This window comes from Actinoplanes cyaneus, assembly GCF_016862095.1.
Classification (GTDB): Bacteria; Actinomycetota; Actinomycetes; order Mycobacteriales; family Micromonosporaceae; genus Actinoplanes; species Actinoplanes cyaneus.
Map to the genome: position 1 here is coordinate 1 of NZ_BOMH01000013.1, position 115,343 is coordinate 115,343.

Consider the following 115,343-nt stretch of genomic DNA (forward strand, 5'->3'; position numbering starts at 1 on the left):
CGCGCCCGGCTACGGCCAGCAGCCGGTCGCCGGCTACGCCAGCTGGATCCAGCGAGTCGGCGCGTACCTCGTCGACGCGCTCGCCGTGGCGCCGATCGGCATCATCGGCAACATCGTCGGCTCCGACACCGACCCGGTGACGAATCTGCCGACGTACAACGCGCTCTACTACGTCTTCGCCCTGATCTCCCTGGCCGTCACCGGCTACAACCGGTGGTTCCAGGCCGGCAAGACCGGGCAGAGCTGGGGCAAGAAGGCGCTCGGCCTGCGCCTGGTGGACGCGAACACCGGCCAGCCGATCGGCGCGGGCAAGGCGTTCCTGCGCGACCTGGCGCACATCGTCGACAGCCTCATCTGCCTCGTCGGTTACCTGTTCCCGCTCTGGGACGCGAAGAAGCAGACCCTGGCCGACAAGATCGTCAGCACGGTCGTCGTCAAGTAATCGCCCGGTCCGCCCGTCGGCGGACGTCGAAGGCCCCGCCCGGCTCCACGTCCGGGCGGGGCCTTTCGCCGTTCGCGTTCCGACATGTGGGCAGGTGTGACGCGGCCGACGTCCGGTCCGGGGGCCGGGGGAGCGGTAGGTTGGGGCGCATGCGGGAGCTGTTGACCCCGGTCGTGGTGGCGCCGATGGCCGGTGGTCCGTCCACGCCGGAGCTGGTGATCGCCGCCGGCCGGGCCGGAGCGCTCGGATTCCTCGCCGCCGGCTACAAGACGCCGGAAGCCGTCGAGGCCGAGCTCCGCTCGATGTCGTCGCCGTACGGGCTGAATCTGTTCGTTCCCGTGCCGCCGCTCGCCGACCCGGGCGCGGTCGAGCGTTACCGGGAGGCGTTGCTCCCCGAGGCCGAGCGTTACGAGGTCGACCTGCCGCCCGTGCGGCTGACCGATGACGATCACTTCGCGGCGAAGGTCGAACTGGCCGTCACCTATCGGGTGCCGCTGGTCAGCTTCACCTTCGGCGTGCCGTCCGCCGAGGTGGTGCGGGCGCTGCGGGCCGCCGGCTCGGCGGTGCTGATCACCGTGACCAGTGGTGACGAGGCCCGGCAGGCGCTGGCCGCCGGGCCGGACGGGCTGATCGCCCAGGGCGGCGGGGCGGGCGGCCACTCGTCGACGTTCACGCCGGCGATGTATCGCGGGGACCGGCCGGCCCTGGACGTGCTCGCCGAGGTCCGGGCCGTCACCGGGGTGCCGGTGGTCGCGGCGGGAGGTGACACTCCGGCGCTGCTGGCGGCGGGGGCGGTGGCGGTGCAGTCCGGGACGGCGTTCCTGCTGGCCGACGAGGCGGGGACCAGGCCGGCCCAGCGGGCGGTGATGCTCTCCGGGGCGCCGCGGGAGACGGTGGTGACCCGGGCGTTCACCGGGCAGCCGGCGCGGGCTCTGCGGAACCGCTTCGTGGACACGTACTCCGCCCTGGCCCCGGTGGGCTATCCGGCGATCCATCATCTGACCGCGCCGATCCGGGCGGCGGCCGCGGCGCGGGGTGACGCCGAAGCTCTGAACCTGTGGGCCGGTGCCCGTCATGCGGCTGGTCGGCCGGGGCCGGTTGCCGCGGTGATCGACGCTCTCCGGGCCTGATGACGGCCGGAAACGGTTAGCATTAACGACCGTTAATACTTAACAGATTGTTCTTTGTGCGGTGCGATATTCGGCGGTGTTCTCGGTGTAGGTTCGATTTCGGGATTAGGGCCGGCCGGGTGAGAAACCATCCGGTGGCCTCCCTGAGCGTCCGCGAGAGATCCCCGCGGCGCATCGGTGAAAAGGATTCGGAAATGCACAGTCTGCTTCTTGCGGGCATCATCCCGGCCATGCTCGTCCCCGGGGTGGCTCACGCCGGTCACGCGACCGGCCCCGTGCGCGATGTCCCGGCCGCCCGCGCCGGCACCGCGCCGGGCGCGCCGGCCTCGTCGCCGGAACCCAGGACCGGCCTGCTGGGAACCTTCGCCTTCGGCCGCGCCGCGGTGATCGGGGCCGGCGGCGAGGAGGCCGGTGTCTGGTCCGGGGCGTCGGTCCACTCCGGGTTCGCCGGCGACGATCTCGTGATCACCTATGTTCCGCGTCTCGCCCCGGCCCGGCATGAGCAGGTGGTTTACACCGCCCGGTACAACGAGGTGGCATATCCGCAGGCCGAGTGCGAGCGGGTCGGCGCGTCCGGCGTGGCCCTGCGGGTCTGGGTGTCCTATCGCTGCCGCACCGGCGTCGCCCCCAACTACACGCTCCTGGTCCGATGATCCCGTTCGCCGGCCCGGACGATCTGGTGCGGCCGGCCGGCGCCGAGGACCCGGCTTCGCCACCGACCGTGCTGAGGCTCCGCGCGGTCGAGGTCCCCAGCACGGCGCGGCGCGCTTCCGCCCGGAGAACAGATTCGGCTGCCGGCTCCCGCGGTGTGAACGACCGCCGCGGAAATGGTGCGAAAGTCGATTAGCCGATCGCGAGTGAATTGAGTCTTTGCTGGGGGGAAACCCGGTTCCCGTCGCTTTTCTGTGGGCGGCGGGAACCGGGCTCGGCATAGGGCGGGTCAAGCGTTCCTGTCGCGGCGGAGCCCGGCCGGTCGCTCCGGCCCGACGATCACGTTTCGGCGAGTGCCCGGGCCGGCCTTCGGGTGAGCGCCGCGCCACACCCGCGTATTCTGCAATCGTTGCGGCGGGCCCATCCTCCGGACGGGTGCGGAACACGTCTGGGTCGTCCCCTGGCGTCCGTGTAAGGATGTCGATGCCGAGCTGCCTCATCGGCGGATCCGTCACGGGGTGGGGACGACTTTGCGAACATTGTTGCTGGACAATTACGACTCGTATTCTCAGAATCTTCACGAGTTGCTCGCCCGGGTCACCGGGACGGAGCCGGTCGTCGTCGCGAACGATCGGACGACCGCGGACGCGGTGCTGGCCAGTGACTTCGACGCTCTCGTGATCTCACCGGGGCCCGGCTCCCCGGCCGAACCGGCCGACGTCGGCATCGGGGCCGAACTCGTCGCCCGGGCAGACGTACCCATTCTCGGGGTGTGCCTCGGCCACCAGTTGATTGCCCATCACGCCGGTGCAGGCATAGAGCACGCGGAATATCCGGCGCATGGCATTATCAGTCGCATCAGCGCCGGCGACGATCCGCTCTTCCGCGGGTTTCCGCGATCTTTCGACGTCGTTCGTTATCACTCGCTCGCCGTCTCCCGGCCACTGCCGCCGTCGCTGCGCGAGATCGCCGTGGCCGAGGACGGCACCGTGATGGCGGTCCGGGACCGGCGGCGGCCGATCTGGGGTGTTCAATTCCACCCGGAAGCGGCCTGCTCCGAGCACGGCGAGCGGCTCGTCCGCAATTTCCAGGCCATCGTCGAATCCCGGCGCGGCTGGTCGGGCGTCGCGGCACGGCCCGCCGCTGCACCGTTCGCCGCGGCGCGACCCGCCGCGGCGAGCGCCGTGCGCGGGTCCCGCCGGGATGCCCAGCGGCTGGTCCTGACCCGGCGGGAACTGGACCCTTCCCTCACGCCCGCGATGGCCTTCGAGCACTTGTACCGGGGCCGGGCGTTCGCATTCTGGCTGGACACGAACACGTTGCGCGCCACCCACGGCTGGTCGTTCATGGGTGCGCCCACCACCATGCGCGATCACGTGCTGACCGCCGGGGGGACGGTGGTGACCCGCACCGACCCGGCGGGGCGCAGCGTGTCCCGGCCGGTCCCGTCGGTCTGGCGGCACCTCGAGGATCTGCTCGGCCGGTACACGGTGGACAGCCATCCCAGCATGCCGTTCGCCGGTGGCTACGTCGGCTCACTGGGCTACGGGCTGGCGACCGCGACGATCGGTGCGGCCCGGCCCGCCACCCGTCACCCCGACCTGGCGCTGCTGTTCGTCACGCGTTTCCTGGCCTTCGATCATCGCGCCGGGCGCGCCTACGCCTGCGCGGTCCACGCCGAGGCCGAGACGGCGGAGGCGCACAGTTGGCTGGACAGCGTCGACGGGGCTCTGCGGCAGGCCGCCACCGCCCTCGAGGACGAGCCGGCCGGGCCCGCGCCGGTGGTCGACCGGACGTGGCTGCCCGGCGCCGTCGACTCCGCCGGGCGTTACCAGGCCAAGGTCGAGGAGTGCATCGCCGAGATCCGGCGTGGCGAGACCTACGAGGTGTGTCTGACCACCGGTTTCGAGGGGCCGCCGCTGCGCGACCCGCTCGGCGTGTACCGGCTGCTGCGGCGGGTCAACCCGGCCCCGTACAGCGCCTATCTCGCCGTGGGCCCGCTGCAGGTGTTGTCCAGTTCCCCGGAGCGGTTCCTGCGGATCAGCCCGGACGGGCGGGTCGAGTCGCGCCCGATCAAGGGCACCTGCGCGCGCCGGGCGGACCCCGGGGAGGACCGGCGCGCGGCCGAGCGGCTGGCGGCCGATCCCAAGGTGCGCGCGGAGAACATGATGATCGTCGACCTGCTGCGCAACGACCTCAACCGGGTCTGCCGCGTCGGCAGTGTCGAGGTGGAGTCGCTGATGCACGTGGAGAGCTATCAGACGGTCCACCAACTGGTCTCCACCATCGCCGGGCGGCTGGCGCCGGAGAGCACCCCCCTCGCCGCCGTCGAGTCGTGCTTCCCCGGCGGGTCGATGACCGGCGCACCCAAACTGCGGACCATGGAGATCATTTCCCGGCTGGAGAGTCATGCCCGCGGTATGTACGCCGGTGCGCTCGGCGCCTTCTCGCTCGACGGCTACGTCGACCTGTCCATCGTGATCAGGACGATCGTGAACGATCCGGCCGGGTGGTTCGTCGGCGCCGGCGGCGCGGTGCTGCTCGGCTCCGACCCGGTCGCGGAATACCAGGAGATGTGTCAGAAGGCGGCGCCGCCGATCACGGCGATCTCCTGGTACGACAGCCGGCTGCGACCCGATGGCCCGGTCACCACCGCCGCGGGTGAGCACTGAGCCCGGTAACTGGAACAGCGGAAGGCGGCCGCCCCCGCGGTCACAGCGCGACGGTCAGGCGGTGGCCCCGCCGTCGACCACCAGGTCGTGCCCGACGGTGAAGCCGGACTCGTCGGCGGCCAGCCACAGCACCGCCGAGGCGATCTCCTCCAGCGCACCGACCCTGCCGATCGGCAGCGCGCCGGCCAGCCGGTCCGCCCGGTCCTGCGGGGTCTCGCCCGGGTGCAGCGACATCGCCGTGTCGGAGGGGCCGGGGCTGACCGCGTTGATCCGGATGCCCTCGCCGATGTACTCCAGTGCGGCGTTACGGGTCAGCGTGCTGACGGCGGCCTTCGCGGCGGCGTAGGCACCCAGGCCGGGGCGCCGGCCGTGCGCGCCGATGTTGGAGGCGATGTTGACGATCGCGCCGCCGCGCCCGCGCATCCGGGCGATCTCGTACTTCATGCTCAGGTAGACACCGGTGAGGTTGGTGTCGATCACCGAGTGCCAGACCGTCTCGTCGAGGTCCGCCAGCGGCGCGGGCCGGCCCAGCACGCCGGCGTTGTTGACCGCGACGTCGAGCGCGCCGAAGCGGTCGACGACGGTGGTGACCAGGCTTTCCACCTGCTCGGCGACGGTGACGTCGGCGGTGACCGCCGCGGCCGTGCCGTTGTCGGCCTCGATCAGCTTCACCGTCTCGTCGAGCGACGCGGCGTCGCGGCCGGCGACCACCACGGTGGCGCCCTCGGTGGCCAGGGCGCGGGCCACGGCCCGTCCGATGCCGGAGCCGCCGCCGGTGACCAGGGCGACCTTGCCGGTGAATCGTTGCGTCATGCGCGCTTCCTTCCGGGAGTGGAGTGCAGGAGAACGGCGGCGGGCTCGCCGGGGCTCAGGTCGAGGGCGCGCTGGATCGCCGGCATCGCCACCACCGGCATGACGCCGCGATCAGGCGGAGCTGGATCACGGCGAGTGATCCGAAGGCCAGTCCGGCCGACGCCTCTCGGGATCCTTCGAAGACTGATCGTTCAAGAAACTCCGCCTCCTTCCCGAACGCCGTTCACGCTCCGAGGGTAGCTATTCGAGAACGTTCGGTCCAGTTGGATTCCAGAGTATTCGGGATCCGGCGAAGTGACGCGCCGCTGGGCAAGCGAGGCAGGGCGATGACGGAGTGTGTCGGCGAAGGTTGCGCGGGCAGTGCCGCCCGGCCGCGGGTGACCTCGGGACGAGCCGGTCAGTGGGCGGGGCCGGGCGGGGCCCAGGCGAGCAGTGCGGCGAACGCCTCGTCCGCGGCGTCGCGCGCCCGGATCGCACCGGTGCGGCCCTTGCCGACCACGCGCAGCCCCTCCAGCACCACCATCAGGAACCGGGCCAGCCGGCGGGGATCGGCTCCGGCGGCCAGTTCGCCGGAGCCGCGCGCCCGCAGCAGCGCCGAGGTGAGCGCCACCTCGATGGTCTCCCAGCTCGTCTCGACGCTGAGCGCGACCGCGGTGTCGGCGGACATCCGCTCCACTGCCGCGTTGACCACGAAACAGCCCAGGTCGCCGGCCCCGGTGGCCTCCGCGACGAAGTCGTCGAGCACCGACCGGATCGCCGGCAGCGCGGACCCCGGCCCGGCCAGCCGCTCCACCAGCACCGGATCGCGCTGCCGCACGTAGCGGTCGAGCGCCCGCAGGTAGAGGTCGTGCTTGCTGCCGAAGGTGGCATACAGGCTGGCACGGGCCACCCCCGTGGCCGCGACCAGGTCGGCCATCGACGTCGCCTCGTACCCCCGCTGCCAGAACAGCCGCATGGCGGCGTCCAGGGCCTGGTCGGGCTCGAACTCCTTCACCCGGGACATCGGTCGAGCGTACCCATTCGAGAACGCTCGATCCAGATGCACGAGCCCGCCCCGCCGCGTCAGCTCCGGCCGTCCGGCCGGTTTGGCCGTCCCGGGCGGAGCAGGGCGCCGCCGTCCCGCCGGATCACGGCAGAGCGGTCGGCCGGATCGTGCCGGTGACGTGACCGAACGACAGGTGGGAGCCGTCGGCGGCGGGGGCTGTGGCGGTGATCGTGATCTCGTCGCCGTCCTGCAGGAACGTGCGCGTCGTGCCGTCCGGCAACTCCAGCGGCTCGGCGCCGTCCCAGGAGAGCTCGATGAGGGAACCTCGCTCGTCCCGGGCCGGGCCGCTCACGGTGCCGGAGGCGAACAGGTCACCCGTGCGCAGCGAGGCGCCGTTCACCGTCAGGTGGGCCAGCTGCTGGGCCGCCGTCCAGTACATGCCGCGGAACGGCGGGCGGCTGACGACCTCGCCGTTCAGGCGGACCTCCAGGGACAGGTCGAGGCCCCACGGGGCGTCGCTGTCGTCCAGGTAGGGGAGCAGGGGCTCGTCACGGACGGGCGGCTTCACCCGGGCCTCGGACAGGGCGGCCAGGGGGACCACCCACGGCGAGACCGAGGTCAGGAACGACTTGCCCAGGAACGGGCCGAGCGGCACGTACTCCCAGGCCTGCAGGTCACGGGCGGACCAGTCGTTGACCAGGCAGACCCCGAAGACGTACGAGGAGAAGTCGTGCACCGGCACGGGCGTCCCGAGCACCGAGGGCACGCCGACGACGAACCCGACCTCGGCCTCGATGTCGAGCCGGCGCGACGGGCCGAACGCGGGGGTGCCGTCGGCGAGGTACTGACCCTGCGGGCGGGTCACCGGAGTGCCGGACACCTGGACCGTCCCGGACCGGCCGTGGTAGCCAATCGGCAGGTGCTTCCAGTTGGGGGTGAGGGCGGGCGAGCCGGGGCGGAACATCCGGCCCAGGTTCTCCGCGTGGTCCCGGGAGCTGTAGAAGTCGACGTAGTCGGCCACCTCGAACGGCATCCGCAGGGTCACCGAGTCCATCGGCAGCAGGTGCGGCGTGACCCGCTCCCGATGGGCCGGATCGGTCAGCCAGGCGGCGATCATCGACCGCAGCGCGGCCCACGACTCCGGGCCCTGGGCCAGGAACGCGTTCAGCGACCCGGTCGCGTGCACCGGGTCGCCGGTCAGCCCGGCCAGGTCGAGGACCTGGTCGCCGATCGCCACGCCGGTGCGCGGGGCCGCGGAGGAATCGGTGACGAAGACGCCGTACGGCAGGTTGGTGATCCCGAACCCCGTGGATTCGGGCAGGTCGAGCCAGGTCATATGGTGATTCTCTCCGGGAGCAGGCCGAGGCGGGTGAGGTCGTGGACGGGGTCGGCGACGTCGCACGTGCCGAACGAGGTGAAGATCGAGCGGGCACGGGCCACGTCGGCGGGGGACCAGGCGCGCAGTTCCGCCGCCATGGCCGCGCCGTCGGTGCGTCCCAGCTGCGCCTCAGCCGAGCCCGGGTCGGAGGCGGCGAGCAGCACGTTCAGGAAACCGTGGTGATCGAAACCGGTCGCGGGGTCGGTGTGGCGGATCGCGTGGTGGAGGCCGGCCGTGCACTTGAACGGGATGTCCCGGTCGACGCACGCGCGGATGGTCGCGGCGAGCTCGGCGGGCGGCGGGAACAGGTCGGCGCGCAGTCCACCGGTACGGAGTTTCGCCCGGCAGCCCGTGCCGGCGAGCGCGTCGAGCACGTCGTCGCGCGCGGAGGTGCGGGGCAGCTCGACAGCGCGGGTTACCTCGGGTGCCAGGGTCGCGGCCAACGTCCGTACGGCAAAGTGGGTTTGATCTGCGTCGGCCGCGACCGGAGTCTCGACCGCGACCAGGCGCATGCCCGGATTCTCCTGGATCTGCCGGACGGCTGCCGGCAGCTCTGCCGGCGTGGCGATGAGCGCGATGTCGAGGGGCCCGTCGAGATCGGCCTCGCCCAGCCGCTTGGCCGGAAGGACGAACGGACCGAGCAGCTCCCCGTGCGGCCCGCGGAGCGCCCGCCGGTGAGCGGGCACCGCGGCCGCCATCGGAGCGTTCCCCGGCGGGAACAGCGCGGCATCGTCGAACAGCCGGACGAACAAGCCGGTCATGCGGACGGGCCGCGACCGGACCAGGACCAGGCATAACGCCCGTCGTCCGACGCGAGCCCGGCCTCGCCGAGATCCAGCGGGCGGAAAGTGTCGACCATCACCGCGGTCTCGTCGAAGAACTCCACCCCGAGCGACCGCTCCACCGCCCCCGGCTGCGGCCCGTGCGAATGCCCGCCCGGATGCAGCGAGATCGACCCCTTGCCGATCCCGGAGCCCTTGCGCGCCTCGTAGTCGCCGTCCACGTAGAACATCACCTCGTCGGAGTCGACGTTCGAGTGGTAGTACGGCACCGGCACGGCAAGCGGGTGGTAATCCACCTTGCGCGGCACGAAGTTGCAGATCACGAAGTTCTGCCCGGCGAAGACCTGGTGCACCGGCGGCGGCTGGTGGACGCGGCCGGTGATCGGCTCGAAGTCGGCGATGTTGAACGCGTACGGGTAGAGGCAGCCGTCCCAGCCGACCACGTCGAACGGATGCTCGGGCACGACGTGGATCGTCCCGCCGCCGCGGTGCTTCACGTAGATCTCGACATCGGTCCCCTCCGCGAGCAGCGGTTCCGTGGGCCCACGAAGATCACGTTCGCAGTACGGGGAGTGCTCGAGGAACTGGCCGTAACGCGAGAGGTACCGCGCCGGCGGGGCGATGTGCGAGCTGGCCTCGATCGCATACGTCCGCAGGGGCTCGGGGCCGGACGGGATCCACCGGTGCGCGGTCATCCGCGGGATGATCACGTAGTCGCCCCGGCCGACGGTCAGCGCGCCGAACACCGTCTCCACCGTCGCGTCGCCGCGCTCGACGTAGACGCACTCGTCGCCGATCGCGTTCCGGTAGTACGGCGAGATCTCCGTCGACACCGCGTACGAGATCCGCACGTCGGCGTTTCCCAGGACCAGGCGCCGCCCGGTGACCGGGTCGGCCTCCTTGAAGTCCAGGTCGTGCAGGCGTAGGTGGCGCGGGACGAGCGGGGCGTTCGGGGTCAGGCTCTGGTCGGGCAGCTGCCACGGGCGCGCGTCGACGATCGCCGACGGGATGCCACGGTGGTAGAGCAACGACGAGTCGGAGGAGAAACCCTCCTCGCCCATCAACTCCTCGGCGTACAGCCCGCCGTCCGGGCGGCGGTGCTGGGTGTGCCGTTTCGGCGGGATGCTGCCCACCTGCCGGTAGAACGTCACGCGTCCGACTCTCCCTCCTGCGGACCACTCCGGCGGGTCACGCCGCAGTGGTCCCTGGACAAGTAGCCGTCACCAGGGGTGGTGGTGGCGGCTCCGTGCGCTACGGAATTTACGGAGCCGTAACAGACCGCACAAGTGTCCCGGCAGGTTCGCATTGCGAACAAATGCCGGTAGCCTCATCGATCGGGAAGGGGATCACGTGCCGAAGATCGTCGATCACGACCAGCGACGTTCCGAGATCATCGAGGCGTACCTGACGGTGGTCGCCCGGGACGGGCTCGCCGCCGCCACCAGCCGGGCCATCGCCGCGGAGCTGAACATCGGCACCGGTGCGCTCTGGCACTACTTCGACGGTTTCGACGAGGTGGCCGCGGGGGCGTACGCGCGGATCACCGACCGCACCAACACCCGCATCGCCGCCGCGACCGCCGGGCTGCGCGGGCTCGCCGCGTTCTACGCCATGATCCGGGAGATCCTTCCGCTCACCAAGGTGACGGTGGACGAGGCGTTCGTGGTCGTCGGCTTCTGGGGCCGGCTCGCCGCCAACTCCAAGATCGAGGAAGCGCCGGACCTCGGCGAGTTCTGGGGCGGCCAGATGGCGGACCGTTTCCGCGAGGCCATCGCCGACGGCGAGCTGCTGCCGTCGATCCCGATCTCCGACGTCGTCGACGTCCTGCTCACCATCTGCATCGGCGAGCAGGTCAACGCCGCGATGTCCGCCCCCATGGTCAACCCCACGCGTCAGCTCGCCCTGGTCGACCACTGCCTCCTGCCGTGGCGTCCCCCAACTTCCTGAAACCCGCTCTTCCCGTACGCCCGTGAGCCGCCCGCCCCACCGCCCGCCTCCGCCCAGCGTCTCCCCGGCCAGTCCCCACGGCAGCATCTGCCCCGCCACCGACCACAGGCTCGCCGCCCGCACCGACCGTCGCATCCGCCCCGGCACCGACCGTCGGCGCCGGCCCGCTGCCCGCTCAGGCCCGCGGCGCGGCTCGCGCTGGCCGGCTGGTGCTCACGGTCGTTATTCGTGCCTCATGACAACCGTGAGCACCAGCCGAGCGCGTGAGCCGCGCTGCTGGCTCTCGTGGCTGTGGCCTTGCGTGGTGCTCGGCGCGAGCTGAGGTGCGGGTCGAGGTCGCGGCGCGGCTGGGGGGTCTTCGGCTGGTGCTCATGGACGTTATGAGGCACGAATAACGTCCATGAGCACCAGCTGGCAAGAGCGAGTCACGTGACTAGAGGGAGCACCACGGGGCTTGCGTGCTGGGACGGGCGAGACTCGCGGGCGGGGCGGGCGGCTCGTGGGCGTACGCGCGCGGGGTCTTTCAGAGCAGAGCGGCGCGGAGGTGCGTGATGGCCTGGGGCAGCGCCTCGGTCGCGGGGGTGGCCAGGTCGGGGCGGACGCCGGTGCCCTCCCAGTTGGTGCCGGAGAGCGGGCTCACCGAGCGCGCGACCGGGATCGTCGCCTCCAGGTGCGGGTGGACGGCGAAGCCCTCGCGCGGGTGGGCGCCGCCGCGGGTGGTCTCGCCGATGATCGTGGCGCGTTTGCGTTCCTGCAGGGTGAACGCCAGATCCTCGCCGCCGGAGAAGGTGGTGGCGCTGGTCAGGACGGCGATCGGGCGGTCCGGGCCGAAGCGGGGGCCGGCCAGGTGCGGGACGGTCCAGAACTGGCGGATGCGGTCCTCGGCGCGGAAGTAGAGGCCGCCGAGCTCGAGCGGCTCCGGGCCGAAGAGGTAGCTGCAGAAGAGAGCGACCGTCTCGGGAACCCCGCCCCGGCAGCGGCGCACGTCGAGAATCAGCGCCGAGGCGCCCGCGGCCAGGGTCATCGCGGCAGCGATCGGGTCGCCGGCCGCGGTGGGCGGGAAGAACAGCGGGGTGATCTCGATGAGCGCGATGTTGTCGTCGAGGCGTTCGACGCGGCCGATGCCACCGCCGGTGCGCGCCGCCAACGCGGTCAGCTCCGCCAGGTCGGCCTCGTCGTCGCCGTGGTCGTCGCGCAGCGGCTCCTCGCTGTGCAGCAGCCGCAGGTGCCGGTCCCCGTTGACGGACTGCAGGTCCTCGGTGACCCGGGTGGCCAGCTCCGCGGCGTCGACGCCGTCCGGATATCGGGCGGCCTCGAGCACAGCGGCGACCTGGTGGCCGACCTCGGGAAACACGTAGTGCTCGGTGACCAGGTCCTTGACCCGGGTCACCACCTGGGTGATCTCGTCCTGACGCATGGATCGCAGTCAAGCACCTCGATGACCTTGCCGGCGACCCGGCGCGGGTGTTGCGCGTGTCGGCGGCCTTCCGCCTGCCGTCCGTGTCACTCTTCCCGAGCCGGGGTGACTTTCTGGTGCGAAACGGTCAATTAGGAATCGATCCACTCCGGAGCGCCGCTGACCGTCCCGTGACGAAAGGCAACAATCGTGCTCTTCCAGCACACTGGCCGCCTGGCGATCGCGTCCGCGGCAGCGGTCGTGGCCGGCACGGCGATCGTCGCCGCCACCGGCGCGCGGGCGACCACCGGCGCCGCCGCCGACCACCTCCTGCTCTCCCGGGTGACGGTCACCGCCGAGGCGACCGCGGTGACGCTGACCCGGCTCACCGGCGCCGGCACCGGCGACGGAACCGCGATCGAACTCCCGGTCACCGTCTCCGGCGTCGACAAGCCGTTCACGATCGAGGGCGACTCGGCCGGGGTCGGAGCGCTGGCCCGCTCGGCGGACGGCCGCTACGTGACGCTCGCCGGCTACGCGGCGGAGCCGGGCACCGCGACCACGTCCGTCCCCCGGGTCGTGGCCCGCGTCGACGCGGCCGGCGCGGTGGACACCTCCACCACGCTGGGCACCTCCTTCATGCAGGAGGAGGTGCGCGGCGCGGTCACCGCCGACGGCGCCCGCTTCTGGGTCACCGGGCACGGCGCGACCGCGGCCCCGAACGGTGGCCTGGTCCAGGCTACGCTCGGCGCGAGCAGCGGGACCGTGCTGGCCGGTGGCACCGGCGCGCTGAACGACACGCGGACCGTGCAACTCGCCGGCGGCAGCCTCTGGTTCGGCAGCGAGAAGGAGCCGGCCGGGCTCTACGAGTACACGGCCGGCGTCGTGACGCAACCGGTCGCGCTCGGATCGGGCGGCTCGGGGCCCATCGCGTTCGTGCTGCTCGACCGGGACGCCGCGGTGGCCGGCGTGGACACGCTCTACCTGCTGCGCGAGGCCGACGCGGTCCACAAGTACTCGTCGGACGGCACGAACTGGACCGAGCGGGGCACGATCTCCGGCACCTCCGCATGGACCGGGCTGACCGGCGTGGTGGACGGGACCGGCGCCCGCCTCTACGGCATCGACGGCGCCGGCGCGGGCAACACCCTGGTGCAGGTCACGGACTCGGCCGAGTTCAGTTCGCCGCCTTCGGCCTCCGCGCGTACGACGGTTGCCACCGCTCCCGGCGGCGTGGCGTTCCGTGGTGTCGCCCTCGCGCCGGGTGACCCTTCGCCGTCGTCCCCCGCTTCCGCCCCCGTTTCGTACTGACCGGCTGTGTCCACGCCGGGCGGAAGAAATCCCGGGAGGCCCCGTTCGTCGTAGGGTGATCCAATGCGGTCCACCCTGAGCACTGTGAAGACCCGGTCGGCGTTGCGTGACGCCGCCCGGGTCTCTGCACAGACCTTGCTGATCATGCTGCTCCTCTATGTCGTCCTGGACCTGCTGGGGGCCACCTGGTCGGTGCTCTGGCCGCTGGTCGTGGCGCTGCTGCTGACCACGCTCACCTGGCCGCCGGTCCGCTTCCTGCGCCGCAGGGGCTGGCCGCCCGCGCTCGCCGCCTCCCTGGTCACGGTCCTGTTCCTGGCCCTGATCGCCGGAACCATCGTGCTGATCGCGGTGCCCGTCTCCGAGCAGTCCGGCAAGCTCGGCCAGGGCGTGGTGGACGGTATCCAGCAGGTCCGGGACTGGGCCTCCGGCCCGCCGCTGAACATCAGCGACGACCAGGTCAACAGCGGCCTGAACAGCGCCATCGACAAGGTTCAGGCCAGCGTCGGCAGCATCGCGAACGCCACCCTCACCGGCGTCAGCACGATCGTCAACGGCGTGGTCACCACGATCCTCGCGCTGTTCCTGATGTTCTTCTTCCTTAAGGACGGCCCGCGCTTCCTGCCCTGGCTCGGCCGTCAGCTGCCCGGCCGGCTCGCCGCCGACGTGCCCGAGATCGCCAGCCGCAGCTGGAACACGCTCGGGTCGTTCGTCCGCTCGCAGGCGTTCGTCGGTCTGCTCGACGCGGTCTTCATCGGCCTCGGCCTGTGGATCGTCGGCGTCCCGCTGGTGCTGCCGCTCGCCGTGCTGACGTTCGTCACCGCGTTCATCCCGATCGTCGGCGCGGTCTTCGCCGGGCTGGTCGCGGTGCTGATCGCGCTGGTCTCCGTCGGCTGGGTCAAGGCGCTGATCGTGCTCGGCATCATCCTGCTGGTCCAGCAGCTGGAGGGCAACGTCTTCCAGCCGATGGTCCAGAGCCGGGGCCTGGGCCTGCACGCCGCCGTGGTCCTGCTCGCGGTGACCCTGGGCGGCAACCTCGCCGGGATCGTCGGCAGCCTGCTGGCGGTGCCGGTCGCCGCGCTCATCGGGGTGATCTGGGGTTACCTGCGCGAGCAGCTCAGCGACCCGGCCCCGCCGATCCCGGAGCCGGACTCCGACCCGGCGCCCGAAGCCACCGAGGGCTCCACCCCGTGAAACTGTCGCAGCGTGCCCTGGCGGTCGAGCCGTTCCATGCTATGGCGTTCGGGCGCCGGGCGGGGGAGCTGGAGGCCGCCGGCCACGACGTCGTCCGGCTCGGGCTCGGCGAACCCGACTTCGGGGCACCGCCCGCGGTCCGCGAGGCGATGCGGGACGTGATGGACGGGCGGCCGCTGCCGTACACGCCGGCCTTCGGCCTGCCCGCGCTGCGCGAGGCGATCGCCGACTTCTACCGCGACCGGCACGGCGTGACAGTGGACCCGGCGCGGATCGCCGTCACCCCCGGAGCTTCCGGTGCGTTGCTGCTGGCGGCGGCCGCGACCACGGACCCGGGGGACGAGGTGATCGTCGCGGACCCGTCCTACCCGTGCAACCGGGCGCTGGTCGAGACGTTCGGCGGCGCTGTCGTCACCGCGGCCACGACACCGGCAGCCCGCTATCAGCTGGACACCACGGCGGTCGAGCGGGCCTGGAGCGACCAGACCAGCGCCGTCATGATCGCGAGCCCGTCGAACCCGACAGGCACGTCCATCCCGTACGCCGAAATGGTCTCGGTCTGTGATCTCGCCCGTGCGCGGGGCGTCTGGCGGATCGTCGACGAGATCTACCTGGACCTGGCCGACCCGGCCGCGGACGGCACCCCGCCACGCAGCATCCTCGCCGCGGACCCGGACGCCATCGTGATCAACAGCTTCTCCAAGTACTTCGGCATGACCGGGTGGCGTCTGGGCTGGTGCGTGCTGCCGCCCGCGCTGGTCGAAGCCGCGGAGCGGCTCGCCATGAACTACTTCCTGTGCGCCTCCACGCCGGCCCAGCTCGCCGCCCTGGAATGCTTCACCCCGGCGTCGCTGGCCGTCTGCGAGGAACGCCGCGCCGAGCTCCTGGCCCGGCGCGGCATCGCCCTCGACGGCCTGGCCCGCATCGGGCTGCCCGTGCCGGTGCCGCCGGACGGCGCGTTCTACGTGTACTTCGACGTCAGCTCGACCGGCCTGGACGCGTGGGAGTTCTGCCGGCGGGCCCTGGAGGAGGCGCTCGTCTCGGTCACCCCGGGCCGCGACTTCGGGGTGGCGACCGCTGACACCCACGTCCGGTTGTCCTACGCGGCGTCGCGCGAGGCCCTGCGCGAAGGGCTGAAGCGGCTCGGCACGTTCGTCAGCGGGCTTCGGCAGGGACACGGTTCGTCTTCCGGGACGGCCGGCGTCTGAGCGGGCCGTGCGGGAGTCCGGCGATCACGAGACCACGGTGAGCACGATCTTGCCCTGGAGGTGACCCCGCGCGGCTCGCGTGTGTGCGCTGCCGGCCTCGGCCAGCGGGTAGGTGCTGTCCAGCCCGGCCTGGAGTTTGCCCTCGTCGAACAGGCGCCCGATCTCGGCGAGCTGGGGGCCGTTGGACCGTACCTGGATGTTGGAGACCGAGATGCCCAGACCGGCCGTCACCTCCGGGTCGTACTGCGCGAAGAACACCGGAAGCATGGTGCCGCCGCGCTCGAGCACGGTCAGCAAGCGTGAGCTCTCCGGGCCACCGACCGTGTCGACCACCAGGTCGGCACCACTGACCACGTCCTCGGCCCGGGTACGGGTGTAGTCGACGAACTCGTCGGCACCGAGCTTGCGCAGGAACTGCTCATGACGGCCCGAGGCCACCGCGATCACGTGCGCCCCCTTCCACTTCGCCAGCTGCACCGCGAAGTGGCCCACTCCACCGGCGGCCCCGTTGACCAGGACGGTCATCCCCGGCGTGATCGGCACCGGCCGGTGCACCCGGCCGGTGAACGGGGACGGCACGTCGTGACCGAGATCGATCAGGTACTGCCAGGCGGTGAGGACGGCCATCGGCGCCGCGGCCGCGTGCACGTGGTCGATGGAGGCGGGCTTGTGAGCCAGGTCGGAGGCCGGCGCGGCCACGTACTCGGCGTACGTCCGGCCGTCGAACCCCGGGAACCGCAGCATGCCGAAGACCTCGTCACCGGCCGTGAACCCTTGCACGTCCGGAGCGACCGCCTCGACCACGCCTGACATGTCCGTTCCGGGAATCAGCGGGAACTCCAGTGCCGGCCTCATCTCGGCCGGCATGACCTTCAGCCCCTCACGCAGGTACCAGTCCGGCGGGTTGATGCCCACCGCGTGCACCTTGACGAGGACCTCGCCCGGTCCGATCTCGGGCACCGGCACCTCGTCGTACCGCAAGACTTCCGGGCCGCCCGCTTCGTGGATCTGGATCGCCTTCATCGTGCCTGTGCTTTCTCGGGGGAACGTTGCTCCTCCAGTCAAGTCCGGCACCGGCACGGCCGTCCAAGACCGGTTCGGCACCGAGTCATTCCGAAACGGCATGATGCGTACGCTGGAACGGTGAACGACGCCGGTAAGGACTTGGACCTGCGGCTGGTGCGGTACTTCACCGTGGTCGCGGCTCATCAGCACTTCGGCCGGGCCGCCACTGACCTGCACGTGGCCCAGCCGGCACTGAGCCGCCAGATCCAGCGGCTCGAGAGACATCTCGGCGTACGACTGCTGGACCGCGTGCCCCAGGGTGCCCGACTCACCCCGGCCGGCCGGGTGTTCCTCCCGCAGGCGAGAGCCCTGCTGCAGGCCGCCCGGCAGGCTCAGCTGGCCGTACGCGACCAGGCCGGCACCGAACGCATCACCATCGGCTATCTCGAAGATCTCGTGATCACCGCCGCGGTCCAGGAAATGCGCCGCCGCCACCCGGGCGCCGAGATCGCCACCCGGCACCTGAGCTGCCGCGACGTGGGAGCGTTGGCCGAGGAACGCGTCGACGCCCTGGTCGCGCGGGCACCGCTGCCACTGGCCGCCGACGAGGTGGTCACCACCCCGCTCTACGAGGAACCGCGGATGCTGGTGGTCCCGCGCGGTCATCCCCTGGCCGGCCGCGTGTCGGTGACCTCGGCGGAACTGGCCGGCGAGGAGGCGGCGCCCTGCGCGTTCGAGACCGCGGACTGGACCTCCTACCAGCTCCTCGGGGCCGGGGTGCCGCCGGTCGAGAGCTTCGAGGACAAGCTGGAACTGGTTGCCGGCGGCGGGGCGATCGCGGTGCTGCCGGTCGGCGATCACCGTAGCTCGCTCCGTCCCGGCCTCGTCACCATCCCGATCGAAGGTGCCGCTCCCAGCCAGGTGGTCGTGGTCAGCCGCAAGGGCGACCCGAACCCGATGATCAGGAGTTTCCGGCTGGCAGCCAAGGCCGCCCTGGCCGCCGCCGCAGTCTGACCGGCGCGGCGCGGTGCGGCGTGGCCTGGCGCGGCGCCGGCCGGGCGTGGGCTCCCCGATGGCAACTACGGATTCCCGCAAGCCGCCCGTCGCGGCGCCGATCCCTGCGGAGCAACCGAAGCGACCGCACGGCACCTGATGGAGCAACACCTGAGGCAGCGGAGGAGTGGCGCGATGACCGTCTCGACGAGGATGGACCCGGCCGAGGCCCGTGCCGTGGCCGCCGAGCGTTACCGGGCGGCCGTGGCCGAGATCCCCGAGGTGCTGGAACTCGCCGCCGAGGCCTGCCGGGCACCGATGGCCGCGCTCAAGATGATCGATGGCGGGACGGCGCACATCGCCGGCGCGATCGGCATCCGGACCGTTGTCGACGTGCCGCAGGCGGAGTCGGTGTGCGACGCGGTCGCCGCCGCGGACGACACGATGGTCGTCGGTGACGCCAGCCGTGACCCGAGGCTTGCCACGCATCCGCTGGTCCGGGGCGCCGAGCACGTCCGTTTCCTGGGCGCCGCGCCACTGCACCACGGTGATCACGTGGTCGGCGCGCTCTGCGTCTTCGACGACACGCCGCGCCGCCACAATCCCGAGGCGACGGTGCGGATGCTGTCCCGGATCGCCCGCCGGGTGGACGCCGAGACCGGGCTGCGGCATCTGGCCGGCATCCAGCCGTTCCCGGCCGGCGTGGACCAGGACGAGGTGGTCACGGCGATCTCCCACGAGATCCGTACCCCGCTGGCGAGCATCAACGGCAACCTGGAGCTGCTCACCGAGATGGGCGCGATCATGCCGGGCTTCGAGCGCCGGGTGGAGGCGATCACCCGCAACACCGACCGGCTCTGCCGCACTGTCGACAATCTGCTGCGCGCGGTCGACCAGCAGGCCCACGAGCCGGTCGGCCACCGGCGCCGGTCGGACCTCGGCGCCGTCGTCGCCGCCGCAGTGGCCGCTGCCGGGGGCGAGCGACTCCACGTGGCCGGGACGGACAGCCCGGTGTGGGTCACCGCCGACCCGCGGCTGCTCGGGGTGGCGCTCGGGCACCTGATCGGCAACGCGCTCTGCTTCGGCGAGGGCAAGCCGGTCGAGGTCACGGTGACGGCGGGTTCGCGGCCGGCGATCGTGGTCCGGGACCACGGGCCCGGCCTGGGGGAGGCGGAACTGGCGGCGCTGGGTGTCCCGTTCGTGCGCGGCGAGCAGGCACGGCTGGCACAGATCCCGGGGCTGGGCCTCGGGCTGGCGATCAGCCGCCGCATCGTCGAGGCCCAGGGCGGCGTGCTGCGGCTGGAGAGCCGGCCCGGGGCGGGTGTCACCGCGCGGATCGTTCTGCCCGGGTAGTCCCGTTTCGCGGCGTCTCGCGGAACGTCCCGCGGAGAATGCCCGCCCTCGGCGGGCTGCGACTCCACTGTGGTCGGCGTAACGTCGGCGGCCATGAACGACTTTCACATCGAACGACGTCTCTCGGGGTTGATCGCGGCCGGCGCCACCGCGCTGATCGTGGTGGCCGGCCTGAGCGCTCCCGTGTCGGCGGCCACCCGCCACGCGAGTCCGGGCGCCGCGGGTCTCGGCGACCGGCTGTACCCGCTGCTCGGCAACGGTGGCTACGACGTTCAGGACTACGACCTGCGGATCCGTTACCCGGAGAAGGACCCGGCGCAGACGGTCACCGGCGACGTGACGATCACCGCGGTCGCCACTCAGGACCTGTCCCGTTTCGACCTCGACTTCGGCGGCGAGTCGGTCGGCAAGGTGTCGGTGAACGGCCGCCCGGCCACGTTCAGCCGCTCCGGCGACGAGCTGATCGTCACGCCCAGCCGTTACCTGACCAAGGGCAAGCGTTTCTGGGTCACGGTCAGCAACTTCACCGCGACGCCGATCCCCGCGAACGCGGATTCCCCGGCCGGCTTCGTGACCACGGTGGACGGCACCATCATGGCCGGTCAGCCGGACCAGTCGCACCAGCTGTTCCCGAGCAACGACCACCCGCGGGACATGGCGACGTACACCATCTCGATGACCCGCCCGGCCGGCTGGACCGCTGTGGCGAACGGCGTGCACGTCGGCGACAGGTCCCGCGGCGGCGCGGTGACCTCGGTGTACCGCGAGTCGAAGCCGATGGCCAGCGAGCTGATCCAGCTCGCCGTCGGTGACTTCACGGTGCAGCGGCGGCCGTCGGTCGGCGGCGTCCCGATCCGTGACGTGGTGCCCACCCGGCTCGCCGCGGACCTGCTGCCCAAGGCCGAGGTCGAGCGCTCCCAGCTCGCCTGGATGGTCGGCAAGGTCGGGAAGTACCCGTTCGAGAACTACGGTTCCCTGGTCATCGACACCGATCTGGGCTTCGCCCTCGAGACCCAGACACTTTCCCTGTACGACACGAGCCTGTTCGCCGCGCCGAAGTTCGTTCTCGACCCGGTCATGGCGCACGAGCTGGCACACATGTGGTTCGGTGACAGTGTGTCGCCGAACCAGTGGAGCGACGTCTGGCAGAGCGAGGGTCACGCCACCTGGTACGAGCTGATCTACGCCCTGGAGCACGGCCAGTTCCAGGACTACACCGGTCAGGCGGACCTGGAGTCGTACTTCAAAGCGGTCTATGCCCGGGGTGACCGGTACCGCAGCACGTACGGCCCGGTCGCGCACCCGCTGCGGAGCGACTCGATCTGGGACGTCTTCAACCCGAACGTGTACGACGGTGGCGCGCTCGTCCTCTACGCCCTGCGCCAGAAGATCGGCGTCAAGGCGTTCGACGCCCTGGAGCGGGCCTGGGTCGCCCAGAACCGCGGGCGTGCGGCCGCGACGCAGGACTTCATCGCGCTCGCCTCGAAGGTCTCCCACCAGGACCTGCGCGGCTTCCTGAACGACTGGCTCTACGGCACGAAGACGCCGCCCATGCCGGGCCACCCGGACTGGACGGTCACCGCGCCCGGCGGGTCGGCGGCGAAGGCGCTGAGCACCCCGGCGCGCGCGTTCCCGCACCGCTGAGCTGAGGCGTGTTCCGGAAATCGGCGGCACCGCCGCCCGGTTGATTTCCGGAACACGCTTACCCGGCGACCGGCATGTCCCCGTTGCCTTTCCGCACGGGAGCGCAGTAGCGTGATCACCGTCACTATCCGAGGGGGCGTGGCATGCGGGTGGCGGGCAAGACCCTGGTGGTGACCGGCGCGGGCAGCGAGCTCGGCCGCGCGGTGACCCTGGAGGCGATCCGGCGTGGCGCCCGGGTCGCTGCTGTCGACGCCGATCCGGAGGCGCTGACCGAGACCGCCCGCCAGGTCGTCGCGCCGCTGCTGCTCTCCACCCACGTGGCCGACGTGACCGAGCCGGCCGAGGTGGAGGCGCTGCCGCCCGCCGTGATCGCGCGCTGGAACGCGGTCGACGGGGTGATCCACTGCGCCGGGGCGGGCGAGCCGGTGATCCGGACGTTCCTGCCGCTGCTGCGTGCCCGGCAGGAGGCGCACCTGGTCAGCGTCGGTGACCCGCCGGCCGCGCCGGACGCCGCGCGGGCCGCCGCGAGACGGTTCGCCGAGAGCGTGCAGGCGGGTGCGAACGTGCACGTCGCGATGGTCTTCCCGGCCGGCGAGGCGGTGACGTCGCCGTACCGGGCGGCCCGTGACCTGCTGGACGGGATGGCGCGCGACTCCTACCGGGCGGTGGTGGGCTCGGACGTACGCCTGATGAATCGGATCTTCGGTTTCTCCCGGCGGTAGCGCACCCCTGGTGATCCGTCGCGGAGCAGCCCTGCCCACCACCTCCGTCGCCGTCATCGATCACACACTGGCGCGATGACAGACCGCCTCGAGATTGATGCCGTGCGGGTCCTGGACGAAGGCGCCGTAGTAGTCGTCGTGGTACTCGGGGTGACGCGCGGGCTCCAGTAGGGAGGTCGCGCCGGCCGCGAGCGCGGCGCGGTAGAAGGTAGCCACGTCGTCGCGAGTGTCGACGGTGAAGGCCAGGTGCATGTTCGTGCCGACGGTGCCTCCGTCGATGAGCCAGAAATAGGGCTTGACGTCCGCCAGCCCGAAGCCGGTCATGGCGGTCGGCTGGTTCGGTGTCGCGTTCGGCGGGATCTCCAGCATCTTCGTGATCCCGATGGCGGCCAGCACGGGCTCATAGAAGGCGACAGCGGCGGCGAGGTCGGGCACGGCGACGTTGAGGTGGTCGATCCGGGAACCCGAGCGGTCAAGAGTCATGCATGCAGGCTGCCCGCGATAGCGGTCAGTTGCTGACCGTTGTCGCCGGCGACACCGCCTAGAAGAACTCCGAGCCGTTGATCAGCAGCGTGAGGACCGTGGCCGTCCCGAGCATGGACACCGTCCCGAGGGTCAGCCCCGCGATCGCCATGCCCCGGCCGTGCAGCACCGTGCGCGCCGGCCCTCGGAGGGCCTGGACCCCGAGCACGATGGCGGCGAGCGCGCTGAACGGGGCCAGCAGGCCGCCGGTGCACATGAACAGCGGCAGTGACAGGAGACCGAAAACCAGCGAGAGCATCGGCACCTTGCTCTCCCGGACCGGCGGCTGCGCGAGGACGGCCGGCGGGGCCACGAGGGCGGGCAGGTCGTGGAGCACACTGGACAGCTCACCCCAGGTGCGCGCCGCATAGGCGTAGCGTGACCGCTCGCTGAACTCCTCGATGGTGAGCCGGCCCTCGGCGGTCGCCGTGCTCAGCCGCGCGACGATCGCCTCACGGTCGGCATCCGAGACCCGGACGTGCGGCGAGGGATACATGCAGGCAAGGCTACCGGGGGCTGTCGACCGGCGCGTCCTCCGACCGGGGGTCCCCGCGCCCTGGTCAGAGGTCCAGGGCGTAGACCCGGAGCGGACGACCGGTGTCCGGCTGAACGGTCTCGCGGTCCAGCCTCATGCCCAGTTTCACCATCACCCGGGCGGATGCCTCGTTACCGGCGATGTGGATGCTGACCAGACGTTTCAGGCCGAATCCGGTGCGCGCCCGGCCGACCACGGCTCGGGCCGCCTCGGTGGCGAGACCCTTTCCCCAGTACGGCCGTCCCAGCCGCCACCCGATCTCGACCGCGGGCAGGACCTCGGGCAGGAACAGCGGCACCGCCAGCCCGGTGAAGCCGATCAGCTCACCGGTGTCCCGCAGCTCCACCGCGTACAGCCCGAAGCCGTGCTCGTCCCAGTGCCGCTGCTAGAGGGCGATGCGCTCGGCGGTCCGGGCCCGGTCGAGCGTGCTGCCGTCGTGGATGTAGCGCATCACCTCGGGGTCGGCGGTGAACGCCGCGAACGCGTCGAGGTCGTCGTCGCGCCACTGGCGCAGCAGCAGCCGAGGGGTGGTCAGAGCGGTCCGGTCGGGTGATTTCGGTGACTCAGGCACGTCCACTTCGTACCAGGCCGGGGCTTATGCAGCCAGTCGTCGACCCTGCGGACTTGACACGGTGAGACAGAATCCGGTGACTTCATGCCGGGCTTACGGGGGTTTGACCATGGCGCCAGATGCGAAGCGTGTCCGTCCGCCGGAATCCTCCCGATGGTGAGCCGGCGGGCGGTCCTGCGCACCGCCCTGGCCGGCGCCGCCGGGATCGCCGCCGGGGCGTATGGCGCTCGTGAGCTCCCGCACTGGCTCGGCCTGGACGATCTTCCGGTGGCCGGCGGTTACGCGGCCGCGGCGGACGTGCTCGACGCCGTGCACCACGCGGGCGTCGCGGTCCACTACTACGTGGAGACGACCGAGCCGCTCGTCGCGTTCACCTTCGACGACGGCCCGTCGCCGCACTGGACGCCGATGGTCCTCGACGCGCTGGACGCCGCGGACGTGCCGGCCACCTTCTTCATGGTCGGCGACCGGCTGCGGCGCAATGCCGACCTGGTCCGCGGCCGGATGGACCGGCACGCCATCGGCAACCACTCGTGGAACCACGACGACCTGGCCACGCTCGACCTCAACGGTGTGCTGGAGTCGCTGGGCCGCACCCAGGACGAGATCGAACGGCAGTTCGGCCGGCCGGTCACCCTGTTGCGGCCGCCGTTCGGGCACATCGGCGGCTCCACCATGCTGGCCGCCGACAAGCTTGGCTACGACGTGGTCCTCTGGTCCAAGGCGATGCGCGAGAAGATGTTCCACGACGACCCGATGGGCCAGGCGAAGGACATCATCGACTCGGTCCGGCCCGGCTCGATCCTGCTGGCCCACGACGAGGGCGACGACCGGCGGCTGGTGACCATCCAGGGTTTGGCCACGATGTTCGACGGTTTGCGCAAGCGTGGCTTCCGGATGGTCACCGTGCCCGAGCTGATCGCGGCGGGCAGCTCGCCGAGATCAGCGAAGCAGTGAGGGCGGCCGGGCCGGGCCGTCGCCCGCCCCGGCGGCGGTGATCGCGGCCGCGATCTCGTCCAGCTCGGTTCCGGTCAGGGTCAGCGAGGCGCCGGGCAGCCAACCGGCGATCTGATCGGGCCGGCGGGCGCCGACGATCGCGCCGGTCACGCCGGGCCAGGCGAGCGTCCAGGCCACCGCGACCGCGGCCACCGGCACCCCGTGCCGCCCGGCGACCGCCCGGAGCGCGTCGACGACCCGCAGGTTCCGCCGCAGGTTCACGGTGAAGTCGGGGTGCGCGTGCCGCCAGTCGTCCGCCGGCAGCGCCGCCACCCGGGCCTCGTCGAACGCGCCGGTCAGCAGCCCGGAGTGCATCGGCTGGTAGACGATCACGCCGGTGCCGTGCGCCCCGCTCCAGGCGATCTCGCCGGCGGTGTGCCGGACCAGGGCGGAGAACGGCGGCTGGATCGCGTCGACGTGCGCCACCTTCTCGGCCCGGTCCAGCTCCGCGACGCCATGGTTGGACAGCCCGATCGCCCGTACCTTCCCCTCGGTCCGCAGGTGGGCCATGGTCTGCCAGTACTCCTCCAGCTCGGTCGCGCCCACCGGCTCGGCGGCGTCGTCCGCGTCGAAGGTCAGCAGCCGGCCGTCGCCCGGCCAGTGCACCTGGTAGAGGTCGATGTGGTCGGTGCGCAGCCGGCGCAGCGAGGCCTCCAGCTCCCGGCGGACGGCGGCCGCCGTCATCAGCCGTCGCGGCGGGGCGGCCCGCCGTGCCGGGTCGTCCCAGACCAGGCCGGTCTTGGTGAACAGGTACGGCCGGTCGGCCTGAGGCAGTGCGGCCACCGCCCGGCCCACCACGTCCTCGGAGTGGCCCAGGCCGTACGCGGCGGCCGTGTCGATCCAGTTCACCCCGGACTCGACAGCGCGGTGCACCGTGGCGATCGAGTCGGCGTCGTCCTGCGGTCCCCACGCGTACTGCCAGTCGCTGCCGCCCATCACCCAGGCGCCGAGCCCGGTCGCCGAGAGTTCCATGCCGGTGATGCCGAGCATGCGGGTAGTCGTCGTCATGACGTCGACTCTGAGCCGGTTCACGGACGGCATCCAGGGCACGTGGTGACCAGCCACGGCGCGACCGTCCGGGCGATAATGGCCGGCATGACCCTGGACCGGCGTGCCCAGCTCGGCGAGTTCCTGCGCTCCCGGCGGGCCCGGCTCAGCCCGGACGAGCTGGGGCTGGCGGGTGGTGGCGGGCAGCGGCGGGTGCCGGGGTTGCGGCGCGAGGAGCTGGCACTGCTCGCGGGGGTCAGCGTCGATCACTACGTACGCCTGGAGCAGGGCCGCACGCTGCACTTCTCCGAGTCGGTGCTGGACGCGGTGGCCCGCGCGCTGCGACTCGACCCGGTCGAGCGCGCCCACCTGTACCGGCTGGCCCGTCCGGTCCCGGCCGGACGACCGCGGGAACGGCAGGTGGTGCGGCCCGGGTTGCTGCGGCTGCTGCGGTCGGTCGGCGACGTTCCGGCGTACGTGATCGGCCGTGCCGCCGACGTCCTGGCCTGGAACGAGGTGGCCGCCGCGCTGCTCACCGACTTCGGGGCGGCCACGCCCGGGCAGCGCAACATGGCCCGGCTCGTGCTGCTCGACGAGGGGATCCGCCGCCTCTACGAGGACTGGCCGGCGAAGGTCCGTGACGTGGCCGGCTACCTGCGGCTCGACGTGGCGCGCCACCCGGACGATCCACGGACGGCGGCGCTGGTCGAGGAGCTGCTGGCGGCGAGCCCGGTGTTCCGTGCGGCCTGGGGGGAGCACGGCCTCAAGGACAAGACCCACGGCGAGTACGTCTATCGGCACCCGGTCGTCGGCCGCCTGGAGCTCGGCTTCGAGGCGCTGCGCCTGCCCGACGACCCGGACCAGGCGCTGGTCGTGCACACCGTCGAGGAGGGCTCACCGTCGGAGGCGGCGTTGCGCCTGCTGGCGAGCTCGGCGACGGCCCTGCGGGTCTGACCCTTCTGCCGCCGGGGCCGGAGGCTCACGCCGTACCGGGAAGATCGTGGGCCTTGGGGTTGATCGGGCTTTGGGATAGCGTGTCGGCCACCGCCGACCGTGAGCCTGGCAGGGCAGATGTCCGAGACCGCACGGAAACGCGCCGCCTATGCGAACGGTGAGCGCAAGCGCGCCGAGATCGTCGACGCGGCGCTGGCCGTGTTCGCCGAGAAGGGGTTCCGCCGGTTCTCGCTGCGGCAGCTCGCGGAGGAGCTCGGGACCACGCACGTCTCGCTGCGCTACCACTTCGGCACCACGGCCGCGTTGCTGGAGGCGGTGCTGGAGGAGCGCGAGCGGCGGGACAGGCCGTGGCGCGAGCAGGTGCTGCGCGAGAAGGGCCTGTTCGACGGGGTGCCCGAGGTGATCCGGCGCAACGCGGCGCGGCGCGGGGTGGTCCACCTGGACGCGACGCTGCTGGCGGAGGGGATCGCGCCGGATCACCCGGTGCACGAGTTCGTGCGGCGGCGTGAGCAGCGGTTCCATGCCGACGTCCAGGAGTTGCTGGAGCTGGAGCGGGATCGGGGCCGCTTGCGGGCCGGGCTGGATCCGGAGGTGGTGGCCCGGCAGCTGGTGGCGCTGATCGAGGGCCTTCAGGCGCAGTGGCTCTACGACGAGAATGTAGATGTTTCGGTGCATTTGTCCGCATTCATGAATTACCTCCGAGCGTAGTCTCCGCGCCTTTCGCGCCTCCGTGCCCGCGTCCTCGACTCCGGACGTGCGTTACCCACTACAGCTCAGCGATGATGCGATAAAACGGAAATGTCAGTTTAAAAGCGTGCAATAGTGATACTGAGTTCGAGTTCGCCCCTGTCTGGAGGAAGTCGATGAGTCCCGGCCGCCCCGGCGTGGTCACACGCTCTCAGGAACCACAGGAAGGCATAGAGACCTCCGAGGTCCCGAACACCCTTCGGCCGCCCTTCGTTCATCTCCCGTTAACCGACTCTCTGAACGATTCTGCAACATGTCGTTAAAGGTTATGTATATCGCCGGGTGGGGCCGCAGCGGCACCACCATTGTCGACAACATCCTGAATTCGTACGACGGCGTCTTCTCCACCGGTGAGCTCTTCTATCTGTGGAGCCGCGGTCTTATCGAGGGGCGCAAATGTGGATGCGGTCTGGTCTTCACCCGCTGTGAGCTGTGGATCACCATTCTGGACGTGGCGTTCGGCGCCGACCGCCCGTGCCCGGAGCACATCGCGCGCCTGCAGCGGGAAGCGGTCCGGGTCCGCCACACCCCGGGGCTGACCGGCCCGGACGCCAGCCCGGAGGCGGAGGAGTACCGGCAGGTCACCAACCGCCTCTACCACGCGATCGCCGAGGTCACCGGCGCGCGGCTGATCGTCGATTCGTCGAAGGTGCCGTCCGCGGCCGCGCTGCTGCCCGGCATGCCCGGGATCGAGCCGTACCTGCTGCACATGATCCGTGACCCGCGCGCGGTGACGCATTCCTGGATGCGGGCCAGCCAGGCCGACCGCGCGAGGACGGCGATCACGCACCAGGAGGCGCCGGCCGCCAGCACCATGCACTGGCTGGTCCGCAACGCGCTCGCCGAGCGGCTGGCCGGCGCCTATGACGGCCGGTACCGCCTGCTGCGCTACGAGGACTTCGCGGCCGCACCGCGCGAGACGATCGAGGGGCTGCTCGCGTTCACCAGGATGGACACCGCCGGTGGGCCGTTCACCGACGACACCACGGTGCGGCTCGACACCAACCACACGATCGCCGGGAACCCGGGGCGTTTCCGCACCGGCGAGGTCGCGCTGCGCGCCGACGACCGCTGGCGCGACGAACAGGCCGCGGGGCCACGCCTGACGGCGACGGCGCTGGCGCTGCCCCTGCTGCACCGGTACGGCTATCGCACCCGTACGAGTCGCCCGAATCGTCCGGCCAGACTCTCCTGAAGGCCGAAAAGGGCCCTGGCGGCCCGAGTGTTTCCGATCAATGGGTGAACCGGTAAAGTCTGGCCCCCGCGATAATCCCCGATCGCGGTTCAAGGACGATTTAGATTCCCCTTAGGAAATGCTTAAGACGATGCGGAAAATCAGCATGAGGTGGGTGACGGCGGCGACGGCCGTGGCCCTCGCCCTCACCGCCGGCGCGTGCTCGACATCGGACTCCACGACCTCCGCCACCCCGGTCGCGGCCGATGCGTCCGCCTCCTCCGGCACCACCGGCTCGGCGCCCCCAGGCGTTCCAGGGTCCGCCGCCCCGAGCGGGTCCGTCGCGCCCAGCGCATCGGTCGCGCCCCCGGCGGCGGCCACCGGCGTCTGCGGCCGTCCCGCGTCGGCCAAGCCGGTCACCGAGGTCACCGCGGTGAAGCTGCCCTCGGCGGTCACCGGTTACGGCGCGGAAGGGGACACCGACAAGCTGCCGATGGCGATCGCGGCCCGGCCCGACGGCGGCTCCTGGCTCGCCTGGCTCGGCACGAACGGCAAGGTCTACCTCGGGCACCTGGGCTGCGACGACAAGCTGACCGGCACACCGACCGGCTTCACCGGCATCGACCTGCAGGACGTGCAGGCCGACAAGGACGGCGGCGTGCTGCTGCTCACCCGCAAGGGCGACTGCGGCGACACCCCGCTGTGCGGCGGCACGTCCAGCCCGTGCAACACGACGCACCTGATCCGCTTCGACACGTCCGGCAAACTCGTCTGGGAACGCCAGGTCACGAACCTGACGAGCAGCCGCGCCGGGTACGACGACGGCGCCCGGTTCACCTGGTGGTACCAGCACCACGGGCGGCTCGCGACGGACGGAAAGACGTTCGCGGCGTACTTCGGGGTCGCGATCACGGTCCGTAACGGGAGCTGCTCGGACATCCACGAGGGCGACCGCATGCAGGTCGTCAGCGCCGGCGGAGCCCTCGTCAGCGGGCACAAGGACGCGTTCGAGGTCGGATGCAGCCACGCCTGGACGTCACGGATCGTGTGGGACCCGCGTACCGGCCACTACGTGACGGTCTGCGCGACCGACAACAACTGCCGGATCGCGCGCCCGAATCCGTATCGGACCGTCGCGGCGGGCACCTGCGACGGGACGCTCTTCGGCGGTGACCTGGTGCTGGCGAAGTCGAGCGGCTACTGGACGGCGTGGAGCCAGGGCGGCAAGACCCGGCTCGAGCACTTCACCAGCGCCAAGTCCGACAAGACGGTCAGCACCGGGGCGGCGACCAGCCACCCGCACCTGGTCACGTACGGCACCGGGCGGATGCTGCTGACCTGGCAGTCCGGGTCGGCGATCGCCGCGCAGGCCTACGACTCCGGCACCGGCAAGACGGCCGGCGCGAAGTTCACCATCGCCGCGAAGGACCACAACTACACGGCGTTCAAGGCCTACCCGGACGGCAGCGTCGCCTACCCGGCCGCCGGCAGCTCCGGCTCCTCCGTCACGATCGCCCGCGTGCTCCCGCTGAGCTGAACCCTCACACCCCTCGACGGCCCGCCGGTTCGCCGCCGGGCCGCTCCGGCTTTTGCTCCGATTGCGGGGGTACGCCGTGAGCACTCCCATCGATCGATCTTCGTTAAAGTGGGCCGGGTCCGGTTGCGGAGGGGGCTGCGATGTCGGCTGTCGGTGCGCTGGCGGCCCTGGCCGTCTCCGCGTTCTGCTACGCGGCCACCGAGACGCTCCCGATCGGCCTGCTCTCGCTGATCTCCGGCGACCTCGGTGTCTCCGCGTCGTCGGCCGGCCTGCTCGTCACCGGTTACGCGGTCGCCGTCTGCGTCGTCACCTTCCCGCTGACCTGGGCGACCCGCCGGGTTCCGCGCCGTCGCCTGGTCGCCACGCTGCTCGCGGTGCTCGTGGTGTCGACGGTCGCCACGGCCGCCGCGCCCAGCTATCCGGTCCTGTTCGGCCTCCGGCTCGTCGTCGCCCTGTCCCAGGCTGTGTTCTGGGCGGTCGTCGGGCCGATCGCGTCGGCGATGTTCGAGGTGCGGATCCGGGGCCGGGTGAACGCGGCAGTCTTCGCCGGAGGGTCGCTCGGCCCGATGCTCGGCGTGCCCGCCGGGACGTGGATCGGGCAGCAGCACGGGTGGCGGGTGGCGTTCCTGGCGCTCGCGGGGCTGGCGCTCACGGCGTACACAATGCTGATCTTCATGATGCCGGAGATCGAGGTGAGCAATTCCCACGCGGCGACCGGCACCACTCCGGACGCGCGGCGCTACGCCGTGGTGGTCGTCGTCACCGCGCTGGCCACCGCCGGGGTGTACACCGCGTTCACCTACACCGAGCTGTTCCTGACCGCGGTGACCGGGTTCGCGGCGGCCACGCTCGGCCCGCTGCTCCTCGCCCGCGGTGTCGCCGACTTCGCCGGGATCGCCGCGGGCGGCGCCGCCACCGACCGCTGGCAACGCGGCGCGATCATCGCCCCGGTCGTGCTGCTGGCCGCCGCGCTGTTCGCCTCCTACTCGGCGGCCTCGTCGAAACCGGTCACCGCCGTCCTGGCCGCGGTGACCGGTTTCGGTCTCGGCGCGCTCGCGCCCGCGCTGCAGAACCGGGTCCTGGAGGTCGCTCCGGGCAGCACCGACATGGCGTCCGCCGGCAACTCCGTCGCATTCAACGTCGGCATCGCGGGCGGCTCGCTGCTCGGCGCCGGAATCCTCGAGGCGTGGGGCGCCCGCGCCACCCCACTGGCCGGTGGCCTCCTGGTCGCCGCCGCGCTGGTCGTGCTCGCCGGCGAGTCGTGGATCACCGGGTCGCCGCAAGCCCACCGGGCCGCCGCGCCCGCTGGCTAGTCTGAGGCTGATCAATCGGGGTGCGACCGGTGGGAGTTCGGGAATGCGTTATGTCGCGATCGGGGACAGTTTCACCGAGGGGATGGGCGACACCCAGCCGGACGGCAGCGAACGGGGCTGGGCCGACCTGGTCGCCGCGGGTCTCGCCGCCGGCCTCGGCGAGCCGATCCGGTACGCCAACCTGGCCATCCGCGGCCGCCTGCTCCAGCCGATCGTCACCGACCAGCTCGACGCCGCGCTCGCGCTCGACCCCAAACCGACGCTGCTGTCCCTCAACGGCGGCGGCAACGACATGATGCGCCCCGGCGGCGACCTGAAAACCCTGGTCGCGATGACCGAGAAAGCCATCGGGCGCTGCCTCGCCGAGGGCATCCACGTGCTGCTGCTCTCCGGCGCCGACCCGTCCGCGCGGCTGCCGTTCGGCAGCTCGATGCGGCGCAAAGGCGAGGCGCTGACCGCCGCGGTCGCCCCGTTCGCCGCGCGTGACGGCGTGACCTTCGTCGACATGTTCCACGACCAGGAGATCCAGCGCGCCGGATACTGGTCCGCCGACCGCCTCCACCTGAACGCCGCCGGCCACCGGCGAGTGGCCAGTCACGTGCTGACCGCTCTCGGCCACCCGACGCCGGCGCACGTGATCGATCCCGGGCCGTCGGCCGGGAGTGGGCTGCTGGCCGAGGCGCGGTACTACCGGGAGCACGTGCTGCCGTGGGTCCAGCGCCGGCTGCGCGGGCAGTCGTCGGGCGACAACCGCACGGGCAAGTACACGAACTGGATCTCAGTCCCCGCCACCCAGCCCGCCTGACCCCTGGCCCGCCTGGCCTCTTTGTTTTACTCCCGCCCGCCCGGCTCCCGCCCGCCCGGCTCCCGCCCGCCCGGCTCCCGCCCGCCCGGCTTCCGCCTGGTGACCGGCTTCCGCCTGGTGACCGGCTTCGCGCCGCTTGGCTCGCTTGCTCCCGGTTGGTGGCTGGGGCCTGGCCGGGATGTGCCGGGTTGCGCTGGTTGCCGCCGCTCACGTTCGGTTGGTGGCTGGGCTTGGCTGCCATGCGGGGTGGGTGCCGGGTTGCGCTGGCTGCCGCAGCTCGGGCTCCGCGGCGGTTGGGGTCAGGGCGGGCCGGAGCGGGGCTCGGCAGGCGGTTCGCGCGAGCCTCCGGCTGGTGCTGACGGTTGTAATCCCGGCCGGGAAAGAACCCTGAGCACCAGCTGGTCGGGCTCGGCTGGTGCTCACGGTTGTATCAGGGCCGGGATACAACCCTGAGTGCCAGCCGGGGCGTGCCGCGCCCAACCTCCGGGACCACTGCCCACCTGGCGGGACGACAGCAACCAGGCAGCGAGGGCGAGCGGCGGCAGTCGCGGTGACCAGCGCCCACGCCGCCTGGCGAGCAACCGTGCCCAGCCGGCGACGGCGAGCGGCGGCAGTCACGGAGACCGAAAGCGCACGCCGCCTGGGTCACCGACCGTGACCGCCGTGACCCCGTGACCGGCCGTTGGTGGAACGGCAGGGGACGCCGGGCTGGGCTGTGGATCAGGCGAAGACGATGGTGTGGTTCTCGTGGCGGATGACCCGGTCCTCGCTGTGCCACCGCACCGCGCGGGACAGCACCGCCCGCTCCACGTCTGCCCCGCGTCGCTGCAGGTCGGCGACGGTGTCGGCGTGGGAAACGCGTACCACGTCCTGCTCGATGATCGGTCCCTCGTCCAGGTCCTCGGTCACGTAGTGGGCGGTCGCGCCGACCAGTTTCACCCCGCGGGCCTTGGCCTTGGCGTAGGGGCCGGCGCCGATGAACGACGGCAGGAAGCTGTGGTGGATGTTGATGATCGGCACGCCGACGCGTTCGATGAAGTTGCCGCTGAGAATCTGCATGTAGCGGGCGAGCACGATGAAGTCGACGTTGCCCTGCAGCAGCTGGAGGTGTTGCGCCTCGGCGGCGGACTTGTCCGGCCCGGCGGACGGCACGTGGAAGAACGGGACGCCGAAGAATCGGACCTCGTTGGCGGTGTCCGCGTGGTTGGAGATCACCATCGAGACGTTGATCGGCAGCTCGCCGCGGCGGTGGCGCCAGAGCAGGTCGAGCAGGCAGTGGTCGTCCTTCGAGGCGAAGATCGCCACCCGCTTCGGGACGGACAGGTCGCGCAGCGTGTACTCCAGCTCGAAGCCCTCGGCGAGCTTGGCCTGCAGGTCGAGCTCGACCTGGGGGAGCCGGGCCTTGAGGTGGTCCAGCGCGAAGACCGTGCGCTGGAAGAACGCGCCGCCGTGCGGATTGTCCGAGTACTGGTCGAGCGACACGATGTTGGCGTCGTGCTTGCCGAGCACCGCGCTGATCGCGGCGACGATCCCGGTGCGGTCCTTGCCGTGCACGATCAGGACGGCCTGGTTGTCGGTGGGCCCGGGTTGTGCGTGGACCGCGGGTGCGTTCTGGGTCACCGTCACGTCGGGTCCTCCTCTCTGCTGAGCAAGCACTACAAAGTCTGCTGAACTGGCATTACAAGATCCGAGCTGCGATTCTTCCGTAACCGGGCCGGTCCCGGGGCCTCGGGTCCACCGTCCGGGACTGCAAGACGGTCCGAACGGCGACAATCGCCCGTACGACCGGCAGCGCGCCGTGGAGAACCGCCGCGAGCAGTGTGAATACCGCCGGGTCCGGAGGGGGACCGGGCGGCCCGGGCCCTGTCCACAGCGCAAGGACCCGGATGCCGTCCGTGGGCGGCATCCGGGTCCTGCTCGATCACCTTCAGTCGGCGGCCGGTGGATCTGCCAGCGGCCAGCCGCCGGCGGCCAGGTGGGCGGAGACCCGGACCACGTCGGCCGGGGTGGCCTCCTGCAGCATCGTCTGGCTGATCATGTCCTCGATCTCGGCGCCGGTGATCGGGCCGTCGCCGATCTGCGCCTGAGCGGCCAGTTCCTGCGCGATCTTGCGGACCTCGTCCTCGGTCAGTTTGCGGCGCAGCAGGCCCAGCAGGACCACGTAGTCCTGCCGCGGCACGCCGTCCGGATAACCGGCGCGGAGCCACCCCACGGCGCGGGTGACGAAGTTCGACCGTTGTTCGCTCACTGTCGTCTCCGCCTCAGTGCTTGTCGACGATGGTCGGGTAGATGTGCTCGAAGCTGAGCGCCTTGCCGAAGCCGGTCGCCACCACGAACGTGATACCCAGCGCGATGCCGAGCAGCACGACGGCGAACGCGGCGTACCCACCGACGGTACCGATCGGGCGTGCCTTCGGCCCGGTTGTGCCGGTCGCGTGCACCTCGGCGTCGCCTCCCGCGCCGTAGGCGAGCGAGCGGATGCCGAGGGCGAAGACGGCGGGCAGCCCGGCGCCCAGGATCAGACCGGCGAGCAGCACCTTCCAGGCGCCCTCGAAGGCCAGGGTCAGGTTGTGCACGATTCCTGTCCTCTCAGCTCGCCGCGCCGGCGGTGGCCCGGGGCCGGGTGGCCGGGGCGTCCCACTCGTCGTTGACGTTGTTGTGGTCGACCGGCTGGCGGCGCGACCTGATGAACATGTAGGTGGCCAGCCCGGCCAGGATCGCGAACACGACCAGCGCGCCGCCGAGCCCGCCGATCAGGTCACCGATCCACCACATGACCGCGCCGGCGACCGCGGCGGCCGGCAGCGTGATCAGCCACGCCGCTACCATGCGGCCGGCGACCGCCCAGCGCACCTTCGCGCCCGGTTTCCCGACGCCGGAGCCGAGGATCGAGCCGGTCGCCACGTGCGTGGTGGAGAGCGCGAACCCGAGGTGGCTGGAGGCGAGGATCACCGCGGCCGAGGACGACTCGGCCGCCATGCCCTGCGGCGAGGAGATCTCGACCAGGCCCTTGCCCAGCGTCCGGATGATCCGCCAGCCGCCCAGGTAGGTGCCGAGCGCGATCGCGAGAGCACACGAGATCTTGACCCACAGCGGGATGTTCTTGGTGTCGGTCCACTCGCCGCTGGCGATCAGCGCGAGCGTGATGACACCCATGGTCTTCTGCGCGTCGTTGGTGCCGTGGGCGAGCGAGACCAGCGAGGCCGAGCCGATCTGGCCCCACCGGAAGCCGTTCTCGGTGAACCGCGCGGCCACCCCGAGAGTGACCCGGTAGATGACCCAGGTGCCGACCGCGGCGATCACGCCGGCGATGACCGGCGACATGACGGCGGGCAGCAGCACCTTGCCGACGACGCCGTCGAGCTTGGAGCCGTCGCCGTTCCACTTGACGCCGGCCCAGCCGAGGCCGGCGACGGCGGAGCCGATCAGGCCGCCGAACAGCGCGTGCGAGGAGCTCGAGGGGAGGCCGAGCAGCCAGGTCAGCAGGTTCCAGAGGATGCCGCCGACCAGGCCGGCCAGCACGATCAGCAACAGTGCCTGGCCACCGTCGGCCAGGAGTTCCGGTTTGGGTGTGCCGTCACTGTTCTGGATCTTGACCACCGCGTTCGTGACGGTGAGCGCGACCTCGACGGAGAGGAACGCGCCGACCAGGTTGAGCACGGCGGACAGGAGCACAGCCACCTTGGGACGCAGCGCGCCGGTGGCGATCGAGGTCGCCATCGCGTTGGCCGTGTCGTGGAAGCCGTTGGTGAAATCGAATCCGAGGGCGGTGATGACCACGAGGATGAGGACCACGGTTGTTTCGGTCACGGGAAAATCGTCTACCCCGTTCCGGGTGACTATCCAGCCTGCGGCGACCGGTTATACAGATTTCGTGGCTGATTGGCCCGCGTGAATGAACAGGTTAACCAGTTATTCCGCTGCCATCGGGTTTCAGCTCTCGGCGGGCCTGCTCACCGGCCAGGTCAGCACGTCGTCCGGGATGGACGGGTCGTGAAGAGCCCGGTTGTCGCGGCCAGGAATCGTACAACCCGCGGTCACCACGAGCCGGGCCACCTCGATGGCGCCGTGCGCCTGGAAATGCGTGTTGTCGGCGACCCCGCCCGGGTAATTCGGCGAAACGCCCGCGTCGAGCCAGAGGAAATGGTCCTTGGTGGCCTCCGGGCCCAGCTTCGACCACAGCGCGAAGGAGAGCGCGGTGAGGTCGATCAGCGGTGTCCGGGTGTCCTTCGCGAGAGCGCGCATGGCGTCGGGGTATTCGCCGTGCGACAGGTACGGCACGCCGTCGGCGGTGAACCGGCGCCGCTCCACCGGGGTGACCAGGATCGGGTGCGCCCGGGCCGCCCGCGCCCCGTCCAGGTAGAGCCGCAGATAGTCCTGGAACGTGGTCCACGGGTCGGTCCCGCGCGCCGGGTCCTCGATCTTCTCGTCGTTGTGACCGAACGAGACCAGCAGCGTGTCGCCGGGGCGGATCGCGTCCAGGATCAGATCGAGGCGGCCCAGGTCGGCGAAGCTCTTCGAGCTGGCGCCGGAGAGGGCGCCGTTGACCACGGCGACGTCGTGCCGCAGGAAGACCGGCAGGGCCTGGCCCCAGCCGGCCCGGGGGATGTCGGCGATCGCGTACGTCGCGGCGGTGGAGTCGCCGGCCACGAAGACGGTGGTGCGCCGCCGGCCCGCGGAGGAGGCCGAGGCTGCGACGGGTGCGCCCAGTACGCCGGCGGCCGCGCCGCCGAGGGATGCGCGCAAGAGGGTTCTCCGATCAAGCGTCATGACCGCCATCCAATCAGCGACCGTCGATGTAGGCAAGCGCTTTCCTCATGGTGAAGACGTTGATTCGGATCTCTGTGAGTCGGGTATCAACCAGCGCATGACGGATCGGGAGCGGTTGGACCAGGAAGACGAGGAAGAACGCGAGCTGGTACGGCCACCGGACGTCAATCGTGACTCCAACCGCTCGGCGACCCGGTTGGAGCTCTTCTTCGACCTGGCCTTCGTGCTCTTCGTCGGGCGGTGCGCGGACGTGCTGGCCGAGCACGAGACGTTCAGCGGCGGATTCCGGTTCGTGGCGATCCTGGTGGCCGGCTGGTGGGGGTGGGCCAGCGCCACCCTTTACGCCAACCGGTTCGACACCGACGACGCGATCTTCCGGTTGTTCACGCTCGGTGGCATGGCCGGAGTCATCGTCATGGCCGCCTCCGCCGAGGACGCGATCGGCGAGGGGGCCCGCTGGTTCGCGCTCGGCTACGTGCTGCTGCGGGTGGCGCTGGTGCTCGGCTACCTGCGGGTGTGGCGGAACCTGCCGGACGCACGCGCGGGGATCCGGCCGTACCTCTTCGGGCACGTCGCCGGCGCGATGTGCTGGACGATCTCGCTCGGCGTGCCCGGCACCGCCCGTTACGTGCTCTGGGCCGTCGGCGTCGCCCTCGACCTGCTCGGGCCGACCATCGCGGCGCGCGTCCCGGACGCGCCGCCGCTGCACATGGAACACCTGCCGGAACGCTTCGGCCTCTTCGTGATCCTGGTGCTCGGCGAGTCGGTGGCGGCCGTCGTGGTGGGCCTGCGCGATGGTCACTGGGCGACCGAGGTGCTGGTCACCGCCCTGTTCGGGTTCCTCGCCACGGCCGCGCTGTGGTGGTCCTACTTCGATCTCTCCGGCGGGGCCGCGAAACGGCGCCTGGTCCAGGAGGGCGGTGAGCACACCCGCCAGGGCGTGCACGACTTCTACGTCTACGCCCACCTGCCCGTCGCCGTGAGCCTCGCGGCCGTGGCGGTCGGGCTGGAGCACGCGATCATGCACAGCGCGGAGGATCACCTGTCGGCCGGCACCCGGGCCGTGCTGGGGGCGGGCCTGGCCGGTTACCTGATCAGCGCCGCGGTGATCCAGGGTGTGCTGTCGCGGCGGTGGCGCGTCGCCCTGGTCTGGCCCGGCCTCGGCGTCCCCCTGGTCCTGGCCGCGACCCTGCTGCCGGGGCTGACGCCGGTCGTGCGGGTCGGGCTCTGCGCCGTGATCATGGTGGCCGGCGTGATCACCGGGGTGGCCCAGCACCGGGCCGGGGAGGTGCGCGTCGCCAAGGTCTGAGACGCCGTGCCCGAAATCGCAGGTGCCGAGTAATTACATTTACTTCGGACAATGCGCGTACGGGGGTGGGTGCCGATGGCTGGATGGTGGCGCAAGCGATGGCCACGGATGATCGGGTTCGACGCCGGATTCATCCCACAGCTACTTTGTGTAGCCGATACGTCGCCCGGTGGTGTCTCCGGCGCGCTCTGTGTCCTCGTCGTGTCGCTCGCCGTCGGCGCGGGGTTCTGGCAGGCCGCGGACCCGCGGCGCAAGGCGGTCGGCCGGTTCATGGTGATCGGCGCCTGGACCGGTCTGGCGGCGCACGCCGTGGTCGCCGCGACCGTCCGCTTGTCATGATCTACTTCGTGCGCCGAGAGCCCTCGGCCGGTACTATCCGTGACTTGCACGCCATGACCCGGGCGTGCGCCTGATCACATCAAGCCTGGTCAGCGACTTCGGGGAAGCGTGATCATGCCCACGGGCGGTAACGTGCCGCCGTTGCGTAGGATTTCGGGCCGCACCACGTCCGCCGACGGGAACCGAGGAATGCGATGCCGCTCACCCCAGCTGATATCCACAACGTGGCCTTCAAGAAGCCGCCGATCGGCAAGCGGGGGTACGACGAGGAAGAGGTCGACGCCTTCCTCGACGAGGTCGAGCAGGAGCTGATCCGCCTGCTGGAGGAGAACAACTCGCTCCGGAACCAGGCGTCGCGTGGTGGCGGCGGTGGCGGTGGCGGCAACCCGGCCGCGACCATGGTGATCACCAACGAGTTCGCCGACCTGCAGGCCCAGCTCGAGCGTCTGCAGGAGGCCCGCGCCCGCGCCGAGCAGAACGCGCGCAACATGCAGCAGCAGCTGGAGCGTGCCCGCAGCGCCGTCCCCTCCGGCGCGATGCCGACCGTCGGCGACGACGACCGCAACGCCCGCGTGCTGATGATGGCCCAGCGCACCGCCGACGAGCACATGCGCGACGCGCAGCGCGAGGTCGAGGCGCTGATGGAGCAGGCCCGCGGCAAGGCCGACCAGCTCACCGCCGAGGCGCAGATGAAGGCGAGCACGATCGAGAGTGACGCGCGCCGCAACCACGCCGAGGCGATGGACACCCTGGTGGAGAAGCGGGCCCAGCTGATCGACGAGATCGACAAGCTGGGGCAGCTCGCCGCCGGGTATCAGCAGGCGCTGACCAACCACGTCACGCAGCAGCTGATGGACCTGACGAACGGCCCTGACGGCGCGGAGTGAGCCACCGGCCCTGAGCCCCGCGGACCTTTTCCGGTCCGCGGGGCTTTTTCGTTGAACGCGTCAGCGCTTCCCGCTGTATTCGGCAGCACAGGGGGTGAGCGCCGCTTCACACGGCGTTCCCCGAACGGCCGATGGGGAGGGGCGCCGTGGGGGACCATCCGAACTTCTCGCCGGACACGTCCGGTTTCGTCTCCGGGGAAGCCGCGGCCGGCCGGGTCTGGGTCGAACTCGACTCTGCCGGGCGGCTGACCGACCTCTACCTCGACCCGCGGGTCTCGTACCTGCCGCTGGAGGACCTGCGCGCGGCGCTGATCGCGGCCTTCACCACGGCACAGGACCGGCTGGCGGACCGGGCCGTCGAGGCGACCTCCCGGTACGGCGCGCAGGCCGCCCCGGAACGGCTCGCCGCCGCGCTGGCCGAGGCGTCGGACACGGCGGAACGGCGGTTCGCCGAGATCGCCACCGCCCTGAACGACCTGAACCGGCGGGCGGCCCGGCCGTGGTGAGCGGGCAGCTCCGCGTCGACCCGGAGAGCGTGGCCGCCGCCGGGCGCGACCTCGCCGGGATCGCGCAGCGGATGGCGGACGACGTGGCGACGCTGGAGGCGGCGGTCGGCGCGGCCTCCGACCCGTGGGGTGCCGACGAGACCGGGAGCATGTTCGCGCTCGCCTACCGCGCCGTCCGGGACGTCGCCCTCGACGCGATGGGCTCCTACACCGAGCAGGTCGGGTTCGCGGCGGCGACCCTGATGATGCAGGCGCGATCGGTCGCGGCGGCCGACGCCGCAAATGCCTCTTCGCTGTACGGCGTGACGGGGTTCCCGGGCGGCGCGGCGCCGGGTCCCGCCGGTGACGCGGCCCGCGGCGGGCCGGCTGCGGGACCTGCCGCTGGTGGCGGTCCGGCCCCAGGCCCCGCCGTTGGTGGCGTGCCGACTGCGGGCCCCGCATTTGGTGGCGGGTCGGCCGCGCGTCCGGCCGTTGATGGCGGGCCTGCCGCGGGGCCGGCCGCGGGGCCGGCCGTGAGCGGCGGGGGGTGACCGGCCATGACGATCACGCTGCCGTCCGAGCTCACCGAACCGCTCAGCTGGATCGGCCTGGAATGGCCCGAGGCCGACGAGGACCAGCTCCAGGCCGACGGCCGGGCCTGGATCGACCACGGCACCCGGATGCGCGCCCACGCGGACCAGGCGACAGCGGCCGCGCGTGAGGTCTGGCTGAACAACGAGGGCGCCACCGTCGAGGCGTTCGAACGCTGGTGGAACGGCGAGGACGGCCCCGGCCGGCACCTGGCGGACGCGGCCACCGCGGCCGAGATCATCGGCGGCGCGCTGATCGCCATGGCCGGCGTGACGATCGGGCTGAAGACGGCGTTCATCGCGCAGCTCACCGCCCTGGCGTTCGAGGTCGGGCAGGCGATCGCGACGGCGACGGTCACGGCGGGGGCGACCCTCGCGGAGATCCCGGTGTGGATCGGGCTGACCCGGGTGGCGATCCGGAAGCTGATCCACGAGGCGATGGCGCTGATCGAGCGGGAGATCGCCGCGATGCTGCGCAAGGCCGCCCGCATGCTGGAGAAGGCCGGCGCCCAGAAACTGGCGAAGACAACCATGAACGGGAGCCGGAAGACGGCGTTCAAGGGCCTGATGCACGATGTCGAGAACGCGAACGTGCGCAGCCCGTTCAACGGCGCCAATTTCTACTCGGGCAGGCAGCCGAACGACGCCGGAATGCGGGAGTACGCGGAGAAACAGGTCGACGGTGTCAGGTCACTGACCCTGGAGATGACGCCGGGCGGCCGGCGGTTCGACGACATGCGACTCTTCGAGGACGGCTCACCCGTCGGCAACGATCAGGCGATGGACATCTGGCGCCGCCTGTCCGAGCGTTATGCGCAGGACGCCTCGGGTGAAGCCACGGCCTGGACCCACAACGCCCTGCCGGGCAGCGTCTGGAACACCAGGGAGAAGCCGGCGTTGCAGTTGAATCCGAACATCACGAGGATTCATGAGGTCGACCCGTTCTGACAGGAGGTCTCCGGCGTGACGGTGCGTGAGGTGAGATCGCAGAAGGCGCTGCACGTCGAGACCGGTGTGACGCTGGCCGGCGCCGGTCGCGAGGACATGATCCTGGAGTGGGGTGAGCATTGGCTGATGATTCCGGTGGATCGCGGCGACCATGAGATCCGCTACATCATCCCGGCTACTCCGCGCTGGGACGACAATCTCGAGCCGCTGCCACCCGAGGTGGCCGACAATCTGCAGGCGATCATCACCGAGATCTCGCTGTTCTGGAACCAGGAGCCGGAGTTCCTGGTGCGCCTCAAGTGGCGGGACGCGGGCTGACCGGCCCGGCGGGGTTGCCGCCGGGCCGAAGTCGCCGGGCGCGGGTCAGACGGCCGGGATGGCCGGGTCGTCCCAGAAGACGTAGAGGGCCTTGTAGGGCACCTTCACGGTCTGGCCGGAGGTGCACGGCGTCGTCGGCGCGACGCCGCCCGAGGTGTAGAGCCGGTTGATCCAGTCGGCCTTGCTCAGCACGCCCTTCCCGGCGTGGCTGGTGACCGTGAGCAGCAGTTCGGCGATGGTTCCGTCGCGCTTCGACTCGGCCTTCTTCGCGGCCGTGACCAGGGAACTGTCCCGGACCGACTGCCAGCTCGGCCCGGCGAAGTGGTGGATCCGGCCGCCCGTGCCGAGCAGTTGCGCCTCGGGCGTCGACGCTGCCGGGTAGTTGCCGGTGGTGGCGCCGGCCGGGACGGCGCACGTGTAGTTCTGCGTGCCGGTGGTGACCACGTACGCGCCGACCGGGCGGGAGCCGGCCGGCGGGCGGATCGCCTCCGGGATGGCGTTGGTGACCGGCGCGACCGCGTTCGTGTTGGAGGCGGCGGCGGATGTCGCCACTGTCGTCTCGGCGGCCGAGGCGTTGAAGGTGACCGCGCCGACGGTGACGCCGGCGGCGACCAGACTGCCGGTGAGCGCGATCGCGCGGATGCGGGAACGCTTGGTTGCGAACATGAGAATCAATCCCCCTGCGGGTGTCGATGGGCCCCCCGGCCCATCCGTCGGTGAGCCCCCTGCCCACCCGCCACCAATCACGGACCCCGGTCCGGATTGGATGAAGATCAACTTGAATATGACCGTTCGTCCATCCGGAGTTCATCGATCGTCGCCGCTCAGTGATTTCCTGATGACTCGGCGCCGAAGATCCGGCTAATCCGAAGGAGCGCTCCCGGCCGGTTGTCACGGTCGCCATGAGGCACGAATGACGACCGTGACAACCAGCCGGATCAGTGGGCGCGCCGCTGCCGTGCCCACCGGCTACCTCGCGGACTGCGGCGGGCGGGGCTGTGCGGCGAGTGGGAGCCGTCGGCGGGTCTGCTGCTCTGACCGTGCCCACCCACGCAGATCGCCCTTGTGGGCTTCGCAGGGCCGCCCCGCGGCCCTGCGAAGCCCGCAAGGGTCCCCGCGGGAGCGACGATCCGGACCACATCGGAGAGGGGCAACGAAGAAGTTGATCTTTTAGAAGGTGTGGCGGTAGAGGGAGCAGCCGCGGCACACGTCCGGTGGCTCGGCGCTGTCGAGGCGCTGCCGGAAATCGCGGTAGGCCGGCCCGTGCCAGATCGCGGCGAAACTGGACTCGTTCAGGTTCCCCAGGCTCACCCGGTCGTCGCCCATCACCATGCAGCACGGCTGGACGGTTCCGGTGCTGGTCACGTAGGCGGCCTCCCACGGCCACGTGCAGTTGCCGCCGCCGGTGCCGGCCGGGCTCGGGAGCCGCAGCCGCAGACCGGTCTCGCGAGCGGCCCGGGCGGCGTCCGCGAACGCGTGCGGCTGGTCGGTCCAGAGCGCCTGGGCGGCGGTGAAGGACCTGATCTCCTCGTACGCCGAGGCGGCGTCGTCGAAGCTGTGCGAGAGGTTCTGCACGCGCAGCTCGTCCACCCCGATCCCGGCGAGCAGCCGTACCAGGGCGGGCAGCTCGGCGACGTTGTCCCGCATCGCGACGAACACCACCCGGATCCACGGCGTCGCGCTGCCCGCCTCCCGTTTCGCCGCGACCAGCCCGGCCAGGTTCGCGACCACCGTGTCGAAGTTCGCGCCCTCGCGGATCGCCTCGTAGACCTGCGGGCCGGCCCCGTCCAGCGACACGTGCAGCCAGTCGACCCGGCTCGCGACCAGGTCCTCGGCACGGCGCCGGTTGAGCAGCGTGGCGTTGCTGTTGAACCCGACCCGGATCCCGCGCCCGACCGCGGTCGCGATCATCTCCGGCAGGTACGGCGACAGCAGCGGCTCGCCCAGCCCCTGCAACGTGAGCCGGGTGAGCGGAAGCTCGGCGACCAGCCGGTGGAACAGCTCCGGTCGCATCGCCCCGGCCAGTTTGTTCACCGGTGGCCGATAGCTGACCAGGCACATCGTGCAGCGCAGGTTGCACGCCGACGTCACCTCGACCTGGAGGTGACCGGGCAGCGGAGGATCCTCGGTGGAAACCGGCATGGGCGCCGCATTCCCGTCCGGTCGCGCATGAAACGCCGGCCCCGGCAGTTCATGGGCGGGTTCGCCGGACCCGGAACGCCCGCCGCCGGTGGATCGTCGCGGCCAGCAGGAGGCTGCCGCCGGCGATCAGGGTGAAGCCGGCGACGAAGGTGGCCGCGCTGTTCGAGCCGGTCACCGGCATCTGCGGGGCGGGCGGGGAGGTCACCGCGGGGGAGGTCACCGCCGGCGGCGAGGACGACGTCGGCCGAGCCGGGGCGGGCGTGCCCGGCCTCGTACGGGACGGAGTGGGTCCCGGTCGTGACGGCGACGGCGTGGCGGTGGGCGACGGGGCCGGGACGACGACCGTGGCGGGCGCGTCGCCGTCGACCTCGGTGTCACCGTTGGTGGTGTCCGCGCTGATCAGGGCGTCCTCGGTGTGCCGACCGGCCGCGATCTCGGCCGCGGTGAGGTGGTACGCCGCGGACGTGCACAGCACCGACTCGCCCGGCGCCAGCGTGGTCTTCGGGCAGGTCACCGCACCCGGTAGCCCGGTGACCACGAGCCCGGTCAGGGTCACGTTCCCGGTGTTGGTCACGGTGACCGACGAGATGATCGGGTCGCCGCTGCTGAGGACGCCGTCGCCGTCCTGGTCCACCCAGTCGGCGACCTGGGTGCCTGCGATCGCCGGAGCGGCCGGCTCGACCGGGACCTCCAGCCATACCGGGCCGGAGGTGCGCGGCACCGTGGTCCCGCTCTCCACCGCGCTCGCGCTGGCCAGGTTCCGGATCGGCAGGCCGGAGTCGATGTCGGTCTGGGTGACCTGGTAGACGGCGTTCGCGGTGCACCGGGTCGAGCCGCCCAGCGCCAGCGCGGTGGCCGCGCAGGTGGTGGTGCCGATCAGCTGGTCGTAGACGCTGACGTGGTCCATCGGCACATTGCCCGTGTTGGTGACCTGGTAGTGGTAGCGGATCCGGTCGCCGGCCCGGGGTTCCGCCGCGGCGGCGATCCTCAGCGTCCCCCGGGCCACCAACTCGGAGCTGATCCCGACGCTGAGCTGCCCGACGCGAGCGGCCACCGGCACGACCACCGTCACCGGGCCGAAGGTCATCACGGGCGCGGCGCCCGGCGGGCGGGCGGTGACCAGCGCGGTGAACTGCAGCGGCCGGCCGGCGTCGACGTCCGAGTCGGTCACCGTGACCGGCGGGACCGTGCAGAGCATCGCGCCGGCCGGGGCGAGTCGTGCCGCCGGGCAGGTCGCCCCGGCCGGCGCGATGCCGCTCATCGTCACGTTGCCGGTGTTCGCGATCCGGAGCTCGTAGGTGACCATGTCCCCGGCGCGGGCGGTGTTCTGGCCCTCGACCGGCGTGACGGCAGCGGTGCCGGTCAGCGCGAGCGCCGGCGCCGCGGGGACCGGGGTGACCGCGACCGGCTCCGGGCCGTACGTGTGCACGAGCCCGCCGCCGGGCCCGGCCGCGGTGACGGTCGCGCTGCCGGTGATCGGCTGCCCGGCGTCCACGTCGGCCTGCGTCACCCGGTACGGCGTGACGGCCCGGCAGGTCGTCGACGCGTGCACGGCCAGGGTCGTGGCCGTGCAGACCGGGGCGCCGCCCAGCGCGTCGGCGACCGTGATCGAGCCGAGCGTGACGTTGCCGCGGTTGGTCAGCACGTAGGAGTAGGCGACGGTGTCCCCGGCGGCCGCCGCGTTCTGGTGCCCGGCCGGGCTCACGACCGCCGACCCCGCGACTCCGATCATGGGGGCGGCCGGGGCGACGCTGATGCTCGCGGTCCGTGGCCCGTACGCCTGTGGGCCGGTGTGCCCCGGCCCCTGGCCGTGCACGGTGGCGCTGGTGACGAACGAGGCCTGGCTGTCCACGTCGCCCTGGGTGACGACGTGACCGGCCGACTCCGTGCAGGTGATCGACTGCCCGACATGCAGCGGCCCGGCCGGGCAGGTGACGGTTCCACCGTGTGTCCCGGTGACGCTAATGCCGGTCATCGTGACGTTGCCGTTGTTGACCACGACGTACTGGAACGCGACGGTGTCGCCGGCCTCGGCCGCGTACTGGTGGGAGGGAGGCGTCACGGCCGGGTTGATGGTGACGCTGAGCGAGGCGGCGGGGACCGCGACCGCGATGTCGGCGACCGCCGTGTCGTACGGGACGGCCGATCCCGCCCCCGGCGCCCGGCCGCTGACCGACGCGGTGTCGGCCAGGTGCACACCGGCGTCGACGTCGTCCTGATCCACCGTGTACGTCGTCCCGCCGGCGCAGGTCATCGTCGTGCCGGGGGCGAGCGACGAGCCGGGGCAGGTCGCCGTGCCGCTCAGCGTGCCGGTCACACCGATCCCGCTCATCGTCACGGTGCCGGTGTTGGTGACCAGGTAGCGGTAGGTGATCACGTCGCCGAGCGCCAGCAGGTTCTGATGCGGAACCGGGTTGACCGTGGCGGTCGCCGTGACGTTCAGCGCCGGTACGCCCCGGGCCAGCGCTGTGCTCGCCGACGAGGTCGCGTAGGCGGTGCTGCCCGCCGCGCCCGGCTTGCGGCCGCTCACCACCACGCTGCCGGACACCGGGGCGCCGGCGTCGGCATCGGACTGGGTCACCGTGTACGGCGTCCCGCTCGCGCAGCTCATCGACGCGCCCGGCGCGAGGGTCGTCCCGGGGCAGGTCGCGACGCCGGTCAGCGTGTCGGCGACCGCGACGCCGCTCATCGTGACGTTGCCGGTGTTGGTGATCGCGTACCGGTGCGCAATCGTGTCGCCGGCGCGCGCCGCGCCCTGACGCGAGGGCGGCGTGACGGTCTCGGTGACGATCGCGGTCAGCGCCTCCGCGGCCGGTTCGACCACGATCGTCGCCGAGACGTTCGCGTACGTCGTGGCGGCGCCGGCCCCGGGAGCCCGCGCGGTCACGGCGGCGGCCGCTGCCACGGGCGTGCCGGCGTCGACGTCGGCTTGCGTGACGACGTACGCGCCGCCGCCCGTGCACACCATCGAGGTGCCACCGGCCAGCGAGGTGCCCGGGCAGACCCCGGCCCCGGCGAGCGAGTCGGTCACCGCGATCGCGCTCATCGTGACGTTGCCGGTGTTGGCGATCGTGTAGCGGAACGTGACACTGTCCCCGGCCCGGGCCGTGCCCTGATGCCCGGCCGGCGCCACCGTCGCCGTGCTCGTCACGGTCATCGCCGGTGCTGCGGGCTCGACCGGCGTCTCGACCAGCGCCGGGCCGTAGGTGGCGGGCACTGTCGCACCCTGCGCCAGCGCGACCGCCGAGACCGAGTTGCTCACCGCGTGCCCGGCGTCCAGGTCGGCCTGGGTGACCCGGTGCTGCCCGGTGGCATCGCAGGTCATCGTCGCGCCGGTGGCCAGCGTGGTGCGCGGGCAGGTGTAGGTGCCGGTCAGCGCGTCCGAGACGCTGATCTGACTCATCGGGACGTTGCCGCTGTTGGTGACGTCGGCCTGATAGGTGATGGTGTCCCCGGTCCGCGCGGTGTTCTGCCCGGTGGCGGAGAGCGTCGCCCGCAGCACCAGGCGCAACGAGACGGACTCCGCTCCGATCACCACGGTCGCCTGGCCGCTGTTGTTCGCGGTGTCCGGGTCGGTGCTGGTCGACGAGACGACCCGGACGACGTTCACCGCCGTCCCGGCGTGCTGGGCGACCCCGGCCAGGTCGATGCTCACGGTCTGCCCCGCGGGCAGGTCCGGGATCTGCCAGTGCCCGGTGGCCGTGTCGTAGACGCCGGTGGCCGTCACGCCCTGCCCGATCGCCAGCCCGCCGGGCGCCTGCACCTGCACCAGGACGTGCGCGGCGTCGGACGGTCCGGTGTTGCGGACCGTCGCCCGGAACGCGACCGGATCGGTCTCCACCACACTCGCCGTCGAGGTGCTCTGCGCGACCACGAAGTCGGAGTGGTGCTCGACCTGCGCGGTCACCGTGTCACTGTTGTCGGCGGCGTCCGCGTCCGGGCTGTGCGTGGTCACGGTGACGTCGCGCCGGGTGGAAGTTGCGGCGAAGGCGGCCGGGATCCGCCCGTCGAAGTCGATCCGCCAGGTCGCACCGGTCGCCAGAACCGGCAGCACGCAGACCACGCTGCCGCCGTCCGGGGTGGTGCCGTCGAGCCCGATCGTGCCGTCGAAGGCACAGCCGCCATCGCTCGGGGTGGCGACCGGCACCGGCTGGCCGGCCGGGACGGGCTGGTGGACGACGAGACCTTCGGCGCGGGTGTAGTGGTTGCCCGGCGTACGCGCCGCGTTGGTGACCGTGACGACGTCGCGGATCCGTTCCCCGGCGACCGGGTGCTGCCCCGGGCTGTCCGGGTTGGTGATCTGCCCGGTCACCGCGACGTCGCTGTTCAGGCTGATGGTGAGCGACGCGGTGCTGGTGTTGTTCGCGGGGACCAGATCGGTGGTCGGCGAGACCACCGTGGCGCTGGTGTGCACGGCGTCGGCGTGCGCGTCGTCGTCGACGGTGAGGTTCTCGGCGATGGTCACCGGCACCCCCGGCTGCAGATCGCCGAGGGAGCAGGCGGTGGCGGTGCACGCCGAGACGTACGGGCCGCTGGTGGGCCGCTCGATCGTGGCGCCCGGCGGGGCGACCGTGCTCACCACGACGTTGTGCGCGACCGACGGCCCGTCGTTGCGGACGGTCAGCGTGTACGGGACGGTGTCGCCGGCGTTCGCGGCCGGAGTGCCGAGCACGAGTGACACCTGCACGTCGGCCTCCGCGCCGCCCGGGCTGGACACCGACGCGTTGTTGTCGCCGATCACCGGGTCCGGCGTGGCCGACGACACCGCGACCCCGTTGTTGACCGCGCCGGTCCCGCCGGCCGGCAGCGTGGCGGTGATCATGACCGTGCGACTCGCGCCCGGAGCCAGGTCGGGCAGTGCGCATTCGAGGGTGCCGGAGGAGCCGGGCACGCAGGCGCCGCTCCAGCTCACGCCGGTGAAGTCGGAGGGCAGCGGATCAGTGAGCACCACGCCCCGCGAGAGCGACGGCCCGTTGTTGGTCACCGTCGCGGTGTAGGTCACCACGGTCCCGGCGAACGGGTTGGCCGGTGAGTACGTCAGGTCGACGTCGAGGTCCGCCCGGGTCACCACGGACGCGCTGGTGGTCGCCAGGTTGTCGGCCTGGTTCAGCTCGAACGTGCCGGACTGCGCCGCGGCGGCGACCGGATAGGGCGTCCCGGAGCCGGCCGTGGCGGGGACGTTGCCGGTGATCGTCATGGTCCGGCTCGCCCCACTCGCGATCGAGGGGTAGTCGCACTCGACCACCTGCCCGGTGATCGAACAGGCGCCCCCGGGGCCGGTGACGCTCAGTCCGGTCAGCCCGGCCGGCATGGTCGCGTCGAGCCCGGCCGCGGTCGCCGCACCCGGGCCACGGTTCAGGCCGGTCACCGTCCACGTGCCGCTCTGCCCGGCGACCAGGCTGCCGCTGGTCAGCGCGGTGCTGGTGACCAGGTCGGCGGCCGGGTCGACGGTGATGCCGGCGACGTTCGACGTGGAGGTCACGGTCGTGGCGCTGAGCGGCTCGTGGAAGGTGGCGGTCGCGTCGTCGTCGAGCTGCGACCCGGCCAGCGCCACCGGGACCTTCACCTGGTAGGAGAGGCTGCGGCTCTCGCCGATCTGCAGGCTGCCCCCGGCACCGGTGGTGGCGCCGGTGCCGGCCCGGACCCGCACGGTGCGGCCGGCCGCGTCGTACTCGCCGGTGTCGTCGGCGGCCGCGTCGGAGACGGCGGTGCTGGTCGCGCCGTTGATCGACCGCAGGGAGCCGGGCACGTAGGTGGCGCCCGGCGGCAGCACGTCGCTGAGCTCCACCAGCCCGGCCGGGTTGCCACCGTCGTTGCGGGCGGTGACCGTGACGGTGAGCGTGTCACCCACGTTCGCGCCGGCAGCCCCGCTCCGGTTCACCACCGTCGTGCTCGTGGTCAGGCAGGCGCCGGTGCCGAACGAGATGGCGTCCAGGAAGTTGCCGATGCTCGGGTCGGTGCTCGCCGAGGCCACCGACTTGAACGCGAACCGGGTCGTGCTCTGCCCCGCCGGGACGGCATAGATGCCCGAGTACGTGCCCCACGCGGTCTTGCCGTCGACCATGGTCGCGCCCTGCTGGACCAGCGGGCCGGCGGGCTTGCCGATCTGCAACGCCATCGTGTCGGTGCCGGTGCGCCCGCGGTGGCTCAGCTGCCAGCGCAGCACCTCGCCGGGTGTGGTGGCAAGATCCTGGTAGAGGGTGGAGACCTGGTTCGCGTTGAGCTCGGCGTGCTGGCTGCCGGACTGCTCGGGCACGCCGCCGTAACCGCGCCACAGCTCGATCATCCGGTCGGTCGCCGTGGTCAGCCATCCGGGGATCAGCGTCTGCGACATGATCTTGACGGTGCCGGCGCCGATCACCGGTGCCTCGAAGTCGCCGTTGGTCAGCGCGATCGCGGCCGGGCAGACGCTCGGAGCGGCGCGGGCCGGTCGCTGGGCACGGGGCAGGACGACCAGGAGCGCGGTGAAGAGCAGGAGAGCGCTGAGCGCCCGCCGTCGTCGATCCGCCATCCGTCCCCCGCCTCTCCGATCCGCACCCCGAAACCTATTCGCAAAGCACCCTTTTGAGGTGATTTTGCGGATACCGAGGGGCGGTCGGAGGGGCGGGGCGCCACCTCAGTGGCGCCGGCTGAGCTGGACCCGATAGCGGACCTGCGTGACGCCGTCCTCGGCGGTCACCGTGACGACCCGGGTGGTCCCGGTCCGCGTCACGCTCACCGTCGCGTAGGGGTCCGCCGTGGTCGCGGTGATCACCGCGCGTTCCGGATGCTTCGCTTCGATCCGGTACGACGTGACGGCCGGATCGAAGCCACGAATCGCCACCCCGTCGACCCGGATCCCGGCGGCCGCCGCGTCGGTGCCGACCCCGGGAGCCTTCGCGGACACCTGCAGCTCGGACACGGTCAGGTACCCGTTCGGCACGGCGGTCAGCACCACGCACACCGACCCGTTCACGCCGTCGGGCACCGGCACGTCGACCGCGAGCGGGCTGTTCACCCCGACCGGGACGACCGGCCCCGACACCACGCACCCGCCGTTCGCGTCGGGCACCCCGGCCCGGACGCTCTGCGCGAGCCCGCCGCCCGACGAGTTGTCCTTGTAGAAGTGCACGGTCAAGTGGGAGGGTGACGTCCCCGCGGGCAGGGTCGCGGTGAGCGTGTCAGTGGCGTCGCGGCCCGACGACTTCCAGTTCGACCAGGCCTTGTCCGTGGTGTCGCCGTTGGTCAGCCCGGCCGTGGAGTACCCCGGCTCGGTGTAGGACGCGGCGACCGACACGCCGCCGGTGAGCGGGCTGTCGACCGGGGTGGTGACCTGGACCCGTACCGTCGCGGGAAGGGAGAGCTCGGGAACCGTGCCGCGGACCGTGACCACACCGGTCGCCGGATAGGTGGCGGGCTCCCACGTCACGGGCACGTCGGCCCGGCCACCGTGCTTCCCGACCGCCACCACCGTGGCGGGCAGGTCCGGCCGGCCACCGGGAAAGGTCTTGGCCCGGCCGGGCTCGGTCGCGGTGAAGACGTCCACGGTGACCTCGGCGGTCGCCCGGTGGGCCCGGCCGAGCACATCGGTCGCCGTGCCGGTGACCCTGACCAGGCCGGGCTTGCGCCAACCCCGGTCGGACGGCACCTTCCAGACCACCGGCAGCGTGTGCGTCCCGTCGGTGACGGTCGCCGGCAGCCTCGGCGTCCGCCCCGGGACGGTCCAGGTACGGGCCGGCGCGAGCGGGCCGACACTCTCGTCGATCACCCTCCACCGCTGGTTCGCGCCGGAGGTCGGCTGGTAGAGCCCGACCGGCGCGCCGTCCGCTGTCGAGCCGCCGCCGACATCGAGCAGCTTCCGGGCGTTCACGTCGATCAGCGTGTACGTCCCGTCCCCGGTGGTGGACACCCGCCACAGCGAGTCGAGCGGCTGTCCGGTTCCCGCGTTGGTCACCCGGTAGGCGTCACCGACCGGCTCGAAGGTCCACAGCTGGTCGGCGGCGGTCGCGGACGACGTCCGGATCACCGGGCCGGGCGCGAGCGACTTCCCGCCGGCCACACCCTGCAGCCGGTACGGATGCCCGGGCACGAGGTGCGGGACGGCCACCCCGGTGACCCCGTCGACCAGGAACGTCGTCACCGACCGGGCCGGCACGGCGAGCACGGCCCGCTTGCCGCTGACCTCGACCGGCGAGCCCTTGACGAGTTTGCCGTCCGCGCTGGTCACGACGGGCGTGACGGTGGCGTTGCGGCGGATGTGCGCGAACTTCGACAGGTCCAGGGTGACCGACTCCGCCGTGGTGGCCGGGTTGACGTGCACGACCGTCGCGCCGGTCCGGTTGACCGCGGCCAGGCTGCGGGTGTCGGAGACCTTCACGAAGCGGTCGCCGGGCTTCACGTAGTGGGTGAAGTTGCGGATCGTGTCGTACTTCGTGTTCGTCCTGATCGGGCAGGTCGTCAGGGTGTCCGTCGCCCGGCAGTCGAACGGCACGTGGATCTCACCCCACTGCAGGTTGCCCTCGGCCTGCATGTTCTTCGCGTCCTCGATCGGCTGCCACAGGACCCACGCCGACGGCTCCAGCTCGCGGATGTCGTCGACGATCCGCTGGGCCATGCCGAGCCCCGAGTCCATGCCGGTGTAGTCGTGCCCCCAGCTGCCCTCGACCTCGCTCATCCACAGCGGTTTCCGCTCGGCCTTCGCGATGTCCCGGACGCTGGTGCGCTGCCCGGTCCCGTACGTGTGCACGTTGAGCCGGTCGACGGCAGCCTGCGCCTCGGGCGTCCACCCGTAGTAGTCGGTGACCATCGTGCCCGGGTTCGTCTCGTCCGGTGCGGCGATGGTCCCGCTGTACGCCCTGGCCAGTGCCGAGATGACCGCCGCCTGTGACGCGGGGCCGGCGTGCGCGCCCTCCTGGCGGCCACCGGTCGGCTGCCCGTCGGGGCCCAGGGTCGTACCCCAATAGTTGGTGTTGGGCTCGTTGAGCGGCTCGATCGAGTCGAACGTGATGCCGTGTGCCCGCTCCAGATGCTGAGTGACCCGGGTCAGGTATTGCGCGAAGTCGTCCACCTTGTCGGCGCGGATCTGATCGGTGGTCGCGTCGAATCCGCCGCTGACGTAACCGCTGACGGTCTGGAACCAGGGCGGCGAATTGCTGAACGCCTCCCAGTGCGTGACCCTGTCCTTGATCTGGTCCACCCACCAGCGTTGATTCGGGTCGGCGTCCCAGTTCCAGTCCGCGTCGTCGGCCGGGCTCCACCATTCCTTGTCGGCCGGGGTGTACTGCTGATCGGCCCTCCAGAATCCGGGCACCGCACCGCCCGGCCGCAGATAGTCCTTGACGGCCGGCGCGTTCCCGCCGCCGATGTTGAACCGGGCGATGTTCAGGTTCAGTCCATCGGCGCCGAAGACGAGATCGACGAGCTGGTTACGGATCTCGTCGGGGTAGCCGCCGGTGGCCTCGGCCATCCAGGCCAGGCTGGTGCCCCAGCCCTGCCACGCGGCGCCTTGATAGGAGGGGTCGGGGGTGATGGTGGCTTGCTCCGTGGTGGTCTGGGGGATCGCCATCGTCGTGGCACTCAGCAGGGCAGCGAGCAGGATCCTCATGCGTGACCCTTCGTGTTTACGTAAACATCGGTGATCGTAACAGTCTGGAAACGCAAGCTCGTCGATGTCAAGACCTCCCGCACCAGCCGCCCGCCCCCGGGCTGGTGCTGAGGGGTGTGTCCGGGCGGTGATGCATCTCTGGGTGCCGGCTGGTCGGGTGCGGCTGGTGCTGGGGGGTGCGTCCGGGCTCTGATGCACCCCTCAGCGCCAGCCGGGACCGTGACGCGCCCGCCTGCTGGGACCGGCGTCCACATCGCGGACGAGCGCAACAAGGCGCGCGCCGTAAGTGGCGGCCCCTGCCGTGACCGGTGGCGGGGGTGGATGGCGAGCGGCGTGGGCACCGTCGGGCGGTGACCGGTGGCGGGGGTGGCTGGTGAGCGGCCGCGAGCACCATCGGGCGGTGAGTGACGGCGGCGGTGGGGACCCGGTCGACGCCGGGCCCCCACCGGATCAGTGGTGCTTCTTCGGGGAGACGACGATCCCGCCGGTCGTCACGCGCGCGGCCCCCAAGGTCGGCACGTTGAAGACCGTCCTACCGGTCCGGGCGTCCCAGATGCGGACCGCCAGCCGGTCGGTCCCGTCGATCGCGGTGACCAGGAACCGGTAGGAGCCGCCACCGTTGACGGTCCCGCTGCCCGAATAGGTCGCCGTGTTGCCCAGGATCAGCGGCGCGGTCTGCGACGTCGACCGGAAGTCCAGGTCACCCGTCGCGAACCGGAGCCACGTGCTGCCGCCCGGGGAGCCGGCGTTGAACGCGAACTCCACCGTCCCACCGGCGCGGATGCCGTCGAGGCAACCGGCCGGCGCGGTCAGGGTGCCGCTGCCGGCCGCCTGCCCGCCGCCCGCGACGTAGGTGACCACCCGCGGCACGGTCACGGTGGTGGCTGTCCCGTCGTCGTCGCGGACGGTCACGGCCGGCTGGAACACGCCGCCGGCCGAGTAGGTGTGCGTCACCACGCACCCGCCCGAGCGGACGGTGCCGGCCGAGGACGAGCCGTCACCCCACGAGGCCGCGCAGGTGAGGGAGTCGTTGGCGCCGCGATCCGCCACCGGGACGTCGACCCTGACCTCCTTGCCGGTCGGGGCCGGTCCGACCGGTGAGGAGGGCGCCGAGGCGTTCGGGCTGACGTTGCCCACTCTCAGCACCGCGGAGTCGCGGCTGCCACCCGCGGCGAGCGTGATCGTGTAGGTCCCGTCGTCGGTGCAGGTCACCGTCGTGGCGGCGGCTTGCGCCTCGGCGAAGTCGCAGGTCGCACCGGCGTCCACGTCGTCGCCGGCGGTCCACGACCAGGTGGGACGGTTGGCGGAGTTGGAGACCGTGCCGCCGACGGGGATGGCGCCGCCCTCGGCCCCGGAGATGTCGGCGCCCGCGTGGGTCACTGTCACCGGGTCCACGCTCTCCAGCGTCGGCACCACCGGCTCGATCCGGCCGGAGGCGTCGAACGTGAGCCGGTCGATCGTGGTCTCGCGGTGCGTGCCGTCCCCGCCGGGGATCGCGAACCGGTGGTACGCGACGTACCAGTCGTCGCTGCCCGGCAGGCGGACCACCGAGTGATGCCCGGTCCCGAGAATGCCCAGCGAGGCGTCCTTGGACAGGATCACCCCCACTCGGTCGCTCCACGGCCCGACCGGTGAGCTGCCGGTGGCGTACGCGACGCGGTAGTCGGCGCTGCGCGTGTCGTTCTCCGACCACATGAAGTAGTAGGTCCCGTTCCGTTTGATCACGAACGAGCCCTCGTTGTAGTTCGCCGGGTGGTACGTCCGCACCAGCGCCGGGTCGAACGAGACCATGTCGTCGTTCAGCGGCACCTGGTACGAGTTGCCGTTGCCCCAGTACAGATAGGACTTCCCGTCGTCGTCGGTGAACACCGCCGAATCGATCATCTGCCCGCTGTAGCTGCCGGCCGCGACCAGGGGTTTCCCGAGCGCGTCGGTGAACGGCCCGGCCGGGTTGTCGGCGACCGCCACCCCGAGCTGCTTGGCCGTGTTCCCACTGGCCGCCCCGCCGGAGAAGTAGAAGTAGTACTTCCCGTTCCGCTCGGCGACCGTCGGCGCCCACGCGCTGTTGTCCGCCCAGGAGACGTCCGGCCCGAGGTCGAGGATCACCCCGTGGTCGGTCCAGTGCACGAGATCCTTCGACGAGAACGCGTGGAACTGCGTGCCGGACCAGCCCGCGAACCCGTCAGTCGTCGGATACATCCAGAACGTGTCGCCGAAGACGGTGATGTTCGGGTCGGCGTTGAGGCCCGGCAGCACCGGGCTCTTCATCACCAGCGCCGAGACGGTCCAGGTCCGCTTCACTCCATCCTTGCCGATCAGCTCGTACGTCACGGGGGCGCTGAAGTCACGGGGTGTCCCCGAGGCCGGGCTGATCGTCGCGCCCTCGGCGAGCGTGAACCGCGGCGCGAGCGCGGTCACGTCGGTGCCCTCCACGACCGGCAGCTTCACCGTTCCCGCCGTGCGGTCGATGATCGCGTCGACCTTGAGCTGCGGCACCGTCACGCCACCGAGCGCGGGCGGCGGTTCCTCGTACTTCGCGGAGATCCGGTCGTACTCGGCGCGGGTCACCGGCAGGACCGTGCCGTGCCGGGGCCGTGACGGCAGCGTGTACTTCGTCTCGGCGGTCCACTTGCCGGAGTTCAGATCGGTGGTGGAGAACGGCACGTAACCGCGGCCGCCGTACTCATCGATGAACAGATACCACTTGTCCTCGGTGTTGCTCTTGAAGATCAGTGGACCCTCGCCGCGTGACAGGGCCGGGGAGCCGATGCACTCGGAGACGAAGTCGTAGTCCAGGTCGAGGACGTCGGTGGACTTCTCCTCGATGATGTACTTGCTGCACGGCGACGACGAGCTGTTGTTCCGCTCGTCCTTGGTGAACCGGTAGTACTGCCCGTCGTGCTCGACCATCGTCGAGTCGATCACCGAGTAACCCGGGTCCTTCCACACCCTCGGCTCGCTGAACGTGTAGAAGTCCCTGGTCGTCGCGTACATCATCTTGTTGTAGGTCGTCCCGGTGTGCCCGGTGTCCGTCTCGTCGTAGATCTTCGAGGCCCAGAACACGACGTACGAGCCCAGCTCGCGGGAGTAGAAGGCCTCCGGCGCCCACGTGTTGCCGGCGGTGTCGGGGGAGACCTTCACGAGGCGCTGGTTCGTCCAGGTGACCAGGTCGGTGGACTCCCACACCATGAGCGACTTGCTGCCGGAGCGCTGCGACGCGTCCCAGTCCCCGTTGCCGTAGATCTTGAGGTCGGTGGCGATCTGGTAGAACTTGTCGCCCTCGGGGGAGCGGATGATGAACGGGTCGCGCAGCCCCTGGGTGCCCAGCGTCGAGGTCAGCACCGGCTGCCCCTTGTTGATCTCGCGCCAGCTCAGCGGATCGTTGCCGTTGCTGAGCGCGTGGTAGATCTGCTCGCCGTTCGCGTAACCCTCACCGGTGAAGTAGCTGAACAGGTACCCCTGATAGGGCTCCTGAGCAGGCAACTCGGGCACCTTTGCGGTGAAGGCTCGCGTCGCGGTCGCGCTGCCCTTCGTCACGGTCGCGGTCAGCGTCACCGTGGTCGTGCCGGCGCCGTGCGCGGGACGGTGCACCTCGCCGGACGCGCTGATCACGGCCGGGTCACCGCTGCTCCAGGACACCGTCGTGCCACCGGACGCGCTGCTGGGCAGGGCCAGATTTCCGCGTACGTCGTCAAGGTTGTTGATCTGCAGGGTCTTTGCCGCGGCCTCGGCTGCTGCCGCGTCGTCGAGCTCGGCCCGGACGGTGATCGCGAAGTCCTTCGTGGCCTGGACGGTCCCGCGCCGGATCGTCGCGGTGAGCGTGGCCTGCGCGTCGGGCCGGCCGGCCGGCGGGCGGGTGATCCGGCCGGCGGCGGTGATCACCGAGGGGTCGCTGCTCGACCAGGTCAGCTTCGAGCCGTTCGCGGCGGTCGCCGGCAGGCTCAGGTTCGCCGTCAGCGCGGTGGTGCCGCCCAGGTCGAGCGCCTGCCGGTCGGCCGCGACGGCGCTCTCGTTCACCGGCGTGGCCAGGGTGTTCACCTCGTCGGCGGCGAGCGCGCGGTCGTAGACCCGGATGTCGCGCATGCCGCCCTTGAGGTACCTGTCACCGGTGTAGAGCGAGCGGCCGAAGTAGTTCGCGCGGGTCGTGCCGCTCCCGATCGCGCTCGGGAGGATGCTGATCGCGGTGTTCGTGGCGACCACGACGCCGTCCTCGTAGAGCGTCCCGGTCGTCCCGCTCTGGGTGTAGGCGATGTGTTTCCAGGCGTTCCGGGTCAGGTTGTAGCCGGTGGCCGGCCGGGTGTTCTGCTCGCCGCTCCAGTTGCTCAGCGAGATCGCGGCGCGGAAGCTGTCGCCGGTCGCGAAGAGATAGCCGTTGCCGTAACCGGTCGACGCATCGGTGTTGCCGAATCCGTAGAGGAAGTACGGCGTCGCCTGTGCACTGTCGATCTTCACGTCGAACGCGACGGTGACAGCGTCCAGATCGGCCAGTAGATCGTCCGGGGCCTTCACGTAGGTGCTGGTCCCGTTGAAGGTCAGTCCTGTCCCGCCGGTCCAGCCGGCGCCCGTGACGGTGCCATCGCGGCCGTGGCCGGAGGCGTCGGTGGCAACCGCGCCGGACGTCTCGTCCAGCTTGTACCGGAGCAGGAGACCGTCGTCGACGGCCGCCGCGGCGGGTGAGGTGATGGTGAGTGTGGCGGTGAGGAGGGAGGCCACTGCCAGGAGCGTTAACAATTTAGACCGAGGCATGATCTTCCTTGCTGACGTGTCTTCGGTGTTGCCTGAGTGTTAACGCTCACAAACACCGAGTCAAGATCCTCGATGGAACTGATCGGAGGTGCTCAGGCGGGCGGGGTGCGGGCGCCCGCGGCGGCCAGCTTGTGCAGCAGGTCGGCGGCGGTGAACGGCTTCTCGATGAACGTGATGTCGCTCCCCAGCACGTGGGTGCTGCCGAGCAGCCCGTTGCTGTAACCGGACATGTAGATCACCGGCAGGCCGGGCTGACGTCCGGTGAGCAGCTCGGCGAGGCGCGGGCCGGACATCTCCGGCATGATCACGTCGGTCAGCAGCAGGTCGCAGCCGTGCTCGTCGTACTTGGCCAGTGCCTCCCGGCCGTTGTTCGCGATCACCGCGTGGTAGTCGTTGTCGGTCAGGATCCGGGTGATGATCCGCGCCAGCGCGACCTCGTCCTCGACGACCAGCACGGTCCGGCCGTCACCGCGCGGTGGCGGGGCCGTGCGATCCTGTCCCGCGGGCGCGTCCACCGGGGCGTCGACCAGGGGCAGGTAGATCCGGAAGGTGGTGCCGACGCCCGGCTCCGAGTAGACGTTCACGCTGCCGCCGGCCTCGGTGACGATGCCGTACACCGTGGCCAGGCCCAGCCCGGTGCCCTTGCCGCGCGGCTTGGTGGTGAAGAACGGCTCGAAGATGCGCTCGGCCACCTCGGGCGGCATGCCCTCGCCGGTGTCGCTGATCTCCAGCTTGGCGTACCGGCCGGCCGGCAGCGGCGGCTGCATGTTGAGCTCGTCGCCGTCCAGATCCGTGACGCTCGCCTCGAGGACCAGCGTGCCACCGTCCGGCATGGCGTCGCGGGCGTTGATCGCCAGGTTCAGCAGCACCTGCTGGAGCTGGCCCGGGTCGGCGTGCACGGTCAGCGGCGTCGCCGACGGCACCACGACCAGGCGGATGTGCTCGCCGATGGTCCGTTCCAGCATCGCCTCGATCTCGGCGAGGGCTTCGCCGAGCCCGACGTTGCGCGGCTGGATGGCGTCCCCGCGGGTGAAGGTGAGCAACTGCCGGGTGAGGTTGGTGGCCCGCTCGACGGCGGTGCGGGCCTGGATCAGGTCGGCCTGCACCCCGGGCCGGTCAGCGGTCTCCTCGATGGCGAAGTCGGTGTAGTTCGCGATGATCGCCAGGATGTTGTTGAAGTCGTGCGCCACCCCGCCGGCGAGGTTGCCCAGACTCTCCATCCGCTGCGCCTGCTGGGTGCGCTCGGCCACGGCGCGCTGCCGCTCGGCGTGCTCCTTGGCCGCGGTGATGTCCCGGGCGACCGCCGAGATGCCGGTGAGCGTGCCGGCGTGGTTGCGAATCGGGGTCACCACCGCCGAGATGTCGATCGGGGTGCCGTCGCGCCGGGTGCGCCGGGCCTCGTACCGGATGCTGCGCGCCCCGTCCCGGAGCTCGGCCAGCGTCGTGGACTGTTCACCGGCGCCGGGCTGGTCGGCCAGCACGGTGGCCGGCCGGCCCAGAGCCTCCGCGGTGGTGTAGCCGAAGAGCCGCTCGGCGCCACCGTTCCATGCCGTGATGATGCCGTCCGGGGTGAGCCCGATGATCGCGTCGTCGCTGTGCTCGACCACGGTGGCCAGGGTCGCCCGATGCGCCTCGGCCACGTCCCGGGCGGCCCGCTCCCGCGCGCCCGCCTCGTCCAGCCGGTGCCGGCTCCACGGGTCGACGTAGATCGCACCCTTGCTGAGCAGCACGCCGTACCCGCGGCGCAGCGTCCAGTAGAAGCAGGCCACGGCGGCGGTGACGGTGTCCCAGACCGCGGAGACCCAGAACCAGCCGCCGGAGACGGCGTGCCGCGCCGGATGCCCGGCCCCGTGGATCGCCGCCAGCAGCGAGGCGAACGCGTGCAGCCCGTGCCCGACCGAGCAGCTGAAGAAGATCAGCGCGGTGGCGGTGGCCAGCTTGTTGCTCCGCAGTTGCCCGGCCCGGCTGACGGGCACCACGATGGCCACCGTGATCGCCGCATAGGTGACCATGATGACGAGATTGGCGAGCAGGAACATCTGGTCCGGCACGCTCGTCTGATCGGCCACGCCTCACAAGATCTAAGAACCTTGCAATGTCTTCGTCACAGGATTGTAATGGGAGCGCTCCCATGTAACGATGACGGTCACTGCCTACGTTTCCGCCTCGTCGAAGGGAACGCAGATGCGCGCACTCGCCCGGCTGGCCCTCGCCACGCTCGTGGTCGCGGCCCCGCTCACCGCCGTCGTGGCCGCCCGCGCGGCTGACGATCCCGTCCCCGTCACCGTTCTGACCAGCGACTTCGAGGACGATACGGTGCAGGGCTGGACCGGCCGCTCGGCCGAGAGCCTGGCGGTCAGCGCCACCGTGGCGCACGGCGGCACGCACAGTCTCGCGGTCACCGGCCGTACCGCCGCCTGGAACGGCCCCTCGCTGAGTGTGCTCGGCACGTTCGAGAAGGGCACCGCGTACACGATCTCCGCGTGGGTGCGCCTCGCCGAGGGGGCGGACAACGCCCGGCTCAGCGTCGAGCGCCGCACGGACGGGACCGCGACCTACGAGACCGTGGTCGGTGACACCGCCGTCGATGCCGGCCGCTGGGTCCAGTTGACCGGGCACTACACGCTCGCCGCCGACGTCGACTTCCTCGCCGTCTACGTCGAGACGGCAGCCACCACCGGCGGGGTCTACCTCGACGACGTGACCGCGAGCTACGTGCCCGCGCTGCCGATCCAGGCCGGCATCCCGTCGGTCAAGGACGTGGTGACCGAGTTCCCGGTCGGCGCGGCCATCACCGGCGCCGAGATCACCACCGTGCACGGCGACCTGCTCGCCAAGCACTTCAGCTCGGTCACGCCGGGCAACGCCCTGAAGTGGGACGCGACCGAGCCGGCCGAGAACTCGTTCACCTACGCGCAGGCCGATCCGCTGATCGCATTTGCCGAGGCACACGCCATGGCGGTACGCGGGCACACCCTGGTCTGGCACAACCAGACGCCGGCCTGGGTCTTCCAGGACGCGAACGGCGCCACGATGACCGCGACCGCCGAGAACAAGGCGCTGCTGCTGGCGCGGCTGGAGAACCACATCCGGAACGTGGCGGCCCACTACGGCGACACGATCGGCACCTGGGACGTGGCCAACGAGGTGATCGACGAGTCGCAGTCCGACGGCCTGCGCCGCAGCAGCTGGTACACCATCACCGGGCTGGACTATCTCCGTACCGCCTTCCGGGTGGCCCGCGAGGTCGCGCCGCACGCCACGCTCTGCATCAACGACTACAACACCAATGTGGCCACCAAGCGTGACGCACTGTTCAACCTGGTCGTGAAGCTCAAGGGCGAGGGTGTGCCGATCGACTGCGTCGGCCACCAGATGCACGTCAACGTCAACTGGCCGTCGATCGCGGACACCGAGGCGATGCTGAGGAAGTTCGAGGGCATCGGCGTCGAGCAGCAGATCACCGAGATGGACGTCAGCATCTACACCGGCAGCGGGGAGTCGTTCCCGGCCCCGCCGGCCGATCGGCTGCTCGCCCAGGCGTACGTCTACCGCGACATGTTCGCGCTGTTCCGCAGGTACCGGGCGGATCTCACCTCGGTGACCCTGTGGGGGCTCGCCGACGACAACACCTGGCTGGACACGTACCCGGTGGCCCGCAAGGACGCGCCGTTGCTCTTCGACACCCGGTTGCAGGCGAAGTCGGCGTACTGGGGAGTCGTCGACCCGTCCAAGATCGGCCCTTCCGCGTCGCCTTCCGTCTCGCCGAGTGTCCCGGCAAGCGTCTCGCCGAGTGTCTCGGCGAGCGCCGGCGGTTGTGCGGTCACCTATCGCGTCACGGGCAGCTGGACGGGCGGTTTCCAGGGCGAGGTCAAGATCGCCAATTCGGGTACGGCCGTGATCAGCGGCTGGAAGCTCGGCTGGCAGTTCACCGGCGGCCAGACGATCGCGCAGCTCTGGAACGGCTCGGTGACCCAGTCGGGCGGCGCGGTGACGGTGACGAACGCGGCCTGGAACAGTGCGATCCCGGCCGGTGGCGCGACCTCGATCGGCTTCCTCGGCTCGTGGACCGGCGGCAACCCGGCGCCTGCCGCCTTCACCGTGAACGGAACCACCTGCACCGTCCTCTGAGCGGATCGGAGGGCTCCGGAAGTTTCGGAGCATGCTGAAACTTGACTGCCTGTTCAACGGTTGACGCTTATAGATGAAAGGCTATACGTTACCGGGACGCGATCAGCATGTTTCCGAAAGTTTCGGAGCGCTTTCTCCCACCGGAGGCGTCCCATGCGCCATCACCTCGCGGGCGCGCTAGCCGCGCTCGTCCTCCTCAACCCCGTCCCCGCCCAGGCCGCGCACGCCGAGCACAAGGCGACCGGCTATCTCTCCACCCAGGCCGGCCCCGGCCGTTTCCCCCTCGTCGAGCGTGGCACCGCCGCGCCCATCGTGACCAGCGCCAACGACTACCCGGGCGTCCTGCGGGTGGCCGGCGACCTGCAGTCCGACCTGGGCGCCGCCACCGGCGTCACCCCCCGCACGGCGCAGGACACCGTCCCCGGCGGCCGCGACCCGATCATCGTCGGGACCATCGGCCGCTCCACCCTCATCGACCGGATGATCGCCACCGGAAAGCTCGACACCCGTGGCATCGCCGGGAAGTGGGAGACGTCGCTCCAGCAGGTCGTCGACCACCCGCTGCCGGGCGTGCGCCGGGCGTTCGTGATCGCCGGCAGCGACCAGCGCGGCACGATCTACGGCGCCTACGACGTGTCCCGGCTGGCCGGCGTCTCACCCTGGCACTTCTGGGACGACGTGCCCGTCCCGCACGCCGACGCGCTCTACGTCCTGCCGGGCCGGCACACCCAGGGCAGCCCCAAGGTCAAGTACCGCGGGTTCTTCATCAACGACGAGAATCCGAGCACCGGCACCTGGGCGCCCGCGTTCTTCGGGCCCGGCAAGGCCCCCGGCTATCCCGGCGGGCTGAACTCCGGCTACTACGCCAAGGTCTTCGAGACCATGCTCCGGCTCAAGGCCAACTACCTGTGGCCGGCCGTCTGGGGGCGCGCCTTCGCCGAGGACGACCCGGCCAACCACGCCACGGCCAGCTACTACGGCGTCGTCATGGGCACCTCGCACGAGGCGCCGATGATGCGCGGCATCGAGGAGTGGAACCGGCACCCCGCCGGCACCGGGGAGTGGAGCTTCCGCCGCAACCCGGACGCGATCAAGGACTACTGGCGGACCGGCATCGAGCGGATGCGCGACGAGGACATCGAGGGCGTGGTCACGCTCGGGATGCGCGGCAACGGAGACGTGAGCCTGCCCGACGGCGACGGCATCGACCTGATGAGCTCCATCATCGACAGTCAGCGGCAGATCCTTGCCGAGGAGGGCATGCTCGGCGCGCCCCAGGTGCAGACCCTCTACAAGGAGGTGCAGCGCTACTGGGACCAGGGTTACCGCCCGCCGGACGACGTGACAGTGGTCTTCTGTGACGACAACTGGGGCAACATGCGCAAGCTGCCCGACGCGTCGCTCCCGCCGCGCGGCGGTGGCTACGGCATGTACTACCACTTCGACTACGTCGGCGACGGACGCAACTACAAGTGGGCCGACACCGTGAACCTGACCAACACGTGGGAGCAGCTTCACCGTGCGTACACCTCAGGGGTCGATCGCCTCTGGGTCGCGAATGTGGGCGATCTCAAGAACTCCGAGCAACCCACCCAGTTCTTCCTGGACTACGCGTGGAATCCGGACGCCATCCCGCTCAGCGGGATCCAGGACTGGGAGCGTCGTTACGCCGCGGGGAGCTTCGGCACGTCACTCTCCGCTCCGATCGCCGAGATCCTCTCCCGGTACGGCGTTCTGCAGTCCCGCCGCAAGCCGGAACTGCTCAACCGTCGCATCACCCTGGACCCGGCCAAGGACGTCCGGACCGACCCGACCGCGGTGATCTACGACGACCAGGGGAATCCGTTCAGTCTCACCGATTACGCCGAGATGGATCGGGTGGTCGCCGAGTGGCAGGCCCTCGCGGAGCAGGCCACCCGCGTGCGCGCCCGGGTGCCGCAAGCCTGGCAGGACGCGTACTTCCAGCTGGTGTATTACCAGGTGAAGGCCACCGCGAACCTGTATGAGCTGCGACGGGCCGAGTTCACCAACATCCGGTACGCCGCTCAGGGCCGCGCCGCGACCAACGCCCTGGCCGACGAGGCGGAGGCACGGTTCGCCGAGGATCAGGCACTGAACGCGCACTACAACACCGCGCTCGCCGCCGGGAAATGGAAGGACTGGCAGCTCCAGCCCAAGATCGGGTACGGGAACGTGGCACGGTACGGCCCGAACGCCCCGTGGCAGCAACCGGAACTGAACAATGTGGCACTGCCGGACGAGATCTACCCCTACCTCAAGCGGATCGACGTGCCCGCGGGCGCGGCGCTCGGGGTGGCGCTCGACGGCGGGGACGCGGCCACGCTGCCCGAGTTCAGCCCGTGGCAGGCCCAGTCCCGGCAGTACCTCGACGTCTACAACAAGGGCACGACCCCGTTCACCTACCGCATCACGGCCGGGCAGCCGTGGGTCCACGTCAGTCACGCCTCCGGCACTGTGGATCAGCAGGTCCGGGCGTACGTCTCGGTCGACTGGAAGCGAGCGCCGGCCGGGGTCACCGCCGTACCGCTGAAGATCGAGGGCGCGGGAAGCACGGTCCAGGTCAGCGCGCCGATCCGCAACCCCGGGATCAGGCCGCGGGGGTTCGCCGAGGCCAACGGGTACGTGTCGATCCCGGCGACCGGCTTCGACCGGAAGACCGGCACGTGGCAGGTCCTGCCCGGGATCGGCAAGACCGGTGACGGGGTGATGCCCGTCAGCGCCTCGCCGGGACTGGACTACCGGGTCACGCTCACCACCACCGGACCGGTCAAGATCTCCGCGCTGCTGATGCCCCGCAACGGGTCACTGCGCTACTCGGTCTCGGTCGACGGCGCGGCACCGCAGGTCGTCGATGCGGTCGCGGCCACCGGCGCCAACGACACCACGATGAACCGGCAGTGGGCGCGCAACACCTCGGACAACGTCAACGTCACCACGACCACGCACGAGATCGCCACGGCCGGGACCCACACCATCTCGTTCCGGGCGCTCGACTCCGCGGTGATCCTGCAACGGTTGATCGTGGACACCGGCGGGGTCAAGTACAGCTATCTCGGCCCGCCGACCAGCCGGAGGTTCTGATCATGAGAAGACGCGATCTTCTGGCCGGTTCCGCGGGCATCACCGTGGCCGGGCTCGTCCCGGCCGCCCTCGCCCCGCCCTCACCCGCCACCGCCTCGGCGACCCCGCGATCGTCCTGGGTGCACACCTGGACGGCGATGCCGCAGCTCACCGAGCCGGGCAACCTGCCGCCGGCGCCGTTCACCGGGACCGACGCGGTGCTGGCCGACACGACGCTGCGGCAGACCCTGCACACGTCGATCGGCGGGAAACGGCTGCGGGTCCGGTTCTCCAACGCGTTCGGGACCACCGACCTGCCGATCACCTCGGCGGCGGTCGCGGTGCCGCTCGACGGCCGGGCCGGGGTCTCCGCCGTGGCGGCCGGCACCTCACGGGCGCTGACCTTCGGCGGGCAGACGTCGGTCGTCGTGCCGGCCGGGGCCCAGATCGTCTCCGACCCGGTGCCGATCACCGTCGCGGCGCGGTCGAACCTGACCGTCTCCGCCTACCTGGCCGCCGGTCAGGCCGGGCTGAACCTGACCGGGCACCCCGGCTCCCGGACCACGTCCTGGCTGGTCAACGGCGACCAGGTGGAGAAGCCCGAGTTGTCCGGCGCGGTGCCGGTCGACCACTGGTACCTGATCAGCGGGCTCGAGGTGACCGCCTCCGACGCGGCCGGAGTCGTCATCGTCGGCGACTCGCTGACCGACGGGCGCGGATCCACCACCAACGGCAACGACAGGTGGCCGAATCAACTCGCGGCACGGCTCGGCGACCCCCGGCTCGCCGTGCTGAACCAGGCCGCCGGCGGCAACCGGGTGCTGCACGACGGGCTCGGGCCGAACGTGCTCGCCCGCTTCGACCGGGACGTGCTCGGCGTCAGCGGGGCGGCCTGGGTGCTGATCTTCGAAGGCGTCAACGACATCGGCACCGCCGCCGCCACCGAAGACGCTCAACGCCAGGTGATCACGGCGCTCACCGGGGCGTACCGGCAGATCGTGGCCCGCGCGCACGCCCAGGACCTGCGGGCCTACGGGGCGACGATCACGCCGTTCGGCGGGAACACCGGATACGACGACCCGGGCGGCCTGCGCGAACGCGCCCGGGTGGCGGTGAACGGGGTGATCCGGGGCGGGATCTTCGACGCGTACGTGGACTTCGCGGCGGCGGTGGCCGACCCGGCGTCGCCGTCCCGCCTCAACCCGCTGTACGACGTCGGCGACCACCTGCACCTGAACCCGGCGGGGTATGCGGCGCTGGCCGCCGCCGTCCCACGCCGCCTCTTCTGACCTCGGCGGGCCGGTCCGCTGCTCCGGCGGCAGGCCGGCCCGTCCCGCGGTCAGGCGGATCCTGCTCACGACTCACAGGGACCGCAGGGCTCGGGCTCGTTGTACTTCTACTCGTCCCACCTGGCGAGGAGGCTCTGGAGGCGGGGGTCGCCGGTTCGGGCCGCCGTGTCGTGGAGGGTCTCCACCAGGATGTAGCGGTCGCCGTCGAACACGTCGGCGGCCATGGTGGCGATCAGCGGCTCGACGGCGCGGTCGTCCCGGCGTGCCGCCAAGCCGGCGATCGCCTCCAGCCGGACGTCCGGCTCGTCGTCGAGGCGGGCCGCCAGAGCCGTGCGGATCTCCGGTGTGTCCGTGTTGGTCTGACGGGCGAGGCCGAAGGTCGCCCATTCCCGCACGGTGGGATCGGTGTCCGCGGAGAGCAGCACCAGCGTCTCCAGCGCGTCCTGCTCCGGCCGGCCCAGCAGTCCGGACGTGACCGCCTCACGGACCTCGGCGGAGCTGTGGTCGCGCAGCCGGACCAGGAGTGGCACGCTGCGGGCATCGCGGACGTGGCCGAAGGCGTACGCGATCGACTCGAGCACGGCGGGCTCCTCGCTGTCCCGGGTCGCCATCGCGAGCAGCGTGGTCACCACCTGCTCGCGGGCCGCATCCTCGACCGGGAGTCGGGCATCCTCGACCGGGGGCTGGGCATCGTCCACCCGGCGTTGGGCATCGTCCATGCGCCGTTGGGCATCGTCCACGCGGAGTTGGGCGAGGATGTCGGCGGCGAGTTTGCGCCGGGCCGGATCGGCGTCCCGGCTCAGTCGTGTCGCCTCATGCAGGGCAGCTTCGCCGCCGCGGAACTGCAGGCGGGCGATCAGCTCCCACCGTCGGTCCTCATCGGACGCGAGGGCCTCCTCGACGCTGTCGGCGACGTCGGCCGCGGTCATGGTCATGGGCGTCATCGTGGGACTATGTTCGCGGGGTGGCAACCGGGTTTCCCTGGTTCGTACGATGGGCGGCGCTTACCGACCGTAGCCACATGGGGGACACATTGGCGGATGAGTCCGCGGCCGGTCCGGTGCGGGTGTTCTGCACCGAGCTCGGCGAGATGCGCCGCAGCTCGGGACGGAGCCTGGCCGGCGTCGCACACGACCTGAGGATGAGCCGGGGCCATCTGTACACGATCCTCAACGGCGAGGTGAAACGGCCGCCGGACTGGTCGCGAGTGGTGGAACCGCTGCTCCGGGCGTGCGGCGCCGACGACGCGACGGTGGCGGCGTGGCGCGGGCGGCACCAGGTGCTGGAGCAGGTCTACGAGCAGTTGCGCCGGCACCAGCCGTCGCCCGCGGCCGGTGTCTCCCGGACCCGCCGCTCCCGCTCTCGCGCTTCGGCGGCCGAGAGCCCCGAGTCCGGCAGCGCCACGCCCGGCTCCGCTGCGTCCGGCTCCGCTGCGTCCGGCTCCTCCGTGGCCGACTCCTCCGCGTCCGGCTCATCCATGGCCGGCTCCTCCACGGGCGCGGTTCCCGCACCGGGGGAAGCTGGGACCGAGGAGTCGGGGGTCGACGAGTCCGGGCCGAGCGCGCCGGAGCCCGGGCCGCTCGAAGCACGAGTGCCCAGGCCCAGGGACTCCGGCGGCGCCGTTCTGGTGGCGGATCGTCCCGAACCGGCGCCCCGGGCCGCCCGGCGCTGGATCTTCTGGACCGCGCAGGCCGTCGTGGTGCTGGCCGCCTTCACCGCGGGCATGGTCATGGGTCGTGCCACCGTCCCGGAGCCGACCGTCACCGCGCAGGTCAGCCCGGCCGACCAATGCCGCGACGTGCGCCCCGCCGCGGGAACGAACCTGCTCGCCCTGCCGATGGTCGCGCCCAGCGGGGCTCCGCACAGCCGCGCCTGGTGGCGCAACGATCCGCGGGTCGACGATCCGGGCGACGACCCCGGCGGCTTCCAGGTGGTGGCCCGGCACGGCTCGGAGGATCCGTGGGACCTGCTGGTGGTGCACAGTTGCAATCCGATCGTGCGGGACAGGCCGTACACGCTGAGCTTTGTCGCCTCGGCAAGCGTCCCGGTGACCGTGACGCTGCGAGTGCAGGACGACAAACCGCCGGTCTACACGCCGTCGCTGTTCGAGGAGATCGCCGTCGGGCCGGCCGGGAAGCAGTTCACCTTCGGCTTCCGCGGCGCGATCAGCAACCCGGCGTCGGAGCTGACCTTCCAGCTCGGCGGGCACCCTGACGACTTCCGTCTCACGGTCTCGGCGATCACCCTGATCGCCGGCTGACCCCGGCTTTATATTGAGCGCTGTCAGGTGTTGTCCGGTGCCGGCCCCGGAGCGAACCACGGTGAGCTGCGGAAAAGCGCTTTCAGTCCGGTGTTGATCGGAGGTTCCGCAGTGCACCGGACGTCTCCGGTTGGCTGATCGTAGTGTTGCCTCTGCGGCAAACCCCACCGGTTCTGGCGCGCGGCCTTTCTGGGGGCGAGGTTCTGCTGCTGCCGCACGGGGGAGAGGCAACAGCAAAAGGGGTACGGCCACCTGGCCGTACCCCTTTTGCGGAAGTGCGCCGACCTCAGAGAATGTTGATCTTCGAGGTCAGGGTGGTGAAGATCGACGAGATCTGGTTGCCGAACCCCGTGACGGCGACGATGCAGATGCCGGCGATGAGGGCCGCCAGCAGCGAGTATTCGACGACGGTGGCGCCCCGGTCGTCCTCGGGGAGCAGGAGTCGAGCGCGGAGATATGCCGCGATCATGGCGAGCTGTTCCACTGGCGCATCCTTGCGTGGTGTCGCCGCCGCGCCCGTGGGTCCGGGTCGCCGAGCGGTGGGGTCAGGAGATGACGAGCTTGCCGGTCAGGGTGGTGAAGACCGAGGCCACCTGCTTGCCGAACGCCGTCACGGCGACGATGCAGATGCCGGCGATGAGGGCCGCCAGCAGCGAGTACTCGACGGCGGTGGCACCCTCGTCGTCCCGCTGCCGCGAGAGGAGGCGAGCCTGCACGTAGGCCGCGATCATGTTCAGCTTGTCCATGGCGTATCTCCTGTCATGGGCGAGCCGCCGGGGTGGGCGACTGGTGGCACCTATGTCTTCGTCCGACCGATCGCGGGCTGAAGCCGTCCGCCGGTGCGGAACAGTTGTGCAGCGTTGCGAATCAGGACGCCTTGGCCCTGTGCGGTCCAGCAGGCGGGGACAGCGGTGTTCGGATCCGACGCGAGGAGGTCGCGCGCGGCTGGCGCTCATCGTGGTGTGGCGGTCGCCATGACCACCGTGGTGACCAGCCACGAGCCGGCGCCGGTGCTGCTTCCGTGCCGGCCCCGGCGCGGCTCACGCTTGCGGGCTGGTCCTCATGGTCGTTATGAGGCACGAATAAGGACCATGAGGACCAGCTGGAGGGGCTGGGCCGCGCTGCTGCCGGGAGGGCGGCGCCGGTCGCGTTGTGGGCGGGGACGGGCGGGTCTACGACGACCGGACAGCCTGTGGCCGGGCCAGGAAGGCGGCGAGCAGGGCGACCAGGCAGAGCACGGAGAGGCTGACGAAGCCGGCGCGGAACGAGCCGGTCGCGTCCTTCACCGCGCCGAGGGCGTAGACGAAGGCGAAGCTGCCGAGGTTCGCGCAGAAGTTGCCGAATCCGCTGAGCAGGCCGGCTCGCTGGGCGCCGAGCACCGCGATCGGCAGGGCGAACAGCGGTCCGAAGTAGACCTGCACGACCACCGAGATCATGGCGACCACGGCAAGCACGGCAGGCATCCCGGGTACGTACGTGAGCAGCGCCAGCCCGATCGCGAGGGTCGCGAGCGAACCGCCGATCACCAGCAGCGGGCGGCCGATCCGGTCGGAGAGGTAGCCGCCGAGGTAGTTCGCCGGGGCGGTCAGCGCGGCCCCGAGCGCGGCGACCAGGCCGGCCGTGGTCAGCGACTGGCCACGATCCACGACCAGCCACGTGGGCAGCCAGAACGTGAACCCTTGGGCGACCGCGAGCCGGGCGAACTGGATCACCCCGGTCAGCCAGACGATCCGGTGGCGCAGCAGGGCGGGCAGGTCGCCGGCGCGGACCGGGTTGTCGCTCGGCGGTTTCGGAACGGCCGGTCCGGCGGCCCGCCGGTACAGCAGGAGAGTGCCCAGGCCGGCGGCCGCGAACAGCCCGAACAGCCAGCGCCAGCCCACGTGCCCGACGAGCAGGGGGCCGACGGAGCTGAGCAGGATGTTCGACGAGAAGCCGCCCGCGACGTAGAGCCCCATCGCTGTCGCACGCCGGTCGCTGGGGAACTCCGCGCTGATCAGCAGGAGGCCCGGCGCGAAGACGAGCGCCCGGAAGAACCCCGAAAAGGCTTGATTCACCAACATCATCTGGTACGACGTGAGCACCGCGAACAGAGCGGCCAGCACGTTGGTGCCGAGCAGGCCCACGAGGAACAGCGTTCGCGGGGAGAACCGGTCGGCGAGGAATCCGGACGGGACCTGCATCAGTGCGTACACCAGATTGCTGGCCGCGGCGAGCGTGCCGGCCTGCGCGAAGGTGAGCCCGAGGTCGGTGCGGATCAGCGGCAGGAACAGCGCGATCCCGCCGAAGATCAGCGCCTGGGTGCTCTGGCAGACCACGAGCAGGGTGATGATCGCGCGGCGCATCGGGCGATGATCGCACGGCCTCAGGGAATGGGCATGCGGGCCGAAGAGGGAGATGTCGACTCGCTTCCGCCGAGGAGGGCAAGGGTGCACCTGCCACGTCTCACCATCAAGTTGCGCCTGATCGTCTGCGTGGTGCTGCTGACCGGGCTGTCATTGCTGCTGGTGGTCACCTACATCACGCGGCACAACACGAGTGAGGCGCGCCGCACCGGCCTGGCGTACGCGCAGGAGGTCTCCCTGCGCAACGCGGCGGTCGTGCAGCAGGGCCTGCTGATCGGGCTGGGCTCGGCGCGCGAGCTGGCGCAGGAGATCCCCGCGCTGGCCGACGCCGGCGGCACCCGGAGCATGGTCAACTCCCAGCTGCGGTCGGTGCTGGTCAGTCACGAGGACTACATCGGGGTCTGGACGTTGTGGGAGCCGAACGCCTTCGACGGCCGGGATGCCAGGCACCGCGGCATCGACGCGTCGCACGACGACACCGGGCGGCTGGTGCCCTACTGGTTCCGGGACGGGACCACGATCAAGACCGAGCCGCTGAAGGACTACACCGAGGAGGGCGCCGGGGACTACTACCTCCAGGTGCGCGACAGCGGTAAGGAGAAGCTGGAGGAGCCGTACTCCTACCAGGTGGGCGGCCGGGACGTGCTGATGTCGTCGCTGGTGGTGCCGATCTCGGAGGCGGGCAAGGTGGTCGGCGTCGCGGGGGTCGACATGCCGCTGGACAGCTTCGCCACGATGGTGAACGGGATCAAGCCGTTCGGCACCGGCTCGGCCATGCTGCTCAGCGCCGCCGGTCAGGTGGTGGCCGGCGGGAGCGCCGAGCAGGCCGGCAAGGCCGCGGACAAGGACGTGGTGGCGCTGGCCGCGCAGGCGGCGAGCAGTGGCGGGGCGGTCCGCCGGATGATCGGTGGCGAGGACGGCCAGGTGCAGGTCGCCGCACCGCTGGTGGTCGGCAGCGACGCCTGGTCGCTGATCGTCACCGTGCCGATGGAGACCATTCTGGCCGACGCCTCCGCGGCGCGGAACACCGCCATCTGGATCACGCTGGTCGCGGTGCTGCTCGCGGGCGTGATCAGCTGGCTGCTGGCCCGCTCGCTGGTGCGCCCGATCGAGCGGCTGCGGGACCGGATGGCGCAGATCGCCGACGGCGAGGGCGACCTGACCCAGCGGGCCGAGGCCACCCGCGACGACGAGTCCGGTGATCTCGCGAAGGCGTTCAACCGGTTCGTGGAGAAGGTGGCCGGCACGGTGCGCGGGATCGCCGGCTCGGCCGACGAGGTGCGGGCCGCCGCCGACCGTCTCAACGACACCACCAGCCGGCTCGGCGCCGACGCGGCCCAGGTCTCCGACAAGTCCGGCACCGCCTCCGACGCGACCCTGACGGTCAACGAGGGGGTGCAGTCGGTGGCGGCCGGCGCGGAGCAGATGAGTGCGTCGATCGCCGAGATCGCCTCCAGCGCCGCGAAGGCCGCCGAGGTGGCCAACAACGCGCGGGCCGTCGCCGAGGGCACGAACAGCCAGGTCGCGGAGCTGGGCGCGGCGACCGAGGAGATCGGCGACGTGGTCCGGCTGATCACCAGCATCGCCGAGCAGACGAATCTGCTCGCGCTGAACGCGACGATCGAGGCGGCCCGGGCCGGGGAGATGGGCAAGGGGTTCGCGGTGGTGGCCGGCGAGGTGAAGGAGCTGGCCCAGCAGACCGCCCAGGCGACCGAGGAGATCACGAACCGGATCACCGCGATCCAGTCGATCAGCGGCAACGCGGCCGCGGCGATCGGCGAGATCGTCCAGGTGATCGCGACGATCGGCGACTACACCACCTCGATCGCCTCGGCGGTGGAGGAGCAGACGGCGACCACGGCCGAGATGAGCCGGGGCGTGTCCGACGCGGCCGGCAGCACCGGGCGGGTGTCCGAGGCGATCGGTGAGGTGGCCGAGGTGGCGCAGAAGGCGTCGGCGAACGCTCGGGACGCCCAGTCGGCGGTGGCCGACCTGTCCCGCCTGGCCGGGGACATGACCGCGCTCGTCAACACGTTCCGTTACTGAGGGCCCGAGGAACGTTTACGTTAACATCGTCGTATCTCGATACGCCACCTCCGGCTGGCCGGCCGTTCGCCATCTTCACGGCTTGCGGCGTGGCATGGCTTCGATGTGTCGCCGGCGTTACGAAGGTGTCATGCGAGCAAGAATCCCCACCGCGCTGTGCGCGGTCCTGCTGGCGACGTTCTCCGCCGTCCCCACCACCCACGCGGCCGCCGCCACCAACGGCTTCCGAGGTGTCAACTGGGCAGACCAGCGCGACAACTTCGTCGACGACACCCTCGTCCTGGGCGGGCTGAGCACCAGCGACAGCTATGCCACCACGCAGGCCAAGGCGAACGCCATCCTCACCGGTTTCGTGAACAACCTGGGCGCCAACACGGTGCGCATGCCGGTCAACTACGCGACGGTGGCCGGGTCGTACTGGGCGTCCTACACCGGCGCCATCGACATGGCCACGTCCAAGGGCCTGAAGGTGATCCTCAGTTACTGGGAGGGCGCCAGTTCCCGGAACGGACTGGTCGACAACACCACGCAGTACTGGTCGCTGTGGCAGACCATCGTCACCCGGTACTCGTCGAACGCGAACGTCTACTTCGAACCCTTCAACGAGCCGTACGGCTACAGCGACGCCGACTGGAAGAACCTCGCCGCCCAGTGGCTCGGGAACTACCCGGCCGTCCCGCGCGGACGGGTGATCATCAGCGGCGCCGGCTACAACCAGCGGCTCACCACGATCGCGACCGACACGCGCTTCGACGGCACGCTCATCTCCCGGCACATCTACCAGTTCTTCGACTCCGCCCGGCACACCGAGGACTCGTGGCGGGAATCCCTGCGGAGCAGCGTGGGCCCGTACGCCGGCCGGGTCCTGATCACCGAATTCGGTGCGACCATGACCGACGGGCGCAACTACAACGCGCCGTCGACGACCAACGACTTCGTGGCGTTCATCCGCGGGGTCGCGGCCGAGGCGCGGGCCGAGGGGCTGGGCACTGTCTACTGGCCGGGCGTGCGGATCGCCGACCCGTACCGGCTGCAGGAGATCAACGGCAGTGGCACCGCGCTGACCCTGACCACCACCAACAACTCCGGCCGGGACCAGCTGCGCTACTCCTGGGGCCTGGACGTCAGCGGGAACACGCTGCTCACCCACTACCGCGTGACGAACCGGAACAGCGGCAAGGTGATGGACCTGGTCGGCTCGTCGATCGCGGACAGCGCCGAGGCCAAGCAGTACACCTGGAACGGCGGCGCGAACCAGAAGTGGTCGTTCGAGGACCTCGGCAACGGGTACGTGCGGGTCGTCAACTCGTACAGCGGGAAATGCCTGAACGTGGCGTCGGCCTCGACCGCGGACGGGGCGAACGTCATCCAGTACACCTGCGGGAGCGGCACCAACGAGCAGTGGTCGTGGGTCGCGTCCGGCGGCTACTACACGCTGGTCGCACGGCACAGCGGGAAGTGCCTCGACGTGGTCGCGGCCGGCACCGCCGACGGCGCCGACATCAGCCAGTACGCCTGCAACGGCGGCACGAACCAGCAGTGGTCGAGGAGCGCGGCATGAAAGCCCTTCTCGCGCTGCTGCTGATGCTCACCTCCGTGACGATCACCAACGGGACCCAGTTCGGCGGCGTGCACGCGCACGGCGGCGGGGTGATCAAGGTCGGCTCGTACTACTACTGGTTCGGCGAGAACCGCAACGCCGACGACACGTTCCTCGCCGTCAGCGTCTACCGATCGACCGACCTGCAGAACTGGGAATTCCGCAACAACGTGCTGACCCGCTCGTCCGCGTCCGAGTTGGGGTCCGCCAAGATCGAGCGCCCCAAGGTCGTCTACAACGCGTCGACCGGCAAGTACGTCATGTGGATCCACAAGGAGAACGGGACCGATTACGCCGAGGCCCGGGCGGCGGTCGCGGTCTCCGACACGGTCGACGGCAACTACACGTACGCAGGGAGCTTCCGCCCCTTCGGCACGTACATGTCCCGCGACATCACCCTCTACCAGGAGGGCACGACGGCGTACATGATCTCGGCGGCCGACGAGAACCGGGACCTGATGATCTACCGCCTCACGCCGGACTACCGGAACGTCGAGTCGGTGGTGGGCAACTTCTGGAACGACGCGTCCCGGGAGGCGCCGGCGCTGTTCAAGCGCGGCAGCACGTACTTCATGCTCACCTCGGGCACCTCCGGGTGGAACCCCAACCAGTCGAAGTACGCGACCGCGCCCAGCATCTCCGGGCCGTGGACCGGCTGGACGAACGCGGGGGACGCGACGACGTTCCACTCGCAACCGGCGTACGTGCTGCAATTGGGCGGCAGTTTCCTCTACCTGGGTGACCGTTGGGCGGGGGCCTGGGGCGCGCCGGTCAACAACTCCGAGTACGTGTGGCTGCCGATCACGTTCCCGTCGAGCACCACGATGTCGCTGTCCTGGTCGCCGACGATCACCGTGGACGCGGCGACCGGCATGGTCAGCGGCAGCCCGGTCCCGTACTACCGGGTGACGAACCGCAGCTCGGCCAAGGTGATCGACGTGTGGAACGCGTCGACCGCCGACAACGCGGAGGTACGCACGTACGCGGCCAGCAGCGGCGCCAACCAGCAGTGGGACTTCCGGTCCACCGGCGGTGGCTACGTCAACGTCATCAACCGCAACAGCGGCAAGTGCCTGGACGTGACGTCGGGCTCCACGGCTGACGGCGCCGACATCATCCAGTACGCCTGCGGGAGCGGCGCCAACCAGCAGTGGAGCTGGGTGGCCGGCGGCGGTTACTACCAGCTGAAGGCGCGGCACTCCGGCAAGTGTCTGGCCCTGGCCGCCGACGCCGTGGACCTCCAGCAGACCACCTGCTCGTCGTCGGCCACCGGCCAGCAGTGGTCCCGGACCACCGTCTGAAGGCCAGGCCAGGCCGGCGCGTCGCTTCGTGATGGCACGAGCGTTGTCGATGTCGGCGTCGACTGACGACACCCGGTACTCGGGCCCGGCCCGGCGGCGACCTTGCCGCCGGGCCCGTAGGCTCGGCAGACGTGGATCTTGAAACGGCGGGACTGCTGCTGATCGGGGGCGTGGGCTCCGGGCTGACCGGGGCGATCGCCGGGCTCGCGTCGCTGGTCAGCTATCCGGTGCTGCTCGCGGCCGGGATCCCGCCGGTCGCCGCCAGCATGACCAACACCGTCGCGTTGCTCGCGGCGCCGATCGGAACCGTCGGCGGGGCGCGGCGCGAACTGCGTGGGCAGCGACGGCGGATCCTGCGGGCGAGCGTGATCTGCGCGGCCGGCGGGATCACCGGCGGAGTGCTGCTCAAGAGCACGCCGTCAGCCGCGTTCGAGGTGATCGTGCCGTTCCTGATCATCCTCGGGGCGCTGGCGCTGCTGTTCCGTGAGGGGCTGCGCGACTGGTACACCCGGCCGGGACGGCGGCCGCCGCTCGTCGTCGCGATCTTCCTGATCGGCATCTACGGCGGCTACTTCGGCGCGGCGGCCGGCGTGCTGCTGCTCGCGGCCATGGCGGTGGCCTCGGTCGAACCGTTCGCGGTGACCAACGCGGTCAAGACGGTCGTGCTGGGCGCCGCGAACCTGGCCGCCGCGATCCTCTACGCGCTGACCGGGCCGGTCCACTGGCTCGCCGCGGCCCTGCTCGGCGCCGGATGCCTGATCGGCAGCTGGATCGGCCCGGCGGTGGTGCGGCGCAGCCCGGAGCGCCCGCTGCGCATCGTGATCGCGGTCGCTGCCTTCGGCCTTGCGATCTACCTCTGGTGGCAGGCCTTCTGACACCGGTGGCTGCCAGGTCTTCTGCCGGCGGGCGCGTCTCTCGCGGGTGGCTCGGGGCTGGGTGTGGTGCCCGGCGCGGGGGCGCTCAGACCGGGTCGAGGCCGAAGACCTCGGCGAGGCCGGTGACCTCGATGGCCTGGCGGACCGGGGCGGAGGGCCGGGTCAGGACCATCGTGAGGCCCGCCGCGGCGGCGCTGTTGCGGACACCGACGAGCGCGCCCATCGCGTACGAGTCGATGAAGGTCACCTCGGCCAGGTCGAGCGACAGCTGACGGCAGGGGGAGCCGGCGACGGCTTTCTCCAGGTTGTCGCGTAACTCGTCGGCGACGTCCACGTCCAGTTCCGGGGCGAGCAGCGTCGCCTCCAGCGTGGTGCCGTCGGCGCTGGTCCGGTAGGAGACGATGGCATCAGTGGTCATGCCGGTTCACGCTACCCACCGGGCGCCACCTGTACGCACGATCGACACGCGGAGGAGGACCACGGGCCCGGTCGATCGGAGCGGGAGCGCCCGGGCCGGGTCGGAGGGGGAGCGCCCGGGCTGGTCGGGCGGGGAGCGCAGGCGCGGTCGGAGGAGGAGCGCCCGGGCCGGTCAGGCGGGGAGCGGAGGTGCGGTCGAGGCGCGCAGGCGCAGGGAAGGGCTGATGACCATGCGGTGGGCCGGCCGGTCCGGGTCGGCGAGGCGGTCGGCGACCAGGCGGACCGCGGCGCGCCCGATCGAGCGGCGCGGCGGCCGGACAGCGGTCAGCGCCGGGCTGAACAGGCCGGCCACCTCGTCGTCGTAGGCGACGACCGAGAGCTGCCCGGGCACCGCGATCCGGCGTTCCTCGCAGCGCTGGACCAGCGCGATCGCCTCCGCGTCGGCGTGCACGAGCAGCGCCGTGGTGCCAGTCGCGAGGCAGCGGTCGAGGACCGTGTCGAGGGCGGCCGTGCAGTCGGGGCTTTTCGCGTCCGGCACCTGCTCGTCGACGGTGGCGCTGACGTCGAGGCCCAAGTCGGTGACCGCTTCGAGCCAGCCGCGGTGCACGTGCGGCCGGGTGGGGCTGGGGGTGGCGAGCACGACGCCGACCCGGCGATGACCGAGATCGACCAGGTGACGTACTGCCATGGCCGCCCCCAGCGCGTGATCGGTGACCACCGATTCCAGCGCGACGTGGAACGGGCCGGTAGCCGCGGTGCGTTCCAGCAGCACGACGGGGAGCCCGGTGGCGGCCAGCCAGTCGATGGTCCGGGCGGCGGTCGGCACGTCCATCCGCGGCGCGACGATCAGCGCGTCGACGCCCTGGTCGACGAGGCGCAGCAGTTGCGGGCGATCATCCTCGGTCTCGTAGGAGGAGCCGCGCAGCACGATCCGCATCTCCAGCTCGCGCGCGGCTTCCTCGGCGCCACGGGCGACCGCCGGATAGTAGTAGTCCAGTGACGGGACCAGCATGCCGAGCGAGGTGGTCGCGGGCTCGTCGTCGGCGGCGACCGCCCCGGGCAGCGTCACCCCGCCGTGAACTCGCCTGACCAGCCCTTCCGCGGCGAGCTGGGCGATGTCCCGGCGGATCGTCACGGCTGCCGCCCCGAGCGTCTCGGTCAGGTCGGAGATCCGCAGGACGCCGTCGCGGCGCAGCTCCTCGAGCAGCCGGGCCCGCCGGGTCTCCGGCAGCGGCCCCCGCTTGTCCGATGTGCTCACGGTTGCTGCTCCTTCACGGTCAGGTCGAGGGTACCGATCGAGCCGAGCCCGCTGACGTCGATCTCCAGCCGGGTCAGCTGATCGCCCCACACGTCGCTGAGCAGGGGATCGTCGAGTTCCTGGATGGTGGTGGTGCACGGCATCGGCGGGCTCCAGCTCAACCGGAGCACGCCCGCGCCGTCCAGCGCGGTGATCACGGCGTGCCCGGCGGCGAGGCGGACGGCGCCGGCCACGATCAGGTGCAGGCGGGTCGGCGAGTGACCGGCCGGCGCCAGTTCCCACTGATCCCGCACGGTCACCTCCGCCCGGGCCCGGTCGAGGCGCGCGGTCCGCCGCCACCGGCGGATCTCGACCGAGGCCCGGCTGCCGGCCGCCGGGTAGGCGTTCGCCAGGTCCAGGGACATCTGCGCGTACGTCCGGCCGCTGCTCGTCACCACGCCGGCCGCGCCGTGCTCGGGGCCGGGCGCCTGCTCGCGTCCCCGGATCCACGGGACGTTGTGCCACGTGCTGCGCATCGGCCACAGCTCGTAGCGCCGGGGCCCGAACGTCTGCGCCGTGTACGTCGGCCGTCCCGGATCCACGAGCACCGGCACCCCGCCGAGCGCGACGACGAAACCGCCCACGTCGTTGTGGTTGTGGTTCTCCCCGTTGTGCCCGCCCTTGACCGCGAGGGTCAGCCCCGCGGGGCTCCCCGCCGCCATCCGCGCGACGAGCACCTGGGTCGACGGCAGCCACACGTCGAGCGGCAGCCACGACTCGGAGCCGGCGCCGGTCGCGGTGATCCAGCCGGGGTCGGTCAGCGCGCGCAGCAGCCGCCCGAGCCCGTCGCTCTCACGGGCCACCGGCGTGCCGGGTGTCCGGTGCGCGGCCGCGTACGCCATCGTCGCCTCGTCACCGGCCCGCCGCGCCTCCCGGTGCAGGGCGTGCCACGGCTGCTCGCCGCGGGGCCGGGCCGGGCAGTCGGCGAAGTTCACGTACCAGGGCCCGCCCAGGTGCATCCGGTGCGGGAACGCCACCGTCTCCCGCAGCACCCGGATCGGCTCGGCGTTCAGGACACCGCCGGACGCGTACGCCAGCACGTCGAGCGCTTCGAGCAGCCGTCCCGCCCCGTTCCACCAGTACGCGTAGCCCTCGTCGATCGCGCCGTCGGCGGGCAGCGCGGCGACGTACCGGTCGAGCCCGTCGATCACGAGCCGGATCAGCGACTCCCGGCGCTCGCCCTCGTCGACGAGTTGCAGCGCCGCGACCAGCACGTTCCCGTGGATCCACGGGTTCCAGTTGTGCACCCGGCCGTCGAGCCCGAGCCAGTGCCAGTCGCGCCGCCGCTCGAACGGGCCCAGCACGCGACGCTCCACCTCGTGCCGGATGCGCTGCCGCAGCCCCGGCGTCCGCTCGTCGAGCTGCGCGCCGAGCAGGTGATCGATCCAGGCCAGTTCCGCGGCGACCTCACCGGCGCCGAGATCCAGGTACGGATCGGTCACCGTCGGCACCACCGACCCGTGCCGCTCGTACGTGTCGTCGTGCGCCGGCCAGCACCAGCTGCTCTGCTCGCACCAGAGCGTGACCCCGTCCGCCACCTCGTCGAGCCACCGTTCGCCGAGGGTGACCGCCGCGAGCACCGCGGCCCGGGTGACCCGCTCGTGCCGGGCCCGGACGACCTGCTCGTACGCGTCGCGGTCGCCGTCCCGGAAGTAGCGCGCATATCCACTCGCGAGCGGCACCGGCCAGGGCGTGCCGAGGTCCGCGGCGGCGCGCGAGCGCAGCTCGTCCACGGGCGGCACGGCCCAGGCGGCGCGATCGGTCGCGGGCGGCACGGGCAGGCAGCGGCCGGGCGGCAGCAGCATTCCCGGCCCGACGTCCGGCCAGGCCCGCGACAGAGGCGATCGATGCTGATCGGATCTGATCACTTTGAGGATCCTAGATGGCCGCTCAGTGCGAGCGGAACACTCCGCAGAGACAAAAGTCCAGCTCGACCCCGTCGATCACTTCTGACTGCATCAGTCTGTTCAAGACATTGACATGCGCGATTGTGAGCGTTTAACGTCCTCGAAACCGAGCCGTCCGATTGAGTTCGGAGAGTGCCGAGTGCCTGAAGACGTGATCACCATCGATGGAGAGCGCGCCGACTGGGAGCGCGCCGACTGGCTGCGCTTCGCCGACCGCCTGCTCGCCGCCGCGGCCCGCCACGCCAGCCCCGGCCGCGCCCGGTTCGACCTGCCCGGCGCCGAGGGCGGCTACGGCCACGACGTGGACGGCCTGGAGGGTTTCGCCCGGACGTTCCTGACGGCCGGCTTCCGGATCGCCGGGGCGCGCGGCACGGGCGTCGACGAGCTGATCGAGCGGTACGCGACCGGCCTCGCCACCGGCACCGACCCGTCCTCGCCCGAGCGCTGGGTCCGGCTCACCGAGCACGGCCAGGCCAAGGTGGAGGCGGCGAGCATCGCGCTGATCCTGGACCTGACCCGCCCGTGGCTCTGGGACCGCCTGGACCCGCGCGTCCAGGAACGGATCGTGGACTATCTGTCGCCGGCGGTGGGCGACGACACGTACCCGCAGATCAATTGGGTCTGGTTCCGGCTGGTCACGCAGACGTTCCTGCGCTCGGTCGGCGGGCCCTGGTCGGCCCGCGAGATGGAGGCGGACCTCGCCACGCACGACTCGTTCCGGCGGGCCGACGGCTGGCTCTCCGACGGGCCGAAACGGGCGTTCGACCACTACACCGGGTGGGCGCTGCACCTCTACCCGATCCTCTGGGGCCGGATGCGCGGCGCCTCGCCGGACAAGCGCTGGGTGGACGACCTCGACCGTTACCTGCAGGACGCGGTCGCGCTGGTCGGCGGGGACGGCTCGCCGCTGCTGCAGGGGCGCAGCCTGATCTACCGGTTCGCGGCCGCCGCGCCGTTCTGGGCGGGAGTGCTCGCCGAGGTTCCGTCGGTGCCGCCCGGGCAGCTGCGGCACGCGGCCGACCGGATCGTGCGGCACTTCGCCGACCGCGGCGCGCCGGACGCGGACGGGCTGCTCAGCATGGGGTGGCACGGGCCGTGGCGGCGGCTGGCGCAGTCCTACTCCGGGCCCGGCTCGCCGTACTGGGCCAGCAAGGGACTGCTCGGCATCGCGCTGCCCGAGGACCATCCGGTGTGGACCGCGCCGAGCGTGCCGCTGCCCGTGGAGCGCGGCGATGTGCTGCGGGTGGTGCGCGCGCCGGGCTGGATCATCTCGGGGACCCGGGCCGACGGGATCGTCCGCGTGATCAACCACGGCACCGATCACGGTTTCGCGGACCAGGGCCGGGCGGACTCGCCGCTGTACGCACGGATCGGGTACTCGACGGCGACCTCGCCGGTGCTCGACGACTCCGGCTGGACCGACCCGGTCGACCAGTCGGTGGTGCTCGTCGACGCGGACGGGCGGACGACGCATCGCACGGGGATGCGCCTGATCGCCGTACGCGAGGAGGGTCTTGCCGGGTCTGCCGGTCCGGTCCATTGGGTGACCTCGTGGGACGACGGTCCCGATCATGGTGAGGGACGGGCCGCGACGCTTCGCGAGGCCGGCCACCTGACGGTCTTCTCGCTGGTCCGCGGGCCCTACGAGGTGCGCTTCGCCAGGGTCGACGCCGCCGCGGCCGAGGCGGTCCGCCTGCGGATCGGTGGCTGGGCCGGGCCGCTCTCGCACCTGTCCGCGATCCTGCCGCCCGGCGGCGTCCCCGGTTCCACCGTCCACGACGACCCCGGGCCGCTTCCCGGACCCGCCCGCGTGCCCTGGATCGACCATCCGGTCCGGGCCGGCGTCTGGACCGCCACGCTCGTCGCTCTCGGCGCCGGTCTGCCCCGGAGCCCGCACTGCGCCGTCGAGATCGGCGACGACGTGCGGGTGACCTGGCCGGACGGCGTGCTCACGCGCCACCACAACTTCTTGGAGGAGTAGGGATGAAACGCTCGACAGCCGCCGTCCTGGGCGCCGTCACGGCGCTCTCGCTCACGCTGACCGGCTGCGGTTCCGGCGACGACGAGGCTGGTGGCGCCGGTGACAAGACGCTCACGCTCGCCGGCTGGAGCCTGGCCACCACACCGGAGTTCAAGGTGCTCGCCGACGGGTTCCACGCCGCGAACCCGGATTACACGGTCGAGCTCAAGGAGTACGACCCGAAGAACTACGACACCCAGATGATCGCTGACCTGGCGGCCGGCAAGGCGCCGGACCTCTACGTGCAGAAGACGTTGAAGAACTTCTACACCTACCAGAACGGCAAGCAGCTGCTCGACGTGTCCGACGTCGCGTCCGGGCTCGGCTCGTCGGCCAACGGTCTGCCGTTCTACCAGGTCGAGGGCAAGACGTTCGCGATCCCGTACCGGCAGGACTCCTGGGTCGTCTACTACAACAAGGCGCTCTTCGACCAGGCCAAGGTGAAGTACCCGGACGGGTCGTGGACCTGGGACGACTACGCGGCCGCCGGCAAGCAGCTGACCACGGGGCTGAAGTCGGCCGGGTCGAAGGCGCTCGGCGTCTACGAGCACGTGTGGCAGTCGACGCTGCAGGGCTTCGCGTTGGCGCAGACCGCCGGAGCCGATCTGAGCAGCGGGAACTTCGGCTACCTCAAGCCGTACTACACGCGGGCGGTGGATCTGCAGAAGGCCGGCGCGCAGGTCGGGCTCGGCGACGCGACCACGAACAACCTGACGTACCAGGCGCAGTTCGGCAAGCAGCAGGCAGCCATGATGACCATGGGCACCTGGTACATCGCGACTCTGCTCAGCCAGCAGAAGAGCGGCGACGCGGACAAGTTCGCGTGGGGGATCGCGCCGGCGCCGCAGCTCGACAAGTCGACCACCGGCATGTCGGCCACCCCGGTCACCTTCGCCGACCCGACCGGCATGGGGATCAACCCGAAGATCGGTAAGGGCAAGGTCGACGCGGCGAAGAAGTTCCTGGCGTACGTCGGTGGGCCGGAAGCCGCGAAGGCCCTGGCCGGGATCGGCATCACGCCGGCCGACACCGACGCGGCGGCCGCCACGATCTTCTCGATCCCGGGCGTGCCGGCCGACGACGTCTCCAAGTTCGCGTTCACCAAGCACGACACCAGGCCGGAGAACCCGGTCGGCAAGTACACCGCGCCGCTGCAGAACATCCTCAACGACCTGCACACCGCGGTGCTCTCCGGCACGAAGGACATCGACACCGCGATCACCGAGGCGCAGGACCGGGCCAGGAACGAGGTCCTGAACAAGTGACCAGGGGCCGGAACACCGTGCTCGGCTGGAGTTTCCTGCTGCCGAACTTCGCCGGGTTCGCGGTGCTCACCATGGTCCCGGTGGTGCTGCTCTTCTACTACGCGTTCACCACCTGGGACATCTTCGGCGGCGCGGAGTGGTCCGGTCTCGACAACGCGCGCCAGATGATGCACGACGCCAGCTTCTGGACGGCGCTGCGGAACACGCTCTACTACACGGTGTTCCACATCCCGCTCACGCTGGTGGCGTCGCTCGGGCTGGCGGTGCTGTTGAACAAGCGGCTGCGGGCGGTGGCGTTCTTCCGCACCGTCGCGTTCTTCCCGTACATCGCGTCGATCGTGGCCGTGGCCCAGGTCTGGAACATGCTGTTCAGCCCGGGATACGGGCCGGTCAACGCGGTGCTGCGGGCGGTCGGCGTGGACAACCCGCCGGGCTGGACGACGTCAGCGGACTGGTCCATGCCGGCGGTGATCGTGGTCGGCACCTGGCGGGAGATGGGCTACTTCATGCTGATCTTCCTGGCCGGGCTGCAGACCGTGCCGGGCGAGCTCTACGAGGCGGCCCGGGTCGACGGCGCCAACGCCTGGCAGCGGCTGTGGGCGGTGACCCTGCCGTGCCTGCGCCCGACCACGTTCTTCGTCGTCGTGATGCTCACCATCAACAGCTTCAAGGTGCTCGACCTGATCCTCGTGATGACCAACGGCGGGCCCGGCCAGTCGACGCTCGTGCTCGCGCAGTACGTCTACCGCAAGGGCTTCGAGGAGAACCAGTTCGGTTACGCCTCGGCGGTCTCGGTCGTGCTGTTCCTGCTGTGTTTCCTGGTCACCGTCGTGCAGTTCGCGGTGAACCGCCGTCGGGAGGCTTGATGACCACGCTGGTGACCCCGGCCCCGGTACGGACCGAGACCCCGCCCACCCGCCCGCGGACCGGCAACCGGATCGGCCGTGTCCTCGGCTACCTCGCCATGGTCGTCGCCTCGGTGGCCGTGCTGCTGCCCTTCTACTGGATGGTCGTCTCCTCGCTGAAGACGAACAACGAGGTCTTCACCATCCCGGTGACCTGGCTGCCGTCGAAGCCGCAGTGGGAGCACTACGTCGACATCTGGACCCGGTCGGACCTGACCACCTGGCTCGGCAACACCGTGCTGCTCTCGGTGGTGGTGACGTTCCTGCAGGTCCTGACGGGCAGCTTCGCGGCGTACGGCTTCTCGAAGATCCGTTTCCCGGGCCGCGACGCACTGTTCCTGCTCTACATCGGCACCCTGGCCGTGCCGTGGCAGTCGTACATGATCCCGCAGTTCGTGCTGCTCTCGAAGTTTCACCTGTCGGACACGCTGTGGTCGATCATCGCGATCCAGGCGTTCGGCGCGATCGGCGTCTTCCTGATGAAGCAGTTCTACGAGTCGATCCCCGACGAACTGGTCGACGCCGCGCGGATCGACGGGATGAGCGAGTTCGGGATCTACCGCCGGATCATGCTGCCGCTCTCCACCCCGGCGCTGGCGAGCCTGGCCCTGCTCACCCTGGTGAACACGTGGAACGACTTCCTCGGGCCGCTGCTCTACCTGCGATCGAGCAATCTGTGGACGATCCAGCTGGGGCTGCGCACGTTCATCAGCCAGTACAGCGCCGAGTACGCGCTGATCATGACCGGCTCGGTGCTCTCCGTCCTGCCGATCGTGGTGATCTTCCTGCTCGGCCAGCGGTACTTCGTCGAGGGCGTCGCGACGACGGGACTGAAGGGATGAGACGCCACCTGGGCGCCGTCTTCGACCTGGCGTATCTCGCGCTGATGACCAACGTGCTGCTCACCGTGGCGCTGCTCCCAATGCTGGCGGCGCTGTTCAGCCCGGTGTTCCTGGTGTTCGCGCCGCTGGTCGCGCCGGGACTGTGCGCGGCGTTCGCGGTCTTCGCCGCCCATCCGGGCCCGGTGATCGGCACGTTCGTCAGCGCCTGGCGCTCGTGCTTCCGGCGGGCGGTCACGCTCGGCGCGATGGCGACGGGCGCGCTGATCGTGCTCGGCGTCGACGTGCGGGTCGCCTCGGGCCGGCCGGCGGGCGCGGTGCTGATCCCGGTGCTGGCCGTGCTGATCCTGCTCGTCGTGGTGGCGACCCTGCTGGGCCTGGTCGCGCTCGCCGCGCAGCCCGGCGCCCGGGTCCGCGACGTCGTGAGGATCGGGACCCTTTCCGGCGTACGGCGGTGGTACCTCACCCTGCCGTCGCTGGGCGTGCTCGTGCTGTTCGAGGCGTTGTTCGCGGCCCATCCGGTGCCGGCGCTCGCGCTCGCGGCCAGTCCGCTGCTCTACGTCGTCTGGGCCAACAGCAACTACACCCTCGCGCCCGCTTTTCACCCGACCGGAAGGAACCCATGACGGCGATCGACGTGACCGCCGCCGCGGTGACCGCGGCACTGTCCATCATCGACGCGAACCTCGCCGAGTTCGGGGACCGGTATCCCGCCGACACCACGGTCGGCGACCGCTATCCGCTCCGGCCCGCCAACACGGGCTGGACCACGAGTTTCTGGCCCGGCATGATCTGGCTGGCGCACGACCTGACCGGGGACGAGAAGTACCTGCGCGCGGCGCGCGGGCACGTGCGCAGCTTCGCGTCGCGCGTCGCGGACAAGGTCGACATCGACACCCACGACCTCGGCTTCCTCTACACGCTGTCGTGTGTGACGGCCTGTCGCCATACCGGGGACGAGGAGGCGAAGCAGGCCGCGCTGGCGGCGGCCGACCACCTGATCTCCCGCGTCCTGGAACCCGCGGGCATCATCCAGGCGTGGGGTGACCTGCGGGACCCCGCCCAGCAGGGCCGGACGATCATCGACAGCCTGATGAACACGCCGCTGCTGTTCTGGGCGTCGGAGCAGACCGGTCTCGCCCATTACGCGCAAGCCGCGCGACGGCACGCGGAACAGTTGCGGGACCACATCCTGCGGCCGGACGGAAGCACGTTCCACACCTTCTACTGGGACCCGGTGACGGGAGCGCCCCTGCGCGGGGAGACCGAGCAGGGGCATGCCGACGACTCGTGCTGGGCGCGCGGGCAGGCGTGGGGGATCTACGGGTTCTACCTCAATTACCAGCACACCGGGGACACGTCGTTCCTCGACGCGGCGAAGCGGTGCGCCGATCACTTCCCGGCGGACGGCGTGCCGTACTGGGACCTCTCGCTCACCGGTGTCGAACGGGACTCGTCGGCGGCCGCCATCGCGGTGTGCGGGCTGCTCTCGCTCGGGCGCGACGCGGAAGCGGGGCGGATCCTCGGTGCTCTGATCAGCGATTACGCCAGCCCCGGCAACGCGCTGCTGCGGCACGGCGTCTACGACCGGCCCAAGGGGATCGGGGTGGACGAGGGGACGCTGTGGGGCGACTACTTCTACCTCGAGGCGCTCACCCGGGTGACCCGGCCCGGCTGGGCGCACCCGTGGTGAGCCGCCGTTCAGCCCTGGTGGATCGCGGTCACCAGCACGTCGGTCTCGCCCGGCGCGGCGGGATCCCGGTGCTCACGTCGCGCCTCGGCGAAGCCGGCCTTCGCGGCCACCCGGGCGGAGGCCAGGTTCGCCGCGTCATAGCGGATGGCGACCCGCTCCACGCCCTCCAGGGTGAGCGCGACCCGCGTCAGCGTGCTCACGGCCGCGGTCATGTGCCCGTGGCCGGCCCACGGGGTCCGCATCCAGTAACCGATCTCCAGCGTCCCCGGGCCCAGCCGGGTCATCAGGCCGATCGAGCCGATCAGCTCACCGACCGCCGTGAAGATCGCATAGTTGAACTCGGTGCCCTGCGTCCAGCCCCGCACCGACATCTCGATGAAGGTGCGGCTGTCCGGCAGGCCGTAACCGTCATGGGCCCACGGCAGGAACGGGATGAGCTCGGGAAGGGACTCCCGCACCGCGTCGGCGGCCTCGCCGGCCCACTCCGGCTCCCAGCGTTTCAGCACCAGTTGCCCGGCGTTGATCATTTCCGGCACGTTCATGGCGGCCAGCCTGCTCGACCGGCAGGCCCCGGGGCAAGCACTTTCGCGAAGTCAGGCGGCTGAGCTGCGGAGCTGGCGGGCGGGTTTGCCGGCGTACATCTCCGCGTCGGCCCGGGCGATCAGCCCGGCACGGTCCAGGCCGCTGCCGGCGGTGGCCCGGGCCGCGCCGATCGTGACCCCCACCTCTACCGTGCCGCCGGGCAACGCGATCGGCAGGCGGACCGCGGACCGGATCCGCTCCTGCAACCCGGCGATCTCCGCGTCGCCGCCGCCACGGCACAGGACCAGGAACTCGTCGCCGCCCAGCCGGCCCACCTCACGACCCGGCCCGGCGACCGTCGTCAGGCGGTTCGCGACGGTCCGCAGCACCTCGTCGCCGGCGGCGTGACCGTGCCGGTCGTTCACCGGCTTGAAGCCGTCCAGGTCACAGAGCAGGACGATCACGTCGTCCGGGTCGGCCAGCGCCTGATCGATCCCGGACATGATCCGCCGCCGGTTGAACAGGTCGGTCAGCTCGTCGTGCGAGGCCTGCCGGGCGAGCACGCGCTCGGCCCGCTCCCGCTGCGCGGTCAGCTGCCGGAACCGGATCAGCACCAGCGGGATCACCAGCAACGTGGCGATCGGCAACTGAGAGCCGGTGGTCCCGCCGCCCAGCCCCTGCACGGTGGCGATCGCCGGGTTCACGCTGAGCGCGACCCCCAGCCAGACCAGCCGGAACCGGCCGGCCGGCCGCTCGACGACGGCCTGCGGCTCGACCACTGCCGGCGCACCCGGATGCACCGAAGCCGCGGCGATCGACAGGAACGCCACCAGCATCGACACGCCGGACCACGTGCCACTGTGCGGCACGCCCAGCGCCCCGGCGGTCAGCGCGCCGCCGGTCAGCACCACGGTGAGCAGCAGATACGCGATCGTGCCGCGGGCCGCTCCGACCGCCGCCACGGCCATCCGCAGCAGGCAACCGGTCACCGCGCTGAGCACCAGCACGTCGGTCAGCACCTGCGCCTGCCCGACCGGGGTGGAACTGGCCGGCAGGTGCGGATCGAACACCCACACCCACAGCGCGCCGCCGGTGCAGGCCCCGAACATCGCGGCGTCGACGATCCCACCCGCGTCCGCGCTCATCCGGCGCCGGACCGCCATCGCCGCGCCGGCCAGGAACAACCCGTGCGCCGTGGCCATCATCAGATCGGCCGGGGCGCCCTCGGCACGACCCAGATGACCATCGATGATCCAGTACGGCCACAGCAGGTGATCGGCGAGCAGCAGCGCCAGCCCGCCGATCGCGAGCAGCCACGGACGCCGGTGGGTGAGGTGCCCGGAGAGCAGCGCCTGACCGAACAGGCCGGTCGAGAGCACGACCACGAGCGTGTAGATCGTCACGCGGGTGTCCGCGCCGGCCAGGACGTACCCGCCGCCGCCGAGCAGTGCTGACACCAGGAACCCGGCGTGGACGATCCACGCCGGGGCGGTGGCTCGGGGCCAGCGCATGAGGTCTCCGCTCTTCTCGGGTCGGCGGGCTCTGATCGGCCGTTCTGCCGCTGACCTGAGGTTTCACGCCCGCTTCCCCAAACCCCAGCCCCGTTTGTCCGAATCGCCCGCCCGCCTCGCGCGAGACACCGCCCAGCCCGGGGTTGCGTGCGTGAGTCTCGCGCAAGCCGGGCGCCGGGTCGGGCGTGCGGGCGGGTCGGGGTCGCCGGCTGGTGCTCATGGGCGTTATGAGGCACGAATAACGCCCATGAGCACCAGCCGGGAGTTCGCGGCGCGCGGCGAGGGTGACCAACAGCGGCCTCGCGTATGCGCGGGGGTGCGCTCGCGCGCGACTTCGGCGCGTGCGGGGCTTGTGGGGTAAGCCTGACCCGCCACGGAGGTCGCCCTGGAGGGGTGAGCGTTCTGGGCGCGCCAGCGCCCTGCTCGGCCCGGAAGGGTCCCCGCGGGAGCGGCGGCAGGGACCACGGCGGACGTAGGACCGGAAGATCTTGAAGTTGATCTTCGGGTCTCAGCCGTTGGTGGTGGCCTTCTTCGGGCAGCCGTTGCTGGCCTGCCACTTCTTGACGGCGTCGACCGGGGACTTGTTCTTGCCGGCCTTCCACGCGTCCAGGTAGGGCCAGGGGTAGATCGTGCCGCGCTGGGTCCACCAGTCGCCGACCTTGGCGCACGGCGGGGAGATGCCGAAGTGCAGGTGGCAGGCGCTGGCATCGCCGGTGTCGCCGATCTTGCCGATGGTCTGACCGGCGGTGACGCGGGCGCCGACCTGGACCTTGGCGTCGATCTTCGACAGGTGCGAGCCGTAGTAGCGCACGCCGTCGTCGCCGAGCAGGGAGATCGACAGGCCGCCGCGGGTGTCGCCGGCGTTGACCGACGCCTTCCACCTGTCGACCCGGTTGACCACGAGGATCGTGCCGTCGGTGACCGCGCGGACGGTGTTTCCGCAGTTCGTGATGAGGTCGCTGGCCGGGTAGTCGTGGTGGGTGCGCGCGTAGGAGTTGTTGCCGACGACCGGGAAGACGTACTTCAGGGCCTTCTTCGGCGTGGCGGACGGCGACGGGGACGCGCTGCTCGGGGCGGCGGCGGCGGACGGCGGCGCGCTGCTGACCTCGAGCGTGGGGGCGGGCGCGTCGGAGGTGGTGACCGGCGCCGCCGAGGAGCCCTGGCTGACGAAGTACGGCTCGTCGCTCTTGGCGCCGCAGGCTGCCAGCGCCAGCGCGGACATCATGGCCGTCATGCCGGCCACGAACTTGCGCATCGTGCCGTCCCCCTCCTGCCGGTCGGATGCCGCGGCCGCGACGCCCGACCGCCCACTCTAGGGAAGGTCGGAGTTCGCGGCCAATTGGGCCGTGACGGTCAGGCGGGGCGGGACAGTTCCGTGATGATCCGGTCGATCTCCGCCAGGGCGTAGCCGGCCAGCCGCTTCTGGGCCGCGATCGCGTCCGGATCGGTTTCGTCCAGGTCGCCCAGGACCACGATGTTCTCGTCGTTGAGGGTGGCCGCCGGAGCGGTGTAGTTGAAACTGCCGACCACGGTGAGCTGCTCGTCGATCACCATCAACTTGTGGTGGATCTTGCGGACGCCGTTGCCGGGGGTGTTCTCGAACAACTGCGCCCCGGCCTTGCGCAGGAACTCGGTCGCGGCCCACTTCTGGGAGCCCTGCCCGCGGTCCAGGACGCCGCGCACCGGGATGCCACCCTTCAGCATCACGGCCATCGTGTCGTCGATGCCGGACGACTGCGCGAACGTGAACATCGCGAAGTCCACCCGCGAGGTCGCCTTCAGCATCTGCTTCATGATCTCCATCTCCGGGCCCTGCTCGGGCGCGAAGACGGGCTTGACGCGGATCCCGCCGAGGCGGAACTCGCGCGGTTTCGGCTCGTGCCGTTCGTGCAGGTCGCCGAAGGTTCCCGAGCGCAGCCGCTCGAACTCGGCGAGGTAGAGGTCGGCAGCGGACTTCCCGTGCAGCACGACGACGTGGTTGAGGTTGTTGCCCGGCTTGTCCAGCACGTCCGGCGGGTTGGTGCCGGTGTCGGTGTGCGTGAAATTGGCCGAGCCGGTGAGGACCGCCGCGGTCGGCCGCCCCGGGTCACGGACGATGAACTTCTGGTGGAAGATGTCCGGGTTCAGATCGGTGACCAGGTCGACCCCGGCCCGCAGCAGCGCGGAGTGGATCGCCCGGTTGCCCTCGTTCTCACCGCCCGTCAGCCACGGGTCGAGCAGCGGCTTGGCCTCCCGCAGGTAGTCGCCCTCCAGGATGATCTGCGTCCGGACCCGGCGGGCCTTCGCCGCCAGGACCGCGCCGGCGATCAGCCGGGAGTCCAGCTCCTGCACCGCGACCAGCAGGCGGGTGGTCGCGCCGTCGATGAACGTACGGATGACCGCGTCCAGATCGTCCGGGCCGCCGAGCACCGGCGGACCCGCGTAGAACTCGATTCCTCCCAGGTCGACACCCATCTGCCCAGTGTGTGCCCGGGATCCACCGCGGGGTGTCGGCTGGGCGACGACCAGCCGGAAGGACTACACCATCGGGTACGGACAGTGGAGTGACCACCGTTAATCTGAGCGGCGTGACGGTACGCGTGATGGTCGTCGACGACCACCCGATGTGGCGCGACGGGGTGGCCCGGGACCTCGGCGAGGCCGGATACCAGGTGACCGCGGCGGTCGGCGAGGGGCAGCAGGCGCTGCGGGTGGCCCCGGCGGCCCGGCCCGACGTGGTCGTGCTCGACCTGCAACTGCCCGACCTGCCCGGCGTGGCGGTCATCCGTGGCCTGCGCGACATCCTCCCCGAGGTGCGGATCCTGATGCTCTCGGCCAGCGGCGAGCAGCGCGACGTGCTCGACGCGGTGAAGGCCGGCGCCACCGGATACCTGATCAAGTCGGCCGGGCGGCAGGAGTTCCTGGACGCCGTGAGACGGACCTCCGAGGGCGAGCCGATCTTCACGTCCGGGCTGGCCGGGCTGGTGCTCGGCGAGTACCGGAAGCCGGGCGGGCCGCGCCTGACCGAGCGGGAGACCGAGGTGCTGCGGCTGGTGGCGAAGGGACTGTCGTACAAGCAGATCGCCGAACGGCTGGTCCTGTCCCACCGCACGGTGCAGAACCACGTGCAGAACACCCTCGGCAAACTGCAGATGCACAACCGGGCCGAGCTGGTCCGCTACGCGATCGAGCAGGGTTACTGACCGCCTCGGCTCAGCGGGGCAGCCAGAACTCGACCTCGGTGCCGTCGCCGGGGCGACTGTCGATCGTCGTCGTGCCGTTCAGGTCGGTGATCCGGCCGCGCATCGACTGGGCCACGCCGAGCCGCCCGTCACGTTCCGCCTCGGCCAGCCGCCCGGCGGGGATGCCGGCGCCGTCGTCGCGCACCGTGACCCGGACGCCGTCGGTCTCGTCCTCCAGCAGGATCCAGACCCGCGCGCCGTCACCGGCGTGCCGGCGGACGTTGTCCAGGGCCGCCCGCACCGCGGCCACCAGCTCGGTCGCCTTCGCCCCGGCCAGCGGGACCGCCTCGGCCGGCGTCGCCACCTCGACCCCCGGTGCGGCCAGCTCGGTCAGCGCGGCTCGCAGGTCGGCCCGGCTGCCGGGACGCGTGTCCGGGACCAGGGTGCCGCCACCGGCCAGCAGCTTGCGCAGCGCCGCCTCCTGCTCGCCGGCGAGCGTGGCCAGCTGCGAGCCGCCGTCCTGCCGCTGGACCATGGCGAGGACCTGCAGCACGCCGTCGTGGATCGGGCGGGCCAGGCGGTCGCGTTCGGCGGCGGCCGCCTCCCGGCGGATCTGCTCGGCGCGCTTGCGGTCCGCCCAGCGCTCGGCCAGGTAGTGCGCGACGCCCAGACCGCCGGCGGCGGCCCCCGTGACCAGCATCAGCAGGGCGGACGTGGTCAGGTGCGACTGCGCGTTGAGCACCGACGAGGCCGGCAGACCCGTCCGACTGTCCAGGTAGGTGGCCTGCAGGGTCTGCAGACCGGCCACCGACATCACCCCGGCTAGCGGCCCGAGCGCCACCGGGACCGCACCGCGCGGCGCCAGCGGGGCAGCGGCCGCGGCGGCGACCGCGGTGCCGGCGGCGACCGTCAGGACGATGATGATCAGGGCCGGGATCACGCGGTACTGCTCGGCCAGGCGCTCCGGGTGGCCGGTCGTGGCGGCGTACGCGATGAACAGGGTCGTGGCGGCCGCGACGGTCAGCGTGCCGGCCGCCGCCACCCGCCACCGGGTCGCCGCGGCCACCCCACCGATCGCGATCCCGGCGGCCACGCCCAGGATGCGGGCCGGGCTCGGGGTGAGCTGCAGGGCGTAGATCGCCAGCCCCAGCGGGGCCGCCACCGCTGCCTGCACGATCGCGACGGTCATCGTGCCGCCCAGCGACCACAGGCCGCTGAGCGCCGCGAGCCCGGCGGTGAGCACCAGCGTGATCGCGCCGACCATCGCGACCTCGGCGTACTGATGCCGCTGCAACGCGCCCGCGCTCACGCCCATCAGCGCGGCGACGTCCGAGGTGGACAGGAACGAGAGCGGCACGGCGAGCGCCATGGTCAGGGTCCCGGCCAGCGGCAGTCGCACTCGCTGCCACGACCGGGGCGAGCCGGCCGCCGGACCGTCCGCGGCCGGGTCCGCGCGCCGCAGCCGGGTGAGCGCCACGAGGGTACCGGCCGCGCCGATCCAGACCAGGCCGGATCGCCAGTGCAAGAGGTAGGAGGCGCCGTTGCCGTAGTACGGCGACACCGATCCGAACAGGACCGATCCGAACAGTCGTGCCCCCAGCGCCAGCCCGGCCAGCGCCGCGCCCAGCCCGGGCGCGCCCTCGCGCAGCAGGCCCTGCGCGCAGGCCAGCACCCCGACCAGCGCCGTCGCCTGCGGCACGAACTGCAGACACAGCTCCGCGAGGTAACCGGAGCTCCGTGGGGCGATCAGCGCCCAGCCGGCGGTCAGGCCGCCGATCGCCAGAAGGTACGGCCACCGGCGCACCAGGCACAGCGACACCCCGACCGCCACGATCGGCGTGAGGACGAGTGCCCACTCGGTGCCATGGAACTCACGGCCGTGCCCGATCGTCGCGAACAGCGGCAGGCCGCTCGACACCGTCGACGGCGTCGAGGCGAGCAGCAGGCAGCCGCTCAGGCCGGCCAGAAGCGCGGGCCGCCGGCCGGTCCAGGTATTCACGGCGCCGAGCATGTCAGATCGAGAACGGCCATCGTCTCCGCCCGGCGGAACAGGGGACGGCCCCGGGCGCCGCGGGTGGCGGCGCCCGGGTCGGGCAGGCGCGGGGGACGACCGCCGGGGCGGTACTCGAAGTGCCACCACTCGTTGTCGTACACCCGGTAGAGGCTGTGCAGCGCCCCGTGCCGCTCCAGCCACCGCGCGCCCTCCGTGGGCCGCACGTCGATCGCCGTCCCCGCGACGTGCCGCGACTCCTCCGGCGGCAGCGCCCACCGCCGGGCCTCCGCCACCGAACCCCAGCGCCGCACCTCGGCCAGGTAGATCGCGGTCTGCGTCGCCCGGTCGCGGTACCCGGAGGTGAGCCCGAGCAGCACCCCGTGCTCCCACAGCGCCCGGGTGCGGGCCGCCTCGAACGCGGCACGCGTGTCCGGGGTCAGGCCGTCCAGGCACTCGGCGGGGAAACGCGCGGCCAGCGCCCACCGGCAGGCGGTGTGCCGGGCGCGGCCGGGCGTGGCCAGCGCGGCCACCGGGGCCAGCGCGAACGCCAGCATCCGGGTGGCCGCCGCGTAGACCGGGTCGCGTCGCCGGGGCGGCTCGGCCGCGGCCCGGTCGGTGTCGTGCTCGTGCATGTACTCACCCTCGCGGTCCGCGCGCCCGGCTTCATGAGTAGAAGTACTCAGATCCTTCTGAACGGCCGGCGGGCCCTCGGCGTACACGCTGATGTCGGGAGTGGACGACACGGGGAGTGGCAATGGGCGACCTGCACCTGGAGCCGGAGGTGGTCGAGCGGTGTGGTGACCGGCTGGCCGCCGCCGGCGCGGCGGTCGATGCGCAGTCCCGGTCGTTCACCGGGACCCGCGAGCTCGCCGCCGCGCACCCGGGCATCGCGTCCGCGCTCACCCTGGACTTCTGCCGCCGCAACTGGTCCGACCGCATCGAGAGCCACGGCACCGGGATCCGCCTTCTCGGGGACAATCTCCATTTCGCCGTACGGGAGTATCAGGCGGCCGACGCCCGGCACGCCGCCCTGCTCCGGGGCCACAGCCGGGTGCCGGGTGAGTGACATGGTCAGCATGGCGCAGCTTCGCGAGCTGGACGTCGCCGCGTGGCACAACGGCGCGAGCGAGTGGAAGGCCCGGTACACGAACCTGCTGTCGACCGTGCACGACCTGCATGACAACGTGGACCCGCAGTTGTCGGCGGGCGCGTGGACCGGACCGGCCGGGGAGGCCGCGCTCGGCCACCTGCGCGGCCTGACGACCGGGCTGGAGATCGACGCGCTGGAGTGCCAGGCGGTGTCGCTCGTGCTCTCCGGGCTCACGCACGCGTTCCGGATCAGCCAGAACAGCCTGCGCAGCGCGCTCGGGGCGGCCCGCTCGCAGGGCTTCCCGGTCGGGGAGGACGGGGTCGTCGGGATGCCGGACACGGCGATGGCGCGGCACGACCCGGAGTACGCCGAGTCCTGCCGTGACCAGCGAGCCCTCCTGCAGAAACTGCTCCAGCAGGCGGTGGACGCGGCGACGGTGGCCGATCAGTTGGCGTACGTGATGCTCGACCAGCTCAGTCAGCAGACCTTTCGGACCGACGTCGATGCGGCGCTGAACGAGGACGTCGGGATGGCGTCGAAGCTGGAGATCGACCTGATCGCGGCGACGGTTCCGGCCGGAGGCCCGGACGCGGTGGCGGCGTGGTGGGCCGGGCTGCCGCCGGAGGATCAGCAGACGTTGCGGATGGCGGCGCCGTGGGCCCTGGAGAACCTGAACGGCATCCCAGCCGACGTCCGCGCAGCCCTGCACGGCACCGGCACCTACGACCGGGCCGGCGCTGCGAAGTGGGCGATCGGGCACTGGAACGACGCCGAGGCCAGCTATGACATCTTCGAGAACAATTGCACGAATTTCGTCTCGGCGACCCTGGCGGAGGCGGGCATGAAGGAGCAGGGTGGCTACTGGTCCGGCGACTCGTGGTGGGAGGGTCCGCAGACCGGCAACAAGTTCATCGATGTCCATGGTGGTTCGCGGTCGGCGAGCTGGGCGCAGGCCCCGGAGTCCTATGAGTTCTGGAGCAATCATGGCACCGAGGTGACCACGGACCAGGCGGAACCCGGCGACATCATCTACTGGGAGACGCCGGGCGCGGGTGGCGGCCCGGGGGACGTGCACCATTCGGCAATGGTCACCGCCGTCGTCGACGGGGACATCCGGTACACCCAGCACAACATCGATCAAGTCAATGCGTCTCTCGGCGCTCGCGGCCCGATCGGGGCGCTCGACGGGGGACACGACGTTGTTCATGTGGTTCGACCTGGATCGGACGGGTGAGGCGATGAGTACAACGGTGGGCCGCATCGGCCGTGGTGAGTTGCTGATCGGCGCCGGCGCGGCCGCGCTGGTCGCCGGCGCCCTCCTCATCTGGCCGTGGACGCTGATGGACAACGACTATCGATCGGCCTGGGGCACGGTCTGCAAGGGCTCGCAGGCACCTGAACCGGAGATGTCGCCGGCGGAGCTGCCGCTGGGGTTGGTGTCCACGGCGCTGTTGGTCCTGGCGGTTGTACTTCTCGTGCTCGCCTTTCGCCGGCTCGCCGGGCGGGGATTGCGGGTTCTCGCCGGGGCGCTGCTCATCGCCGGGATACTGGGCACGGTGCTGGCAGGCGCGTTCCTGCTCGTCGGCGTGATATTGCGAATTGATGCCGGGCCGGTGGACTGCTTCGGTTGACGTACGCGCCGAGCCGTTGATACTCGTGAGTAACAATGGCTGGAAGGCTGGTGAGACGTCATGGTGGACGTGGATCGCACGGCATATCGCACGTGTCCGCTCTGTGAGGCTGCCTGTGGCCTCGAGCTCAGCATCGCCGGCGACACGCTGGCCGCCGTCCGCGGTGACCGCGATCACGTCTTCAGCCACGGCTTCATCTGCCCGAAGGGTGCGACGTTCGGGCAGCTCTCCGGCGACCCGGACCGGCTGCGTCGTCCGCTGGTGCGCCGGGACGGGCAGCACGTCGAGGTTTCCTGGGACGAGGCGTTCGCCGCTGTCGAGGCGGGCCTGCGGCCGATCATCGAGGGGTACGGCGGGCAGGCCGTCGCCGCGTACCTGGGGAATCCGAACGTGCACACCATGGCCGGTGGTCTCTACGTCACGCCACTGCTCAAGGCGCTCGGCACCCGGAACGTCTTCTCCGCCAGCACTGTCGATCAGATGCCGAAGCACGTCTCGTGCGGCTACCTGTACGGCAGTCCGCTGGCGATCCCGGTGCCGGACCTGGACCGCACGGACTTCCTGCTGATGCTCGGCGCCAATCCGTGGGAGTCGAACGGCAGCCTGGCGACGGCTGCGGACTTCCCGGGCCGGCTGAAGGCGATCCAGGCGCGCGGGGGCCGGTTCGTGGTGGTGGACCCGCGGCGGACGCGGACGGCCGAGCACGCCGACGAGCACCTGTTCATCCGGCCGGGCACCGATGCGTTCCTGCTGTTCGGGATCGTGCACACGCTGTTCGCGGAGGGGCTGACCGATCTGGGGCGGCTCACGCCGTACGCGCAAGGGGTGGATGATCTCGAAACGCTCGCGAAGGACTTCTCGCCGGAGGCGGTGACCGGGATCTGCGACGTGCCGGCGGAGCGGATCCGGGGGCTGGCGCGTGAGCTGGCCGCCGCCCCGACCGCCGCGGTCTACGGGCGGATCGGAACGTGCACCGTCGAGTTCGGCACGCTGACGAGCTGGCTCGTCGACGTGGTGAACGTGCTGACCGGGAACCTGGACCGGCCCGGCGGGGTGATGTTCCCGCTGGCGGCGCACGTGCGGCGGTCCGCGGGAGCGGGTGGGAAGGGCTTCACGACCGGGCGCTGGCGCAGCCGGGTGCGCGGGCTGCCCGAGGTGAAGGGCGAACTGCCGGTCGCGACACTGGCCGACGAGATCGAGACGCCGGGGGAGGGGCAGGTCCGCGCGTTCCTGACGGTCGCCGGGAACCCGGTGCTGTCCGCGCCGAACAGCGGGCGGCTCGACCGGGCGCTGGCCGGGCTGGACTTCATGGTCAGCGTCGATCCGTATCTGAACGAGACGACCCGGCACGCGGACGTGATCCTGCCGCCGCTGGACGCGACGCAGAAGGGGCACTACGACTTCTCGTTCCTGGCCCTGGCGGTGCGGAACTTCGCCGCCTACTCGCCGCCGGTGTTCCCGGCCGACCCGGGCGGGCTGGACGAGTGCGACATCCTGGCCCGCCTGATCCTGATCGTTTCCGGTCAGGGCGCCGGAACCGACCCGGCGGTGCTGCACGACCGGATGCTGGCGCAGGCGTTGCAGCGGGCCGGGCTGGAGGAGGCGGCCGGGGACGGCCCGGCGGAACGGCTGCTGGACGTGGCGTTGCGGTCCGGCGCGTACGGCCTGTCGCTCGACGACCTGCTCGCGGCCCCGCACGGCGTCGACCTCGGCCCGCTGCAGCCCCGGATCCCGGAGGTGCTGCGCACGCCGAGCGGCATGATCGAGCTGTGCGCGCCGCCGCTTGCCGAGGAGGCCGCGCGGCTGCGGGCGGCGCTGGACCGGCCGCGCCCGGGGCTGGTCCTCATCGGCCGGCGGCATCTGCGCTCGAACAACAGCTGGATGCACAACGTGCCGGCGCTGGTGAAGGGCCGGTCGCGCTGCACCCTGCAGGTCCACCCGCTGGACGCGGACCGGCTCACGCTGGCCGACGGGCTCGCGGCGCAGGTCAGCTCGCGGGCCGGGTCGCTGGCCGCGACGGTCGAGGTGACCGACCGGGTGATGCCGGGCGTGGTGAGCCTGCCGCACGGCTGGGGGCACGACCTGCCCGGCACCCGGATGACGGTGGCCGCCGAGCATGCCGGGGTGAACTCGAACATCCTCACCGACGACCTGGTGATCGACCCGCTGTCGGGCAACGCGGTGCTCAACGGCATCCCGGTGGAGATCGAACCGGCGTGATCATCGTGCTCCCCGACGTTCTCACCACCCTTCGAGAGGATCTCTGAAACAGTGCTGTTCAACCCGAACACGGCCGACTTCGCGCAGTTCGACGACGAGACGCGCCGCCTGCTGCGCGCCACCGTCGACTTCTTCGAGGAGCGCGGGAAGAAGGCGCTGATCGAGCGCTACATCAACCGCTCCTGGTACGACGACTTCCTCGCCTTCTCCGCGAAGGAGGGACTGTTCGCGACGTTCCTGACGCCCGGTGGCGGCGACAAGCGCTGGGACACCGCGCGCAACGCCGTGCTCAGCGAGATCCTCGGCTTCTACGGCCTCGACTACTGGTACGTCTGGCAGGTGACCGTTCTCGGTCTCGGGCCGGTCTGGCAGAGCGCCAACGAGGTGGCCCGGGCCCGCGCCGCCCGGCTGCTCGACGAGGGACACGTGATGGCGTTCGGGCTGTCCGAGCGGGCGCACGGCGCGGACATCTACTCCACCGACATGGTGCTCACGCGCACCGGCGAGGGCTATGTCGCCAACGGCACGAAGTACTACATCGGCAACGGCAACGTCGCCGGGCTCGTGTCGGTGTTCGGCAGGACCGAGGACGGCTACGTCTTCTTCGAGGCCGACAGCCGCCACCCGGACTACCACCTGATCAAGAACGTCGTGAACAAGCAGATGTACGTCAGCACGTTCGAGCTGCGCGACTACCCGGTGCGCGAGGAGAACGTCCTGCACACCGGTCAGGCCGCGTTCGACGCCGCGCTGAACACCGTCAACGTCGGCAAGTTCAACCTGTGCACGGCCGCGATCGGCATCTGCGAGCACGCCATGTACGAGGCGGTCACGCACGCCCACCAGCGCATCCTGTACGGCAAGCCGGTCACGAACTTCCCGCACGTGCGGCGCGAGCTGACCGACGCGTACGTCCGGCTGGTCGCCATGAAGCTCTTCAGCGACCGTGCCGTGGACTACTTCCGCTCGGCCGGCCCGGACGACCGCCGCTATCTGCTGTTCAACCCGATGACGAAGATGAAGGTCACGACCGAGGGCGAACGGGTCGTCGACCTGATGTGGGACGTGATCGCGGCCAAGGGCTTCGAGGCCGACACCTACTTCGACAAGGCGGCGATGGACATCCGCGGCCTGCCCAAGCTCGAGGGCACGGTGCACGTGAACCTCGCGCTGATCCTCAAGTTCATGCCGAACTACCTGCACGACCCCGCCGACTTCGCGCCCGTCCCGACCCGGCACGACGCCGCCGACGACGAGTTCCTGTTCCGGCAGGGCCCCGCGCGTGGGCTCGGCTCGATCAAGTTCCACGACTGGCGGATCGCGTACGACCGTTTCGCGCACCTGCCCAACGTCGCCCGTCTCCGGCAGCAGGCCGACGCGCTGTGCACCCTGGACGTCGCGAAGGAGCAGCACGCCGACCTGGACTTCCTGCTCTCGGTCGGGCAGCTGTTCGCCCTGGTCGTCTACGGGCACCTGATCCTGGAGCAGGCCGAGCTGACCGGGGTGGACGCGGCGCTGCTGGACGAGATCTTCGCGGTGCTGGTGCGGGACTTCGCGCAGTACGCGACGGAGCTGCACGGCAAGACGACGACCACCGACGAGCAGGCCGCGTGGGCGCTCGCCCAGGTGCTGCGGCCGGTCGCTGACGAGGCCCGCACCGCGGCGGTCTGGGAGCAGGTGCTGTCGCTCGTCGGCGCGTACGAGATGCGGCAGTAGAAAACGCCATGAGTCGGCCGCGTACGAGATGCGGCAGGTGAAAGACGCTATAAACAGGCATGGCCGTTGACCTGCTCGACGTCGTCGGTGCCGAACGGGCGCCCGGCGACCTCGCCGCCTACTTCGACGAGAAGGGGGAGCGGCGGTTCACCGGGCGCCGCTTCGACGGGTTCGCGGACGGCGGGGACCTGCCCGCCGTCCGCGACGTGATCACCCCGCACGACCTGCTCGCGGTGCAGGCGCTCTCCGCCGTGATTCCCGCGGAGACCATGTTCGACCTGCTCGACGGCGATCTCGGCCGACAGGTCGGCGCCTTGCTGGCCCGGGTGCCGGCCGATCTGGAGCTGGGCACCCGCGACGCTCGCGGGCACGTCGGCAACCAGAGCGCGATCTCGGAGGCCTGGGCCCTGCTGCGGGATCAGCGCGATGTCGGGTTCGTGCGGGCCGGCAAGCTGATCGCCCGCAAGCGCCCGCATCTGATCCCCGTCTACGACCGGGTGATCCGCTGCCTCTACGGCCGTCCGCAGCAGGTCTGGCTGCGGCTGCACGACCGGCTCGCCGGGGACGGCGCGCAGCTGCGCGGGGCGCTCGCCGCACTGCGGACCCGGGCCGAACTGCCGCCCCGGATCAGCCTGCTGCGAGTGCTCGACGTGGTGCTGTGGATGCGCCACCACGAGGAGCATCGCGAGCAGGACTGCCCGGGGTTCGGCACGGTCTCGCTCGACCGGATGCACCCGGACCCGCCCGGCATGTGACCCCCTTCACGTGACGGCGGTCACGGTCTACCGTTCCGGCATGTCCACCCCGCCGGTGGCCATGTCGAAGGAGGCGACTCCATGGACCCCTCGCTCGCCCGGCGGTGCGCCGACACCGCACGAGGCCTGACCGTTCCCGCCCTGCTGCACCGCAACGCCACCGAGTCCGGCGACCTGCCGGCCCTGAGCACTCTGGACCCCCCGGGCACGCTGACCTGGCGCGAGTTGCGCGACCGGGTGGCCCGGTTCTCCCGTGGACTGGCCGGCCTCGGGCTCGGCGCCGGCGACCGGATGTTGATCCTGATGTCCAGCCGGCCCGAGCACTGGATCGCCGACCTGGCCGCCGTGCATCTGGGCGCCATCCCGTCCACCGTGTACGCGACGCTCGCTCCGTCGCAGCTCACCTACGTGGCCCGGCACAGCGGGGCGAAGATCGTCGTGGTCGAGGGCGAGGCCGAGCTCGCCCGCTGCGCCGAGGCCCTGGCCGCGCTGCCGCAGCTCGAGCACGTCATCGTGCTCGACGACGCGCTCACCGGGGATCGGCTGGTCAGCTTCCGGGAGGTGGCCGCCCACCCCGCGGACCCGGAGGCGTTCGACAACCAGTGGCGCGATATCCGGCCCGAGCAGCCGGTCACGCTGCTGTACACGTCCGGGACCACCGGCGATCCCAAGGGCGTGGTGCTCACCCACCACAACGTGATCTACCAGTGCGTGGTGCTGGAGGCGACGGTCGAGATGCCGGATCACGCGGCATCCGTGGCGTACCTGCCCCTCGCGCACATCGCGGAACGGATGCTCAGCGTCTACAACGCGATCTACCGGGCCGGGCACGTCACCATCTGCCGCGACCCGGCGCGGTTGCTCGCCGGGCTGGTCAGCGTGCGGCCGGTCACGTTCTTCGGCGTGCCGCGGATCTGGGAGAAGATGGTGGCCGGCATCCAGGCGCAGCTCGCCGGGGCCGATCCAGCCGTCCGCACCGCGGTGGAGACCTCCCGCGAGGTGGCGCTGCAGGCGTACCGGCTGCGCGGCGCCGAGCAGCCCGTGCCGCCCGAGCTGCAGACCCGGCTCGACGTGGCCGACACCCGGGTGCTGCGGCCGTTGCGGGCCAAGCTCGGCCTGGACAACGTCGTCTGGCCGGGCAGCGGGGCGGCGCCGATCCCCGTCGAGGTGCTGCTCTACCTCGCCGGGATCGGCATCGACGTGCTGGAGGTCTGGGGCATGACCGAGACGACCGGCACCGCCACGATCAACACGCCGGAGCACTTCCGGACCGGAACCGTCGGGCGGGTCAACGCCGGCATGGAGCTCAGAATCGCCGAGGACGGGGAGATCCTGGTCCGCGGGCCGCTGGTCTGCGCCGGGTACCTCCAGCCGGACGGCAGCGTCGCGCCGGTCACCGACGCCGCCGGATGGCTGGCCACCGGGGACGTGGGCACCCTCGACGCGGACGGCTTCCTGACGATCACCGACCGGAAGAAAGAGCTGATCATCAGCTCCGGCGGGAAGAACATCGCGCCGGCCCAGATCGAGAACCTGCTCCGGGCGCATCCGCTGATCGCGCAGGCGGTCGCCGTCGGGGACCGGCGGCCGTACGTCACGGCCCTGATCGTCCTCGACGACGAGACCACGCCGAGCTGGGCCGCGCGGCAGGGGATCACGGACACGTCCCTCCCGGCACTGTCGGTGAACCCGGCGCTGCTCGCCGAGATCACCATGGCGGTGGCCGCCGCCAACGGCCGGTTGTCCCGTCCCGAGCAGGTGAAACGCTTCCACGTCCTGCCGCACGGGTGGACGCCGGAGAGCGGGGAGCTGACCCCGACGCTGAAGCTGCGGCGGCGGGTCGTCCACGACCGCTACGCGGAGGCGATCGGTGACCTCTACGCCGGGGAGCAGCAGGTGGCCTCCGCCGGATGACGTCCGGCTTGCGGCGGGCGGGCAGGATGGCCCGGTGATCGGAGATCGGGTCCACGTGTCCGCCGCCGCGGTGGCTCTCGTCGTGCTGCTCGCCGGGTGTGCGCGACCGGTGGGAGAGACGAGTACGGGAACTGTCGAGGCGGCTGACGGCGTGTCCGTCAGTGTCCCTGCCAGCTCGCCTCCCGGTGTGGCGGCCAGCCCGCCGCCCTCGGCGGCGGCCTGCCCGCCGGAAGGGGTGCGCGTGGCAGTGGGGGACGGGGACGCCGCGGCGGGCCTGCGGGTGCTCGGCGTGACGCTCACCAACTGCGGCCGGGGCACCTACCGGGTCGACGGCTACCCCGTGGTGCGGTCGCTCGACGAGGACCGCGCGGTTCTCGACGTGAACGTGCTGAAGGGTGTCGAGGAGATCACCGGGTCCGTCCCGGACTGGAGCGGGCCGCCGAAGCCGGTCACCTTGAAACCCGGCCAGCGGGCCACCACCGTTGTGGCCTGGCGCAACACCTACGACGACATCCGGAACGGGCCGGTGACCGTGAAGTATCTGGAGGTGGCGCCGCTGGCCGGCCGCCCGGCGCAGGTCATCGCCCCGGACGGCGGCCTGGACCTGGGCAGCACCGGCCGGATCGGCGTCAGCCCGTGGCGGCTCGACCCGAACGCCTCGGCGTCGACGGCCCCGGCCCGGCCGGTGCCCTGAACGGCCGGGGGAACGTGGCAGGGGCCGCGGTCAGGTGAACTTGCGGACGACGCGGCGGGCGGCCCGGGCGGTGGCCTCGGGCAACGGCGACCCGGTGCCGTTGCGGCGGGCCGGGAGCGGCATCGGCTTGCCCCCACCGGTCCCGCCCGAGTACGCCTCGGCGAGCCGGGCGGCGACCGCCTCGCGGCCGTAGCGGTCGTTCAGCGTGTCCCGCGCGCCGGGCAGGTCCAGCGCGGCGAAGCGCGCCTTCAACCGGTGGTACGCCTCGACGATCACGGCCGGGTCGGTGGTCGGCTCGAAGACCGCGCCCGCGGTCTCCTGCAGCCCGGCCAGCGTCTCGGCCGGGCCCTCGCTCAGCGCGACCAGGACCGGGGTGCCGGTGGCGACCGCCTCGACGATCGTCATGCCGAACGTCTCGCGCACGCTGGCGTGGGTGAGCACGTCGTGCTCGTGCAGCAGCGCCGAGACCTGGTCCGGCTCGACCGGGTCGCGCCGGGTGACGCGGCCGGTCAGCCCGGCAGCCCGCACCCGGGCGTCGATCTCGGCGGCGAGCGGGCCGGTGCCGACCAGTGTCAGGGTGGGCGCCGGGTCCTCGGCGGCGACCCGGGTGAACGCGTCGAGCAGGGTCAGCACGCCCTTGTGCTCCATCAGGCGGCCCAGGTAGAGCCAGCGGTCCGGCGCCTCCGGCGGCTCGGGCCGGACCGTGAACGTGCTGAAGTCGATCGCGTTCGGCACGACCTGCAGCTTCGCGGCGTGACCGGGGAAGTAGCCCGCGACCTGGGCGCGCAGGCTCTCGCTGACGCAGAGCAGGGCGTCGGCGCGGTCCAGCATCTCGGCGTAACGGCGCTGGGCGCCCGGCTGGGCGAAGACCTTGCTCAGGAACGTGGAGTGCTCGGTCACCACGACCCGGGCGTCCGGGCGGGCGAGCCGGGCGGCCACCACGCCGGCCATGATGCCGGTGTGCGCGTGCACGACCGGGGCCTCGATACGGCCGGTGGGCAGGGCCGCTTTCAGGGCGGCGGTCTGCTCGTCGCCGTACGCCAGATAGTCGCCCCCGGCCGGGGTCGGGACGGCGACCCTGGTGACCTCGGCCTCCGGCTCGTCGAGGACGACGGCGTTGCCGGAGCGGACCGCCTGTCGTTCCGCGGCGACGCCCAGCAGCTGGCCGCGCAGGCGCCCCGGCGGGTAGAACCAGCTCTGGGTGTGCAGCACCGAGACGCGCGTGAAGCGGTCGCGGACAGCGGCGGTCGACGCGCGGACGAACGCCCCCGCGAACGGGTCGTCGGGCGACGGGTACCACGGGGTGACCACCGCCAGATCGGCCGGGGCGGTTTGCCGGTCCGGCTCGGGGGAAGGTTCGAGGCGGACGTCCATGCCGTAGACCGCGGCGAGCGCCTCGGCGTCACCCGCGTAGGTGACCTCGGCCTTCCCGGCCAGCCGCCGGGCCTCGGCGCGGGACGTCACCGGGCGCAGTTCGACGGACTTCGGGACGGATACGGTGTCCCAGGCCGGATCGTCGACGCGGACGAGAGTGACCGTGTGGCCCTCGGCGGCGAGCCGGGCGGTGCAGGCGGCGGCTGCGCGGAGTCGCCGCGTTCCGAGAGCCAGGTAGGTGATGTTCATAGTCATCCGGGGAGGGGGTTAGGTGAGCAGAAGTCGTCCAGCAGGTGTACGGGGACCCTTGTTGATCTCCTGGCCCCGGGGTGACCGTACACTCGCGCCATCATGAAGGTTGTCATGCTCGTCGACAACGGGGTGCACGGCGACTCGCGGGTCCAGAAGACCGCGCGGTCGGCGGCCGAAGCCGGTTGGAACGTAACCCTCCTGGGCTGCTCGCCCGACAACGCCGAGCACCACTGGCGGATAGGTGAGGCGCAAGTGCGCCTGCTGCCGATGGGCGGTTCCGCCGGTGGCGGTGGTGGCGGTGGCCTCAAACGCAAGCTGGTCGAGCGGGGCGGGCTGCCGCTCGCGATGGCCCGCAAGGCGCGCCGGCCGGTCGAGCGGGCACAGGTCCGCTACTGGCTGAACAAGGAGGGCGACCGCGCGTGGCGGCGCCTCGAGCCCGGCCTGTGGAACTACGAGCGGGCGTTCGGCAAGGTCATCGACGAGCTGGCGCCGGAGCTGATCCACGCGCACGACTTCCGGATGCTGGGCGTCGGCGCGCGGGCCAAGCAGCGTGCCGCCGAGGCCGGACGGGACGTCAAGCTGGTCTGGGACGCGCACGAGTTCCTGCCGGGCGCACGGCCGCGGCGCGACAACGCCCGCTGGCTGCCGGCGCATCTGGCCTACGAGCGCGAATACGTGCCGTACGCGGACGCGGTCGTCACCGTCTCGGAGGCGCTCGCCGAGCTGCTCCAGAAGGAGCACAACCTGGCCCGTAAGCCGGGCGTGGTGCTGAACGCGCCGGCCCGGACGGCCGACGAGGGCGTGCCCGACCTGCGGGCGCTCTGCGGGGTGGGCCCCGAGACGCCACTGCTGGTGTACAGCGGCTCGTCCAGCCCGCAGCGTGGCCTGGACACGATCGTGGAGGCGCTGCCGTCGCTGCCGGGGGTGCACCTCGCGCTGGTCGTGCAGGATCCGTCGGCGCCGCACATCACCGCGCTGACCGCGGCCTCCGACCGGGTGCACGCGGTGCCCTACGTCCCGGCCGACCAGGTGTTCCGCTTCCTCGCGCCGGCCGACATCGGGGTGATCCCGATCCACCACTGGCCGAACCACGAGATCGCGCTGATCACCAAGTTCTTCGAGTACTCGCACGCCCGGCTCCCGATCGTGGTGAGCGACGTGAAGGCGATGGCCGAGACGGTGCGTGCCACCGGGCAGGGCGAGGTGTTCCGTGCCCGGGACGCGGCCGACCTGGCGCGGGCGGTCCGCGCTATCCTCGCTGACCCGAAGCGCTACCGGGCGGTCTACGACGGGCCGGACAGCCCGTTGACCGGCTGGACGTGGGAAGCGCAGGCGGCCCGGTTGAACACCCTCTATCAGGAGCTGTTGGCATGAGCGAGCTGGCGAGCGATTCCTCCGGCTCGGCCGGAGCACCTGCGCCACAGCCCGGAGACGGCCCCGACGTCACCGTGGTGGTGGCCGTCTACAACACCATGCCGTACCTGACCGAGTGCCTGAACTCGCTGGTCCGGCAGACCATCGGCGCGGGGCGCATGCAGATCGTCGCTGTCGACGACGGCTCCACCGACCGCAGCGGCGCCGAGCTGGACCGTTTCGCCCGTCGCCACCCGGGGCTGTTCACCGTCATCCACCAGGAGAACTCCGGCGGCCCGGCGGGGCCGTTCAACCGCGGCATCGAGGCGGCGACCGGCCGCTACGTGTTCTTCATCGGCGCCGACGACCTGCTCGGCCCCCAAGCGCTGCAGCGCCTGGTCGCGGCGGCCGACGAGTACGGCTCGGACGTGGTGCTGGGCCGGGTCGTCGGCGTCAACAGCCGCCACATCTACCAGGACATCTACCAGCGCAGCGAGCCCGACCTGGACCTGTTCGACTCGCCGCTGCCCCGGTCGCTGGCCAACACCAAGCTGTTCCGCCGTGAGCTGCTGGAGCAGCACACGATCCGGTACCCGGAGGACATGCGGATCGGCAGCGACCTGCCGTTCACGCTCGCGGCGTGCTTCCACGCCCGCAGGATCTCGGTGCTCGCCGACTACGACTACTACTTCGCGGTACGCCGTTTCAGCGCGACCAACATCACGTACCTGAGCCGGCACGGCCTGCGCATCGAGACCGTGGACAAGATCGTCACGTACGTGGCGAACCTGATCGAGGCCGGCCCCCGCCGCGACGCGATCATGGTCCACCGCTTCGATCACGAGGTGGCCCGTCTCCTCGAGGACGACGTGCTGAAACTCGACCGGCCGACCCAGGAGCAACTGCACGCGACGGTGGGGCGGCTCGCCGAGGCGTACCTGACGGACTGGATCGCCGAGCGGCTCGGCCCCGAGACCCGCATCCGGCTCGCCGTCGCCCGGCACGGTCAGCTCGACGACCTGCTCGCCGTGATCCGGCAGGACGCCGAGGCGGGCGTGCCGCCGACCGTGGAGCGCGACGGCCGCCGCTACGCCGCGTACCCGGGCTTCGGCCGGCTGCCCGACGCGTGCTTCGACGTGACCGACGTGCCGGACTGGGACGCCAAGCTCGACGCGACGTCCTTCGCGTGGGCCGACGACCACCTGGTGATCACCGCGACCGGCGGGCGGCCGCAGAGCGTGAGCGCGGAGGAGATCCCGGCCTCGGTCACCGTTCGCGAGTCCGACGTGCTGATCCGGCTGGACGTGGCCGAGGTGCTGGCCCGCAGCGGCGACTCCGGCCAGCGGCGGGCGGTCTCGGCGCAACCGGGCCCGTTCGACCCGGCGCACGCCCTCGGCGCGCAGACCGCTACCGGCGCCGCCGGGGCGGCGGCCGTCCGCGCGGCGCGCGCCCGGATGCCGCGGCCGCTGGTCCGGCGCCGCGGTGGCCGCATCTTCGCGATCGCCCCGACCGTCGACGAGTCCGGCCGGCTGATGATCTCGGTGGTGCCGCTCACCGCTCGCCGGGTGTTGTCCCGCCTGCCGCGCCCCTCCCGCCTGAAGCGGGCCGCCGGCTGAGCACGGCGTCGCGCAGTTTGCCGCGCAGACCCGGCGGCAGCGCCCAGATCTGCAGGTAGGTCAGGTAGTCCACGGCGCCGGGACGCCCGTTGCTCCGCGCCTCGGCGAGCACCTCGCGGAACACCGCGAGGCTGCGGGTGGTTGCGGCCATCGAGGCGAGCACACTCATCGCGAACGCCGCGTACGCCCGCGGGGTGAACAGCGGACGGCTCGCCCGCAGCCACTCCAGCTGCTCGCGCCACGGCATCTCCAGGCTGATCCGCTCGCGGTCCTCGTCCTGGTGCCACAGGACGAGCGGCTCCGGCGCGAAGATCAGCTCGACGTCGTCGTGCCGGGTGGCGCGCAGCGTCCAGTCCAGCTCCTGCTGGCGGCGCAGGCCGACGGTGAACGGCACCCGGCGGAACAGCTCGGTGGGGGCCAGGATCGTGGAGGTCTGGATGAAGCCGTCGCCGTAGAACAGGCCGCGGCGCACGGTCAGGTACTCGCTGAGCGGCTCTCCCGGCGTGGGCAGGCGGCGCGGCATGATCGAGTCGGCGCGCGGCGTGCGGTTGATCAACCGGCTGGCGATGATCGGCGTGGCGGCCCCGGCGGCCCCGGCGGCCCTGGCTTGCTCGGCCAGGCGCAACTGCACGGCCAGCTTCTGGGGCAGCCACTCGTCGTCGTCGTCGAGATAGGCCGTCCACTTCCCCCTCGCGCGCTGGGCGCCGACGTTCCGGGCGTTCGGCGCGCCACCCCGCTCGGGCAGCACCTCCACGCGGACCCGCTCGTCGCCGAGCGCGGCCAGCGCCTCGACGGTCGCGTCGTCCGGGCCGTCGACCACGACGACGACCTCAAGGGACGGGTGGGTCTGTGCGAGCGCGCTGCGGACGGCGCGGGTCACGAGATCGGGGCGGAAGCGGGTCGGGACGACCACGCTGACGTCCGGTTCGGCGAGCATCATCCGAACGTAGAGGGCGGGCCGTGCCGGGCGGGTGCACCACGCATGGTGTGTCCGCGACGCGCGTCGCTCCTCCGGCTGGTTCTGGTGGGCGTTATTCGGGACGAATAACGCCCACCAGAACCAGCCGGAGCGGTGAGCCGCGCTGCTTGCCTGGCCGGTCGCGGGCCTCGCGTGGGTCCTTGTGACCGCGACCACCCACGGACGTCGCCCTTGCGGGGTGAGCGTTCTGGGCGCGCCAGCGCCCTGCTCGGCCCGGAAGGGTCCCCGCGGGAGCGGCGGTCCGGACCACGGCGGAGATAGGCAAGGAAGACCTTGATCTCATCTTGTTGCGTGGCCGGATCCCTGAAAAGTCCTCGGATCCTGCCGATCTTGTCCGATCTTTATCAGGACGGGACCGGGGAGGGCATGGGTGACGACGTTCGGGCGGCTGCGGCGGGATCCGGTCCTGCTCGCGCTGGTAGGTCTCACACTGCTCGGCTGCGTGCTGTTCTTCGCGCTGGACGGCCGGACGCTCGACCAGGTCCGCGTCTACTGGGTGGCGCAGGTGCCGCTCGACGCGGCGCTCGCCTACGGCGGATGGCGGCTGCGGCAGCTCGCGCATATCCGATTCCGCCGCTTCTGGTCGATGATCAGCTTCGCCGGCGCCTGCTTCGCGGCCGGCGACTCGGTCCAGGCCCTGCAGACGCTGATCGCGCCCGGCTCCCCGTCGCTGGACGGTGGCGCGGTGCAGACGATCTTCTTCGCCATCGGCATGAGCAGCAACGTCATCGCCTGCCTGATCTTCCCGCAGGGGCTGACCACGCTCCGCGAGAGATTCGTCTTCTGGCTCGACGCGACCACCGTCCTGGTCGGCGGCGGCGTCGTGGCCTGGTGCTTCGCGTTCAACCCGGTCGCCGGCGGTGACGTGAACCGGGTCAACGACAGCGTCACCGCGGCGCTCGTGCTCGTCGCGACGTTCTCGGCGACCAAGGTCGCGCTGGTCCAGTCGCCGCCGATGCGCCGGATCGCGGCGTGGCCGATGGTCTGCGCCGCGATGGTCCAGGGTGTGGCCACGTTCCTGCCCGGCGACTTCCAGACCCTCGAGCATCCGTACGTCTTCGTGATCCGCCTCGCCCCGTCCCTGCTGATCGCTCTCGGACCGTGGATCCAGCAGGTGATCGTGCGTTCCGGCGAGGCACACCAGCCGGTCAAACGACGGCCGTACAGCCTGCTGCCGTACGGGATGATCGGCATCACGTTCGTCGTCTTCTTCATGATGTTGCCGGAGACGACCAGCTCCCAGATGTACGGCGCGACGGTCGGCGTCGTCGTCATCACGTGCCTGGTCGCCGGGCGGCAGCTGGTCGCGTTCCACGACAACTCTCTGCTGCTCGGCCGTCTCGACACCGCCATGCAGGAGTTGCGTGACCGGGCGTCCTACGACGGGCTGACCCGGCTCGCCAACCGCACCCACTTCGGCGAGCTGATGCGCGACAGCCTGATGCGCGACTGCGACGGCAACGGCGCGGTGCTGCTCATCGACCTCGACGACTTCAAGACGATCAACGACACGATGGGGCACGCGTCCGGTGACACGCTGCTCGTCGAGGTCGCCGTCCGGCTGCGGGCCGCGGTGCGCGCCGACGACGTGGTCTCCCGGCTCGGCGGCGACGAATTCGCGGTGCTGCTCCCCGGGGCGAGCCCCGACGTGGCCGGGCGGGTCTGCGCGGAGATCCTGCGCCGCCTCGCCGAACCCGTCGAGATCCAGCACCACACGATCGTCACCCGGGCCAGCGTCGGCGTCACCCAGGCGCGGCCCGGCGACGACCCGCAGACGCTGCTCAGCAACGCCGACATCGCGATGTACGAGGCGAAACGTCGCGGCAAGGGCATGTGGGTGGCGTACACCGAGGAGATGGGCTCCCGGATCAGCGCCGAGGCCGTCCTCATCCGGGAGATGAACACGGCCATCGACGAGAACGAGTTCAGCCTGGTCTACCAGCCGATCGTGCGGTTGTCCGACGAGCGGATGACCGGGGTCGAAGCGCTCATCCGATGGAACCACCCGACCCGCGGGACGGTGTCGCCCGCCGAGTTCATCCCGATCGCGGAACGGACCGGGCAGATCGTGGCGATCGGGCGGTGGGCGCTGCGCGAGGCGTGCCGGCAGGCCGCGGAATGGCGCTCGGAGCTCCCCGGCCCGTTCACCGTCGGTGTCAACGTGGCCGGGCGGCAGCTGCGGGACCCGGAACTGGTCGCTGACGTGGCGGCCGCGCTCTCCGTGAACAAGCTGCCGCCCGAAGCGCTCAGCATCGAGGTGACCGAGACCGCGGTGCTCGACGACGAGGAGTCGAACGCGGCGCTCGTGGCGCTGCGCGGCCTCGGGGTGAAGCTCGCCCTGGACGACTTCGGGACCGCGGCCTCCTCGCTGGGACTGCTGCTGACCTGCCCGGTCACCACGCTGAAGCTGGACCGGTCGTTCGTCGAGTCGATCAACACGGTGGGGCGGCAGTCGGCGGTGGCCACGGCGGTCAGTCAGATGGCCTCGGCGCTCGAGCTGGGATCGGTGGCGGAGGGGATCGAGACGGCGGAGCAGCGGGATCTGCTGCGGAGCCTCGGATACCAGTACGGGCAGGGCTACTACTGGTCGCGGCCGGTCCCGCCGGGGCGGATCGTCCAGCTGCGGGCCGCGGAACGCTCACCGGCCGCCGTCTGAGCCGTTCCGCTGTGCCGGCGCCCGGCCCGGCGGGGTTCGGCAGGCCGCCGCGGTCAGTCGTGCGCGGCCCAGGACTGGCGGGTCGACTCCTGGCCGGCGGCGTGTTCGAAGACCGCCGCGGCCAGCCACGCCTTGGCCAAGCGGTCGGTGTCGTGCGGGTCGAGGCGTCCGAAGACATCCCGCGTACGGCGGGTCCCGGCGGCGCCCAGCGCGGTCAGCACCGTGCCGGCGGTGGCCAGGTGCGCCTCGGCGAGACGGCGGGCGTCGTGGTCGACGCCGGACAGCAGGACGGCGCGTCCCGCGGCGGCGACCCGCTCGATCTGGTGGCGCAGGAGGTGCAGGGGCGGGCTGGTTCTCACGGTGGTTGTTCGTCCCTCATGACGACCGTGGGAACCAGCCCGGGGGCCGGCAGCGGCGGCCGGGTGCTCGGCCCGGTCCGGATCGCCGGCGTTCGGGCTGCCGCCGGGCGGATCGGTACCGGGCGGGGTGGTTAGGCCTTGATGGTGGTCGGGCGGGTCGGTGCGGGGTGGGGTGGTCGGGCTCGGATGGTGGTCGGGCAGGTCGGTGCGGGTGAGGGCGGTGGCCCCGAGATCGACGTGGCCGCCGGACGCCGCGGGCAGCCAGGACGCCGCGACGGCGAGCCCGTCCACCCGGCGCGGGCCGGTGAAACGGCCGATCAGCCGGACCCGCCGGCCGGGGGCGTGCGCGGCGAGGAGGCGGAGATTCGACACGTACGGAAGGGCCGGATCCCCGTGCGGCGCCGAAACGGCCACGGTCAGGCCGTCGACGCCGAGCAGCAGGCCGTGGCGGCCGGCGCCGAGGATCACGCCGTCGAGGAAGGCCAGATCGTGCGGGGCCGGGCGGTCGAGCGCGGGGAGCGCGGCGGCGGCGAGCCAGCGGGCGGCCTGCTCGGCGGGCGGGACCTGCCAGAGCGCGTCGAGCGGCGGCTCGAACCAACCGGCGCCGGACGCGGACACCGCCTGCCGGGCGCGGCCGTGGCTGAGCCGCCCGGTCGCGGAGGCGTGCGCGTTGACCGCTCGCAGACCGGCCCGGGCCAGCTCGTGATGGCTGAGCCGGACGTCACCGAGATCGACCGGGGCCCGGACCGCGGACGCGGTGGCCGGCCGCTCGGCGGGCCTGACGTCGGAGATCACCCAGAGGCGTCCGCTCGCGTCCGCCAGGTACGTCGCCGCCCCGGCGTGCCCGGTCGCGGCGCGGACCGGTTCGCAGAACAGCCCGTACAACCGGAGGTCGCCGACCGGCTCGTAGTCGCGACGGGCGGACCCTGCCGCCCCGCCGTCGCCGCTCTTCAGCCGATGGCAGGCGACCAGGACCTCGCGCAGGTCGTCGGTGAGCTCGGCCAGACGGAAGGCCGGATCGTCACGCCGGCCGGCGCGGAGCCGCTCGACGAGCCGGATCGCGGCGGCGGCCGGGCCGTGCAGGCCGGTCGCGCGGGCCTGGTGCACCGCGCGCAGCAGGTCGGCCTGGGTGACCGCGCCCGCGCCGGGCAGGCCGTTGGCCAGGACCGCGGCCGCGGCTTCCCAGAGACCGTGCGCCGCGTCGAGCTGTGCGGTGGTGACCTGCGCCGCGTCGAGCTGTGCGGTGGTGACCGGTGGGGCGTCGAGTTGTTCCGCTTGTGCTGCGCCGGCGGGAGCCACGGCCGGTGTCGGCGACTCCGTCAACACGGGCGCGGCGTTCAGGACGGCCGCCCGATGCAGGCAGCGTGGCGCCAGCAGGCAACCGCAGACGGCATCCTCCGCCGTCCTGACCGTCGCCTTCAGCGTGACCGCGACCTGCTCGTCCGGCCGGACCGTCACGCCGTCGCCGGTGACCTCGACGGCCCAGGTCGTGACCTGCGCGACGACCTCGTCCAGCCGTTTGCGCAGCCGGGCGGGCAGCGCCGCCACCGCCTCGGCGGCCACGGCGGGAGCAACCGGTGGAAGGCTCATCGGACGTGCTCCCCGATCCATCCGGCGAGCTCCGCCGGGCTCAGCGCCGCGACCGGCATCCCCGCCCCGGCCAGCTGCGAGGCGACGCCCGTGCTGTACCGCGGGCGGCCCCTGTCGTCCAGGCTCGCGCACCCGAGCGTCGTCACCCCGTCGTCGACCAGGGCGCGGACCGCGGCGAGCAGGTCACCGACCGGCCACCCCTCCTCGAAGTCACTGATCGTGACGACGAGGGTCCGGCTCGGCACGACGGCGATCTGCCGGGCGTAACGGAGTGCGGCGGCGATGTGCGTACCGCCGCCGACCTTGATCTCCAGGAGCAGTGACAGCGGATCGCCGACCCGATCGGTCAGGTCGATCACCTCGGTCGAGAACGTGACGAAACAGGTCCGCAGGGCGGGCACGCCGGCCAGCACCGATGCGGTCAGCGCCGCCCAGATCGTCGACACCTCCATCGAGCCGGAGACGTCGACGAGGAGGATCACCTGCCAGTCCACGGTGCGTCGTCCCGGGCTGCGGAACACCGGGCGCTCCGGCACGATCTGCGGCCTTCCGGCCGGATCCTGACGTACGGCGTGCAGATTGCGCCGCACGGTCGCCGCCAGATCGAGCCGGCCCGTCGGGCGCCGCGTCGGCCGGGGCGTGCCCAGCCCGGTCAGCGCGGGCCGGATCCGTCGCGCGAGCTGCGCGGTGAGCTCGTCGGTGAGCCGTGCGACGAGCGGGCGCAGCTTCGCCAGCCGGGCCTCCGGGAGACCACCGGCCATCGACAGCACCGCGTGCAGCAGGTCGATCGAGGGCCGGACACGTTCCG

At 71.5% G+C, this 115,343-nt stretch carries 91 protein-coding genes and 1 pseudogene (1 of these 92 running past the window's edge); 52 read left to right on the plus strand and 40 right to left on the minus strand.

The window, feature by feature from the left end:
• The 4 genes from Acy02nite_RS07565 to pabB form a co-directional block, all read left to right on the plus strand.
• A partial coding sequence (locus tag Acy02nite_RS07565) for an RDD family protein (RefSeq protein ID WP_203739104.1) occupies positions 1-442 on the plus strand: 442 nt, incomplete at its 5' end.
• A gap of 149 nt (positions 443-591) precedes the next feature.
• Positions 592-1,572 carry a nitronate monooxygenase gene (locus Acy02nite_RS07570; protein ID WP_203739105.1) on the plus strand — a complete coding sequence of 327 codons (981 nt, stop codon included), beginning with the start codon at positions 592-594 and terminating at the stop codon, positions 1,570-1,572.
• 194 nt (positions 1,573-1,766) lie between these two features.
• Positions 1,767-2,225, plus strand: coding sequence for a hypothetical protein (locus Acy02nite_RS07575; RefSeq protein WP_239174409.1), 459 nt, complete (start codon positions 1,767-1,769; stop codon positions 2,223-2,225).
• 537 nt (positions 2,226-2,762) lie between these two features.
• Entirely contained in the window at positions 2,763-4,895 is a 2,133-nt protein-coding gene (gene pabB / locus Acy02nite_RS07580) for an aminodeoxychorismate synthase component I (protein ID WP_203739106.1), read from the plus strand.
• Positions 4,896-4,949: 54 nt separating this feature from the next.
• Here pabB and Acy02nite_RS07585 read toward each other — a convergent pair whose 3' ends face one another.
• The 5 genes from Acy02nite_RS07585 to Acy02nite_RS07605 all read right to left on the minus strand — a co-directional run bounded on the left by Acy02nite_RS07585 (position 4,950) and on the right by Acy02nite_RS07605 (position 10,004).
• Positions 4,950-5,708, minus strand: coding sequence for an SDR family NAD(P)-dependent oxidoreductase (locus Acy02nite_RS07585; protein WP_203739107.1), 759 nt, complete (start codon positions 5,706-5,708; stop codon positions 4,950-4,952).
• A 397-nt stretch (positions 5,709-6,105) separates the two neighbouring features.
• On the minus strand, positions 6,106-6,711 hold the full coding sequence (locus Acy02nite_RS07590) for a TetR/AcrR family transcriptional regulator (RefSeq protein WP_203739108.1): 606 nt from the start codon (positions 6,709-6,711) through the stop codon (positions 6,106-6,108).
• 124 nt (positions 6,712-6,835) lie between these two features.
• Positions 6,836-8,029 (minus strand): fumarylacetoacetase, encoded by a 1,194-nt coding sequence (gene fahA / locus Acy02nite_RS07595; RefSeq protein WP_203739109.1) that lies wholly within the window; start codon positions 8,027-8,029, stop codon positions 6,836-6,838.
• Positions 8,026-8,832: a hypothetical protein gene (locus Acy02nite_RS07600; protein WP_203739110.1), complete on the minus strand. Its 807-nt coding sequence runs from the start codon at positions 8,830-8,832 to the stop codon at positions 8,026-8,028. Before Acy02nite_RS07600 ends, fahA begins: the two co-directional genes overlap by 4 nt.
• Positions 8,829-10,004 (minus strand): homogentisate 1,2-dioxygenase, encoded by a 1,176-nt coding sequence (locus Acy02nite_RS07605; protein WP_203739111.1) that lies wholly within the window; start codon positions 10,002-10,004, stop codon positions 8,829-8,831. The genes Acy02nite_RS07600 and Acy02nite_RS07605 overlap by 4 nt, the downstream gene beginning before the upstream one ends.
• Before the next feature lie 199 nt (positions 10,005-10,203).
• Here Acy02nite_RS07605 and Acy02nite_RS07610 point away from each other — a divergent pair, with 199 nt between their 5' ends.
• On the plus strand, positions 10,204-10,800 hold the full coding sequence (locus tag Acy02nite_RS07610) for a TetR/AcrR family transcriptional regulator (RefSeq protein WP_203739112.1): 597 nt from the start codon (positions 10,204-10,206) through the stop codon (positions 10,798-10,800).
• Positions 10,801-11,323: 523 nt separating this feature from the next.
• Here Acy02nite_RS07610 and Acy02nite_RS07615 read toward each other — a convergent pair.
• Complete coding sequence (locus Acy02nite_RS07615; RefSeq protein WP_203739113.1) at positions 11,324-12,217, minus strand: S41 family peptidase; 894 nt, start codon at positions 12,215-12,217, stop codon at positions 11,324-11,326.
• Positions 12,218-12,406: 189 nt separating this feature from the next.
• Between Acy02nite_RS07615 and Acy02nite_RS07620 the strand changes: the two genes are divergently transcribed.
• The 3 genes from Acy02nite_RS07620 (at position 12,407) to Acy02nite_RS07630 (ending at position 15,906) form a co-directional block, all read left to right on the plus strand.
• Complete coding sequence (locus tag Acy02nite_RS07620) at positions 12,407-13,507, plus strand: hypothetical protein (protein WP_203739114.1); 1,101 nt, start codon at positions 12,407-12,409, stop codon at positions 13,505-13,507.
• Between the two features lie 63 nt (positions 13,508-13,570).
• Positions 13,571-14,698 (plus strand): AI-2E family transporter, encoded by a 1,128-nt coding sequence (locus Acy02nite_RS07625; protein ID WP_203739115.1) that lies wholly within the window; start codon positions 13,571-13,573, stop codon positions 14,696-14,698.
• Positions 14,695-15,906 carry an aminotransferase class I/II-fold pyridoxal phosphate-dependent enzyme gene (locus tag Acy02nite_RS07630; protein ID WP_203739116.1) on the plus strand — a complete coding sequence of 404 codons (1,212 nt, stop codon included), beginning with the start codon at positions 14,695-14,697 and terminating at the stop codon, positions 15,904-15,906. Before Acy02nite_RS07625 ends, Acy02nite_RS07630 begins: the two co-directional genes overlap by 4 nt.
• Before the next feature lie 24 nt (positions 15,907-15,930).
• Here Acy02nite_RS07630 and Acy02nite_RS07635 read toward each other — a convergent pair whose 3' ends face one another.
• Positions 15,931-16,929 carry an NADP-dependent oxidoreductase gene (locus tag Acy02nite_RS07635; protein ID WP_203739117.1) on the minus strand — a complete coding sequence of 333 codons (999 nt, stop codon included), beginning with the start codon at positions 16,927-16,929 and terminating at the stop codon, positions 15,931-15,933.
• 120 nt (positions 16,930-17,049) lie between these two features.
• On the opposite strand from Acy02nite_RS07635, the gene Acy02nite_RS07640 reads away from it, so the two are divergent.
• The 4 genes from Acy02nite_RS07640 to Acy02nite_RS07655 all read left to right on the plus strand — a co-directional run bounded on the left by Acy02nite_RS07640 (position 17,050) and on the right by Acy02nite_RS07655 (position 21,623).
• On the plus strand, positions 17,050-17,925 hold the full coding sequence (locus tag Acy02nite_RS07640; protein WP_203739118.1) for a LysR family transcriptional regulator: 876 nt from the start codon (positions 17,050-17,052) through the stop codon (positions 17,923-17,925).
• 174 nt (positions 17,926-18,099) lie between these two features.
• The gene (locus Acy02nite_RS07645; protein WP_203739119.1) at positions 18,100-19,257 is read left to right on the plus strand and encodes a GAF domain-containing sensor histidine kinase; all 1,158 of its coding nucleotides are present in this window, start codon (positions 18,100-18,102) and stop codon (positions 19,255-19,257) included.
• Positions 19,258-19,350: 93 nt separating this feature from the next.
• Entirely contained in the window at positions 19,351-20,901 is a 1,551-nt protein-coding gene (locus Acy02nite_RS07650; protein ID WP_203739120.1) for a M1 family metallopeptidase, read from the plus strand.
• A gap of 143 nt (positions 20,902-21,044) precedes the next feature.
• Positions 21,045-21,623 carry an SDR family NAD(P)-dependent oxidoreductase gene (locus tag Acy02nite_RS07655; protein WP_203739121.1) on the plus strand — a complete coding sequence of 193 codons (579 nt, stop codon included), beginning with the start codon at positions 21,045-21,047 and terminating at the stop codon, positions 21,621-21,623.
• A gap of 60 nt (positions 21,624-21,683) precedes the next feature.
• Here the strand turns inward: Acy02nite_RS07655 and Acy02nite_RS07660 are convergent, their stop codons facing one another.
• The 3 genes and pseudogenes from Acy02nite_RS07660 to Acy02nite_RS07670 form a co-directional block, all read right to left on the minus strand.
• A complete protein-coding gene (locus Acy02nite_RS07660; RefSeq protein WP_203739122.1) occupies positions 21,684-22,106 on the minus strand; it encodes a VOC family protein in 423 nt (140 codons plus the stop codon).
• Positions 22,107-22,164: 58 nt separating this feature from the next.
• Complete coding sequence (locus Acy02nite_RS07665; RefSeq protein WP_203739123.1) at positions 22,165-22,641, minus strand: DUF1707 and DUF4190 domain-containing protein; 477 nt, start codon at positions 22,639-22,641, stop codon at positions 22,165-22,167.
• Positions 22,642-22,705: 64 nt separating this feature from the next.
• Positions 22,706-23,257 (minus strand): annotated as a pseudogene (locus Acy02nite_RS07670) (GNAT family N-acetyltransferase).
• Positions 23,258-23,404: 147 nt separating this feature from the next.
• Between Acy02nite_RS07670 and Acy02nite_RS07675 the strand changes: the two are divergent.
• Positions 23,405-24,208, plus strand: a complete 804-nt coding sequence (locus Acy02nite_RS07675; RefSeq protein WP_203739124.1) for a polysaccharide deacetylase family protein — start codon at positions 23,405-23,407, stop codon at positions 24,206-24,208.
• Here Acy02nite_RS07675 and Acy02nite_RS07680 read toward each other — a convergent pair.
• A complete protein-coding gene (locus Acy02nite_RS07680; protein ID WP_203739125.1) occupies positions 24,194-25,255 on the minus strand; it encodes an aldo/keto reductase in 1,062 nt (353 codons plus the stop codon). The two genes, Acy02nite_RS07675 and Acy02nite_RS07680, sit on opposite strands and share 15 nt — an antisense overlap.
• An 87-nt stretch (positions 25,256-25,342) precedes the next feature.
• Here Acy02nite_RS07680 and Acy02nite_RS07685 point away from each other — a divergent pair, with 87 nt between their 5' ends.
• The 3 genes from Acy02nite_RS07685 to Acy02nite_RS07695 all read left to right on the plus strand — a co-directional run bounded on the left by Acy02nite_RS07685 (position 25,343) and on the right by Acy02nite_RS07695 (position 28,130).
• Positions 25,343-26,188, plus strand: a complete 846-nt coding sequence (locus Acy02nite_RS07685; RefSeq protein WP_203739126.1) for a helix-turn-helix transcriptional regulator — start codon at positions 25,343-25,345, stop codon at positions 26,186-26,188.
• A 117-nt stretch (positions 26,189-26,305) separates the two neighbouring features.
• Entirely contained in the window at positions 26,306-26,896 is a 591-nt protein-coding gene (locus Acy02nite_RS07690; RefSeq protein ID WP_203739127.1) for a TetR/AcrR family transcriptional regulator, read from the plus strand.
• Positions 26,897-27,188: 292 nt separating this feature from the next.
• Positions 27,189-28,130: a sulfotransferase gene (locus Acy02nite_RS07695; protein WP_203739128.1), complete on the plus strand. Its 942-nt coding sequence runs from the start codon at positions 27,189-27,191 to the stop codon at positions 28,128-28,130.
• Between the two features lie 111 nt (positions 28,131-28,241).
• Here Acy02nite_RS07695 and Acy02nite_RS46370 read toward each other — a convergent pair whose 3' ends face one another.
• Positions 28,242-28,538, minus strand: coding sequence for a hypothetical protein (locus Acy02nite_RS46370; RefSeq protein WP_239174411.1), 297 nt, complete (start codon positions 28,536-28,538; stop codon positions 28,242-28,244).
• A 4-nt stretch (positions 28,539-28,542) separates the two neighbouring features.
• Between Acy02nite_RS46370 and Acy02nite_RS07700 the strand changes: the two genes are divergently transcribed.
• The 3 genes from Acy02nite_RS07700 (at position 28,543) to Acy02nite_RS07710 (ending at position 31,764) form a co-directional block, all read left to right on the plus strand.
• On the plus strand, positions 28,543-29,646 hold the full coding sequence (locus tag Acy02nite_RS07700; protein ID WP_239174413.1) for a hypothetical protein: 1,104 nt from the start codon (positions 28,543-28,545) through the stop codon (positions 29,644-29,646).
• Between the two features lie 140 nt (positions 29,647-29,786).
• The gene (locus Acy02nite_RS07705) at positions 29,787-30,959 is read left to right on the plus strand and encodes an MFS transporter (protein WP_203739130.1); all 1,173 of its coding nucleotides are present in this window, start codon (positions 29,787-29,789) and stop codon (positions 30,957-30,959) included.
• A gap of 43 nt (positions 30,960-31,002) precedes the next feature.
• Positions 31,003-31,764, plus strand: a complete 762-nt coding sequence (locus Acy02nite_RS07710; RefSeq protein ID WP_203739131.1) for an SGNH/GDSL hydrolase family protein — start codon at positions 31,003-31,005, stop codon at positions 31,762-31,764.
• A 720-nt stretch (positions 31,765-32,484) separates the two neighbouring features.
• On the opposite strand, the gene purU is transcribed toward Acy02nite_RS07710, so the two are convergent.
• The 5 genes from purU to Acy02nite_RS07735 all read right to left on the minus strand — a co-directional run bounded on the left by purU (position 32,485) and on the right by Acy02nite_RS07735 (position 36,510).
• Complete coding sequence (gene purU, locus Acy02nite_RS07715; RefSeq protein ID WP_203739132.1) at positions 32,485-33,390, minus strand: formyltetrahydrofolate deformylase; 906 nt, start codon at positions 33,388-33,390, stop codon at positions 32,485-32,487.
• A gap of 301 nt (positions 33,391-33,691) precedes the next feature.
• The gene (locus tag Acy02nite_RS07720; protein ID WP_203739133.1) at positions 33,692-34,012 is read right to left on the minus strand and encodes a DUF3349 domain-containing protein; all 321 of its coding nucleotides are present in this window, start codon (positions 34,010-34,012) and stop codon (positions 33,692-33,694) included.
• A gap of 13 nt (positions 34,013-34,025) precedes the next feature.
• Positions 34,026-34,340: a hypothetical protein gene (locus Acy02nite_RS07725; protein ID WP_203739134.1), complete on the minus strand. Its 315-nt coding sequence runs from the start codon at positions 34,338-34,340 to the stop codon at positions 34,026-34,028.
• Positions 34,341-34,353: 13 nt separating this feature from the next.
• The gene (locus Acy02nite_RS07730; RefSeq protein WP_203739135.1) at positions 34,354-35,574 is read right to left on the minus strand and encodes an inorganic phosphate transporter; all 1,221 of its coding nucleotides are present in this window, start codon (positions 35,572-35,574) and stop codon (positions 34,354-34,356) included.
• A gap of 123 nt (positions 35,575-35,697) precedes the next feature.
• Positions 35,698-36,510 (minus strand): rhamnogalacturonan acetylesterase, encoded by an 813-nt coding sequence (locus Acy02nite_RS07735; RefSeq protein WP_239174415.1) that lies wholly within the window; start codon positions 36,508-36,510, stop codon positions 35,698-35,700.
• Between the two features lie 121 nt (positions 36,511-36,631).
• On the opposite strand from Acy02nite_RS07735, the gene Acy02nite_RS07740 reads away from it, so the two are divergent.
• The 7 genes from Acy02nite_RS07740 to Acy02nite_RS07770 all read left to right on the plus strand — a co-directional run bounded on the left by Acy02nite_RS07740 (position 36,632) and on the right by Acy02nite_RS07770 (position 41,410).
• Positions 36,632-37,843 carry a low temperature requirement protein A gene (locus tag Acy02nite_RS07740; protein ID WP_203739137.1) on the plus strand — a complete coding sequence of 404 codons (1,212 nt, stop codon included), beginning with the start codon at positions 36,632-36,634 and terminating at the stop codon, positions 37,841-37,843.
• A 75-nt stretch (positions 37,844-37,918) separates the two neighbouring features.
• Complete coding sequence (locus Acy02nite_RS07745; RefSeq protein ID WP_203739138.1) at positions 37,919-38,182, plus strand: hypothetical protein; 264 nt, start codon at positions 37,919-37,921, stop codon at positions 38,180-38,182.
• Between the two features lie 194 nt (positions 38,183-38,376).
• Positions 38,377-39,069, plus strand: coding sequence for a DivIVA domain-containing protein (locus tag Acy02nite_RS07750; protein WP_203739139.1), 693 nt, complete (start codon positions 38,377-38,379; stop codon positions 39,067-39,069).
• A 146-nt stretch (positions 39,070-39,215) separates the two neighbouring features.
• On the plus strand, positions 39,216-39,575 hold the full coding sequence (locus Acy02nite_RS07755) for a YbaB/EbfC family nucleoid-associated protein (protein WP_203739140.1): 360 nt from the start codon (positions 39,216-39,218) through the stop codon (positions 39,573-39,575).
• Positions 39,572-40,105: a hypothetical protein gene (locus Acy02nite_RS07760; protein ID WP_203739141.1), complete on the plus strand. Its 534-nt coding sequence runs from the start codon at positions 39,572-39,574 to the stop codon at positions 40,103-40,105. The genes Acy02nite_RS07755 and Acy02nite_RS07760 overlap by 4 nt, the downstream gene beginning before the upstream one ends.
• A 6-nt stretch (positions 40,106-40,111) precedes the next feature.
• Positions 40,112-41,092 (plus strand): WXG100-like domain-containing protein, encoded by a 981-nt coding sequence (locus Acy02nite_RS07765; RefSeq protein ID WP_203739142.1) that lies wholly within the window; start codon positions 40,112-40,114, stop codon positions 41,090-41,092.
• 30 nt (positions 41,093-41,122) lie between these two features.
• Complete coding sequence (locus Acy02nite_RS07770; protein ID WP_203739143.1) at positions 41,123-41,410, plus strand: hypothetical protein; 288 nt, start codon at positions 41,123-41,125, stop codon at positions 41,408-41,410.
• Between the two features lie 45 nt (positions 41,411-41,455).
• Here Acy02nite_RS07770 and Acy02nite_RS07775 read toward each other — a convergent pair whose 3' ends face one another.
• The 6 genes from Acy02nite_RS07775 to Acy02nite_RS07800 form a co-directional block, all read right to left on the minus strand.
• On the minus strand, positions 41,456-42,076 hold the full coding sequence (locus Acy02nite_RS07775) for a DUF3455 domain-containing protein (protein ID WP_203739144.1): 621 nt from the start codon (positions 42,074-42,076) through the stop codon (positions 41,456-41,458).
• Positions 42,077-42,580: 504 nt separating this feature from the next.
• Positions 42,581-43,552 (minus strand): radical SAM protein, encoded by a 972-nt coding sequence (locus tag Acy02nite_RS07780; RefSeq protein WP_203739145.1) that lies wholly within the window; start codon positions 43,550-43,552, stop codon positions 42,581-42,583.
• Between the two features lie 49 nt (positions 43,553-43,601).
• Positions 43,602-50,063, minus strand: coding sequence for a CLIPPER-2 domain-containing protein (locus Acy02nite_RS07785; RefSeq protein ID WP_203739146.1), 6,462 nt, complete (start codon positions 50,061-50,063; stop codon positions 43,602-43,604).
• A 105-nt stretch (positions 50,064-50,168) separates the two neighbouring features.
• Entirely contained in the window at positions 50,169-53,135 is a 2,967-nt protein-coding gene (locus tag Acy02nite_RS07790; protein WP_203739147.1) for a glycoside hydrolase, read from the minus strand.
• A gap of 450 nt (positions 53,136-53,585) precedes the next feature.
• Positions 53,586-57,848, minus strand: coding sequence for a family 43 glycosylhydrolase (locus Acy02nite_RS07795; protein ID WP_203739148.1), 4,263 nt, complete (start codon positions 57,846-57,848; stop codon positions 53,586-53,588).
• Between the two features lie 125 nt (positions 57,849-57,973).
• Positions 57,974-59,950, minus strand: coding sequence for an ATP-binding protein (locus tag Acy02nite_RS07800; protein ID WP_239174417.1), 1,977 nt, complete (start codon positions 59,948-59,950; stop codon positions 57,974-57,976).
• A 70-nt stretch (positions 59,951-60,020) separates the two neighbouring features.
• On the opposite strand from Acy02nite_RS07800, the gene Acy02nite_RS07805 reads away from it, so the two are divergent.
• The 3 genes from Acy02nite_RS07805 (at position 60,021) to Acy02nite_RS07815 (ending at position 66,382) form a co-directional block, all read left to right on the plus strand.
• On the plus strand, positions 60,021-62,012 hold the full coding sequence (locus Acy02nite_RS07805; RefSeq protein WP_239174419.1) for an endo-1,4-beta-xylanase: 1,992 nt from the start codon (positions 60,021-60,023) through the stop codon (positions 62,010-62,012).
• A 153-nt stretch (positions 62,013-62,165) separates the two neighbouring features.
• On the plus strand, positions 62,166-65,114 hold the full coding sequence (locus Acy02nite_RS07810) for a glycosyl hydrolase 115 family protein (RefSeq protein ID WP_203739149.1): 2,949 nt from the start codon (positions 62,166-62,168) through the stop codon (positions 65,112-65,114).
• A 2-nt stretch (positions 65,115-65,116) separates the two neighbouring features.
• Positions 65,117-66,382 carry an SGNH/GDSL hydrolase family protein gene (locus Acy02nite_RS07815; protein ID WP_203739150.1) on the plus strand — a complete coding sequence of 422 codons (1,266 nt, stop codon included), beginning with the start codon at positions 65,117-65,119 and terminating at the stop codon, positions 66,380-66,382.
• Between the two features lie 107 nt (positions 66,383-66,489).
• Here Acy02nite_RS07815 and Acy02nite_RS07820 read toward each other — a convergent pair whose 3' ends face one another.
• Positions 66,490-67,317, minus strand: coding sequence for a HEAT repeat domain-containing protein (locus Acy02nite_RS07820; RefSeq protein ID WP_203739151.1), 828 nt, complete (start codon positions 67,315-67,317; stop codon positions 66,490-66,492).
• Positions 67,318-67,403: 86 nt separating this feature from the next.
• Between Acy02nite_RS07820 and Acy02nite_RS07825 the strand changes: the two genes are divergently transcribed.
• Positions 67,404-68,642, plus strand: a complete 1,239-nt coding sequence (locus Acy02nite_RS07825; RefSeq protein WP_203739152.1) for a helix-turn-helix domain-containing protein — start codon at positions 67,404-67,406, stop codon at positions 68,640-68,642.
• Positions 68,643-68,928: 286 nt separating this feature from the next.
• Here the strand turns inward: Acy02nite_RS07825 and Acy02nite_RS07830 are convergent, their stop codons facing one another.
• The 3 genes from Acy02nite_RS07830 to Acy02nite_RS07840 form a co-directional block, all read right to left on the minus strand.
• Positions 68,929-69,126 (minus strand): Flp family type IVb pilin, encoded by a 198-nt coding sequence (locus tag Acy02nite_RS07830; protein WP_203739153.1) that lies wholly within the window; start codon positions 69,124-69,126, stop codon positions 68,929-68,931.
• 61 nt (positions 69,127-69,187) lie between these two features.
• Positions 69,188-69,388, minus strand: a complete 201-nt coding sequence (locus Acy02nite_RS07835) for a Flp family type IVb pilin (RefSeq protein ID WP_239174421.1) — start codon at positions 69,386-69,388, stop codon at positions 69,188-69,190.
• Positions 69,389-69,814: 426 nt separating this feature from the next.
• Positions 69,815-70,984 (minus strand): MFS transporter, encoded by a 1,170-nt coding sequence (locus Acy02nite_RS07840; protein ID WP_203739154.1) that lies wholly within the window; start codon positions 70,982-70,984, stop codon positions 69,815-69,817.
• A gap of 84 nt (positions 70,985-71,068) precedes the next feature.
• On the opposite strand from Acy02nite_RS07840, the gene Acy02nite_RS07845 reads away from it, so the two are divergent.
• From Acy02nite_RS07845 to Acy02nite_RS07860, 4 genes are all read left to right on the plus strand, one after another.
• The gene (locus tag Acy02nite_RS07845) at positions 71,069-73,030 is read left to right on the plus strand and encodes a methyl-accepting chemotaxis protein (RefSeq protein ID WP_203739155.1); all 1,962 of its coding nucleotides are present in this window, start codon (positions 71,069-71,071) and stop codon (positions 73,028-73,030) included.
• Positions 73,031-73,160: 130 nt separating this feature from the next.
• Entirely contained in the window at positions 73,161-74,591 is a 1,431-nt protein-coding gene (locus Acy02nite_RS07850; RefSeq protein WP_203739156.1) for an RICIN domain-containing protein, read from the plus strand.
• The gene (locus Acy02nite_RS07855) at positions 74,588-75,931 is read left to right on the plus strand and encodes an RICIN domain-containing protein (protein WP_203739157.1); all 1,344 of its coding nucleotides are present in this window, start codon (positions 74,588-74,590) and stop codon (positions 75,929-75,931) included. Before Acy02nite_RS07850 ends, Acy02nite_RS07855 begins: the two co-directional genes overlap by 4 nt.
• Positions 75,932-76,062: 131 nt before the next feature.
• Positions 76,063-76,806 (plus strand): sulfite exporter TauE/SafE family protein, encoded by a 744-nt coding sequence (locus Acy02nite_RS07860; protein WP_203739158.1) that lies wholly within the window; start codon positions 76,063-76,065, stop codon positions 76,804-76,806.
• A gap of 85 nt (positions 76,807-76,891) precedes the next feature.
• Here the strand turns inward: Acy02nite_RS07860 and Acy02nite_RS07865 are convergent, their stop codons facing one another.
• The 3 genes from Acy02nite_RS07865 to Acy02nite_RS07875 all read right to left on the minus strand — a co-directional run bounded on the left by Acy02nite_RS07865 (position 76,892) and on the right by Acy02nite_RS07875 (position 80,388).
• Positions 76,892-77,224 carry an STAS domain-containing protein gene (locus tag Acy02nite_RS07865; protein WP_203739159.1) on the minus strand — a complete coding sequence of 111 codons (333 nt, stop codon included), beginning with the start codon at positions 77,222-77,224 and terminating at the stop codon, positions 76,892-76,894.
• A gap of 171 nt (positions 77,225-77,395) precedes the next feature.
• A complete protein-coding gene (locus tag Acy02nite_RS07870; protein ID WP_239174424.1) occupies positions 77,396-78,481 on the minus strand; it encodes a substrate-binding domain-containing protein in 1,086 nt (361 codons plus the stop codon).
• Positions 78,478-80,388, minus strand: coding sequence for a heparinase II/III domain-containing protein (locus Acy02nite_RS07875; protein ID WP_203739160.1), 1,911 nt, complete (start codon positions 80,386-80,388; stop codon positions 78,478-78,480). Before Acy02nite_RS07875 ends, Acy02nite_RS07870 begins: the two co-directional genes overlap by 4 nt.
• Before the next feature lie 178 nt (positions 80,389-80,566).
• Between Acy02nite_RS07875 and Acy02nite_RS07880 the strand changes: the two genes are divergently transcribed.
• The 6 genes from Acy02nite_RS07880 to Acy02nite_RS07905 are packed head-to-tail and all read left to right on the plus strand — an operon-like array spanning position 80,567 to position 87,149.
• Positions 80,567-82,408: a DUF2264 domain-containing protein gene (locus tag Acy02nite_RS07880; RefSeq protein WP_239174427.1), complete on the plus strand. Its 1,842-nt coding sequence runs from the start codon at positions 80,567-80,569 to the stop codon at positions 82,406-82,408.
• 2 nt (positions 82,409-82,410) lie between these two features.
• Positions 82,411-83,712, plus strand: coding sequence for an ABC transporter substrate-binding protein (locus tag Acy02nite_RS07885; RefSeq protein ID WP_203739162.1), 1,302 nt, complete (start codon positions 82,411-82,413; stop codon positions 83,710-83,712).
• Positions 83,709-84,578 carry a carbohydrate ABC transporter permease gene (locus Acy02nite_RS07890; protein ID WP_239174430.1) on the plus strand — a complete coding sequence of 290 codons (870 nt, stop codon included), beginning with the start codon at positions 83,709-83,711 and terminating at the stop codon, positions 84,576-84,578. The genes Acy02nite_RS07885 and Acy02nite_RS07890 overlap by 4 nt, the downstream gene beginning before the upstream one ends.
• Positions 84,578-85,459 carry a carbohydrate ABC transporter permease gene (locus Acy02nite_RS07895; protein ID WP_203739163.1) on the plus strand — a complete coding sequence of 294 codons (882 nt, stop codon included), beginning with the start codon at positions 84,578-84,580 and terminating at the stop codon, positions 85,457-85,459. The genes Acy02nite_RS07890 and Acy02nite_RS07895 overlap by 1 nt, the downstream gene beginning before the upstream one ends.
• Positions 85,456-86,082 carry a hypothetical protein gene (locus tag Acy02nite_RS07900; RefSeq protein ID WP_203739164.1) on the plus strand — a complete coding sequence of 209 codons (627 nt, stop codon included), beginning with the start codon at positions 85,456-85,458 and terminating at the stop codon, positions 86,080-86,082. Before Acy02nite_RS07895 ends, Acy02nite_RS07900 begins: the two co-directional genes overlap by 4 nt.
• Positions 86,079-87,149: a glycoside hydrolase family 88 protein gene (locus Acy02nite_RS07905; RefSeq protein WP_203739165.1), complete on the plus strand. Its 1,071-nt coding sequence runs from the start codon at positions 86,079-86,081 to the stop codon at positions 87,147-87,149. Before Acy02nite_RS07900 ends, Acy02nite_RS07905 begins: the two co-directional genes overlap by 4 nt.
• 8 nt (positions 87,150-87,157) lie before the next feature.
• On the opposite strand, the gene Acy02nite_RS07910 is transcribed toward Acy02nite_RS07905, so the two are convergent.
• From Acy02nite_RS07910 to Acy02nite_RS07925, 4 genes are all read right to left on the minus strand, one after another.
• Positions 87,158-87,691 carry a GNAT family N-acetyltransferase gene (locus Acy02nite_RS07910; protein ID WP_203739166.1) on the minus strand — a complete coding sequence of 178 codons (534 nt, stop codon included), beginning with the start codon at positions 87,689-87,691 and terminating at the stop codon, positions 87,158-87,160.
• A 51-nt stretch (positions 87,692-87,742) separates the two neighbouring features.
• Complete coding sequence (locus tag Acy02nite_RS07915; protein ID WP_203739167.1) at positions 87,743-89,182, minus strand: GGDEF domain-containing protein; 1,440 nt, start codon at positions 89,180-89,182, stop codon at positions 87,743-87,745.
• Between the two features lie 508 nt (positions 89,183-89,690).
• Positions 89,691-90,437: a M23 family metallopeptidase gene (locus Acy02nite_RS07920; protein ID WP_203739168.1), complete on the minus strand. Its 747-nt coding sequence runs from the start codon at positions 90,435-90,437 to the stop codon at positions 89,691-89,693.
• Positions 90,438-90,535: 98 nt separating this feature from the next.
• Complete coding sequence (locus tag Acy02nite_RS07925; protein ID WP_203739169.1) at positions 90,536-91,636, minus strand: phospholipase D-like domain-containing protein; 1,101 nt, start codon at positions 91,634-91,636, stop codon at positions 90,536-90,538.
• Positions 91,637-91,764: 128 nt separating this feature from the next.
• On the opposite strand from Acy02nite_RS07925, the gene Acy02nite_RS07930 reads away from it, so the two are divergent.
• A complete protein-coding gene (locus Acy02nite_RS07930; RefSeq protein ID WP_203739285.1) occupies positions 91,765-92,364 on the plus strand; it encodes a response regulator in 600 nt (199 codons plus the stop codon).
• A 10-nt stretch (positions 92,365-92,374) separates the two neighbouring features.
• Here the strand turns inward: Acy02nite_RS07930 and Acy02nite_RS46375 are convergent, their stop codons facing one another.
• A complete protein-coding gene (locus tag Acy02nite_RS46375; protein WP_239174432.1) occupies positions 92,375-94,342 on the minus strand; it encodes a sensor histidine kinase in 1,968 nt (655 codons plus the stop codon).
• Positions 94,339-94,968, minus strand: a complete 630-nt coding sequence (locus Acy02nite_RS07940) for a D-alanyl-D-alanine carboxypeptidase family protein (RefSeq protein ID WP_203739170.1) — start codon at positions 94,966-94,968, stop codon at positions 94,339-94,341. The genes Acy02nite_RS46375 and Acy02nite_RS07940 overlap by 4 nt, the downstream gene beginning before the upstream one ends.
• 122 nt (positions 94,969-95,090) lie before the next feature.
• On the opposite strand from Acy02nite_RS07940, the gene Acy02nite_RS07945 reads away from it, so the two are divergent.
• The 8 genes from Acy02nite_RS07945 to Acy02nite_RS07980 all read left to right on the plus strand — a co-directional run bounded on the left by Acy02nite_RS07945 (position 95,091) and on the right by Acy02nite_RS07980 (position 104,356).
• Positions 95,091-95,402, plus strand: coding sequence for a hypothetical protein (locus Acy02nite_RS07945; protein ID WP_203739171.1), 312 nt, complete (start codon positions 95,091-95,093; stop codon positions 95,400-95,402).
• Positions 95,403-95,412: 10 nt separating this feature from the next.
• Positions 95,413-96,660: an amidase domain-containing protein gene (locus Acy02nite_RS07950; protein ID WP_203739172.1), complete on the plus strand. Its 1,248-nt coding sequence runs from the start codon at positions 95,413-95,415 to the stop codon at positions 96,658-96,660.
• On the plus strand, positions 96,632-97,057 hold the full coding sequence (locus Acy02nite_RS07955) for a hypothetical protein (protein ID WP_203739173.1): 426 nt from the start codon (positions 96,632-96,634) through the stop codon (positions 97,055-97,057). The genes Acy02nite_RS07950 and Acy02nite_RS07955 overlap by 29 nt, the downstream gene beginning before the upstream one ends.
• Positions 97,058-97,117: 60 nt before the next feature.
• The gene (locus tag Acy02nite_RS07960) at positions 97,118-99,277 is read left to right on the plus strand and encodes a molybdopterin oxidoreductase family protein (RefSeq protein ID WP_203739174.1); all 2,160 of its coding nucleotides are present in this window, start codon (positions 97,118-97,120) and stop codon (positions 99,275-99,277) included.
• 51 nt (positions 99,278-99,328) lie between these two features.
• Positions 99,329-100,993 (plus strand): acyl-CoA dehydrogenase family protein, encoded by a 1,665-nt coding sequence (locus Acy02nite_RS07965; RefSeq protein ID WP_239174434.1) that lies wholly within the window; start codon positions 99,329-99,331, stop codon positions 100,991-100,993.
• A 59-nt stretch (positions 100,994-101,052) separates the two neighbouring features.
• Positions 101,053-101,748 carry a DUF6308 family protein gene (locus Acy02nite_RS07970; protein ID WP_203739175.1) on the plus strand — a complete coding sequence of 232 codons (696 nt, stop codon included), beginning with the start codon at positions 101,053-101,055 and terminating at the stop codon, positions 101,746-101,748.
• An 81-nt stretch (positions 101,749-101,829) separates the two neighbouring features.
• A complete protein-coding gene (locus tag Acy02nite_RS07975) occupies positions 101,830-103,662 on the plus strand; it encodes an AMP-dependent synthetase/ligase (RefSeq protein ID WP_203739176.1) in 1,833 nt (610 codons plus the stop codon).
• A 187-nt stretch (positions 103,663-103,849) separates the two neighbouring features.
• On the plus strand, positions 103,850-104,356 hold the full coding sequence (locus tag Acy02nite_RS07980; protein ID WP_275407291.1) for a DUF4232 domain-containing protein: 507 nt from the start codon (positions 103,850-103,852) through the stop codon (positions 104,354-104,356).
• 30 nt (positions 104,357-104,386) lie between these two features.
• Here the strand turns inward: Acy02nite_RS07980 and Acy02nite_RS07985 are convergent, their stop codons facing one another.
• Positions 104,387-105,985, minus strand: coding sequence for a glycosyltransferase family 4 protein (locus Acy02nite_RS07985; RefSeq protein WP_203739178.1), 1,599 nt, complete (start codon positions 105,983-105,985; stop codon positions 104,387-104,389).
• A 108-nt stretch (positions 105,986-106,093) separates the two neighbouring features.
• Here Acy02nite_RS07985 and Acy02nite_RS07990 point away from each other — a divergent pair, with 108 nt between their 5' ends.
• Positions 106,094-107,356 (plus strand): glycosyltransferase family 4 protein, encoded by a 1,263-nt coding sequence (locus Acy02nite_RS07990; protein ID WP_203739288.1) that lies wholly within the window; start codon positions 106,094-106,096, stop codon positions 107,354-107,356.
• 98 nt (positions 107,357-107,454) lie between these two features.
• Positions 107,455-108,951 carry a glycosyltransferase family 2 protein gene (locus Acy02nite_RS07995; protein WP_239174462.1) on the plus strand — a complete coding sequence of 499 codons (1,497 nt, stop codon included), beginning with the start codon at positions 107,455-107,457 and terminating at the stop codon, positions 108,949-108,951.
• On the opposite strand, the gene Acy02nite_RS08000 is transcribed toward Acy02nite_RS07995, so the two are convergent.
• Complete coding sequence (locus Acy02nite_RS08000) at positions 108,887-109,888, minus strand: glycosyltransferase family 2 protein (RefSeq protein WP_203739180.1); 1,002 nt, start codon at positions 109,886-109,888, stop codon at positions 108,887-108,889. The two genes, Acy02nite_RS07995 and Acy02nite_RS08000, sit on opposite strands and share 65 nt — an antisense overlap.
• Before the next feature lie 412 nt (positions 109,889-110,300).
• Here Acy02nite_RS08000 and Acy02nite_RS08005 point away from each other — a divergent pair, with 412 nt between their 5' ends.
• Entirely contained in the window at positions 110,301-112,586 is a 2,286-nt protein-coding gene (locus Acy02nite_RS08005; RefSeq protein ID WP_203739181.1) for a putative bifunctional diguanylate cyclase/phosphodiesterase, read from the plus strand.
• A gap of 53 nt (positions 112,587-112,639) precedes the next feature.
• Here the strand turns inward: Acy02nite_RS08005 and Acy02nite_RS08010 are convergent, their stop codons facing one another.
• The gene (locus Acy02nite_RS08010; protein ID WP_203739182.1) at positions 112,640-114,535 is read right to left on the minus strand and encodes a hypothetical protein; all 1,896 of its coding nucleotides are present in this window, start codon (positions 114,533-114,535) and stop codon (positions 112,640-112,642) included.
• On the minus strand, positions 114,532-115,343 hold the final stretch of the coding sequence (locus Acy02nite_RS08015; protein WP_239174436.1) for a DUF5682 family protein. Its footprint extends 2,806 nt past the window's final position; the window shows 812 of its 3,618 coding nt (coding positions 2,807-3,618); its start codon lies beyond the right edge, outside the window; its stop codon occupies positions 114,532-114,534. The genes Acy02nite_RS08010 and Acy02nite_RS08015 overlap by 4 nt, the downstream gene beginning before the upstream one ends.

Bases quoted from the DNA above. Each gene is read 5' to 3' on its own strand.
- Acy02nite_RS07570 (WP_203739105.1), top strand. From the start codon at position 592: ATGCGGGAGCTGTTGACCCCGGTCGTGGTGGCGCCGATGGCCGGTGGT.
- Acy02nite_RS07575 (WP_239174409.1), top strand. From the start codon at position 1,767: ATGCACAGTCTGCTTCTTGCGGGCATCATCCCGGCCATGCTCGTCCCC.
- Acy02nite_RS07585 (WP_203739107.1), bottom strand. From the start codon at position 5,708: ATGACGCAACGATTCACCGGCAAGGTCGCCCTGGTCACCGGCGGCGGC.
- Acy02nite_RS07590 (WP_203739108.1), bottom strand. From the start codon at position 6,711: ATGTCCCGGGTGAAGGAGTTCGAGCCCGACCAGGCCCTGGACGCCGCC.
- fahA (WP_203739109.1), bottom strand. From the start codon at position 8,029: ATGACCTGGCTCGACCTGCCCGAATCCACGGGGTTCGGGATCACCAAC.
- Acy02nite_RS07600 (WP_203739110.1), bottom strand. From the start codon at position 8,832: ATGACCGGCTTGTTCGTCCGGCTGTTCGACGATGCCGCGCTGTTCCCG.
- Acy02nite_RS07615 (WP_203739113.1), bottom strand. From the start codon at position 12,217: ATGCGTCAGGACGAGATCACCCAGGTGGTGACCCGGGTCAAGGACCTG.
- Acy02nite_RS07625 (WP_203739115.1), top strand. From the start codon at position 13,571: ATGCGGTCCACCCTGAGCACTGTGAAGACCCGGTCGGCGTTGCGTGAC.
- Acy02nite_RS07635 (WP_203739117.1), bottom strand. From the start codon at position 16,929: ATGAAGGCGATCCAGATCCACGAAGCGGGCGGCCCGGAAGTCTTGCGG.
- Acy02nite_RS07645 (WP_203739119.1), top strand. From the start codon at position 18,100: ATGACCGTCTCGACGAGGATGGACCCGGCCGAGGCCCGTGCCGTGGCC.
- Acy02nite_RS07650 (WP_203739120.1), top strand. From the start codon at position 19,351: ATGAACGACTTTCACATCGAACGACGTCTCTCGGGGTTGATCGCGGCC.
- Acy02nite_RS07655 (WP_203739121.1), top strand. From the start codon at position 21,045: ATGCGGGTGGCGGGCAAGACCCTGGTGGTGACCGGCGCGGGCAGCGAG.
- Acy02nite_RS07660 (WP_203739122.1), bottom strand. From the start codon at position 22,106: ATGACTCTTGACCGCTCGGGTTCCCGGATCGACCACCTCAACGTCGCC.
- Acy02nite_RS07665 (WP_203739123.1), bottom strand. From the start codon at position 22,641: ATGTATCCCTCGCCGCACGTCCGGGTCTCGGATGCCGACCGTGAGGCG.
- Acy02nite_RS07675 (WP_203739124.1), top strand. From the start codon at position 23,405: ATGGTGAGCCGGCGGGCGGTCCTGCGCACCGCCCTGGCCGGCGCCGCC.
- Acy02nite_RS07680 (WP_203739125.1), bottom strand. From the start codon at position 25,255: ATGACGACGACTACCCGCATGCTCGGCATCACCGGCATGGAACTCTCG.
- Acy02nite_RS07685 (WP_203739126.1), top strand. From the start codon at position 25,343: ATGACCCTGGACCGGCGTGCCCAGCTCGGCGAGTTCCTGCGCTCCCGG.
- Acy02nite_RS07690 (WP_203739127.1), top strand. From the start codon at position 26,306: ATGTCCGAGACCGCACGGAAACGCGCCGCCTATGCGAACGGTGAGCGC.
- Acy02nite_RS07695 (WP_203739128.1), top strand. From the start codon at position 27,189: ATGTCGTTAAAGGTTATGTATATCGCCGGGTGGGGCCGCAGCGGCACC.
- Acy02nite_RS07705 (WP_203739130.1), top strand. From the start codon at position 29,787: ATGTCGGCTGTCGGTGCGCTGGCGGCCCTGGCCGTCTCCGCGTTCTGC.
- Acy02nite_RS07710 (WP_203739131.1), top strand. From the start codon at position 31,003: ATGCGTTATGTCGCGATCGGGGACAGTTTCACCGAGGGGATGGGCGAC.
- Acy02nite_RS07740 (WP_203739137.1), top strand. From the start codon at position 36,632: ATGACGGATCGGGAGCGGTTGGACCAGGAAGACGAGGAAGAACGCGAG.
- Acy02nite_RS07745 (WP_203739138.1), top strand. From the start codon at position 37,919: ATGGCTGGATGGTGGCGCAAGCGATGGCCACGGATGATCGGGTTCGAC.
- Acy02nite_RS07750 (WP_203739139.1), top strand. From the start codon at position 38,377: ATGCCGCTCACCCCAGCTGATATCCACAACGTGGCCTTCAAGAAGCCG.
- Acy02nite_RS07765 (WP_203739142.1), top strand. From the start codon at position 40,112: ATGACGATCACGCTGCCGTCCGAGCTCACCGAACCGCTCAGCTGGATC.
- Acy02nite_RS07775 (WP_203739144.1), bottom strand. From the start codon at position 42,076: ATGTTCGCAACCAAGCGTTCCCGCATCCGCGCGATCGCGCTCACCGGC.
- Acy02nite_RS07780 (WP_203739145.1), bottom strand. From the start codon at position 43,552: ATGCCGGTTTCCACCGAGGATCCTCCGCTGCCCGGTCACCTCCAGGTC.
- Acy02nite_RS07785 (WP_203739146.1), bottom strand. From the start codon at position 50,063: ATGGCGGATCGACGACGGCGGGCGCTCAGCGCTCTCCTGCTCTTCACC.
- Acy02nite_RS07790 (WP_203739147.1), bottom strand. From the start codon at position 53,135: ATGAGGATCCTGCTCGCTGCCCTGCTGAGTGCCACGACGATGGCGATC.
- Acy02nite_RS07805 (WP_239174419.1), top strand. From the start codon at position 60,021: ATGACGGTCACTGCCTACGTTTCCGCCTCGTCGAAGGGAACGCAGATG.
- Acy02nite_RS07810 (WP_203739149.1), top strand. From the start codon at position 62,166: ATGCGCCATCACCTCGCGGGCGCGCTAGCCGCGCTCGTCCTCCTCAAC.
- Acy02nite_RS07815 (WP_203739150.1), top strand. From the start codon at position 65,117: ATGAGAAGACGCGATCTTCTGGCCGGTTCCGCGGGCATCACCGTGGCC.
- Acy02nite_RS07820 (WP_203739151.1), bottom strand. From the start codon at position 67,317: ATGACCATGACCGCGGCCGACGTCGCCGACAGCGTCGAGGAGGCCCTC.
- Acy02nite_RS07825 (WP_203739152.1), top strand. From the start codon at position 67,404: ATGGGGGACACATTGGCGGATGAGTCCGCGGCCGGTCCGGTGCGGGTG.
- Acy02nite_RS07835 (WP_239174421.1), bottom strand. From the start codon at position 69,388: ATGGACAAGCTGAACATGATCGCGGCCTACGTGCAGGCTCGCCTCCTC.
- Acy02nite_RS07840 (WP_203739154.1), bottom strand. From the start codon at position 70,984: ATGCGCCGCGCGATCATCACCCTGCTCGTGGTCTGCCAGAGCACCCAG.
- Acy02nite_RS07850 (WP_203739156.1), top strand. From the start codon at position 73,161: ATGCGAGCAAGAATCCCCACCGCGCTGTGCGCGGTCCTGCTGGCGACG.
- Acy02nite_RS07855 (WP_203739157.1), top strand. From the start codon at position 74,588: ATGAAAGCCCTTCTCGCGCTGCTGCTGATGCTCACCTCCGTGACGATC.
- Acy02nite_RS07865 (WP_203739159.1), bottom strand. From the start codon at position 77,224: ATGACCACTGATGCCATCGTCTCCTACCGGACCAGCGCCGACGGCACC.
- Acy02nite_RS07885 (WP_203739162.1), top strand. From the start codon at position 82,411: ATGAAACGCTCGACAGCCGCCGTCCTGGGCGCCGTCACGGCGCTCTCG.
- Acy02nite_RS07895 (WP_203739163.1), top strand. From the start codon at position 84,578: ATGACCACGCTGGTGACCCCGGCCCCGGTACGGACCGAGACCCCGCCC.
- Acy02nite_RS07900 (WP_203739164.1), top strand. From the start codon at position 85,456: ATGAGACGCCACCTGGGCGCCGTCTTCGACCTGGCGTATCTCGCGCTG.
- Acy02nite_RS07905 (WP_203739165.1), top strand. From the start codon at position 86,079: ATGACGGCGATCGACGTGACCGCCGCCGCGGTGACCGCGGCACTGTCC.
- Acy02nite_RS07910 (WP_203739166.1), bottom strand. From the start codon at position 87,691: ATGAACGTGCCGGAAATGATCAACGCCGGGCAACTGGTGCTGAAACGC.
- Acy02nite_RS07915 (WP_203739167.1), bottom strand. From the start codon at position 89,182: ATGCGCTGGCCCCGAGCCACCGCCCCGGCGTGGATCGTCCACGCCGGG.
- Acy02nite_RS07920 (WP_203739168.1), bottom strand. From the start codon at position 90,437: ATGCGCAAGTTCGTGGCCGGCATGACGGCCATGATGTCCGCGCTGGCG.
- Acy02nite_RS07925 (WP_203739169.1), bottom strand. From the start codon at position 91,636: ATGGGTGTCGACCTGGGAGGAATCGAGTTCTACGCGGGTCCGCCGGTG.
- Acy02nite_RS07930 (WP_203739285.1), top strand. From the start codon at position 91,765: ATGGTCGTCGACGACCACCCGATGTGGCGCGACGGGGTGGCCCGGGAC.
- Acy02nite_RS07940 (WP_203739170.1), bottom strand. From the start codon at position 94,968: ATGCACGAGCACGACACCGACCGGGCCGCGGCCGAGCCGCCCCGGCGA.
- Acy02nite_RS07945 (WP_203739171.1), top strand. From the start codon at position 95,091: ATGGGCGACCTGCACCTGGAGCCGGAGGTGGTCGAGCGGTGTGGTGAC.
- Acy02nite_RS07950 (WP_203739172.1), top strand. From the start codon at position 95,413: ATGGCGCAGCTTCGCGAGCTGGACGTCGCCGCGTGGCACAACGGCGCG.
- Acy02nite_RS07955 (WP_203739173.1), top strand. From the start codon at position 96,632: ATGTGGTTCGACCTGGATCGGACGGGTGAGGCGATGAGTACAACGGTG.
- Acy02nite_RS07960 (WP_203739174.1), top strand. From the start codon at position 97,118: ATGGTGGACGTGGATCGCACGGCATATCGCACGTGTCCGCTCTGTGAG.
- Acy02nite_RS07970 (WP_203739175.1), top strand. From the start codon at position 101,053: ATGGCCGTTGACCTGCTCGACGTCGTCGGTGCCGAACGGGCGCCCGGC.
- Acy02nite_RS07975 (WP_203739176.1), top strand. From the start codon at position 101,830: ATGGACCCCTCGCTCGCCCGGCGGTGCGCCGACACCGCACGAGGCCTG.
- Acy02nite_RS07985 (WP_203739178.1), bottom strand. From the start codon at position 105,985: ATGACTATGAACATCACCTACCTGGCTCTCGGAACGCGGCGACTCCGC.
- Acy02nite_RS07990 (WP_203739288.1), top strand. From the start codon at position 106,094: ATGCTCGTCGACAACGGGGTGCACGGCGACTCGCGGGTCCAGAAGACC.
- Acy02nite_RS07995 (WP_239174462.1), top strand. From the start codon at position 107,455: ATGCCGTACCTGACCGAGTGCCTGAACTCGCTGGTCCGGCAGACCATC.
- Acy02nite_RS08000 (WP_203739180.1), bottom strand. From the start codon at position 109,888: ATGCTCGCCGAACCGGACGTCAGCGTGGTCGTCCCGACCCGCTTCCGC.
- Acy02nite_RS08010 (WP_203739182.1), bottom strand. From the start codon at position 114,535: ATGAGCCTTCCACCGGTTGCTCCCGCCGTGGCCGCCGAGGCGGTGGCG.